Consider the following 113,730-nt stretch of genomic DNA (forward strand, 5'->3'; position numbering starts at 1 on the left):
GGGCATCTGCTTGTAGCCTTCGAGCTTCGTCGTATGCGCGATGATGATGCGGCGATGATAGAGGTACAGGAGCGGTTCTTCGTCCTGGACCAGCTTGGCCAGGGCTTCATAGCTGGCCTTGCGCTTGACGGGATCGGTGACGAGACGCGCGTCTTCCAGCGCCTTGTCGGCCTGCGGATTATTCCATGCGCCGTAGTTCTGCGGCGCGCCGTTGTGCAGGAAGACGAAGGTGTTGCCATCGGGATCGACGCGGCCGCTCCAGGCGAGCATGAAGGCCTGGTAGTCGCCGGCTTCGGCCTGCTTGAGCCCGGTCGCAAATTCGGTGACGCGGAGCTTCATGTCGAATCCGGCTTCGGCCGCCATCGACTGGATCACCTGCGCCGGCGTCTCGGTCTCCGCGCCCTTCGGTACCAGGAAATCGACGCTGACCGGCGGCGTCACGCCGGCCTCCTTCAGCAGCGCCTTGGCCTTCTCGACGTTGCGGGGGCGGATAGGAAGGGATTTCTGATAGTAGGGGTGATCAGGATTGACCCACTGATTGCCGGGCTGGAACTCGCCGTTGAACACGACCTGGTTGATCGCCTCGCGGTCGATCGCAAGGTCGAGCGCCTGCCGCACCTTGGCGGATTGGCTGAGCGGCCCCTTGGCCTTGTCCTTGCCGATGTTGAGCGTGACGCCCTGATAGCCGAGCTCGATTGCGGTCGCGACTTTCAGCCGCGAATCCGCGCGCACCTCTTTAAGGTCGGTAGCGAGCACGCGCTCGATCAGATCGAGGCCGCCGGATTTCAGGTTCGCCAATCGCACGGTGGCGTCGACGATCGGCTGGAACACGATCTTGTCGATGAAGACGTTGTCCTTGTTCCAGTAGTCGGCGAATTTCTCGAATACGATGCGGTCCTGCTGCACGCGCTCGACGAACTTGTACGGACCGGCGCAGACCGGACGCAGGCCGAACTTGTCTCCGGCTTCCTTGGCTGCCTTCGGCGACATCATCATGCCGGCGCGATCGGTGAGCTGGGCGAGCAGCGGCGAGAACGGCGATTTCAGCACCAGCTTGACGGTGAGGGGATCGACGATTTCGATGTGGTCGACCGAGGCGAGCTCGGGCTTGCGGAATGAGCCGGGGAACGTCAGATGACGCTCCAGCGAGAATTTGGCGGCGTCCGCATCGAACGGTTCGCCGTCGTGGAATTTCACGCCGGGCCGCAGCTTGATGACGAGCGCCTTGCCGTCGTCGGCCGTCTCGCTGGACAGCGCGAGCTGCGGCACGATGTTGAGCTTCTCGTCGATGTCGAACAGCTTGTCGCAGAACGCGGAGAACACGATGCGGCCGACATAGGTGCGCGCCATGGTCGGATCGAGGATGTCGGGGTCCTCGGCAAGGCCGATGCGCAGCGTGGACTGGGCCTGCGCGGCGCCAAGCGACAGCAGGAAAGCGGTGGCCGTTGCGGCCAGGCGAAACATCTTCATCGGACAGTCCCCATTGCTGTGGCTTACGTCGTTGTAGGCCTTGCGCTCTGTATACCAACCCCGGCGGGCCCAGCGCCTTCCGTCTTTCGGCTGAAGGCGGCGACCAATTTTGCCAGTGCCGGGGAAAATCCGGCCGCTGCCGGCAGGATGGCGTCGGCGGATGGCAGCTCGCTGACGCGGTGACAGGCGGCGGCGTGGCCGGTGGCGTCGGCCACAAGCTCCGGCGCCTCGCTGCGGCAGCGCTCGATCACAAACGGGCAGCGGGTGTGGAAGCGACAGCCGGCCGGTGGATTGAGCGCGCTCGGAATTTCGCCTTGCAGCACGACCTTCGCTCGCTTGGCGAGAGGTTGCGGCAGGGGGATCGCGGACAACAGCGCGCGGCTATAGGGGTGGCGTGGCCGGGCGAACAGTGCGTCCGCATCGGCCGTCTCGACGATCTGGCCGAGATTCATAACGGCGACGCGGTCGGCGATGTGCTTGACCACCGCGAGGTCGTGCGAGACGAAGATGTAGGCGAGGCCGAGGCGGTCCTGGAGCTCGCGCAGGAGATTGAGGATCTGCGAACGGATCGAAACGTCAAGCGCCGAGACCGGTTCGTCGCAGATGATCAGTTTCGGTTCGACCGCGAGCGCACGGGCAATCGCAATGCGCTGGCGCTGGCCGCCGGAGAATTCGTGTGGGTAACGCCGCGCCAGCCGCGGCTCCAGCCCGACCAGCCGCAAGATCTCTGCGACGCGCTCGCGCCGCTGCGCCGGCGGCACAAGATTATGCAGCGCCAGCGGCTCGGTCAGGATCTGGCCGACGGTCATGCGCGGATTGAGCGAGGCGTAGGGGTCCTGGAAGATGATCTGCGCCTCGCGGCGGAATTTTCGGAGCGCCTCGGGATCGAGCGAGAGCAGATCGCGGCCGTCGAAACGTACCGTGCCCGCATCGGGCTCGATCAGCCGCAGCACCAGGCGGCTGACGGTGGATTTGCCGCAGCCGGATTCGCCGACCAGGGCCAGCGTCTTGCCGGCTTCGAGCGTGAAGGATACGCCATCGACCGCTTTGACATGCGCCAGCGCCCGGCCGAACAGCGAGCGCTGGGCGACGAAATGCTTGACCAGCCCTTTGACCTCGAGCAGTGCCATCACGACACCAACAGTTCGAGCGGCGCGCGGATGCAGCGCGAAAGGTGGCCGGCGCTGATCTCGACGAGCGGCGGCGGCGCTTTGGTGCAGGCGTCCAGCACGAAGGGACAGCGCGCGGCGAAGCGGCAGCCGGCGGGGGGCTGCGCCATGTTTGGCACCATGCCTTCGATCGTCGCGAGCTGCTCGGCGCGATGGTCGAGCCGCGGGATCGAGCCAAGCAGGCCGACCGTGTAGGGATGTTGTGGTGCGGAGAACAGCTCATCGACCGGTGCCCGCTCGACGATCTCGCCGGCATACATCACCGCGACCTCGTCGCACACTTCGGCGACGACGCCGAGATCGTGGGTGATCAGGATGATGGCCGCGCCGCTCGCCGCCTTCAATTCGCGCATCAGCTCCAGGATCTGCGCCTGCAAGGTGACGTCGAGCGCGGTGGTCGGCTCGTCCGCGATCAGCAGGCGCGGATCGCAGGCCAGCGCCATCGCGATCATCACGCGCTGGCGCATGCCGCCGGAGAGCTTGTGCGGATATTCGTCGATCCGCCGCTCGGGCGAAGGGATGTGGACGCGGCGGAGCAGCTCGACCGCCCGCTGGCGTGCGCTCTTCCGCGAGCCGCCACGGTGACGCAAAATCGTCTCGATGATCTGGTCGCCGATCGTAAAACTCGGGTTGAGCGAGGTCATCGGCTCCTGAAAAATCATCGCCAGCCGGTTGCCGCGCAGGTCCCGCAGGGTCTGGTCCGGGGTTTGCAACAGGTCGAGGCCGTCGAAGCGGATCGCGCCGGATATCTCCGCGCTCTGTTTCGGTAGCAGGCCCATGATCGCCAGCGACGTTACGCTCTTGCCGCAGCCGGATTCGCCGACGAGGCCGAGCGTCGCGCCGTTGGCGACGCTGAGATCGACGCTGTCGACCGCGTGGGTGATGCGGCCGTCGTCGCCGTGGAAGCGGATGCGCAGGTCCGTGATCTCGATGAGCGGGCTCGCGCTCATGATGACCTTGCACGCGCCGCGGCGATGCTGGCGTCGATGACGCTGCGATCGGTGTTGCCGGCCGGATTTTGCCGCGTCGGCATCGAGTTGCGAAAATGCACCCAGAGCTCCTGGCTGACGCGCTCGAGCCGTTCGAGCTCGCCGAGCGGATCGGGATGATCGTCGGCGCGGATGTCCAGCGCCGGCCATTCCTCCTCGCCGTGGATCAGCAGCGCGGCCGACTGCTTGCCGCGCTTGTCGCCGCCGGCGGCCTCGCCCGCCCGCATGGCCGCGAGCAGGCGGCGCGGGAAGGGCAGGCTGTCATTGGCGATATAGGTCTTCGCGGTCTCGTCGAGCACGTCGGCACCGGCCAGCATATTGCCGGCAATGGAGAAGCCGCTGCCTGCGATATGCCCGCACCAGTCGACGCAATCGCGCCCGGTGTGCGCGGCGATTTCGCCGCTGGCATCCATGATGTGGATCTGCCGGCTCTCGCGGCCGTCATCGCTCGCGAGCAGGGCGGCGAGCACGTCATGCGCGTTCAGGCCCTGACGCAACAGTTTGAGGCCGTCGATGCCGTAATAGGGATTGACGAAGGCCTGTGTCGCAATGGCGCCGAGGCCTGCGGCGATGTACGGCACCCGCGCGCCGACGGCGAAAAAACGGGTCGCGACCGCGATGCCGAACTGGCCGGTGGCAGGATCTCGCGCGATGATCGACCAGGTCATGTGCTGCCTTCAGCGTCCTGCGGCGTAGCCCTGCATGCCGCGCGGATTGGCGGCGGCGCGCCGGCGCACACCGACGCGCGAGGCGGCGGTAAGGCGGCCTTCCGACCAGTCGGGGCCGACCTCGACGATGTGCCCGCGCTCGCGGAGATTCTCGATCGTCGCCTTCGGCACGCGGTTCTCGACCACGAGCACGCCGGGGCGCGCGGTGCGCGGCCAGAACGAGATCGGGAAGTGCTCGGAGTGCCAGGCCGGCGCGTCGATCGCCTCCTGGAGATTGAGATTGCAATGGACGTGGCGCAGGAAGAATTGCGTGATCCACTGGTCCTGCTGATCGCCGCCGGGCGAGCCCCAGGCGAGATACGGCTCGCCGTCGCGCAGCGCCATGGTCGGCGACAGCGTCGTGCGTGGGCGCTTGCCCGGCGCGAGCGAGCTCGGTTGGTTCTCCTCCAAATCGAACATTTGTGCGCGGCTGCCGAGGCAGAAACCCAGTTCGGGAATGACAGGCGAGGATTGCAGCCAGCCTCCCGACGGCGTCGAGGACACCATGTTGCCGGCCTTGTCGATGATGTCGAAATGCACGGTGTCGCCGCGCACCTCGCCGAAGCGCCCCACGGTTGGTTCGCCGGCGCCGAGCGCGCCGACGGCCTCGCGTTGGCCTTCAGCGCGGCGCAGCTTGACCACGCCGCCAAAGCCCTCGACCGCGCCGGGCCGGAGATCGAGCGAAGCTTTCTCGGTCACCAGCTTACGACGTTCGTCGTTATAGGCGTCCGACAGCAGCGTCGCGATCGGGATCTCGCTGAATTTGGGGTCGCCATAGAATTTTTCGCGATCGGCGAAGGCGAGTTTGGCGCATTCAATCTGGAGATGGATGAATTCCGGTCCGGTCGGATCGAGCCCGTCGAGCGCAAAGCCCTTCAACAGCGCGAGCTGCTGCAGCGTCACCGGACCCTGGCTCCAGACGCCGGCCTTGCAGACGGTGTAGCGGCCATAGTCGTAGGTGAGGGGCGCCTCGACCGTCGGCTGCCAGCGCGCCATGTCGTCGGCGGAGAGCACGCCGCGATGTGGCGAACCGCTGACGTCCATCACTTCCTGGGTCCGGCAGAACTTGTCGATGGCTTCGGCGACGAAACCCTGCGACCAGGACTTTCGCGCGCGCTCGATCTCGGCGTCGCGGCCACCGCCACCGCTCTCGGCCTCGTTCAAGATCCGGGTGTAAGTTGCCGCCAGCGTCTTGTTGGTGAAGAGCGTGCCTGGCCGCGGCACTTCACCATTGGGCAGGTAAACCGCGGCAGATGTCGGCCAGTGCTTGCGGAACAATTGCTCGACGGTCTGGATCGTGGCGCAGGCGCGCTCGACCAGCGGGTAGCCGTCGCGCGCATAGGAGATCGCGGGCTCCAGCACGTCGCGCACGCGCATCGTGCCGTAGTCGCGTAGCAGCATCATCCAGGATTCGAAGGTGCCGGGAACGCAGGCTGCGAGCAGGCCGGTGCCGGGCACCATATCGAGGCCTTCGCTCTTGTAATGGGCGATGGTGGCGCGCGCCGGCGCCGGGCCCTGGCCGCAGATCACCTCGGTGCGGTCGCGCTTCACGTCATGGACGATGACGGGAACGTCGCCGCCGGGGCCGTTCAGATGCGGCTCGACCACCTGGAGCGTGAACGCAGTGGCGACGCCGGCGTCGAAGGCGTTGCCGCCCTTCTCCAGGATGGCCATGCCGACGGCGGTCGCGATCCAGTGCGTGGTGGCGACGACGCCGAACGTGCCCTCGATCTCGGGGCGCGTCGTGAACGGGTCGGGATTGACGTTGCTGGCCATGGGCTACCTCATCTGCGGCGCGCAATTGATCACAGGGCCACCCCGTCGCCAAATGCGCAGGCTGCATGGCACGCGCGCGTCACGCCGGGACCGGCGCGGTGTTGACCGCGTGGCAGGCGACGCCCTCGATCAGTTCCGGGGCTTCCTTGCGGCAGAGATCGAATGCCAGCGGGCAGCGTGGATTGAAGGCGCAGCCGGGGGGCGGATTGATCGGGTTCGGGATCTCGCCCTTCACCGGAATGCGCTGGCGGCCGCTCATGGCGAGATCCGGCACGGCGCCCAGCAGCATCTTGGTGTAAGGCATGCGCGGCCGGGCGAACAGCTCGCGTCCCTCGGCGATCTCGACGATGCGGCCGAGATACATCACGCCGACCCGGCTCGCCATGTGGCGGACCACGGCGAGGTTGTGGCTGATGAACATGTAGGTCAGGCCGAACTTGTCCTGGAGGTCGCGCATCAAGTTCAGGATCTGGGCCTGCACGGAGACGTCGAGCGCCGAGGTCGGCTCGTCGCAGACGATGAACTCGGCATCCGAGGCGAGCGCCCTGGCGATCGCGATGCGCTGGCGCTGGCCGCCGGAGAATTCGTGCGGAAACTTCAGCCGGTCGTCGGGATGCAGGCCGACGAGGCTGAGCAGCTCGCCGACGCGCCCCTGGATGTCGCGCTCGCCCTGGATCAGGTCGAAGGCACGGATCGGCTCCGAGATGATGGCGTCGACCCGGAAGCGGGGATTCAGGCTCGCATAGGGATCCTGAAAGATCATCTGGATGCGGCGGCGCAGCTTTCGCCGCGCCTGGGCCTGCCGCGGATCGGTCATCGAGACGCCGTCGATCAGCACGTCACCGGAGCTCGGCGGCAACAGGCCGACGACCATCCGCGCCACCGTGGTCTTGCCCGAGCCGGATTCACCGACCAGCGCAAAGGTCTCGCCCTTCCTGATGTCGAAGGTGACGCCGTCGACGGCCTTGAGATATTCGAGATGCCCGCCTTCGAGCACGCGATTGAGCCAGGGTTTCGAGACGTCGAAGACGCGGCGCAGATTTGTGGCCTGGACGAAGGGCGCGCTCATGCCGCGCTCTCCGCCGGCACGTTGTCATAGAGGTGGCAGGCGACCGATTGCGCGCCGCGCGGCAACGGCTCCGGCCGCTCCACCCGGCAGCGATCGAAGGCGAAGGCGCAGCGCGGGTTGAACGAGCAGCCGGGTGGGATCGCCGACAGCCGCGGCATCGAGCCGGGGATCTGCACCAGGCGCTTGTCGTCGCCGGCAAGCGTGGGGATCGCGCCCATCAGGCCCTTGGCGTAGGGGTGCAGCGGATTCCTCACGACGTCCTGCACCGGGCCGATCTCGGCGATGCGGCCGGCATACATCACTGCGACGCGGTCGGAGGCTTCCGCGATCACGCCCATGTCGTGCGTCACCAGCATCACGGCGGTGCCGTGGTCCCGGCCGAGCCGCTTGATCAGCGAGATGATCTGCGCCTGCACGGAGACGTCGAGCGCCGTGGTCGGCTCGTCCGCGATGATCAGCTCCGGCTCGGCGCAGATCGCCAGTGCAATCACCACGCGCTGGCGCATGCCACCGGAGAATTCATGGGGATAGCCGTCGATGCGTTTCTCCGGCGCCGGGATGCCGACTTCGGCGAGCAGGTCGATGGCGCGGCGGCGCGCGGCCGTCTCGGACAGATTGAGATGGGTCCGGATCGTCTCCACGATCTGGTCGCCGACCTTGTACAGCGGATTGAGCGAGGTGAGGGGATCCTGGAAGATCATGCCGATCCGCTTGCCGCGGACGCGGCGCATCTCTTCCGGCGGCAGATTGTCGACGCGCAGGCCCGCGAGATGAATCTCGCCGCCGGCGATGCGGCCGGGCGGATCGATCAGGCCGATCACCGCGAGCCCCGTGACGGACTTGCCGGCGCCGGATTCGCCGACCACGCCCAGCACCTCCCCCTTGGCGATGTCGAAGGAGACGCCGTCGATCGCGCGCAGCGTGCCACGGCGGGCGGCGAACTCGACCTGAAGATTGCGCACGGAGAGAACGGGTTCGGTCATGGGCGGCGCTTGCTCATCGAAGTTTTGGATTGAGCGCATCGCGCAGCCAGTCGCCGAGCAGGTTGATCGACAGGATCAGTGCGGCGAGCGCAAGCCCGGGGAAGGCGACGATCCACCATTCGCCCGCGAACAGATAATTGTTGCCGATGCGGATCAGCGTGCCGAGCGACGGCATAGTGTCGGGCAGGCCGACGCCGAGGAAGGACAGCGTCGCTTCCGTGATGATCGCCAGCGCGAGGTTGATGGTGGCGATGACCAGGATCGGGCCCATCGTGTTCGGCAGCACGTGGCGGAACATGATCTTCGGTGCGGGCAGGCCGATCAGCTGCGCGGCGGCCACGTAGTCCTTGTTCTTCTCGACCATCACGGAGCTGCGCACCGTGCGGGCATACCCGACCCAGAAGCTCAGGCCGATCGAGACCACGAGCACCACCAGCATGCTGGTGGCGTCCAGCCGGTTGCCGAGGATCGATTTCGCGATGCCGTTGACCAGCAGTGCGATCAGGATGGCTGGGAAGGTGAGCTGCACATCGGCGACCCGCATGATCACGCCATCGACCGCGCCGCCGAAATAGCCGGCGATGAGGCCAAGTGCGATGCCGAGCGCGCCGGCGAAGATCACGCCGGCAACGCCGACGGCGAGCGAGATGCGCAAGCCGTAGAGGATGGCGGAGAACACGTCGCGGCCCTGCTCGTCGGTGCCGAGCAGGAACGGGCTCTGGCCGTCGGCGGTCCAGATCGGCGAGATCCGCGAGTTCAGCAACTGGAGCTGCGCCGGATCGAACGGGTTCTGGACCGCGAGCCAGGATGCAAAGATCGCGAGCAGGAAGAACAGCACGGTGATGGCCGCCGCCACCATGGTCAGCTTGGAGCGGCGGAACGAATAGAAGACGTCGCTATCGAGCGCACGACTGAGCCAGCTGCGGGCATGCGCCGACGGCGCGCTCTGCTTGCCGGAATTGGAGACGACTGCGTCGGACATGCAGGCTGCCTTAAGTGGCGCGGCCGACAGTCGCGCGCAGGCGCGGATCGACCACGGTGTAGAGGATGTCGACCACCAGATTGATGGTCACGAAGATCAGCGAGACCATCAGCAGGTAGGCGGCCATGATCGGGATATCGACGTTTTGCACGGCTTGCACGAACAGAATCCCCATGCCCGGCCACTGGAACACGGTTTCGGTGATGATCGAAAATGCAATAACCGAGCCAAACTGTAGTCCGGCCACCGTGATGACGGGGATGAGTGTGTTCTTCAGCGCGTGGCCGAAATGGATCGCACGGGTGGTCAGCCCCCGGGCGCGGGCGAAGCGGATATAGTCGGTGCGCATCACTTCCAGCATCTCGGCGCGGACCAGCCGCATGATCAGGGTCATCTGGAACAGGCCGAGCGTGATCGAGGGCATGATCAAGGCTTTCAGCCCCGATAGCGTAAGAAGGCCTGTCGTCCACCAGCCGAGCTTGACCACCTCGCCCCGGCCGAACGAAGGCAGCCAGCCCAAAGTCACCGCGAACAAATAGATCAGGAGGATGCCGATCAGGAAAGTCGGCAGCGAGATGCCGATCAGCGAGACCGCCTGGAATAATTTGGCGAGCAGGGTGTCGCGCCTGAGCGCCGAATAGACGCCCATCAGGATGCCGAGGACCATTGCAAACACGGTCGCGGAGATCGCGAGTTCGAGCGTCGCGGGCATCCGCTCCATCAACAGTGCCGAGACCGGTTGGCGGAACTGATAGGACACGCCAAACTTGAATTGCGCGGCATTGCCGAAATAGCGCACGAACTGCACCGGGACGGGATCGTCGAGGCCGAGCGATTTTCGCACGGCTTCGCGTTCGGCTGCGGGCGTGTCAATCGAGACGATCTGGTTGACGGGGTCGCCAGCGAAACGGAACATCGAGAACGCGATGATGCCGACGGCGAACATGACGCCGATAGCCTGAAGGGCGCGGCGAAGAGTGAAAGCGAGCATGCCTTCCACTATCCTTGGGTGTGCGTCTGGTCGACGTCGTTGTCAGCCGGAAAAGGAAAGGTCCCGGAAGCCTGACGCTGCCGGGACCTCGTGTTGAACAGGCGCTATTCCTTCTTGGTCGCCCAGTGGAACATGACCAGATTGTCGGCGCGCTGCGGAAGGTTCACCTTCTTCGATACGCCCCAGGCCAGCGCCTGCTGATGCAACGGGATGTAGGCCCAGTCTTTCATGCTGATCTCGTAGGCCTGCTTGATCATCTGATTGCGCTTGTTGGTGTCGGTTTCGACCAGCACCTTGTCGGTGAGAGCGTCGAACTCCTTGTTGCAATAGCCGCCGAGGTTGGCTTCGCCACGGGAGGATTTCGCATTGTCGCGGCAGCCCATGATGTCATTCATCACGTTGTGGGAATCCATCGTGCTCGGCGTCCAGCCCAGCATGAAGAACGAGGTCTGGTAGCCACCCTGCTTCAGCACCTTGGCGAAGTACTGCGCCTTGGGCTGCGCCAGCAGATTGATCTTGACGCCGATGCGGGCCAGCATGCCGACCACGGCCTGGCAGATCGCGGCGTCATTGACGTAGCGATCGTTCGGGCAGTCCATGGTTACCTCGAAGCCGTCGGGATAGCCGGCTTCGGTCAGGAGCTTCTTGGCGCCGTCAGGATCGAATTTGGGCCGTGTAAACTCCTTGGACAGTGCGAACAGCTCGGGAGCGATCATCAGTGCCGACGGCGTCGACAGACCGCGCATGACGCGCGTCTTGATCAACTCGATATCGATCGCCTTGTAGAAGGCCTCGCGGACCTTGACGTCCTTGAAAGGATTCTTGCCCTTGATGTTGGAGTAGAGCAGCTCGTCGCGAACCGTGTCGAAGCCAATGAAGATGGTGCGCAGCTCCGGCGCCTTCAGCACCTGGGCATTCGGGCTCGAATCGACGCGTGAGATGTCCTGGATCGGCACCGGCTCGATGACGTCGACCTCGCCCGAGAGCAGCGCGGCGACACGGGTCGCATCGGACGCGATCGGGGTGAAGACGATTTCCTTCAAATTGCCTTCCATCTTGCCCCAGTAATTGGGATTGGCCTTGAACACCGTCTTCACGCCGGGTTGATGGCTCTCGATGATGAAGGGACCGGTACCGTTCTCGTGCAGCGAGGCGTAGCTCGGCGATGTCGCGGACACCGGCGTCGGCTCGACGGCCTTGTTCTCCTCCGCCCATTTCTTGTCCATGATGTACCAGACGTCCCACGCCGAATGCAGGATCGGGTTGGGCGAGGGCAGGACGAAATCGACCGTGTAGTCGTCGACCTTGACGACCTTGACGTCCGGCGCGAGACGGGTCTGCATGTTGGAGTTTTTGTTGCGGACACGGTCGGCGGAAAACACGACGTCGTCGGCGGTGAAGGGATCGCCGTTGTGGAATTTCACGCCTTTGCGCAAATGGAAGCGCCAGCGGGTCGGCTCAGGCGTCTCCCAGCTCTCCGCCAGCGCCGGAATGATCTTGAGGTCCTTGTCGCGCGCGGTGAGGCCTTGATAGACGTGGCCGAGATGGGCGTGGGTGGTGGACTCGTTCAGCGAGTAGGGATCGAGCGACTTCAGATCACCCTGGTTGGCATAGCGCAGCGTCTGGCTCGACGCGGGCGAAACTGTAACCGCAAGCATACCGGCGAGCGTCGCCGCAAACAGACTTCGACCGACTGACATTCTTGACCCTCTCCACTCTGCCGCGCCGTGATTTTTGATTGTTCGGCGGGCGATCCAATCCATGTTGCCCAGAGTTCTCGACCCGTGCAAGCGCCATTCCAGCAAGGAACGCGCCAAGTTGCGCCGCTATGCAGCAATGCTGACCGGCAATCTTGGGGGCAGGGGTTCGCGGGCGATATTCGACTTTCGATCGGTGAAGTCCCCGGCCGCAGGGTGCCCCGCCGGGCGCCCGGGACGCGGGCTCACGGCGGGCGTGATTTCATTGACCATATCCGCCGATCGCGGAAGCAAGGCCGGCCACCCGCCTCAGGTCGCTTGCGTTGCACACCATCTCGCGGCGATACTGCGACAGGCCGCTCGAATCTCATCCGGAGGGGACATGAAAGTTAATATCGAAATCGACTGCACCCCCCTCGAGGCCCGCCAGTTCTTCGGTCTGCCGGACGTGATGCCGATGCAGACCGCTGTCATGGACAAGCTGCAGCAGCAGATGATGTCCAACATCGACAAGGTCTCGCCGGAATCGCTGATCCAGAGCTGGTTCACCTTCGATCCGAAGATCGCCGAGCGGTTTCAGGACATGTTCGTCACCATGGCCGGCCTCGGCGGCTCTCGCAGCAGCGACAAGAAAAAGTAATGTCGCCCGGGCCGGACGGGCGGCAGGCGCCGGACCGGCTTCGTCCGCCGAGCCTCGGCCTGTTGCTTGCCGAAGCTCGGGGCCTGTTCGAGTTCAATGCGAGTCTGCTGCTGTCGCCGCTGCTGATGCGTGCGCCCAGGGGCGACGGCCATCCGGTGCTGACGCTGCCGGGCTTTCTCGCCAGCGATCTCTCGATGGCGCCGATGCGGCGCTATCTCAGCGAGCTTGGCTACGAGGCACATGCCTGGCGGATGGGCCGCAATCTCGGCGGTCTCGGGCGGATGCGGGAGGCCCTGCGCGCGCGCCTTGCCGAAATCCATGCCGCCACAGGGCGCAAGGTCAGCCTCGTCGGCTGGAGTCTCGGCGGCGTCTATGCCCGCGATCTTGCGCTCCAGGCGCCCGAGATGGTCCGCTACGTCGTCACGCTCGGCAGCCCGTTTGCCAACGACGTGCGGGCGACCAACGCCACAAGGCTCTACGAGGCGCTGTCCGGCGAGCGCGTCGAGGATTTTGCCGAACTGCGCGAGGCGATCGCCGGCGATCTTCCCGTGCCGGCGACGTCGATCTATTCACGCGCCGACGGTGTCGTTAACTGGCGAACCTGTTTGTTGCGTCCCTCGGACCGGGCCGAGAATATCGAGGTGCACATGGCCAGCCATATCGGGCTCGGCGTGAACCCCGCGGCGCTGTGGGCCGTGGCGGATCGCCTGGCGCAACCGGAGGGGGAATTCTGGCCATTTGACCGGGCCGGGCCGTTTGCCATTGCATATGCCCCGCCGGAACAGGCAGTATCGGCCTGACGAGAAGCGCCGCAAAGGCGCCCGTCGAAACTAGCGGAGGGAACCATGGCTGACGGTAAGAAGCTGTCGTCGCTGGACGCATCGTTTTTGTATCTGGAAACGCCGGAGATGCCGATGCATGTCGGCAGCATGGCGATCTTTCGCCTGCCTGACGACTACAAGGGCGACTTCTTCGAAGACTTCAAGGCGATGATCGTCTCGCGCCTGCACATCGCGCCGATCCTGAAGGCGCGGCTGGAGAAGGCACCGCTCGATATCGATCATCCCTCCTGGGTCGAGGACGACCAGTTCGACATCGACCGCCACATTTTTCGCGCCAGCCTGCCGCAGCCGCGCGACCGCGCCACGCTCGAGCGCATCGTCGGCTGGATGCACGCCAAGCTCCTGAACCGCGCCCGCCCGCTCTGGGAGTTCTATGTGTTCGAGGGCATGAAGGACAACGAGGTCGGGCTCTATTCCAAGATGCACCATGCCGCGATCGACGGCGGTGCAGGCGCTGCCCTGACCAACATGATCTACGACATCTCGCCGATCCCGCGGCAGGTCGACCCGCCGGCGGCGGGAGCCAGGCCCGGACAGGAGCCGCGCGACATCGCCGCGAACCTGCTCGATTCCTATCAGCAGCTTTTCACCCAACCGCTCGACGCGTCGGCCGCGGCGAAGAATCTGCAATTGCCGCGTACGGGAAAAAGCGACATCGGCTCGATCCTGTTCGACAACGCGATGTACCAGATCGAGAGCGCGGTGCGCTTCGCCGGCAACATCCCGACCATGGTCAAGAGCGTCTCCGAGGTGCTCGGCAAGGTCTCCGATCCGAAATCGCGCGAGAGCCTCGCCAGCATGGTGTCGCCGCCGACCATGCTGAACAAGACCATCTCGTCGGAGCGGAGCTTCGCCGGGGTCTCGATCTCGCTGTCGCGATCCAAGGCGCTGGCGAAGCTCGCCGGCGGCAAGCTCAACGATGTGGTGCTGGCGCTCGCCTCCGGCGTGGTCCGGCGCTATCTCCAGCAATATGGCACGCTGCCGGCGAAATCGCTGACCGCCGCCGTGCCGATCTCGCTGCGCGAGGAGGGCAACACCGAGGCCAACAACCAGGTGTTCGGCATGATCTGCTCGATCGCGACCAATATCGACGATCCCAAGGCCCGGCTCGAGGCGATCATCGCGCAGTCGACCAAGTCCAAGGAGATGTCGCATCCGCTGCGGGCCCTGATGCCGCAGATTTCCAACATCTCGATGCTGGGTGCGCCGATGATGGTGCAGGTTCTGGCGCTGCTCTACAGCCGCTCGAATCTGTCGGACGTGCTGCCGCCGGCGGCCAACATCACGGTGTCCAACGTGCCGGGGCCGCGGCAGACGCTCTATGCCGCCGGCGCCGAGCTGCTGCACATCTTCCCGGTGTCGATCTCGACGCACGGGCAGGCGCTCAACATCACCGTGCAGAGCTATCGCGACCAGCTCGATTTCGGCTTCATCGTCGGCGCCAACATCATTCCGCATGTGCAGGTGATGTGCGACATGCTGCCGGAGGAGTTTGCCGCGCTGGAGGCTGCCTACGCGCCGCCCGCGGCCGACATCAAGGGCGCCGCCGAATAGGAATTTGACCATGATTGAAATGCCGCCGCTGAAGTTCGTGCAGACGAACGGAATTCGCATGGGCTATTACGACGCTGGCCCGGTCACCGACAAGCCGCCGATGGTACTGTGCCATGGCTGGCCCGAACTCGCCTTCTCCTGGCGTCACCAGATCAAGGCGCTGAGCGAAGCCGGCATCCGCGTGATTGCGCCGGACCAGCGCGGCTACGGCGCGACCGACCGGCCCGAGCAGGTCGAGGCCTACGACATCGAACATCTGACGGGCGACCTGGTCGGGCTCCTCGATCATCTCCAGATCGACAAGGCCATCTTCGTCGGTCACGACTGGGGCGGCTTCATCGTCTGGCAGATGCCGCTGCGACACATCGACCGGGTTGCGGGAGTGGTCGGCATCAACACGCCTCATACCAACCGCGCCTGGGCTGATCCGATCGAGCTCCTGCGCGCGCGCTTCGGCGACAAGATGTACATCGTGCAGTTCCAGGATCCGGCGCGTGAACCCGACAGGATCTTTGGCAGTCGCGTCGAGCAGACATTCGATGCGTTCATGCGCAAGCCGGCGCCGCGCCCGCCCGACGCGCCGGCAGAGGAAGTGGTCGCAGGCGTCGGCGCTTCGCCGCGGGTCAATCTGGCGTTTCCGCAAATGATTGCCGCCTATGACGCGAAGCACGATCCGCGTACGCCGATCCTGTCGCCGGAAGAGAAGAAGGTGTTCGTCGACAATTTCACCCGGACCGGCTTCACCGGCGGCATCAACTGGTACCGCAACATGTCGCGTAACTGGACGCGCGCCGAAGGACTCGATCATACGGTACGTGTGCCGTCGCTGATGATCATGGCCGAGAACGACGCAGTGTTGCCGCCATCTTCCGCCGATGGCATGGACAAGCTGATTCCCGATCTCGAAAAATATCTGGTCAAGGACAGCGGCCATTGGACGCAGCAGGAGAAGCCGGAGGAGGTCAGCGCCAAGCTGATCGAATGGCGTAGAAGGCGGTTCGGCTAGCTCGCAACGACGGCGTTGAATACCGAGGCAGGGGAAGCACATTTAATGTCATCGAAGAACCGTCTGGATCCGATCCCGCATCCGCCGACCAAACCTGTCGTTGGCAACATGCTGTCGCTGGATTCCGCTGCGCCCGTGCAGCATTTGACGCGGCTTGCCAAGGAGCTGGGGCCGATCTTCTGGCTCGACATGATGGGCTCGCCGATCGTCGTCGTCTCCGGCCACGATCTCGTCGACGAGCTCTCCGACGAGAAACGGTTCGACAAGACGGTGCGAGGCGCGCTGCGGCGCGTGCGCGCGGTCGGCGGCGACGGCCTGTTCACGGCCGACACCAGGGAGCCGAACTGGAGCAAGGCGCACAACATCCTGCTCCAGCCCTTCGGCAACCGCGCCATGCAGTCGTATCACCCGAGCATGGTCGACATCGCCGAGCAGCTCGTTCAAAAATGGGAGCGGCTCAACGCCGACGACGAGATCGACGTCGTCCACGACATGACGGCGCTGACGCTTGATACGATCGGCCTGTGCGGCTTCGACTACCGCTTCAATTCGTTCTACCGCCGCGACTACCATCCCTTCGTCGAGTCGCTGGTGCGCTCGCTCGAAACCATCATGATGACGCGCGGCCTGCCGTTCGAGCAGCTCTGGATGCAGAAGCGGCGCAAGACCTTGGCCGAAGACGTCGACTTCATGAACAAGATGGTTGACGAGATCATCGCCGAGCGCCGCAAGAACGCGGATGCAATCGACGACAAGAAGGACATGCTCGCGGCGATGATGACCGGGGTCGACCGTTCGACCGGCGAGCAGCTCGACGACGTCAACATCCGCTACCAGATCAACACCTTCCTGATCGCGGGCCACGAGACCACCAGCGGCCTGTTGTCCTACACGCTCTACGCGTTGCTCAAGCACCCGGACATTCTCAAGAAGGCCTATGACGAGGTCGACCGTGTCTTCGGCCCTGATGTCAATGCGAAGCCAACCTATCAGCAGGTGACGCAGCTCACCTACATCACGCAGATCCTGAAGGAGGCGCTGCGGCTGTGGCCGCCGGCGCCGGCCTATGGCATCTCGCCGCTCAACGACGAGACCATCGGCGGCGGCAAGTACAAGCTCCGCAAGGGCACGTTCACCACGATCCTGGTGACGGCGCTGCATCGCGATCCCTCGGTCTGGGGTCCAAATCCCGATGCCTTTGACCCCGAGAATTTCAGCCGTGAGGCCGAGGCGAAGCGGCCGGTCAATGCCTGGAAGCCGTTCGGCAACGGCCAGCGCGCCTGTATCGGCCGGGGCTTTGCCATGCACGAGGCGGCGCTTGCGCTCGGCATGATCCTGCAGCGCTTCAAGCTGATCGACCACCAGCGCTATCAGATGCACCTGAAGGAAACGCTGACGATGAAGCCGGAAGGCTTCAAGATCAAATTGCGCCCGCGCGCCGATCGCGAGCGCGGCGCCTATGGCGGGCCTGTCGCTGCGGCGGCTTCAGCGCCGAAAGCGCCGCGCCAGCCGACGACACGGCTCGGCCATAACACGCCGATGCTGGTGCTTTACGGCTCCAATCTCGGCACCGCCGAGGAGCTCGCCACCCGCATGGCCGACCTTGCCGAGATCAACGGCTTTGCCGTGCATCTCGGGCCGCTCGACGACTACGTCGGCAAGCTGCCGCACGAAGGCGGCGTCTTGATCATCTGCGCGTCCTATAACGGCGCGCCGCCCGACAACGCGACGCAGTTCGTCAAATGGCTCGGCGAGGACCTGCCGAAGGATGCCTTCGCCAATGTCCGCTACGCCGTGTTCGGCTGCGGCAACAGCGACTGGGCTGCGACCTACCAATCGGTGCCGCGCTTCATCGACGAGCAATTGTCGAAGCATGGTGCGCGGGCGGTCTATCCGCGCGGCGAGGGCGATGCGCGCAGCGATCTCGACGGCCAGTTCCAGAAATGGTTCCCCGCCGCCGCCCAGGTCGCGACCAAGGAATTCGGCATCGACTGGAATTTCACCCGCACCGCGGAGGACGATCCGCTCTACGCGATCGAGCCGGTGGCCGTGACCGCCGTCAACACCATCGTGGCCCAGGGCGGTGCGGTCGCGATGAAGGTGCTGGTCAATGACGAGCTCCAGAACAAGGCTGGGACCAATCCGTCGGAGCGCTCGACGCGCCACATCGAGGTGCAGCTGCCGTCCAACATCAGCTATCGCGTCGGCGACCATCTGAGCGTCGTCCCGCGCAACGATCCGACGCTGGTGGATTCCGTCGCCCGCCGCTTCGGCTTCCTGCCGGCCGACCAGATCAGGCTCCAGGTCGCTGAGGGACGCCGCGCGCAATTGCCGGTCGGCGATGCCGTGTCGGTCGGCCGCCTGCTCAGCGAGTTCGTCGAGCTGCAGCAGGTGGCGACGCGGAAGCAGATCCAGATCATGGCGGAGCACACCCGCTGCCCGGTCACCAAGCCGAAGCTGCTGGCTTTCGTCGGCGAGGAGCCTGAGCCGCTCGAGCGTTACCGGGCCGAAATTCTGGCCAGGCGCAAATCGGTGTTCGACCTGCTGCTCGAATATCCGGCCTGCGAATTGCCGTTCCACGTCTATCTCGAAATGCTGTCGCTGCTGGCGCCGCGCTATTACTCGATCTCGTCCTCGCCGTCGGTCGACCCTGCGCGTTGCAGCGTCACGGTCGGCGTGGTCGAGGGGCCGGCAGCCTCAGGGCGCGGCACCTACAAGGGCATCTGCTCGAACTACCTCGCCAACCGGCGCACGGGCGATGCGATCTACGCCACCGTGCGCGAGACCAAGGCCGGCTTCCGGCTGCCTGACGATTCATCCGTGCCGATCATCATGATCGGTCCCGGCACGGGACTGGCGCCGTTCCGCGGCTTCCTCCAGGAACGCGCCGCGCGCAAGGCCAAGGGGGCTGCGCTCGGTCCCGCCACGCTGTTCTTCGGCTGCCGCCATCCCGACCAGGATTTCCTCTATGCGGATGAGCTGAAGGCGCTGGCGACGAGCGGCGTCACCGAGCTTTTCACGGCGTTCTCGCGCGCGGACGGGCCGAAGACTTATGTGCAGCACGTGCTCGCCGCGCAGAAGGACAAGGTCTGGCCGCTGATCGAGCAGGGCGCGATCATCTATGTCTGCGGCGACGGCGGCAAGATGGAGCCCGACGTGAAGGCGGCGCTCGTCGCGATCCATCGCGAGAAGACCGGCAGCGATGCCGCTGCAGCTGCGCGCTGGATCGAGGAGATGGGCGCGAAGAACCGGTACGTGCTCGACGTCTGGGCGGGTGGGTGACCGCCGGCCGGATCATGCTAAACCTCCGGCATGATTCCCTGGGAAAAGATCGACACCGCCAAAATCCCCGGCTCCGACGAAGAGCTCCGCCTGATGCGGCGGGGCAAGGAGTTTTCCATCAAGCTCGGCACCAACGAGTTGATGAACAACCGCCTGTCGGGCTCCGAGGCCGCGCTCGCGACGCTCGCGGCGAAGCAGATCGAGAAGGTCGCAAAGCCCGTCGTGCTCATCGGCGGCCTCGGCATGGGCTTTACCTTGCGCGCTGCACTCGCCGTGCTTGGAAGCAAGGCGAAAATCGTGGTCGCCGAGTTGGTGCCGGCGGTGGTCGCCTGGGCACGGGGGCCCATGGCGGAGGTCTTCGGCGATAGTCTCGATGATGTCAGGGTGAGCATCCGCGAGACCGACGTCGGCGAAATCATCCGGGCGAAGAGCTCAGCCTACGACGCCATTCTCCTCGATGTCGATAACGGGCCGGAGGGGCTGACCCGGAAGGGCAATGATGCGCTCTACAGTGCGAGCGGATTGCAGGCGGCGAAGATGGCGCTGCGGCCGGGCGGCGTGCTCGCCGTCTGGTCCTCGGGACCCAACCCCGCATTCACCAAACGTCTTGGCCGTGCCGGTTTCGACGTCAATGAAGTCAACGTCCGCGCCACCGGAAGGGGCGGCGGCGCGCGCCACGTGATCTGGATGGCGAAGAAGCAGTAGGGTGGACAAGGCGCAGCGTGCCCACCACTTCCGGTGTCCTTGGATGATGGGCACGGCGCGCGAAGAGCGCGCCTTTGCCCACCCTACGCGTCAGAACATCGTGTTGCTGTTGGCCGGGTTTTCAGGGACCTCCTGAACGACGTCCCAATGTTCGACAATCTTGCCGTTCTCCAGCTTGAAGATGTCCACGATTGCGCGGCCCCTGGTGCCGGGCTCGCGAATGGAATGGACGTGCAGGATGACGAAGTCGCCATCGACGAATGAGCGCTTGATCTCGCTGTGGGAGTTCGGAAATTTTTCACGGAGGAAGCCGATGAATTTGCGAAAGCCCTCCGGACCGTCGGCCGCATTTGGATTGTGCTGGACGTAGCGGTTGCCGACATAGGCGAGGGCGGCGTCCGCGTCTTTCTGATTGAGGCCCTTCTCGTAGAAGGCAAGCACGGCGGTACGGTTGGCTTCTTCCTGAGTGCTGCCGGCCAAAGCGGCGCCGTTGCCGAGGGAGAGCATGAGAATGGAAGCGGCGACCATCGCGGCCGACCGGATGATGAGATGCATGTGAGCTCCGAGAGGCCGCAGCCCCTGTCTTGCGATTGAGGGAGGCCTGTATAGCTTTCGCGCCGTCTCGCGTTAAGAGAGTAACCGCAAGCTCACATGGTCACCGTGAGGAGACCGGCGTCGGTCTACGCCGCCTGTGCCGCTGCGCCACGCGCATGCTTGTCGATGGCGCGGATGATCTCTGCCCAGAACCGCATCGGCAGCGCGTGGCCCATGCCCTCGATCATCAACAGCTTTGCGCCCGGAATGGACTCCGCGGTGTCCTTGCCGCCCTCCGGCCGCACCAGGGGATCGACCGTGCCGTGGATCACCAGCGTCGGCGTCTTCACACCATGCAGCCGCTCCTTGCGGCTGCCGGAGGCGAGCACGGCGCGGAGCTGCCGGCCGACGCCGGCCGGATTGAGTCCGCGCGCGAATACCCGCTCGGCACGATCAGGATCGAGTGCTTCCTCTTCCGGAAAATGCCCGGCGCGCAACACCTTCCAGGTCTGGCCGTAGCGGACGATGAATTCCTCCTTGCTCTGCGGCGGTGGCGCCATCAGCATCGCGGCGGCCTCGCGGGTCGGCGGCGGCACGCGCGGATTGCCCGTGGTCGACATGATCGAGGTCAGCGAGCGCACACGCTCGGGAAATGACAGCGTCACCTCCTGCGCGATCATGCCGCCCATGGACGCCCCGACCAAATGCGCCGACTTGATGCCGAGCGCATCCATCAGGCCGACCGTGTCCTTTGCCATGTCGATCAGCTTGTAGGTGGCCGCAACGGGAATCCTGAGGAAGCGCAGCTTCAGCAGCTCGAGCGGCGTCAGCCGTTTGCCGCCCGTCAGATGGCTCGACTTGCCGATGTCGCGATTGTCGAAGCGGATCACGCGAAAGCCGTGCACGGCAAGCTGCTCGCAGAACGCATCGTCCCAGTGGATCATCTGCGCCCCGAGCCCCATGATCAGCAGCAGCGGCTCGGCATTGTCGTTGCCGAAGATCTCGTAGCAGATGTCGATGCCGTTGGCGCGGACGGTCTTGGGCGGCTGATGGGCGGTCACGGGCGCGTTCCCTCACTGCTGGTTAATGCTGTATCGCACGGTTTCACGCTGCAAAGAAGCCGTGTGCGCCGCACCGGGCGACCTGCCGGTTGACCGGCATCGCGCAACGGTGTGGTATGGCGAAAAAGAAGGGCATCGCAGCTCTCGATACCAGGAGGACGCCGATGACCGACAAGATCAACGACCCCGTTGCCATGTGGCAGAAGATGGTGGGCGACATGGAGAAGGGGTTCAACTCCTTCGCCAACCAGGCCATGTCGTCGCCCGAATTTTCGCAGGCCATGAACCGCGCGGGAGGAGTTGCTGCAGGTGCTCAGAAGCAACTCGGCGAGCTCATGGAGAAATACCTCGTCACGATGAACCTGCCGAGCCGGGAGCAGGTCACGGGTCTCGCTGAACGGCTTCAATCCATCGAAGCCCAGATCGGCGAGATCAAGTCGATGCTGAGCCAGATGGCGGCAAGTTCCGGCATCTCGCAAGGCTTTGACGGGACGCCGCGGCCGCCGCGAACGAAGCGTCCGCCCTCCGAAAACGGAGAGCAAACATGAACGCGCCGACGGGACTTGATCTCGCATCGATCCCGGAGCGCATCCAGTCCGAGGTCCAGCGCGCCATCCAGCGCAGCATCAAGGGCGTCGAATATTTCTCGACCTCCGGACCCACGCTCGGCTCGACGCCCAAGGACGTGCTGCATTCGCGCGGCACGATGAGCCTCTATCACTACCGGCCGATGTCGGACGAGATCTATCGCGTGCCGGTGCTGATCGTGATGGCGACCACCAACCGCGGCTACATTCTCGATCTCGTGCCCGGCCAGAGCTTCATCGAATTCCTGCTCAAGCGCGGCTACGACGTCTACATGCTCGACTGGAGCGCGCCGCGGCCGGAGGAGAAGAGCCTGCGGATGGAGGACTACGTCCTCGACTTCATCCCGGATTGCGTCCGGCGCGTGCAAGCGGATTCCGGCGAGCAGGACGTCTCCGTCATCGGCTATTGCTTCGGCGGCGTGCTGTCGCTGCTCTATGGCTCGATCCACAAGGATGGGCCGATGAAGAATTTGATCTGCTTCACCACGCCGATCGACTTCCGCGAGATGAAGCTGTTCTCGAACTTCTCCGACCGCCGTTATTTCGACGTCGACCGCCTCGTCGACAGCGTCGGCAACGTGCCGCCGGAGATGATCCTGTCCTCATTCGAGATGCTGCGTCCGGCCTCGCGCACGGTGAGCCAGATCCAGCTCTGGGAGAACATCTGGAACGACGAGTTCGTGAAGTCCTATCGGATGTTCGACCGCTGGGCGACCGACACGCTGCCGCTCGCGGGCGAATATTTCCGTACCATCACCAAGGACCTGATGTGGGACAACAAGCTGTTCAACGACACCATGTCGGTCGGCGGCCGTGCGGCCAAGCTCGAGAACATCAGGGTGCCGTTCCTGCATGCGGTCGCGGAGCACGACCACATCGTGCCCTATGATGCTGCAAAACATTTGATCGCCAAGATCGGCTCCGAGGACAAGGAAGAGGTGATGCTGAAGGGCGGTCACGTTTCCCTCGTCGCCGGTGCCAATGCGGTGAAGCGGCTGTGGCCGAAACTGGACTCCTGGCTGGGGAAGAGATCGACATGAGCGAGCAGCGTTCCTATCCGCGTCACGTCAAGACCGATGCCGGCGATATCGAGATCCGCATGATGTCGCCCGCGGACGAGGCGGCGGTGCTTGCCTTCGGCAAGGGCCTGCCGACCCACGATCTGTTGTTCCTGCCGCGCAATATCAGCGAGCCGAAGGTGCTCTCGGCCTGGGTCAAGGAGATCGAGCGCGGCGCGATCACGAGCCTGCTTGCGGTCAGGGAGGGCAAGGTCGTCGGCTGCGGCACGCTGGTGCGCGATCCGCATTCCTGGTCGCCCCATGTCGGCGAGATCCGCATGGTGGTGTCGCTCGACGTACGGGGGAAGGGGGTAGGACGGGCGCTGTCGCAGGAGACCTTTGCCCTCGCGCTCGGTGCTGGTCTGGAAAAGCTCTCGGTTCAGATGACGGTGGATCAGCAGGCCGCGATCGCGCTGTTCGAGGGCCTCGGCTTCAAGGCCGAGGCGCTGCTGCGCGACCATGTCCGGGACGTCGACGGCAAGACCCATGACATCGTCGTGCTCGGGCACAACATCGCGCAGGTCCAGGCCCAGATGGAGGCCTATGGGCTACCGGGCGCCGTTCAGCACTAGGAGTGGCGCGTCGTCCTCCTGGGAACCTGTTGGCTAGGGAGGCGCCAGATTGCCTCCTGTTAAGCCTGTTCACGAATTCGTGATATCGCACTGCAATACGAATATTGCATCGCACAATTAACTATGCCATATAAGCCGTGCCCCGGGCCATCGAGGACGGGGTGAGCCCATAGCTCAACGCAATGAGGATGGAGAGAACCCCCATGACCACCGAAACCAACACCGCTTTCGAGGGCTTCAAAGACGCTTTCAAGAACATCCAGAATTTGGAAGTTCCCGAGGCGGCCCGCGAGTTCGTCAAGAAGTCCGCCAACACCGCCAAGGACCGTGCTGCCGAAGTGTTCGCTGGCTCCGAGCGCGTGACCGCCGCCGTCGAGAACGCGGTGACCGAGTCCGTCACCGAGGCCGGCAAGATCAGCCGCAACATCCAGCAGGCGATCTATGACGACGCCCAGGCGTTCTTCGCCGGTATCGACAAGCTCGCGTCCGCGAAGTCGGTCAGCGAAGCCGTCGAGATCCAGTCGAGCCTGCTCCGCGCCCACGGCGAAGTGTTCGTCTCGCGCGCCAAGGCGACCGCCGACTATTTCGGCAAGCTCGCCGCCAACGGTGCGAAGTCCGCTCAGGACAACTTTGCCAAGGTCTACAACAAGACCGCCTGATCTGGCGCCCTGAGACAAAACTGAATTTGAGGCCCGCTTCGGCGGGCCTTTTGTTTTTGCGCCGCCGTCATTGCGAGGAGCGAAGCGGCGAAGCAATCCAGAGTCTTTCCACGGAAGGATTCTGGATTGCTTCGCTTCGCTCGCAATGACGAGTACTGTGATGCAGCCATGGACTCATCTGTCAGCTTCTCCTTCGAGACACCTGCCGACGCCGAACGCGCGGCCGAGCTGCGCCGCGTGAAGGCGCTGGCGACCTTGGTGCTGGCCTCGACGCTTCTGCTGTTCGTCATCGCGAAATGGCTGCTGCCCGTGCATCCATTGTTCGGCTTCGTCGCAGCCTTCGCGGAAGCCGCGACCATCGGCGGGCTCGCCGACTGGTATGCGGTGGTCGCGTTGTTCAAGCGGCCGCTCGGCCTGCCGATCCCGCACACCGCAATCATCCAGAGCAACCAGGCCCGCATCGCCGAGAAGCTCGGCGAGTTCATCCAGGTGCACTTCCTCGAGGCGGGCCCGGTCGAGGCCAAGCTGAGGGAGATCGATTTCGGCTCGTTCGTCGCCGACTGGCTGCGCGACCGCAAGCGCAGCGACGATCTTGCCCGCTTTGCGCTGCGTCTGCTGCCGGAGGCCGTCTCCGCGACCGAGACCTCCGGCCTGATGACCTTCATCATCCGCCGCATGTCCTCGCAGCTCCAGGCGATCGATCTCGCCCCGCTCGCTGCCGGCACGCTGCGTGGATTCGTATCGGAGGGGCGGCACCAGATCCTGTTCGACGATCTCCTGCGCGTGATGCACGAGACGCTGAATCAGAAAGAGACGATGGCGATGATCCGCGACAAGGTGCGCGCGGAGCTGCCGACGCTGCTCAGGCTCTATCGCGCCGACAAATTCCTGGTGAACAAGATCGTGTCGTCCGCCACCGCTTTCTTCAACGAGGTGCGCAGCGATCCCAAGCATCCGTTCCGCGGCGAGTTCGACCGCATGGTGCTGAGCTTCGTCGACCGGCTCGGTACCGACCAGGCCTATATCGACCGCATCGACGGCTTGAAGCGCGATCTGCTGGCGCGGCCGGAGCTTGCCGATCTCGCCCGCACCGTGTGGGCCAACACGCGCTCCTTCATCGAGCGCAGTGCGAGCGGCGAGACGCAGGTGTTGCAGCATCATCTCGCCGGCATGCTCGTCGCCGCCGGCGAGGCGCTCGCCGGCGATGCCGAGCTGCGCGGCGAGATCAACCAGGGTCTGGTGGCGGTGCTGCGCAGCTTCGTCGCCGACCAGAAGAGCGGCGTCTCGACCTTCATCTCCGACCAGGTCAAGGCGTGGGACATGGCGCAGCTGATTTCGCTGATCGAAATCAACATCGGCCGCGACCTGCAATACATCCGCTTCAACGGCTCGCTGATCGGCGGCCTCGCCGGGTTGGCCCTCTACTCCGTAGAATTCCTGCTCCGATTGTTGTGACTTTTGCGTCACGGCCGTTAGCATTAACGCGCGGGCCTATTGTGGCCCCGCGTCTCTCCCGCTTGAATGTCGGGAACCGGCCGCTTAGCTGATTCATGTTGCGCTGCGGAACGATCAAGAAGCCGGCGTATTGGAATTCATGCCCGTTTACCGGCATCGCGCCCGGCACCTTCCTCAGGGGAAACATTGATGACCGCTACTGCCCAGACGCTGCGTCCGCCGTCCCGTACTCTGATGTTCTTGGAAGGGCGCGCGATCCACGAGTTCGGCGCGTTTCTCGGCGCGCTTCCGCTGCTGAGCCTCGCGCCGCGCGGCGATGGGCATCCGGTGCTGGTGCTGCCGGGCCTCGTGGCCTCCGACACGTCCACGCGCGCGCTGCGCACGTTTCTGACTGGCAAGGGCTACGCGGTGAGCGGCTGGCGCCAGGGCCGCAATTACGGCCTGCGCGAGGGCGTGCAGCGCGCGATGGTGGATCTGGTCGAGGAGCTCAGCGACACGCATGGCCGAAAGATCAGCCTGGTCGGCTGGAGCTTGGGTGGCCTCTATGCGCGCCAGCTGGCCAAGATGATGCCCGAGCGCGTGCGCCAGGTCATCACGCTCGGCAGCCCGTTCGCGGGCGATCCCCGTTCGACCAATGCCTGGCGCGTCTATGAATGGGCGAGCGGCCGGAAGTCCGATGAGGTCGATCCGCAGTTCGGCGGCGACCTCACCGTTCCGCCGCCGGTGCCGACCACCGCGATCTTCAGCCGCACCGACGGTGTCTGCGCCTGGCAGGGCTGCATGGAGAAGTCGGGCGCGCAGACCGAGAGCATCGAGGTCGAAAGCAGCCATTGCGGCATGGGTCACCATCCCGCCGTCGTCTATGCGGTGGCCGACCGTCTCGCGCAGAAGGAAGGCGAGTGGCGAAGGTTCGACCGCAGCGGCTGGCGCAGCCTGGCGTATCCCGATCCGCATCGGTAGTTTCTTCGCCTCTCCCCGCGTGCGGGGAGAGGTCGACACGCGCCGAGCGATGCGAAGCATCGTCCGAGCGTGGCGGGTGAGGGGGACTCTCCGCGAGTCCGTCTGACATCTTATTTGCGGATACAGCCCCTCACCCCAACCCTCTCCCCGCAAGGACGGGGAGAGGGAGAACAACAGCGTCGCTCGCGTCCATTGTGGCGCCGGCACCAAACGCGCTATGCCTCGCGCATGGCGCATCCGCTCTCCCGCATCATCAATCAGCTCAAGCGCGAGCCGTCGCGCACCGGCTCCATCGTCATCACCGTGTTCGGCGACGCCATCGTGCCGCGCGGCGGCTCCGTGTGGCTCGGCACGCTGCTGGAATTTTTCGAAAGCCTGGATATCGATAGCGGCGTCGTCCGTACCGCGATGTCGCGACTCGCGGCCGATGGCTGGCTGACGCGCGAAAAGGTTGGCCGCAACAGCTTTTATCGTCTGGCTGACAAAGGTAGTCAGACCTTCGAGGCCGCGACGCGCCACATCTACGATCCGCCGCCATCGGGCTGGACCGGCCGCTTCGAACTGCTGCTGATCGGCAACGGCGAAGACCGCGACGTCTCGCGTGAAGCGCTCCGCAACGCCGGCTTCGGCAGTCCGCTGCCGGGCGTCTGGGTCGCGCCGTCGGGCGTGCCGGTGCCGGACGAGGCTGCGGGTGCGATCCGTCTCGAAGTCTCGGCCGAGGATGACAGCGGCCGCCGCCTGCTCAGCGCAAGCTGGCCGCTCGACCGCACCGCGGACGCCTACCTGAAATTCATGAAGACGTTCGAGCCGCTCCGCGCCGCGATCGCGCGTGGCGCGGGTCTGTCCGAGGCCGACGCCTTCACCGCCCGCATCCTCCTGATCCACCACTACCGCCGCGTCGTGCTGCGCGATCCGCTGTTGCCCGAGAGCCTGCTGCCGGCGGACTGGCCGGGCAGGGCAGCGCGTGAGCTTTGCGGCGAGATCTACCGCGCGCTGCTTGCTGCGTCCGAACAATGGCTTGATGGCCACGGAACCAATGAGAAGGGCCCGCTGCCGCCGGCCCGGAAGCTTCTGGAAAGGCGGTTTGAGGCTTGATCGACATGTTACAGAAATATCTTGCATAGAGTAATTCTTGTTATATATTGCCTCCCAATTAAACGGGAGGATGCGCATGTACACCCAGGCGCTGAACACGGCCGAGACCGACGATCGCGGTCTTGAGGACGCCGGCAGGGCTGCGCAGTTCCAGGCGCGCATCGATGCCGAGGAGCGCATCGAGCCGAACGACTGGATGCCGGCGGCCTATCGCAAAACGCTCACCCGCCAGATCTCGCAGCACGCCCATTCCGAAATCGTCGGCATGCTGCCCGAAGGCAATTGGATCACGCGCGCGCCGACCTTGCGCCGCAAGGCCGCGCTGCTCGCCAAGGTGCAGGACGAGTGCGGCCATGGGCTGTATCTCTACGCGGCCGCCGAGACGCTCGGCACCTCGCGCGAAGAGCTGGTCGATGCCATGCTCGCGGGCAAGGCCAAATATTCCTCGATCTTCAACTATCCGACGCTGACCTGGGCCGACATCGGCACCATCGGCTGGTTGGTCGACGGCGCTGCGATCATGAACCAGATCCCGCTGTGCCGCTGCTCCTACGGACCCTATGCACGGGCGATGATCCGCGTCTGCAAGGAGGAGTCGTTTCACCAGCGTCAGGGCTACGAGATCATGCTGACGCTGTGCCGCGGCTCGGACGAGCAGAAGGCGATGGCGCAGGATGCGTTGAACCGTTGGTGGTGGCCGGTGCTGATGATGTTCGGCCCGCCCGACGCGACGAGCCAGCACAGCGACACCTCGACCAAGTGGAAGATCAAGCGCTTCTCCAATGACGAGCTGCGGCAGAAGTTCGTCGATGCCACCGTGCCGCAGGCGCAATATCTCGGCCTCACCATTCCCGATCCCGGCATGACACAGGATGCCGAAGGGCATTGGCGCTACAGCGAGATCGACTGGACCGAGTTCAAGCAGGTGCTCGCAGGCAACGGCCCGTGCAACCGCGATCGGCTCGCCGCGCGCCGCAAGGCGCACGACGAGGGGGCCTGGGTGCGCGAGGCGGCCGCCGCCTACGCCGAAAAGCGCGCGCAGCGCCAGACCGCACAAGCCGCGGAATAGGGGGATCAATATGGCCACGCCGAACACGCCGCTGTGGGAAGTCTTCATTCGCAGCCGCAACGGTCTCGCCCACAAGCATGTCGGCTCGCTGCATGCGAGCGACGCGACCATGGCCCTTCAAGCGGCGCGTGACATCTACACCCGCCGCGGCGAGGGCCTGTCGATCTGGGTGGTGCCGTCGACCGCGATCACCGCAAGCGATCCCGCCGAGAAGGGCATGATGTTCGAGCCGGCGGAATCGAAGATCTACCGGCATCCGACGTTCTACGAGGTGCCCGAAGAAGTGGGGCACATGTGATGGCGAGCGCCAACATCCAGGTCGCCGAAACGCCGCTGGTGCTCTATGCGCTGCGCCGCGCCGACGATGCACTGATCCTCGGCCACCGGCTGTCGGAATGGTGCGGGCACGCGCCGATGCTGGAAGAGGACATGGCGCTGTCCAACATCGCGCTCGACCTCATCGGCCAGGCCCGCGAGCTCTACAGCTACGCCGCCAAGGCCGAAGGCAAGGACAATGACGAGGACAAGCTCGCCTATTTGCGTGACGTCAGGCAATACCGCAATCTGCTGATGGTCGAGCAGCCGAACGGCGATTTCGCCCAGACTTTGGTGCGGCAGTTCTTCTATTCCGCCTTCGCCGATCTCTACTGGCGCGCGATGATGGATTCGCGCGATACGATGCTGGCGGCGATTGCCGCGAAGTCGGAGAAAGAGAGCGCCTATCATCTGCGCCACGCCTCGGAATGGATCATCCGCCTTGGCGACGGTACCGACGAGAGCCATCGACGGGCGCAAGCCGCGATCGATCAGCTCTGGGCCTTCACCGGCGAGATGTTTGCCGTCGACGAGGGCGAACGCGCCCTGATCCATGCCGGTATCGCGGTCGATCCCGGGACCTTGCGCGGCCGCTGGCTGACAACGCTCGCCGATGTCGCCGGCGAAGCAACGCTGGTCCTGCCGCAGAACGACTGGATGCAGCAGGGCGGCCGCGCGGGTCGCCACAGCGAGCATCTCGGCCACCTCCTCAGCGAACTGCAATCGATGCAGCGGACATTCCCGGGGCAGACATGGTGACCGTGCTCGAACGCGACAACGAGTTGCGCCGGCGTGCCTGGGCCGCTGCAGCGAGCGTTGTCGACCCCGAGATCCCCGTGCTGACCATCGCCGATCTCGGTGTGCTCCGCGATGTTGTGCTCGACGGCGACCATGTCGAGGTCGCGATTACGCCGACCTATTCGGGCTGCCCGGCCATGAACATGATCGCGCTTGAAATCGAGCTTGCGCTGGAGCGCGCCGGCTTTCGCGGACCAAAGGTCCACACCGTGCTCTCGCCGGCCTGGACCACCGAGTGGATGAGCGAAGAGGGCCGCCGCAAGCTCCGCGCCTACGGCATCGCGCCGCCGCAGTTCGGAGGCTCGCGCCGCGCGCTGTTCGGCGAGCAGGCCGTCGTGTGCCCGCAATGCGGCTCCGAGGCGACCGAGCTGCTGTCCGAATTCGGCTCGACCTCCTGCAAGGCACTGTGGCGCTGCAAGGCCTGCCGCGAACCCTTCGACTACTTCAAGTGTCATTGACCATGTCCGCAGCCGCACCGCGCTTCCATCGTCTGGCCGTCAACGACCTCCGCCGCGAGGCGTCGGACGCCGTTTCGATGACCTTCGTTATCCCCGGCGAACTCGCCGGCGATTACGCTTTCACGCCCGGCCAGTACCTCACGCTTCGCACCACGCTCGACGGTGAGGAGGTGCGCCGCTCCTATTCCATCTGCTCCGGCCCTGACGACGGCGAGATCCGCATTGCCGTGAAGAAGATCGACGGCGGCGCCTTCTCCAACTGGGCGGCGGACGAGCTGAAATGTGGCGACGAGCTTGACGTGATGACGCCGACCGGACGTTTCGGCTTCGTTCCGCCGGATGATGCCGGGCGCATCCATGTCGGCTTTGCCGCGGGCTCCGGCATCACGCCGATCCTGTCGATCGTCAAGGGCATCCTCGCGCGCGAGCCGGCCAGCCGCTTCTTCCTGTTCTACGGCAACCGCGCGACCGACAACATCATGTTCCTCGAGGCGCTCGAGGAGCTGAAGGACCGCTTCATCGATCGCCTCTCGATCTTCCACGTCATCTCCGGCGAGGAGCAGGACATCCCGATCCTGCATGGCCGGCTCGACGGCGACAAGGTGAAGGTGCTGTTGCGCTCGCTGGTGCCGGCGGCAAGCGTCGATCATGTCTTCATCTGCGGTCCGTCCGGCATGAGCGAAGAGATCGAGGCGACCTGCCGCGATCTCGGCATCGCGGATGAACGTATCCACGTCGAGCGCTTCGTCTCCGAATTCGGCGGCAAGCCGCGGCCAAAGAAGGTCGTTGCGCCCGACGCGCCGCCGAAGGCGATCGCGTCGCTGATTATCGACGGCAAGCGCCGCGACGTGCCGGTCGCCGAGGACGAGGCGATCCTCGACGCCGCCTTGCGCGCCGGCGTCGATCTGCCCTTCGCCTGCAAGGGCGGCATGTGCTCGACCTGTCGCGCCAAGCTGGTCGAGGGCGAAGCGCCGATGGACATCAACTACTCGCTGGAACCCTGGGAGCTGAAGGCCGGTTTTGTACTCACCTGCCAGGCAAAGCCGTCGTCGGATCGGGTCGTGGTCGATTACGACCACGTTTGACAGTTGGCCAACCAGCAGAACATCATGAGTAAACAATTGGCCGGGAGAAGCGCGTGAACGTCAAAGCCGCCCTGTCGCCTGAGGATGTTGCCCGCGCCTGCGCCGAAGCGATGTGGGCGGAAGACGATGCCTCCAAAGGGCTCGGCATGGAGATCGTCGAGATCGGCCCGGGCTTTGCGACGCTGGCAATGAATGTGCGGCCGGACATGGTCAACGGCCAGCGCATCGCCCATGGCGGCTTCATCTTCACGCTCGCCGATTCCGCCTTCGCGTTTGCCTGCAATTCGCACAATGAACGTGTCGTGGCGGCACAGGGCCAGATCACCTTCATCAAACCGGGCAAGCTCGGCGATCGCCTCGTTGCGAAAGCGCGGGAGGTGACCCGCGGCGGTCGCTCCGGCATCTACGACGTTCGCGTCACCGCAGGCGACACGGTCATTGCAGAATTCCGCGGGCATTCGCGTGTCATTCCCGGCACGTGGCTGCCACAGCAGGACAAATAAAAAGAACGAACAAATGTGGGGAAACGAGGATGGCTCTGACGAGGCCCAAGGAAGGTGGCAACACCTATAGCGCCGAGATGGACGCGCATGAGCGTGCGTCACGCGACGAGATCATGGCGCTGCAGACGCGGCGGCTGGCCTGGTCGCTGAAGCACGCCTACGACAACGTCGCGCATTATCGCAAGGCCTTCGATGCGGCCGGCGTGCACCCGTCCGACTTTCGCGAGCTGTCCGATCTCGCGAAGTTTCCGTTCACCGTGAAGACAGATCTGCGCGACAATTATCCCTTCAACATGTTCGCGGTGCCGCGTGAAAAGCTGGTGCGCGTGCATGCCTCGTCCGGCACGACGGGCAAGCCGATCGTGGTGGGCTACACGCAAGCCGACATCGACACCTGGTCGGAGGTGATGGCGCGCTCGATCCGCGCCGCCGGCGGCCGGACAGGCATGATCATCCACAATGCCTATGGCTACGGCCTCTTCACCGGCGGCTTAGGCGTGCACTACGGAGCCGAAAAGCTCGGTTGCACCGTGGTGCCGATCTCGGGCGGCATGACCGAGCGGCAGGTGCAGCTCATCAACGACTTCCGCCCCGACATCATCACGGTGACGCCGAGCTACATGCTGGCGATCCTCGACGAGTTCAAGCGCCAGAAGCTCGATCCGCGCGAGTGCTCGCTCAAGGTCGGCATCTTCGGCGCCGAGCCCTGGACCAATGCGATGCGCGGCGAGATCGAGGAGGCCTTCGACATGGATGCGACCGACATCTATGGTCTGTCCGAAGTGATCGGGCCCGGCGTCGCGCAGGAGTGCATTGAGACCAAGGACGGTCTGCACATCTGGGAAGACCATTTCTACCCCGAAGTGATCGACCCCGAGACCGGCGCGGTGCTGCCCGATGGCGAGAAGGGCGAGCTGGTGTTCACCTCGCTCACCAAGGAGGCCTTTCCGGTGATCCGCTATCGCACCCGTGACCTGACGCGGCTGCTGCCGGGCACGGCGCGGCCGGGCATGCGGCGAATGGAGAAGGTCACGGGCCGTTCGGACGACATGATCATCCTGCGCGGTGTCAATCTGTTCCCGACCCAGATCGAGGAGGTGCTGCTCGCAACCGACTGGTGCGGCGGACATTTCATCCTCGAGCTGACCCGGGAAGGCCGCATGGACGAGCTGACAATCATCGCGGAGGCGCGGCCCGAAAGCTGGGACGGACGGGGTCTCGTCGACCACGCGGACCGGATCTCGACCCACATCAAGAATACGATAGGCATCAGCTCGAAGGTGCAGGTGGTTGCGCCTGCCACGCTGGAACGCTCGCTCGGCAAGGCCAAACGCCTCTACGACAAGCGGCCCAAGGACTAGGTCTCACACCCCTCATGGTGAGGAGGCGCGTGAGCGCCGTCTCGAACCATGGAGGCCCGCTCGCGCTGCGGGGCCTTCATCCTTCGAGACGCCTGCTTCGCAGGCTCCTCAGGATGAGGGGAGGCGGTTGACTTGACCCGCCCCAAGGGCGACAAGGCCCGCGAGAAATCGTGGGTCTTTCGATGTCGTCAGCCGATCCTAAAACCGTCGAAGCGCGCTGCGTGCGCCTCGATTCCAAGGCCGAGAACGCCGCTGCGGTCGCGCCGGTCGTCGAGCGTCAGACGCTCGCGCGCGGGCCGAACGATGTGCTGATCGAGGTGAAGGCCGCGGCCGTCAATCCGTCCGACGTGAAGGCTGCGACCGGTCTGATGCCCTACGCCGTATTCCCGCGTACGCCCGGCCGCGACTACGCCGGCGTGGTGATCGACGGGCCGGCGGGCACGATCGGCCGCGAAGTGTTCGGCTCGTCGGGTGATCTCGGCATCCGCCGCGACGGCACCCACGCCAGCCATCTCGTGGTCGATGCCGACGCCGTCGTGGAGAAGCCCACGACTGTGTCCTGGGAAGAGGCCGCCGGAATCGGCGTGCCCTTCGTCACCGCCATGGAAGGCTTTCGCCGCGCCGGCGTGCCGAAGAGCGGTGAGGCCGTTTTGGTGTTCGGCGTCAACGGCAAGGTCGGTCAGGCCGCGGTGCAGATCGCGACCTGGCAGGGCGCGCGCGTCATCGGCGTGGTGCGCAAGGCGGAAGCCTATGAAGGTCATGCCAACGCGCCGATCGAGGTGATCGACGCCTCCGCAACTGATGTCGCCGTGCGCGTGCGCGAAATGACCGGCGGCAAGGGCGCCGACATCGTCTTCAACACAGTCGGAGATCCCTATTTCCAGGCCGCGCACAAGTCGCTGGCACTGCGCGGCCGCCAGATCCTGATCGCCGCGATCGACCGCATCGTGCAGTTCAACATCCTCGAATTCTACCGCGGCCAGCACACCTATGTCGGCATCGACACGCTCGGCCTGTCGTCGGCCGCAACGGGCGCGGTGCTGCGCGACCTCGGTCCGGGCTTTGCGAGCGGCCATTTGAAGCCGTTTCCGATCAACGCGAATGCCGTCTATCCGCTCGAGCGGGCCAAGGAGGCGTACGTCGCAGTCGCCGGCTCCTCGCGGGACCGCGTGATCCTGAAGCCGTAATGATGGAATCCGCCCAATTCGTCATCTTCGCCGGCCTCGTCATCGGTCTCGTCTATGGCGCCGTTGGCCTGCTCAGCGGCTTCTGCCTGATGAGCAGCATGCGCGGCTTTCTTGCTGACGGAGACGGGCGGCTGGTGCGGACCTATGCGCTGGCAATCGCGGTTGCGATCGCCGCCAGCCAGTTCTTTGCCGGCAACGGCATGGTCGATCTCGGCAAGTCGATCTACCTGCAACCAACCTTTTCCGTGCCGGTGCTGTTCCTCGGCGGCCTGCTGTTCGGCTACGGTATGGTGCTGTCGAACGGCTGCGGCTCGCGTGCGCTGGTGCTGCTCGGTCGCGGCAATCTCCGCTCCTTCGTCGTCGTGATCGTGCTGGGCATTGCCGCGCAGATGACGCTCAAGGGGCTGATCGCCCCGGCGCGCATCGCGCTGGTTCAGGCCTCGCAAGCCACTGTCAGCGCCAATTCACTGCCGTCGTTACTCGCAACGCTCGGTCTCACTGAAACCATCTCACGCGCACTGGCCGCAATTGTCATCGTCGTTACGCTGGTCCTGTTTGCCTTTGCGCATCCGGCGTTCCGCCGTTCGCCGGGCCAGATTGCAGCCGGTGTCGTTGTCGGCCTCTTGGTGGCGAGCGGCTGGTTCGTCACTGGCTATCTCGGTGCCGACGACTTCAATCCCGTGCCCGTCACCTCGCTCACCTTCATCGCTCCGATCGCGGACTCCCTGCAATACGCCATGCTTTCGACCGGCCTGACGCTGAATTTCGGCATTGCGACGGTCGCCGGTGTCTTCGCCGGCAGCCTGGTCACTGCACTCGCCACGGGCCGCTTCCATCTCGAAGGCTATTCATCGCCACGTCACATGCTGCGCTCGGCGAGTGGCGCTGCGCTGATGGGCATCGGCGGCGTGATGGCGTTCGGCTGCTCGATCGGGCAGGGGCTCACCGGTGTATCGACGCTCGCGCTGGGGTCGTTCGTCGCGCTCGCCGGCATCCTGCTCGGCACGGCCGCCGGCCTGCGCGGTAGCCTGCGCGTTCAGCCGCTCGCGGTGGCCTGACGGCGCAGCAGCCGGTCGCCCAAGGTCGCAAGGCCGATGCCGGCGACGATCAGTCCGGCCGCAACGGCCAGACTTATGTCGATGGGCTCACCGAGCAGGATCGCAGCGCTGGCGATGCCGACGAGCGGCGTGCCAGTGGTGCCGAGCGACGTCGTCAGCGCCGAGATGCTCTTGTTGACCATCGACATCGCCCAATAGGCCAGCGCTGTCCCGATCAGGCCGGAATACAGGAACAGCAGGACGAGCCTCCACGACCACTCCGCGTGCGGCAGGCCCTCGATGACGAGTGCGCTGACCGTCAGCACGATCGTCGCCACCAGCACCTGCCAGATCAGAAGCTGGAGCGGCGAGGCGATCCAGCGGTGGGCGCGGATATAGATGATATTCGCCGCCCAGGAGATCGCGGCGAGGATGACCATGCCGGCGCCGAGTACGACGTTGGCGTTGGTCCAGTCGATCGAGGTAGGGTTCAAGATCACAGCAAGCCCGATCAAGCCCAGCAGCGCGCCAGCGAGCTTTGGTGCCGTCAGCGTGTCCTTCCCGAGCAGCGGCGCGGCGATCGCGACCCAGAGCGGCGTGGTGTAGCCGAGCACGATAGCCTTGCTCGCGGGCAGGAAGCGCACACCGGCCGCAACAAGAACCGAGAACACCGTCATGTGCAGCAGCGCTACGCTGAGGACCACAGGAATGTCGCGCCGTTCCGGGATCACCAGATTGTTGCTGAGCCCGAGGATCAGGAACAGTGCGGCCAACGCGATCCAGCTCCGGATCGCCGACGTCCACAACGGCGGAAGGAACTGGACGAGCTGCTTCGTCACCGACCAGTTGACGCCCCAGGCCAGCACGACGATCAGGAACAGGCCGACAGCCGCGCGGGATGAGAGGGAGTTCATCGCAGAATCCTTGAAGCAGTGCGGTCTGCGAGATAGCATCCCGGCTGGATCTTGAAAAAGTGCCAGATCGGAAAGGAATAAGGTGCCAGTTTCAGGAACGATGATCCCCGCGCTGATCGACCTGAAGCGGGCCGGCGACGACGGGTTGGCGGCGCAGCTAACGAGCCAGCTCCGAAGCCTGATCGCGACCGGCCGCCTGGGCAAAGGCATCGCGCTGCCGTCGAGCCGCTCGCTTGCGAGCGATCTCGGCGTCTCCCGCAACACAGTCACCTATGCATTCGAGCAGCTCGCCGCCGAGGGATACCTAGCGGCGTCACACGGGCGCCGCCCGGTGGTGATGGTCGACGGCGGTGAGCGCATCGAAGCGGCGGGTGTCGTCGCATCCCGGGGGCGCTCTGCCAAGCCGCAGCTCTCACCTTGGGCTTCGAGGATCAAGCAGACAGACTGGCCGATGTCCTATCAGGCACCACTAAAACCGTTGCGTCCGGGGCATGGTGATTTCAGGGAGTTTCCGAACGAGATCTGGGCGCGCTGCTTGCGCCGCCGCGCTGTGCGTGCGGCCAGACGCGAGCTTGGCTCAGTCAACCGGACGCGCCTGCGCGAGGCGCTGGCGCATTATCTGGCGACCAGCAGGGGCGTTCGCGCCACCGCGGACCAGATCCTGATCCTGCCAAGCGCGCAGGCTGCGCTGACCTTGATTGCGGCGGTGCTCGTCTCACCCGGCGATGACGTCTGGGTCGAGGATCCCGGCTATCCCGGCGCCGCGGCCGCCTTCCGTGCCTCCGGTGCGCGCGTGATGGGTATTAGGCTGGACGAGCAGGGCATGCAGCGGATGCCGGGACCGGCCGCGCCAAAGCTGATCTTCATGACGCCGTCGCATCAGCATCCGACCGGACGGCTGATGTCGCTGGCCCGCCGCACTGAATTTCTTGGCATGAGCAGGCCCGGCAAGACCTGGATTGTGGAGGACGATTACGACGGCGAATTCCACTATGACAGCCGGCCGGTGCCGGCCTTGCAGGGCATCGATGCCCATGGCCGCGTGTTCTATGTCGGCACCTTCTCGAAGGCGATGACCTCGGATATTCGGCTCGGCTATCTCGTCGTGCCGCCGGCGCTGGTCGACACTTTGGAGATTGCGCAGCGGCATATCGGGCTGATTGCTTCCAGCCACATCCAGGAAGCGCTGGCGGAGTTCATTGCCGATGGGCATTTCCTCGCGCATCTGCGCCGGATGCGCCGGCTCTATCACGTGCGCCGCGACCACCTGGTCGAAGGACTGGGGCGCCATCTCGGCGAAGTGCTTTCGGTCGAGGTGCCCTCGGGCGGCATCCAGCTCGTCGCCCGCCTCAAGCGCGGCCGGGCCGATCAGGCCGCGGTCAGGCGGCTGGTTGCCGCGGGGGTTGAGACGCGAGCCCTGTCCAGCCTGGCGCTCGGCCAGCCGCGCGATCACGGCCTGCTGCTCGGCTTTGCGGCCTGGCGTGAGAGCGAGATCAGCGCGGCGGTGCGGACGATGGCGTCGTGCTTCTAGAGCATGATCCGGATCCGAAGGGCCGCGTTCGCGCAAAGTGCGCAGCGGTTTTCCTAATCTCATCGCGCTTTAGCGCGTTAGTCCACCGCCTTCGTCACGATACGGATCTCCGAGGTCAGCGTCCGGTGCACCGGGCACTTGTCGGCGATTTCCATCAGCTTCTTGCGCTGCTCGGCATCGAGCGCGCCGTCGATTGCGATGTCGCGCTCGATCTGGTCGAGCATGCCATCCCGCGTCTCGCACTCGGCGCAGTCCTTGGCGTAGATTTTTGAGTGCCTCAGCGTGACGGTGACGCGATCGAGCGGCAGCGACTTGCGGTCGGCATAAAGGCGCATGGTCATGGAGGTGCAGGCGCCGAGGCCGGCCAGCAGGAAGTCGTAAGGGCCGGGGCCGGCATCCTCACCGCCGGCGGCGACCGGCTCGTCAGCCACCAGATGATGCGGGCCGACGGTGACGATCTGGTTGAACTTGCTCTTGCGGGTCTCCTGCACGACGACCTTGCGCGGCGCCTCAGGGAGATCCATCGCTTTCGCTGGTTTTGCCGTGTCGATGTAGCGGCTGGCCCAGGCTGCGATCATGTCCGCGGCATAGAGCGCGTCGGCGGGCTTGGCCAAGAGATGATCGGCATGGTCGAGCGAGACGAAGCTCTTGGGATGCTTGGCCGCAACAAAGATCTTCGTCGCATTGTCGATACCGACGGTGTCGTCGACCGGCGAGTGCATCACCAGCAGCGCCTTGTGCAGTCCCGTGATGTCCTCCATCAGTTCGTGCTCGGCGATGTCGTCGAGGAATTCGCGCTTGATCCGGAACGGGCGGCCCGCGAGCGAGACTTCGACCTCGCCCTGCGCGCGGATGTTGTCGAGATGCTCCCTGAAAAGGCCGGTGACATGCGCGGGATCGGAAGGTGCCGCGATGGTCGCGACCGCCTTGGCCTCGGGAATTTTGCCGGCTGCTGCCAGGATCGCCGCGCCGCCGAGGCTGTGGCCGATCAGGAGCGACGGCGCCTTGCGGGTCGTGCGCAAATGATCGGCGGCACGCACGAGATCGGCGACGTTGGAGGAGAAGGTCGAATTGGCAAAATCGCCTTCGCTGGAGCCGAGCCCGGTGAAGTCGAAGCGCAATACCGCGATGCCCCTGGCGGCGAGCGCGACCGAGATGCGCTTTGCCGCCAGTGTGTCCTTACCGCAGGTGAAGCAATGCGCGAACAGCGCGAACGCCGCGGGCTCGCCGTCCGGCAGCTCCAGCGCGGCTGCGAGCTGATGGCCGCCTTCGCCCGTGAATTGGAAGCGTTCCGTCGGCATGGGCTTCCCCCCTGTTGCTTGACCCTAATCGCCTGAATAGCGCTGCTCGGCCCAAGGATCGCCGCGGTTATGATAGCCGCGAACTTCCCAGAAGCCCGGCGCATCGTCGGTCAGGAACTCGATCGCCTGGAGCCACTTCGCGCTCTTCCAAAAATAGAGATGCGGCACGACCAGCCGCACCGGGCCGCCATGCTCGTCCGACAGCGGCTGGCCCGACCAGCTATGGGCGAGCAGCGCGTCCTCGGCCGCGAAGTCGTCCAGCGCGAGGTTGGTGGTGTAGCCGTCATAAGAATGCAGCACGACGAAGCGCGCATCCTCGCGCGGCTGGCACGCCGCAAGCAGCTCGCGCGTCGCAAGCCCTTCCCACAGATTGTCGTAGCGCGACCATGTCGTCACGCAATGGATGTCGGACGTGGATTGCGCCTGCTTCCGTGCGGCAAACTCGGCGAAGGTCCAGAACACCGGGTTCTCGATCGCGCCATAGACGTCGAGCCGCCAGCGCTCGCGCGAGACCGGGGGCACTACGCCGAGATCGAGCACCGGCCAGTCTTTTGTCAGGTGCTGTCCTGGCGGCAGGCGCTGGTCTTCCGGCCGCGTGACCTTTCCCGTGAGGAAGCGGCCTTCGCGCGCCCATTTCTCCTTGGTGCGCGTCAGCTTGCTGTCGGGCGGCTCGTTGTCGTCGGCCATGATCTACTCGTAAATGGGCTACTCGTGGCGGTGCATCGCGGAGGCGTGCTTGGTGTCGCGCATGGTGGAATAGATGATCAGCGACAGGCAGATGATTCCGGCGAGATAATAGTAGAACCATTCTTCGTGCCCAATGCTCTTGAAATAGAGCGCGATGGCCGGCGCCGTGCCGCCGAAGATCGAGACCGTGATGGCATAGGGCAGGCCGACGCCGAGCGCGCGGACGTTGGTCGGGAACAGCTCGGCCTTCACCACCGCGTTGATCGACGTGTAACCGGCGACGAAAAGCCAGGCGCAGCAGATCAGGATGAACGCCATGAACGGCGATTTGGTCTCCTTCAGCGTCATCAGCAGCGGCACGGTCGCGAGCGTGCCGGCGACACCGAAGAAGATCAGCAGCGGTTTGCGGCCGATCTTGTCGGAGATGGCGCCGTAGATCGGCTGAAGAATGGTCGCGAAGATCAGCGTGCCGAAGATCACGAAGGTGGTCTGGTCCTCGGTCAGCCCGACCGAGAGTTTGACGAAGGTCTGCATATAGGTGGTGAATGTGTAGAACGCCGCGGTGCCGCCGGCGGTCAGGCCGACGACCAGTAGCAGCTCGCGCGGATAGCGCAGCAGATTGGTGAGCGAGCCGGTCGGCTTCACCACCTTCTTCGCCTCCTCGAACGCCTCGGTCTCATGCAGGCCGCGCCGCATTACGGCGGCAAAGATCGCGAGTGCCGCGCCGATCGCGAACGGGATGCGCCAGCCCCAGGCCTTCAGCTCCTCCGGCGTGAGGAAGACTTTTTGCAGCAGCAGGAGCACGATGATGGCGGTGAGCTGGCCGCCGATCAGCGTGACGTATTGAAAGCTCGAATAAAAGCCGCGGTGCCTGGGGTCGGCGACCTCGCTCAAGTACGTGGCGCTGGCGCCATATTCGCCGCCGAGGCTCAGGCCTTCGATGACGCGGGCGAGCGCGAGGATCACCGGTGCCGCAAGGCCGATCGTCGCATAGGTCGGCGTCAGCGCGATGATCAGCGAGCCGAAGCACATGAAGACGACCGACAGCGTCAGCGAGATGCGACGGCCGAAATGGTCAGCGAGATAGCCGAAAAACCAGCCGCCCAGGGGCCGCATCAGAAAGGTCGCCGCGAACACGACGGCGACGTTCAATTGCTGCACGACAGGGTCGTTGCCGGGGAAAAAGGCTGGAGCGAAATAGAGCGCGAACGCCGTATAGGCGTAGAAATCGTACCACTCGACGAGATTGCCGATCGAGCCGATGAAGATCGCCTTGATCCGGCGCCTGGCGTCGGCGATGTCAATGTGGTCGGAGGCCGGTTGGGTTGCTTGCTCTGTCACGTCCGGCCTCTCCGCGCGTTTGGAAAGGCCTACATCGCCCTTCCGAGCAAAAATGGCAACTGGCGGGGGCCTCTGACCGTGCCTTGCGACCAGGTCACGGTGCCGGCCGGGTCGAGGGCGAAGTCCGGAATGCGCTTCAGCCATTCCTCCAGTGCAACCTGCATCTCCATGCGCGCAAGGTTGGAACCGACGCAGCGATGGATCCCGAGGCCGAAGGCGGCGTGGCGGTTCTCCCGGCGGTCGATCACGACTTTGTCAGCGTCCGGAAACATCTTGGGGTCGCGGTTCGCCGCCGGGAAGGACAGCAGCACCATGTTGCCCGCCTTGACCGGACAGCCGGAGACCGTGGTCTCCTTGACGACCTCGCGCGCCATCGTCACCGGCGAATAGGCACGCAGCAGCTCTTCCACCGCGGTCGGGATCAGCCCGGGCTCGGCGATGAGGCGCTCGCGGTCGGCCGGCGTCCTGGCGAGATGCCAGAGCGAGGAGCCGATCGCGCTCCAGGTCGTATCGATGCCGGCGATCAGCAGCAGTCGCAGCGAACCCAGCACGTGTGATTCTTCCAGCGGCTGGCCTTCCTTGTCCTTGGCGTTCATCAGATAGGAAATGAGATCGTCGGTCGGCCTCGACCTGCGTTCCTCGATCTGCGTCCTGAAATAGGCGCTCATCTCCTGCACGGCCTCAAGCAGCTTGCTCTCGTCCTTGATGCTGAGCTCCAGGATCATGTGAATCCAGTTGATGAAGAGATCGCTGTCGCTCTCGGGGATGCCGAGCATGTGCGCGATCGCTTGAACCGGGATGTATTTGCTGTAGCGCGCAGCGGCGTCGACCTTGCCGTCGGCGATGAAGCCGTCGATCAGCTCGTTGCAGATGGCGCGCATCCGCGGTTCCAGCTTCTTCATCGCATCCGGCGTGAAGGGCGGCAGCAGCAATTGCTTGGCCGGCTTGTGCACGGGCGGATCGGAGGTGATCGGCGGGGCCGCGTTCCTGGTGAGTTCGGGCCGGACGTCGCGGACGATGATCCGGCGCGAGGAGAAATGCTCGGGGTCGTTGGCGATCTCGCGCACCGCGTCATAGGTGGTCGGCATATAGCAGCCGAGGAAGCGCTCGGTATGCACGACGGGGCTCGCGGCCCGCAGCTCGTCCCAGATCGGGAAGGGATCGTCCGTCCATTGCGGATCGGTGTGGTCGAAATCGTTGACCCAGTCGGTCACGGGCGGATGGGCGGCGGGCTGGCTGACGTCGGACATCTCGGAATCCCTCGGGGTTCGTGTTCGCGGAAGGCACGCAGGGCGCGCGGACAGGGGTCGCGCTACTCCTCGATCACATCGATCGCGATTTCCGGACAGTTGGATTTGGCAAGCCAGGCCTTGTCTTCAAGGCCGGGCGGCACGATGCCGTTCCCGGCTTCATGGGCGTTGCCGTATTCGTCGAGCTCGAACAGCTCCGGCGCCAGCGCCTTGCAGCGCGCGTGGCCCTGGCATTTGTCGGGATCGACGTGAACCTTCAGTCGCTCGGTCATGGCGGCTTCCTCGGCGTGTGCGCGGGCCGAAAGGGCGGCGCGCATTCCTCATGTGAGTTTTATCCGCGGCATTTGCCGCGAGCTTTAAGTTATATACTATTACATTCGCGACAGGCTTCCCCTGTCAAGCGCAAACTTATAGGCTTCGCCGCAACATGCGTTCACAACTCGCCCGCAAGCCCGGGAACACCTACCACCATGGCGATCTCCGCGACGCCTTGATCAAGGCCGCGTTGCGCGAGGCGGAGCAGGGCGGGGCCGAGGCGATCAGCATCAAGGCGCTGGCGAAGCAGCTCGGCGTTTCGCAGCCGGCGCCCTACCGGCATTTCGCCGATCGCGAGGCGCTGCTTGCGGCAGTGACGGCGGAGGCGTTCCGGCAACTCTCGACAGTGCTGCGCGAGGCGATGGCCAAGTCGTCGAAGCAATCGAAATTGTCGCGGCTGGCACAGGCGACGCTCGACTTCGGTCTGCGCCGCAACGGCATCTATCGCCTGATGTTCGCATCGCGCACCGTGTCCTGCGCGGCCAAGGGCAGCGAGTTGCACGAGGCGACGCGCGAGACCTTTGCGCTCGTGATCGAGGCGCTGGAGGCCCCGGCCGTCGGCTATCTGCGCGAGCGGCAAGCGCTCAAGATCTGGGCGGCGCTGCACGGGGTCGTGATGCTGGCGGAGCAGGGCTTGTTCACCGGCGAGGCCGCGCATGCCACGCGCGAGGAACTGGTCGAGGATTTCGTGAACGAGACCAGGGCCGCGCTCGCGGTCGCGATCAAGGATGCGCGGCGCCAGAAGAAAGCCGGCGCTTAAGCTTTCGCCTTCAGTAGCTTCATCAGCTTATCGACTGCACTGTCTGGCGTTGTCACGACAAGCCGGCCGGTGGCCTCGGCGACCAGGGGCGCCGTTGCCGCGATGCTGAACTGGGTCAGCGCAATGACGTCGCAATCGCGCAGGTCCTTTGAAGCTTCCACAATCAGCCTGTCGTGCGCGGCGCGGTCGCCGCGGTCGAGCGCCGCCAGCGCGCCTTCGGCAAGCTTCGGCACGACCTGGACCGAGGCCGGAAACTCCGGCGGCATCGAGATCAGCGTCGGCGGGAAGGTCGAGAGCAGCCCGATTCGCTTGCCCATCTTGACCGCTCGCTCGATCATGGCCTCGTTCGGCTTGAGCACGGGCATCGGCGCATGGGCCTGCGCGACGGCCTCGATGCAGGGGCCGAACGCCGAGCAGGTGAACAGGATTCCGTTCGCTCCGGTCGCTGCCGCATAATCCCCGAGCGCGAGAAAACGTTCGGTCATGGCGTCGTTGAGCCGGCCGTCGCGCGCCAAATCCGCCGACAAACTATCATCGAGCAGGTTCATCAGCCGCGCCTCCGGCCACGCCTTCGCGAACGCCGCCTCGATCGGGGCGATGGAGTGCTTCAGGGCGTGGATCAGGGCGATGCGCATGGGAGTCGTCTTTTCTCCCTCTCCCCGTTCTGACGGGGAGAGGGCCGGGGTGAGGGGCTCTTTACTTGAACGGAATGGCGTACATCAAGCCGCCCTTGCTCCAGAGGCCGTTGAGGCCGCGGTCGAGCTTGAGCGGGCTCGCCTTGCCGACATTGCGCTCGTAGATCTCGCCGTAATTGCCGGTGGCCTTGATTGCCGTGACCAGCCATTTGTTGTCGAGCCCGAGCCGCGAGCCGAGGTCGCCGGAGGCACCGAGCAGGCGCTGGATCGCCGGCGTCTGCGACTTCGTCATCTCCTCGACATTGGCCTGCGTGACGCCGAGCTCCTCGGCCTCGATCAGGCCGGAATGCAGCCACGTGATGATATCGCTCCAGACCTCGTCGCCGTTGCGGGTGAACGGGCCGAGCGGCTCCTTGCTGATGGTCTGCGGCAGCACGACGTAGTCGGCCGGGTTCGGCGCCGCGGTCGTCACGGCGCCGGCGAGCGCGGAAGCGTCCTGGGTCATGGCGTCGCAGCGGCCGCCGAAGAAGGTCTGGTACATGGTGTCGACGCGGTCGAATACCAGCGGCTTCCAGTCGATGCCGTTGGCGCGGCCGTAATCGCCGAGCGTGACTTCATGCGTGGTGCCCTGCGCGACGCAGACGGTAGCGCCCTTGAGATCCTTGATGTCCTTTACGCCCAGGTCCTTCTTCACGACAAAACCCTGGCCGTCGTAGAAGTTGATCGGGCCTTGGCGCAGGCCGAGCGTCACGCCGCGCAAATAGGTCTGCGTCGAATTGCGGTAGAGCACGTCGATCTCGCCCGATTGCAGCGCCGTGAAGCGGTTTTGCGCCGTCAGCGAGACGTAACGCACCTTGCTGGCATCGCCGAGCACGCCGGCGGCGAGCGCACGGCAATAGTCGACGTCGAGCCCCTTGTAATTTCCTTGCGAGTCCGGCGCGGAGAATCCGGCAAAGCCGGCACTGACGCCGCACACCAGCGTGCCGCGGCTTTTCACCGTGTCCAGCGTCGCCGCCGGCGCCACAACCGTCGATGCCGCGAGCACGCCCGCTGCGATAACCACTTGCCTCATGCTACTCTCCCCTCAGTGATTGACACTACACAACACGTTGTCGACGGCCGTGCCGAGCTTGTCGACGATCAGGTCGATCTCCTCCGCGGAGGTGATATAGGGCGGCGCCAGCAACACATGGTCGCCGCGGACGCCGTCCACGGTGCCGCCGCCGGGATAGCAGCCAAGCCCGTTGGCGAAGGCCTCTGCCTTGATCTTCTGATGCAGCTTGAGCGCCGGATCGAACGAGGAGCGTGTCGTCCGATCGGCGACGAGCTCGATCGCCCAGAACAGGCCGCGACCCCTGATGTCGCCGACATGGCGGTGATTGCCGAAGCGCTCGGTCAGTCGCTGCTCGAGTTGTCGTCCGCGTTCCTTGACGCGGTCGAGCAGGCCGTCCTCGCGGATCACATCCTGCACCGCAAGCGCGGCGGCGCAAGCGAGGGGATGCGCCAGATAAGTGTGGCCGTGCAGGAACGCGCCCGAGCCTGAGCGGATGGTGTCGATGATCTTGCCGCTTGCGAGCATCGCGCCGATCGGTTGGTAGCCGCCGCCGAGCCCCTTTGCGATCGCCTGGATGTCCGGCGCGACGCCTTCCTGTTCCCATGCGTGCGTCGTGCCGGTGCGGCCCATGCCGCTCATGACCTCGTCGAGAATGAGTAGCGCGCCATGCCGGTCGCAGATCTCGCGCACGGCCTTGAAGTAGCCGTCCGGCGCGGTCACCGCGCCGGCGGTGGCGCCGACCACGGGCTCGGCGAGGAATGCCGCGACGGTGTCGGGGCCGAGCCGCTGAAATTCGGCTTCGAGTTCGGCGGCCAGCCGCGCCACGAATTGTGCGTCAGACTCGCTGTCGTGCTTCTCGCGATAGGCGAACGCGGGCGTCACATGGCTGAAAGCGCCGGAAAGCAACGGCGCATACGGCGCGCGCCGCCAGGCATTGCCGCCGGCAGCGAGCGCGCCGAGCGTGTTGCCGTGGTAGCTCTGCCGCCGCGCGATGAAGTGCTGCCGCTGCGTCTCGCCGCGCTCGATGAAATATTGCCGCGCGAGCTTGATGCTGGCCTCGATCGCCTCCGATCCGCCGCTGACGAAATAGGCATAGGCGAGACCGCCGGGCTCGTGCCCGACCAGCGTCTCGGCCAGCGCCTCGGCGGGCTCGGACGAGAAGAAGGCGGTGTGCGCATAGGCCAGCGTCGAGGCCTGCTTCGTCATCGCCGCGATCACGCGCGGATGCTGGTGGCCGAGGCACGAGACGGCCGCGCCGCCGGAAGCATCGATCACGCGCCGACCGTCCTCGGCGAAGAGATAGACGCCTTCGCCGCCGATCGCCCTGGGCGGCGTTTCGCGGAGCGAGCGGTGCAGCACGCGGCTGGTGCGAGCGGCCATGGGTCAACCTTTCTCTGAGACGTAGGTGGAGGCGGCGGCGAGCCGCGCCTCGGTATTTTCCAGGCGCTTCTTCGCGGCCGCACCGCCGAGCGAGAACGTCACCGCGGCGAGCGACTGCGCGATCGCGATGGCGCCGGTGAGGCTGGGGAAGAAGCCGGGCGAGGAGGCCGCCTCGAACAGCAGCACGTGGTCGGCGCCTTCGGCCATCGGCGCCGAGAGGCTGTCCGTGATCGCGATCAGTTTCGCGCCGGCATGATGGGCGGCTTGCGCAACGCGGACGCTCGCATGGGTGTAAGGCAGGAAGCCGACGACGATGACGGCCTCGCCGGGCCTGATAGCGCCGAGATCGAGATCATCGGGGCCGGACGTGCCGACGAGCTGCACCTGCTCGGGACGGAACAGGCGCAGCTCATAATTCAGCAGCTCCGCGACGCTCCGGCAGCTTCGGTAACCGGCGATCCAGATCCGCTTGGCGTCATGCAGCGCGCGGGCCGCGTCCGCAATCGGCTGGGCGGGAATGCGCGGAAGGCCGGCGGCCTCGGCCTCGAGCTTGTCGATGACGAGCGCAATATCCGCATTCGGACCGTGGCGGCGGCTCTTGGCGCGGCCGGAGAAAGGCGATGTCGGCGACGGCCGCCGTGCTTCCGTCAGCGCCGCGCGCAGCTCGTCCCAGCCGGAATAGCCGATCGCCTTGGCGAGCCGCGTGAACGCGGCGGGATCGGCACCGGCCTCCGCGGCGAGATCGCGCATCGAACGGGTGGTGGCGTCGTAATCATTGGCGGCGACGAAACGGCCGACCTCCTGCAGGCGCAGGGGGAGCGATGGCAATGCAATGCGCAGTTCGCTCAAGGGCGAGGATTTCGCGGGCTCGGCCATGAAACATTTGTTGCACGGTTTTCAGATCGGTGCAACAGTTGACGTGCGCCGCCGGAAATCGTGCTCTTCAGAAGGATTTTTGTGCTGTGACGTCAGACGCTCCAAGACCGCCGCCGCGCCGTCGCCTCTTCGGCGCATGGGGATCCCGCGAGCTGAAAGGCCTGTTCTGGCAGGTGCTGGTGGTCGGGATCGCCGTCGCGATCATCGCCTTCCTCTGGTCCAACACCGTCACCAATCTCACGGCCCGCCGCATCACCACCGGTTTCGCCTTTCTTGGCCGTGAAGCCGGCATGCCTATCGCCGACAGCCTACTCGCCTACAATCCGAGAGACGCCTACCTCTGGGCCTTCGTCGTCGGCGTCGCCAACACCTTGCGCGTCGCTGTGATCGGCATCGTGCTCGCGACCGTTTTGGGCACGCTGATCGGCATCTCGCGATTGTCGGCCAACTGGCTGCTGTCGCGGCTTGCTGCTGTCTATGTCGAGACGCTGCGCGACATCCCGCTGCTGCTTCAACTGCTGTTCTGGTACGTGCTGATGCAAGCGCTGCCGGCCGCGCGCGCGGCGTGGCGACCGGTCGAGGGCGTGTTCCTGTCCAATCGCGGCCTGATCCTGCCGGCAATCCCGGTGGGCCCGCCGCAGCTCTGGGTGCTTGGGATGGCGGTGCTCGGGCTTGTCGCGTTCTTTCTGATCCAGCGATGGCTCGTCGCGCAGCAGATGCGGGATGGCAAGCCGCGGCCGGCCTGGCCCTTTGCGGTTGGCCTCGTCCTCGCGCTGCCGGCGGCAGTGTCCGTGGCGCTCGGAGTATCCTGGACAATCGAGTGGCCGGCGCTGCGCGGCTTCAATTTCGTCGGTGGGCTGACGCTCGCGCCGGAATACTTTGCCTTGTTGATCGCGCTCGTCACCTACACCTCGGCCTTCATCGCCGAGATCGTGCGCAGCGGCATCCAGTCGGTGCCGCGCGGGCAGTGGGATGCTGCCAATGCGCTCGGCCTGCGGCGCAGCTTCATGCTGCGGCAGATCATCCTGCCGCAGGCGCTGCGCGTCATCGTGCCGCCGATGACGAGCCAGTATCTCAATCTGACCAAGAACTCCTCGCTCGCGGTCGCAATCGGCTACCAGGACGTGGTCTCGATCGCCAACACCACGCTGAACCAGACCGGGCAGGCGATCGAGGCGATCGCGCTGATCATGGCGGTGTTCCTGACCATCAGCCTCGGTATCAGCTTCTTCATGAACTGGTACAATGCGCGCATCGCGCTGGTGGAGCGCTGATCATGACGGTGATCACCGACATTCCAGACGTCCCGCGCGCTGCTCGCCGCCCGCAGATCGGCAACCCGGCGCTGCGCTGGCTGCGCACCAATTTGTTCTCGTCGATCCCGAACGGCATTCTTTCGGTCGTGCTGCTGGCGGTGCTCGCCAAGGGCATCTTCAGCTTCGTGCAGTGGGGCATCGCCAATGCGGTCTGGCTGACGCCGGCAAACGACTCCAGCGCCTGCCGTGCGGCACGCGGCCTCGGCGCCTGCTGGGCGATCATCCCCGAAAAATATCGCTTCATCCTGTTCGGCACCTATCCGTTCGACGAGCAGTGGCGGCCGGCGCTGTCAGTCGTGCTGTTCATCACGCTGTTCTATCTCTCGACCCGCCGCGCATTGTGGCGGCGCGAGCTGGCGCTTCTCTGGATCGGCGCGCTCGCGCTGATCAGCATTCTGATGTGGGGCGGGGTGTTCGGACTCTCCTTCGTGTCGCAGGACCGTTGGGGCGGATTGCCGGTGACGCTGATTTTGGCGACCTTTGGTCTGGCTTTCGGCTTCCCGCTCGGCATCCTCGTCGCACTCGGCCGGCGTTCAAAACTGCCGGCGATCCGCTCGCTCAGCGTGCTCTATGTCGAGCTGATCCGCGGCGTGCCGCTGGTGAGCCTGCTGTTCATGGCGAGCGTGATGTTTCCGCTGTTCATGCCGAGCGGATTCAACATCGACAAGCTCTTGCGCGCGCAGATCGCGATCATCCTGTTCGCAGGCGCCTATCTTGCCGAGGTCATCCGCGGCGGTCTACAGGCCGTGCCGCGCGGGCAGTATGAGGCCGCCGACGCGCTCGGCCTGTCCTACTGGCGCAAGCATCGCCTGATCGTCCTGCCGCAGGCGATCCGCCACGTCATCCCACCGCTGGTGAACACCTTCATCGCCTTCTTCAAGGACACCAGCCTCGTCCTGATCATCGGCATTTTCGACCTGCTGACGACGGCGAAGACCGCGATCATCGATCCCGCCTGGCAGCAATTCTCGGTCGAGGTCTACATCTTCGTTGCCGCGATCTATTTTGTCTTCTGCTTCGCGATGTCGCGGTATAGCCGGAGCCTTGAGGCGACGAGCGGAAGGTGACGCCCCGTGTCCCGGCTCTGCAGCGCACCGCTTAAGAGGCGCTGCGCTGCGTCCGGGGCACGAGAGTGGCCTTACTTCTTCACCCTCGGATCGATCGGCGTCGTGCCGCGCAGCCCCAGAATATCCTCCAGCACCTTGGCACCCGCGAGCACCTGCGCATCCGCGCGCGGCGCGCCGACCACCTGCACGCCGACCGGCAGGCCAGACGCCGTGAAGCCGCACGGCAACGACAGCGACGGGCAGCAGGCGAGCGTGATGGCGTAGACGATGCCGAGCCATTCGACGTAATTCTCGAACCGCTTGCCTGCGCATTCGGCGACATAGCGGTGCTCGACCGGGAAGGGCGGCACGATCGTGGTCGGCGTCAGCAGCAGGTCGTAGGTCTTGAAGAACTCGACCGCGCGCGCGGTCATGCCGACGCGCTGGGCCTCGGCGCGTTCGAGATGCTCGACCGTGAGCTTGAGGCCCTCCTCGATGTTCCAGATCACCTCGGGCTTGAGCAGGTCGCGCTTGGTGCGCAGCAGATTGGCCTTGGTGATCGCGAAATCGAACGCGCGCAGCACGTGGAAGCATTCATGCGCCTCGCGCCAGTCCGGATGCGCCTCCTCGACGATGGCGCCGGCTTCGGCAAAGCGTTCCGCGGCCTCGCGCGTGATCGCCTTGACCTCGGGATCGACAGGCGTGATGCCGAGATCGGGCGAATAGGCGATGCGCTTCGGCTTCCTGCCCGATTGTGCTGCCGAGAGGAATGAGGTCGTCGGCGCCGGCAGCGATAGCGGGTCGGCGGCATAGTCGCCGCTCATGGCATCCAGTAGCAGCGCGAGATCTTCGACGTTGCGCGCCATTGGGCCGACCAGGCCGAGGTTGCGATCGATCGCCGATTTGGGGGTATGGGCGACGCGGCCGATGCTGGGCCGCATGCCGACGACGCCGCAGAATGCCGCGGGGCTGCGCAAGGAGCCGCCCATGTCGGAGCCCTGCGCCAGCCAGGCCATGCCGGTGGCGAGCGCCACGGCGGCGCCACCCGAGGAGCCCGCGGCGGACTTGGTCGTGTCCCAGGGATTGAGCGTCGCGCCGAATACTTCGTTGAACGTGTTGGCGCCGGCGCCGAATTCCGGCGTGTTGGATTTGGCGTAGACGACCGCGCCGTTGGCTTCGAGATTTTCGACCATGAGGTCGGACGTCGCGGGGATGTTGTCTTTGAAGATCGGCGAGCCCTGCGTGTTCAGCACGCCCGCAACGTCGGTCAGGTCCTTGATCGGCACCGGTAGGCCCGCGAGCAGCCCGCGTGCGCCGGCCGGCTTCTGCATCAGCGTCTTGGCGTGATCCCGCGCGCGATCGAAGCACAGCGTCGGCAGCGCGTTGACTTGGCCGTCGACCTCACTGATGCGCTTCTCCACCACGTCCAGAAGCTCGAGCGGCGAGACGTCGCCGGACCGCAGCTTGTCGACGACGGTGCACGCGGTTTCGCGGATCAGACCTTGAGACAATTATTCTACTCCCGTGCTGTGTCGTCATTGCGAGCGAAGTGAAGCAATCCAGTCCGTCACCGCAGAGACATTCTTGGATTGCTTCGCTCGCAATGACGGAAAAAATTAACCCCATCCAGCGCTGATGCCGCCATCCACCGTATAGATGACGCCGGACGTATAGCCCGCGCGGTCGGACGCGAGGAACGCCATGAGATCGCCGATCTCGCGCGCGTGCGCGGGCCGGCCGAGCGGCAGGCCCTTCTGGAATTCCTTGTAGCGGGTCTCGTCGCCGATTTGATTTTTTGCCCGCGTCTTGAGCAGTGTGACGTGGCGGTCGGTGCCGACAGGCCCGGGATTGATCCCCACCACGCGGATGTTGTCGGCGAGGCTTTTTCCCCCGAGCGCGCGGGTGAACGCCATCAGCGCGGCGTTGCCGGCGCTGCCGCAGATGTAGTTCGCGTCGAATTTTTCGCCGGCCGCACCGATGTCGTTGACGATGACGCCGCCGCCCCTGGCCTTCATCTGCGCGTAGATCTGCCGCGTCAGGTTGATGTAGCCGAACACTTTCAATTCCCAGGCGTGCCGCCAGGTTGCCTCGTCGATCTTGTCGATGGAGCCGCCGGGGATGTCGCCGGCATTGTTGACGAGGATGTCGATGTCGGCGGCCTCCTTGGCGAGCCGCGCCAAATCCTCAGCCTTGCGCAGATCCACGATGCTGGTTGCGGCATCGATCTGGTGCGCGGAGCGCAAACGCTCTGCCAGCGCCTTGAGCTGCTCGTCATTGCGGGCGGCAAGCAGGAGGTGGGCGCCTTCCTCGGCAAATGCCTCGGCGGCAGCTGCGCCAATGCCCTTGGACGCGCCTGTGATCAGGACGCGCTTGCCACGCAGATGCAGATCCATGAGGGGTACTCGCAGAAGAGGAACATGGATCAAACCAGTAGGCGTTTGGCCGCGCCATGGTCAACATTGCAGTGCAGCGTTGCACTGCCGCCGAGTTTGGTTCATTGCAGTGCGGTCAAAAAAGCGGCGGCTGCCGGACCAAAAAGGGACGTTCTCGATGAGCAAGAAGCAATACCGGATTGCAGTCATTCCCGGCGACGGCATCGGCAAGGAAGTGATGCCGGAAGGCCTGCGCGTTCTGGAGGCCGCGGCGAAGAAGCACGGGGTGTCCCTGCATTTTGACCATTTCGACTTCTCGTCCTGGGATTATTACGAGAAGCACGGCCAGATGATGCCGGATGACTGGAAGGAGAAGATCGGCAAGCACGACGCCATCTATTTCGGCGCCGTCGGCTGGCCGGCCAAGATTCCGGACCACGTCTCGTTGTGGGGCTCGCTGATCAAGTTTCGCCGCGAGTTCGACCAGTATGTGAATTTGCGCCCGGTGCGGCTGATGCCCGGCGTGCCGTCGCCGCTGGCAAACCGCAAGCCCGGCGACATCGATTTCTGGGTGGTGCGCGAGAACACGGAAGGCGAGTATTCCTCCGTCGGCGGCCGCATGTTCCCGGATACCGACCGCGAATTCGTGACGCAGCAGACGGTGATGACCCGTGTGGGCGTCGACCGCATCCTGAAGTTCGCGTTCGAGCTGGCGCAGTCGCGGCCGAAGAAGCACCTGACCTCGGCGACCAAGTCCAACGGCATCTCCATCACCATGCCCTATTGGGACGAGCGCGTGGAGGCGATGGCGAAGAAGTATCCGGGCGTGAAGTGGGACAAGTACCACATCGACATTCTGACCGCGAACTTCGTGCTGCATCCGGACTGGTTCGACGTCGTGGTCGGCTCGAACCTGTTCGGCGACATCCTCTCCGATCTCGGCCCGGCCTGCACCGGCACCATCGGTATCGCGCCGTCGGGCAACATCAATCCCGAGGGCGACTTCCCTTCGGTGTTCGAGCCGGTACACGGCTCGGCGCCTGATATCGCGGGTCAGGGCATCGCCAACCCGATCGGTGCGATCTGGTCCGGCGCGATGATGCTCGAGCATCTCGGCGAGAAGGTCGCCGGCAAATCGATCGTCGAGGCGATCGAGCGCACGCTCGCCGAACGGACGCTCCGCACCAAGGACCTCGGCGGCAACGCCGACACCACGGCGTGCGGCAAGGCCGTCGCGGATATGGTGGATTGAGGCGGCGACTCTCACCCTCCCCCCCAAGGGGAGGGTGAGAAAAACGGCGCGATCAGCCCACGATCTTCTCGATCGCTGCCTGATCCAACCCGAACTTTTTCCCGGCCTCCAGGATCTCCTGCCAGGTGTTCGGATCGACCGGAATACCCTCCGCCAAGCGCTTCTTCTTGGTCTCGCGCTCGGGATCGCCCGCGATCTTCACCTTGGCGACGCCGGGAGCAGGCGGCGAGCCGGTGTGCCAGGCGACGAAACTCTCGACCTCGCGCGCGAGGTTCTCGCCGGTGCCGAGCTTGCCCGGATCGATGACGATCGAGAGCATGCCGTTGAGGACGTTGTACTTGCCGTCGGACGGGCCCTTGACCACCTGCCCGCCGGAGAGCGCGCCGCCGAGGATTTCGCACACCAGTGCGAGGCCCGAACCCTTGTGCTCGCCGAACGGCAGGATAGCGCCGTGCGGGGGAATCACGGTGTAGCGCGGATTGACGGTGGGCTTGCCTTCATTGTCGATGATGGTGCCGGGCTCGAGTTCGACGCCCTTGTTGTGGGCGACGCGGGTCTTGCCTTGCGCGATCCTGCTGGTGGCGAAATCGAGCACGATGGGGTCCTTGCCGCGGCGCGGGATGCCGACGCAGAACGGGTTGGTGCCGTGGCGCGCATCGCTGCCGCCCCAGGGTGCCACGATCGGGCGCGAGATCACGTTGACGAAGTGGATCGAGACCAGCCCGTGGTCGATGCACTGCTCGGCCCAGTGGCCGATGCGCCCGATGTGGTGGGAGTTGGAGAGGCCGACGAGACAGACGCCGTTGCGTTTGGCGCGCTCGGCCGCGAGTTCCATCGCTTCATGGCCGATCACCTGGCCGTAGCCGGTGAGGCCGTCGAGGGTGAGGAGCGGGCCGGTGTCGAGCACGATCTTGACGTGCTGGTTCACGGCGAGGCCGCCATTGGTGACGCTCTGGACATAGCGCGGGATCATGCCGACGCCGTGCGAGTCGTGTCCCCTGAGATTAGCCTCGACGAGGTTGGTGGAGACGAGCTCGGCTTCGCGGTCCGAGGAGCCGCCCGCTTTGACGATGGCGCGGATGGCGTTGGTGAGCGGCTCTGCCTTGATGGTGCGATAGTCGGCCATTGTTGTTGCTCTTATCCCTTCACGATCCGGCGGCAGTGGACCCATGCCGCTTCAATCAGGTTCTCACTCGCCTCCGGCGTGCGGAAGGCCGAATGCGCCGACAGCGTCACGTTCGGAAGTTTGGTCAGCGGGTGATCGCCGGGCAGCGGCTCGGTGTTGAAGACGTCGAGGCCCGCATGGCGGATATGGCCCGACTTCAGCGCATCGATCATGGCGGCCTCGTCGACGACCGCGGCGCGCGCGGTGTTGACGAGAATGACGCCAGGTTTCATCGCAAAGATCTTCTCGCGCGTGATCATGCCGCGCGTCTCGTCGTTGAGCAGCAGATGCAGCGACACGACGTCGCTCCTGGCCAGCAATGTATCGAGATCGACAAATTCCACGCCGGGATGGCTTTTCGGCGACCGGTTCCAGGCGATCACCTTCATGCCGCTGCCGGATGCAATGCGCGCCACTTCAGCTGCGATGCCGCCGAAGCCGATCAGGCCGAGCGTCTTGCCGGTGAGCTGCATGCCGTCCTCGCGCAGCCAGTTGCCGCTGCGCATCTCGCGATCCATCATCGCGATGACGCGGGCCGAGGCCCACATCAGCGCGATCGCGGATTCGGCGACGGCGGTGTCGCCATAGCCCTTGATGAGATGCACGGAGATGCCGAGCTCGGCCAGTTCCTCCGGGTTCATGTAGCTGCGCGCGCCGGTGCCGAGGAACACGACGTGCTTGAGGCCGGCGCACTTCTTCGCCACTTCGGTCGGCAGTGCAGTGTGGTCGACGATCGCGATCTCGGCGCCATCGAGGATTTCAGGGTATTGCTCGGGCTTGATATCGGGATCCCTGTGGATCCGCATCTTGGGATCGTCAGGCTTCTCCAGCCGCTCCATGATCGCGGCAAGGGCTTCGTTGGCGTCGACGAAAACTCCGCGCATGGCTCTCTCCGGTCAGGATGCGACGCCGGCGATCGCCAGCACGGTATGCATGAGGACGTTGGTGCCCGCAGCGCAGTCAGGCTGCGTGGCGTCCTCCAGCTCGTTGTGGCTGATGCCGTCCTTGCAGGGCACGAACACCATCGCAGCCGGCATGATGGTGTTGAGGTTGCAGGCATCGTGACCGGCACCGGAGGTGATACGGCGCGAGGAATAACCGAGCGTCTTTGCCGCGTTCTCGACGGCCGCGATCAGCTTGGGATCGAAATGTGTCGGCGGCTTGCGCCAGACGAGGTCGATCTTGACCTCGACCTTGCGGCGCGCGGCGATCTCGGCAATGGCGGCGCGCAGATCGCGGTCGAGCGCATCCATGATCGCGCCGTCCGCGCTGCGGCAATCCATGGTGAACGCGATCTCGCCGGGAATGACGTTGCGCGAGGGATTTGCGATCACGGCTTCGCCGATAGTGCCGACCGCGTTCGGCCCGTGCTTCTTCGCGATGGCTTCCATTGCCAGCACGATCTCCGACAGCGTCGCGAGCGCATCGCGCCGCAGCGGCATCGGCGTCGAGCCTGCGTGGCTCTCGAAGCCGGAAATCTTGCCGTCGTACCAGAGCACGCCCTGACCGGAATCGACCACGCCGATGGTCTTGCCTTCGGCTTCGAGGATCGGGCCCTGCTCGATGTGCAGCTCGACGAAGCAGCCGAGCTTCTGGAAGCCGACCGGCTTTTCGCCGCGATAGCCGATGCTGTCGAGCGCCTGGCCGACGGTCGTGCCCTCAATATCCTTGCGCGACAAAATGTCGTCGGTGGTGAAATCACCGACGTAAGCCGCGGACGCCATCATCGCCGGTGCGAAGCGCGAACCTTCCTCATTGGTCCAGTTGACCACGCAGATCGGCGCCTCGGTCTCGATGCCGGCATCGTTCAGGGTGCGGATGACTTCGAGCGCGCCGAGCGTGCCCAGAATGCCGTCATACTTGCCGCCGGTCGGCTGGGTGTCGAGATGCGAACCGATGCCGACGGCCAGCTTCGACATGTCGCGTCCCTTGCGCAGGCCGAACTGGGAGCCGAGCGCATCGGTATGCACCTCGAGGCCGGCCTCCTCGCAAGCCTTGCGAAACCAGTCGCGCACCTGCTTGTCTTCCGCGCTCAGCGTCAGCCGCCGCACGCCGCCCTTGGCCGTCGCGCCGAATTGCGCGGTCTCGTGGATGGAGCCCCAGAGGCGGGCGGAATCGATCTGCAGATTGGTGGCGGCTCGGCTCATGCGGTCAGTCTCTCGATTATCCGGCGCCTGTTTCAATGACCCGCCAGCGCGGGCGCGTCAACCGCGAGGCTGCTCTGCGCAATCTGCCGTGCAAGCTCGGCGACGCGCTCGATGGCCACGACGTCGGGCGAGGCGAGCCAGCTCGCGGTGAAGGTCAGCGGCGCGATCGCGAGATCGGTATCGAGCAGTTGCAGCCGTCCGTCGGCGAGCTCGTTCTCGACGATTGCGTCCGGGATCACGGCGACGCCGAGCCCTTCCACCGCCATATGGATGACGGTCGCCAGCGAAGCGGACGCATGCAGGCGGATCGGCGGCAGCTCCGGCCGGTCGAACACCTCGCGCACGACCTCGTAGGGTTTGGTCTTGCGCGGGAAGGTGATGATCGGAAACCGCGCGAGCTCCGCCGGCGTCACCGGACCCTTGCCGAGCCCGAGCGAGGGGCTTGCGAGAAAGCCGATCGGATAGTCGGCGAGCACGCGGTTGTGCACGCCGGAAGCCGACAGCGGTCCCACCACGAAGGCAAGCTCGATCTCCTGCGCGAGCAGGCGCGCGGTGAGGTTCGGCGTGATGTCGACCTCGATCTCCAGCGACAGATTCGGATAGACCTGGTTCACGCTCTTCACCAGCCGCGGCAGCCAAGTGTGCACGATGGTTTCGGCGACGCCGAGCCGCATCACGCCGCGCATGGCGGAGCGGTCGCCGATCTCCGCCATCATCTGAGCACGCAGGCCGATCAGCTTTTCCGCATAGACCATCATCTGCCGGCCGCTCGGCGTCGGCGAGGCCACGCGATGATCGCGATTGAGCAGCTTCACGCCCATCTCGCGCTCGAGCTGGGCGATGCGCTGGGAGATCGCCGGCTGGGTCGTATTGAGCCGTGCTGCGGCGCCGCGAAAGCTGCCGAGCTTCACGACCCAGAGGAAGGTTTCGATCGACCTGAAGTCCAGCATTGGAAGGATTTTCCTGATCGATAAATTGAATTTATCGAGATCGATTAGAAAGGACGATTAGACTTTATAGCACGCTTGGTGTTGGCTGTCTTTGTCGAGTTTATAGGCAGGTCGATCCCATGACTGTTTTGGTGGCAGCGCAGCAAACTGAAACGCCCGACACGCTCCCGAGCCGCCAGGCGCGGCTTGCCTATCGTGATGGGTTGGTCGCCTCCACCGCTGGCGTCGCCCCCGGCTTCGTCCAGGGCAATCTGGCGATCCTGCCGGCCGAATACGCCAGCGCCTTTCATCGCTTCTGCCAGCTCAACCCGAAACCGTGCCCGATCATCGGCATGTCCGACGTCGGCAGCCCGCATATTCCGGCGCTCGGCGCCGATCTCGACATCCGCACCGACGTGCCGCGCTATCGCATCTGGCGTGACGGTGAGGTGGTCGACGAGCCGACAGATGTGACGAAGCATTGGCGCGACGATCTCGTGACCTTCGTGCTTGGCTGCTCCTTCTCATTCGAAGAGGCGCTGCTCGACGAGGGCATGCCGATCCGCCACATCGAAGAGAACGTCCGCGTGCCGATGTATCGCACCAACATCGCCTGCGGCGAGGCCGGACCGTTCGCAGGCCCCATGGTGGTGTCGATGCGCCCGTTCAAGCCGGCCGATGCGATCCGCGCGGTGCAGATCACCTCGCGCTATCCGGCCGTGCACGGCGCGCCCGTGCATCTCGGCCATCCGCATCTGATCGGCATCAAGGACATCGCCAAGCCGGACTACGGCGATCCGGTGCCCGTCGCCGACGACGAGATCCCGGTGTTCTGGGCGTGCGGCGTCACGCCGCAATCGGTGATCAACGCCGCAAAGCTCCCGTTCGCGATCACGCATTCGCCCGGCCTGATGCTGGTGACGGATCTCAAGAACAGGACCATGGCCGTGATTTAAGTAGGCAGTATTTGCTGCTTCTTCGGGCTTTACCGCATCCATCAATCGCTTCATTCGATCAGCCGAAATTCAGTAACAGGGGACTTTGCCAATGACGATCTCTCGCCGCGACGTGCTGCTTGGAGCCACCGCCACTGCCGCGCTGGTGTCGCTCGCCGCACGGGCCCAGACCTCGGAAGTCGTGATCGGCGTCATCTATCCGTTCTCCGGCGGCAGCGCCCAGCAGGGCGTCGACGCGCAGAAGGCCTATGAGACCGCGCTCGAGGTCATCAACAAGGACACTGATTTCGATCTGCCGCTGGCCAAGGGCGAGGGCCTGCCGGGCCTTGGCGGCGCCAAGGTGCGTCTCGTGTTCGCCGACCACCAGGCCGATCCGCAGAAGGGCCGCGCCGAAGCCGAGCGCCTGATCACGCAGGAGAAGGTCGCCGCGATCATCGGCACCTACCAGAGCGCCGTCGCCGTCACCGTCAGCCAGATCTGCGAGCGCTACCAGATCCCGTTCGTCTCCGCCGACAACTCATCGCCGAGCCTGCATCGCCGCGGCCTCAAATATTACTTCCGCGCCGCCCCGCACGACGAGATGTACTCGGCCGCGATGTTCGACTTCTTCGATGCCATGAAGAAGAAGGGCACCAAGATCGAGACGCTGTCGCTATTCCACGAGGACACCATCTTCGGCACCGATTCCGGCAATGCCCAGGCGAAGATCGCCGGCGAGCGCGCCTACAAGATCGTCACCGACATCAAGTACCGCGCCAACTCGCCCTCGCTCTCGGCCGAGGTGCAGCAGCTCAAGAGCGCCAATGCCGACGTGCTGATGCCCTCGAGCTACACCACCGACGGCATCCTGCTGGTCAAGACCATGGCCGAGCTCGGCTACAAGCCGAATGCGATCGTGGCGCAGGACGCCGGCTTCTCCGAGAAGGCGCTCTACGACGCCGTCGGCGACAAGCTCGAAGGCGTGATCTCGCGCGGCACCTTCTCGCTCGACCTCGCGCAGAAGCGCCCCATGGTCGGCAAGATCAACGACATGTTCAAGGCGCGCTCGGGCAAGGACTTCAACGACCTCACCTCGCGCCAGTTCATGGGCCTGATCATCCTCGCCGACGCGATCAGCCGCGCCAAGTCGACCGACGGCGAGAAGATCCGCGACGCGCTGGCGGCGACGGACATCCCGGGCGAGCAGACCATCATGCCCTGGAAGCGCGTCAAGTTCGACGAAATGGGCCAGAACAACGACGCCGACCCGGTGCTGCTGCAATATGTCGGCGGCAAGTTCGTCACCATCTTCCCGCCGCAGGCCGCGATCGCCGAAGCGATCTGGCCGATGAAGTAGGCGTTTCGGAAAGCGGGAGCTCAGATGTAGCTCCCGCCCTCATCCTGAGGAGCGGGCGCAGCCCGCGTCTCGAAGGACGAGGGCTGGGCCATCCTTCGAGACGCGCGCTTGTGCGCGCTCCTCAGGATGAGGATCTATTTTTGGGGGACGACTTTTGACAGCCCAAGCCATTATCCAGAGTCTCGCGAGCGGCCTGCTCATGGGCCTGCTCTATGGACTGATCGCGGTCGGCCTCGCGCTGATCTTCGGCCTGATGGACGTCACGAACTTCGCCCATGGCGAGTTCCTGATGATCGCGATGTACCTGTCCTTCTTCCTGTTCGCGTTCTTCGCGATCGACCCCCTGCTGTCCGCGCCGCTGGTTGCTGCGGCGCTCTTTGTCTTCGGAGCGGTGGTCTACTTGCTGATTGTACGCTTCGCCATGCGGGCCAAGGCCAATGCCGGCATGGTGCAGATCTTCACCACCTTCGGCCTTGCCATCGTCATGCGCGGCCTCGCGCAGTTCTTCTTCACGCCTGACTATCGCAGCATTCCGCAGTCCTGGCTCGGCGGCAAAACCATCTCGATCGCCGGCCTCTTCCTGCCGGAGCCGCAGCTTGTCGGCGCGCTGGTCTCGATTTTCGCCTTCGCCGGCCTCTATTTCTTCATCCACCGCACCGATTTCGGTCGGGCGCTGGAAGCCACGCGCGAAGATCCCGGTGCGGTCGCACTGGTCGGCATCGACAAGAACCGCGTGTTCGCGTTCGGTTGGGGCCTCGGCGCTGCGCTGGTCGGTCTCGCCGGCGCGATCATGGCGAGCTTCTTCTACATCTACCCCGACGTCGGCGCCTCCTTTGCCCTGATCGCCTATGTCACGGTGGCGCTCGGCGGCTTCGGCAGCGTGTTCGGCGCCTTCGCCGGCGGCATCATCGTCGGCCTCGTCGAAGCCACGACGGCGCTGGTGCTGCCGCCCTCGCTGAAATCGGTCGGCATCTACGCCGTTTATCTGCTGGTCGTTTTCATTCGGCCGCGCGGCCTGTTCGGATCGATATGATGGACAAGGATTTTGCAGCGCGGCGCCGCCGCGACCTCATCATCGCCGCGGTGCTTGCCGTGATTGCCGCGCTCACGCCATTGTTCGTGAAGGACGTCGTCGTCCAGAACATCCTGATCCTGACGCTGATGTATGCGGGACTGTCGCAGAGCTGGAACATCCTGTCTGGCTATTGCGGGCAGATCTCGCTCGGGCACGCGCTGTATTTCGGCCTCGGTGCTTACACCACCGAGCTGCTGTTCACGAAGTTTGGCGTGCTGCCCTGGTTCGGCATGCTGGCGGGCGGCGCGGTGTCGGCGCTGATCGCGATGGGGCTCGGTTATCCCTTCTTCCGCCTGCGCGGCCATTACTTCGTGATCGCCACCATCGTCATTGCCGAAATCGGGCTGCTGCTGTTCCATAACTGGGAATGGGCCGGCGCCGCGATGGGCATCACCATTCCAATCCGCGGCGACAGCTGGCTGAAATTCCAGTTCCTGCGCACCAAGCTGCCGTACTTCTATTTCGCGCTGGCGCTGTGCTGCCTCGCCTGGTTCGTCACCTGGTGGCTGGAAGACTCCAAATGGGGCTTCTGGTGGCGCGCGGTGAAGGACAATCCGGAAGCGGCGGAAAGCCTCGGCGTCGTCGTGTTCAATTCCAAGATGGGCGCGGCTGCGGTTTCCGCCTTCCTGGTCGCGGTGGGTGGCAGCTTCTACGCCCAGTTCGTCTCCTACATCGATCCCGAAAGCGTCATGGGCTTCCAGTTTTCGCTGCTGATGGCGCTGCCCGCCGTGCTCGGTGGCATCGGCACCCTGTGGGGGCCGGTGCTCGGTGCCGCCATTCTGATCCCGCTGACCGAACTGACGCGCTTCAAGTTCGGCGGCTCGGGACGCGGTGTCGATCTCATTGTCTATGGCACGCTGATCGTCCTGATCTCGCTGGCCTTGCCGCGCGGGCTGTTGAGCCTGTTTTCACGCCCGAAGAAGACGGGGGCCACGCGATGACCGCGCTCCTTGAAACCCGCGGCGTCTGGCAGCGGTTCGGCGGCCTCGTCGCCAACAGCGATGTGTCGATCTCGGTCGGCCGTGGCGAGATCGTCGGCCTGATCGGCCCTAACGGCGCCGGCAAGTCGACGCTGTTCAATCTCATCGCCGGCGTGTTGCCGCCGACCCAAGGCTCGATCTGGTTCGACGGCGAGGATGTCACCCGCATGCCGGCGGCCCTGCGCTGCCAGCGCGGCGTCGGTCGCACCTTCCAGGTGGTCAAGAGCTTCGAGACCATGACCGTGATCGACAACGTCATCGTCGGGGCCTTGGTGCGCAACACCGTGATGCGGGAGGCCCGCCGCAAGGCGCACGAGGTGCTGGAGTTCACCGGCCTTGCCGCGCGCGCCGATGTGCTCGCGAGCGACCTCGTGCCGGCCGAGAAGCGCCGCCTCGAAGTTGCCCGTGCGCTCGCGACCGAACCGAAGCTGCTGTTGCTCGACGAAGTCCTCACCGGCCTGACGCCGACCGAGGCGCAGACCGGTGTCGCACTGGTGCGCAAGGTGCGCGATGCCGGCATCACCGTCTTGATGGTCGAGCATGTCATGGAGATCGTGATGCCGCTGGTCGATCGCGCCATCGTGCTCGATCTCGGCAAGGTGCTGGTCGAGGGCAAGCCTGCCGACGTCGTCCGCGATCCCAAGGTGATCAGCGCATATCTGGGAGATCGTCATGCTGTCGGTGCGTGAAGTCACGACCGCCTATCAGGGACTGGTCGCGATCTCCGCGGTCTCGATCGAGGTCCAGAAGGGCGAGATCGTCTGCGTCGCCGGCGCCAACGGTGCGGGCAAGTCGACGCTGCTGAAATCCATCGCCGGCGCCGAGCGCCCGCGCTCGGGCACGGTGACGTTCGACGGCAAGCGCCTCGACGGCATGGCGCAGCACCACATCACCGCCACCGGCATCGCCTATGTGCCGGAGAACCGCCGCCTGTTTCCGCGTCTGTCGGTGCGCGACAATCTGCGCCTCGGCAGCTATCTCTATCGCGGCGAGGCCGACCGCGAGGGGCCGCTCGATCTGGTGTTCAAGCTGTTTCCGCGCCTGTCCGAGCGCCTGGAGCAGCGCGCCGAGACGCTCTCCGGCGGCGAGCAGCAGATGCTCGCGATCGGCCGCGCGCTGATGACGCGCCCGCGGCTGTTGATGCTGGACGAGCCCTCGCAGGGCATCATGCCGAAACTCGTCGACGAGATTTTTCAGGCGGTGAAGCTGATCCGCGACACCGGCATGACCGTCCTGATCGTCGAGCAGCGCATGGCCGAGTGCCTCGAGATCGCCGATCGCGCCTACATCCTGCAAACCGGCCGCGTGCTGATGCAGGGCCCGGCCGCCGAGATCAGGGGCAATCCTGATGTACGCAAGGCGTATCTGGGGTTGTAGCTAGGAAGTGTTGGGCGCGCTCGCGCGACGCGCTCGGTGTCATCGCCCGCGAAGGCGGGCGATCCAGTACTCCGAGACGTCAGTGAGATACGGAGAAGCCGCGGCGTACTGGATTCCCCGCCTTCGCGGGGAATGACAGCGGTGGGAGGGCGCTAATGCTCGTGCCCATCCGGCAGCGCTACCCCGAACACCTTCACCAGATCGTTCACCTGCTCCGGCGAGAGGTAGCGCGGGTTCATCCCCCGCAGCAGCAGGTACAGCCTCGCCGTCTCCTCCAGCTCCTCGGTCGCGAACACCGCCGCTTCCAGCGTGTCGCCGGCGACCACCGGGCCGTGATTGGCGAGCAGCACGGATGAGTATTTCCCGGCCAGTCCCTTGATCGCATCCGCGACCGCGGGATCGCCGGGGCGGCAATAGGGCAAGAGCGCGGTGGCGCCGCACTTCATCAGATAATAGGCCGTCATCGGCGGCAGCGCGGCGCGCGGGTCGATCTCGGGGAGCATCGACAGCGCGACCGAATGTGTCGAATGCAGATGTACGATCGCGCGCGCACTGCCGCGCGTATCATAGAGCGCGGTGTGCAGCGGAACTTCCTTGGTCGGGGCATCGCCTGACACCAGCCGGCCCTGATCGTCCAGCCGCGACAACTTTGCCGGATCGAGGAAGCCGAGCGAGGCATTGGTCGGCGTCACCAGCCAGCCGCCGCCATCCAGCCTGATGCTGATATTGCCGGAGGAGCCCGGCGTCAGCCCGCGCTCGAACAGGGACCGTCCGAACCGGCAGATATCCTCTCGCAGCCGCGTCTCGTTGCTCGTTTCAGTTCTCATGGCCGTCATGCCTGCTTGTCTCACGCTTTGGCAGCGCGGCCAAGCCGTGTTATTCGAGATGACGAGCCGCCGCAAAGGGCGGCCGTCGGGAAACGTTCGCAAGCGTTAGTTGAAGGGTTAGTTGCATGTCCGCCTCCAATTCACAAAATCAGCGCATCGCCGTCATCGGGCTCGGCTCGATGGGATTCGGCATGGCGACCTCGCTGAAGCGCGCCGGCCATGCCGTCACCGGCTGCGACGTCTCGGCCGATGCCGTGGCGCGCTTCGTGAAGGATGGCGGTGCGGGCGCCAAGACGCCGGCCGAGGCGGCCAAGGACGCCGACGTCGTCGTCAGCGTCGTCGTCAATGCCGCGCAGACCGAGACCATCCTGTTCGGCAAGGACGGCGTCGCCGAGACCTTGCCGAAGGATAGCGTCTTCCTGTCTTCGGCCACCATGGACCCGGATGTGGCGCGGCGCCTCGCCAAACAGCTGGAGGCAACCGGCCGGCATTATCTGGATGCACCGATCTCCGGCGGCGCGCAGCGCGCAGCCCAAGGCGAGCTGACGATCCTTGCTTCCGGCAGTCCTGCCGCCTTTGCAAGAGCGCGTCCCGCGCTCGATGCCATGGCGGCAAAACTCTACGAGCTCGGCGATGCCGCAGGGCAGGGCGCCGCGTTCAAGATGATCAACCAGTTGCTGGCCGGCGTGCATATCGCCGCCGCAAGCGAAGCGATCGCGTTCGCCGCCAAGCAAGGCCTCGACATCCGCAAGGTCTATGAGGTGATCACGGCCTCCGCCGGTAATTCCTGGATGTTCGAGAACCGCATGCCGCACGTGCTCGACGGCGATTACACGCCGCGTAGCGCGGTCGAGATCTTCGTCAAGGACCTCGGCATCATCCAGGACATGGCGCGCAGCGCCCGATTCCCGGTGCCGGTCTCCGCCGCCGCCCTCCAGATGTTCCTGATGACGGCTGCCGCCGGCATGGGCCGCGATGACGACGCCTCGGTCGCGCGGATGTATGCGCAGGTCACCGGCGTGAAGCTGCCCGGCGACAAGTAGAACCAAGAGGATTCCAATGCCCCGTTTTGCCGCCAACCTCTCGATGATGTTCACCGAGGTGCCGTTCCTCGACCGCTTCGATGCCGCCGCGCAAGCGGGCTTCACTGCCGTCGAGTTCCTGTTTCCCTATGAGCATCCGGCCGAAGCCGTCGGCGAGCGGCTCGAGCGCAACGGCCTGACGCAGGCGCTGTTCAACCTGCCGCCGGGCGATTGGAACGCCGGCGAGAAAGGCTTTGCCGCGCTCCCCTCGCGCTTCGCCGATCTCAAGGCAAGCCTGGAGACCGCGCTGCCTTACACCAAGGCGACCGGCGTCAAGCGACTGCATTTGATGGCCGGCATCGCCAACCGCGGCGAGCGCGTCGCGATCGAGGCGTTCTACAAATCGGTGGCGTGGACCGCCGAATTCTTCGCCCCGCACGGCATCGACATCGTGATCGAGCCGATCAATGCGCGCAACGTGCCCGGCTACTTCCTCAATGATTTCGGCTTCGCGCGCGACCTGATCCAGGAGCTGCGGCTTGCGAACCTCAAGCTCCAGTTCGACATCTATCACTGCGGCATCATCCACGGTGACGTCACCATGCGCCTGCGCGAGATGATGCCGATCATCGGTCACATCCAGATCGCCAGCATCCCCTCGCGCAACGAGCCCGACGGCGAGGAGCTGAACTATCCGTTCCTGTTCACCGAGCTCGACCGGCTCGGCTACACCGGCTTCGTCGGCTGCGAGTACAATCCGCGCGGCAAGACCGTTGATGGCCTCGCCTGGTTCAAGCCTTACGCGGGAGTGAAGCCGTGACCCTCGCATTGGGCTGCATCGCCGACGACTACACCGGCGCCTCCGACCTCGCCAACACGCTGACGCGCGCGGGCCTGCGCACCGTGCAGACCATCGGCGTACCCGCGGACGATCTCGCGCTGCCCGAGGTCGACGCGGTCGTGGTGTCGCTGAAGAGCCGCTCGATCGAGGCCGGTCTTGCCGTGTCGCGCTCGCGCGCGGCGGAGGCATGGCTGCGCGGCCGCGGCGCGAGCCGCGTGCTGTTCAAGATCTGCTCGACCTTCGATTCCACCGACGCCGGCAATATCGGTCCGGTGATGGATGCGCTGCGCGCCGACAGCGGCGAGGGCACCGTGCTGGTGACGCCGGCCTTCCCGGAGACCGGCCGCACCGTCTACCAGGGCAACCTCTTCGTCGGCGCCGTGCCACTGAACGAGAGCCCGCTGAAGGATCATCCGCTCAACCCGATGCATGATTCCAGCCTGGTGCGCGTGCTGGCGCGCCAGAGCAAGACGCAAATCGGTTTGGTCGACCTCGCGACCGTCACTCGGGGCGCAGATGCGGTGCGGGCCCGGCTGGCCGAGCTCGCAGGCAAGGGCATCGGCGCCGCGATCATCGACGCGGTGTTCGACCGCGACCTCGAGACCATCGGCCTCGTTGCTGCCGAACATCGGCTGTCGGTCGGCGCCTCCGGCATCGGCCTCGGGCTGGCGCGGGCGCTGGTCTCGACGGGCAAGGTCAAGTCGGCTGCTGGCAGCAGTGAGACGGGCGCAGCCGTCGGCGGACCGGCGGCCTGCCTCGCCGGCAGCTGCTCACAGGCGACGCTTCAGCAGATCGCGAGCGCCGAAAAAGTCATGCCGGTGCTTCATCTCGATCCCGACCGTATTCTTACGGGAGCGGGCGAAGCGCAGCGTGCGCTGGACTGGGCAAAGCCGCGTTTGGCCGAAGGTCCGGTGCTGATTGCATCGAGCTCGACGCCGGATCAGGTCGCCGCGCTCCAGGCGCGTCACGGCCGCGACGCGGCCGGGCATGCGATCGAGCAGGCAATGGCCGACATCGCGGAAGGTCTTGTGAAATCAGGCGTTCGGCGATTGGTCATCGCCGGCGGCGAGACGTCCGGCGCCGTGGTCGATCGGTTGAGGATTCCCGGATTTCTCGTAGGAGTGGAAATTGCGGCGGGCGTTCCGGTGCTGCGCGCGGTCGGCATTGAAGGCGACATGCTGCTCGCGTTGAAGTCCGGCAATTTCGGTGGGCCGGAGTTTTTCTCGGACGCGCTTGGGCTCATGCGCTGAGCGCAGGGTATTCTTAGCTGCCTGTTCATTTGTTTCAGGCTTCCGTACTCGTACGGAGTCGTAGTTAACATCTGCTCAGGTGCCCTGGTGTTGGATGTCGGTGCTGCTCCCTTTGGTTGATTCGTAAAACGTCCGGACGCGCCGCCGCTCCAGCACAAAGAGACCCGATTATGCTCGCCACGATTTCCATCCGCGCCAAGATCATCAGTGTTATGGCATTCCTGCTGGTCGCGATGGCTGGCATGGGTCTCCTCGCCGTCATGAAGATGCGGTCGATGAACGCCAACACAGTCGACATCACCACGAACTGGATGCCCAGTGTGCGGGTGCTGGGCGAACTTCGGGCGAGCGTCATCACCTATCGCAATGTGGTCCGCCAGCACATGCTTTCCGAAACCCCGGACGAGAAGCTTGCCAACGAAAAGACGGCCGGGACCGTGATCGAGGCGCTGGCCAAGATCCGCAGCCGCTACGAGGCGATGATCACGTCGTCGGAGGAGCGGGCGCTCTACAACCAGTGGGCAAAGCTTTGGGACGATTACAAGAAGGGCACCGAGGACGTGATGGCGCTGTCACGCAAGGAGGCCGGCAAGGTCCCGCACGAGGCACAGGAGCTCAACACAAAGACGGTCAACAAGATCGGTCTCGCGTCGGATGAGGTCCTGATGAAGGACATCGAGCTCAACACCAAGGGTGGCGATCAGGCGGCTCAGGATGCGGCGGACAGCTATTCTTTTGCTTTCATGCTGGTTTCGGTCATCCTCGGCGCCGCCGTCATCGTGGGCATTGGCGTCGGCTTCTATCTCGTCCAGGACGTCTCGAAGGGCATTAAGTCGATCATCGAGCCGATGCAGGCGCTGGGCAAGGGCGACCTGTCCGCCGAAGTCCCGCATCGCGGCGAGAAGACCGAGATCGGCGCCATGGCCGACGTGCTCCAGATCTTCAAGGACGCGCTGATCGCCAAGAAGGCGGCCGATGAGGCCGCGGCCGCTGATGCCGAAGCCAAGATCGAGCGCGGCCGCCGCGTCGACAACATCACCCGCGACTTCGAGACGATGATCGGCGAGATCGTCCAGACCGTGTCCTCGGCCTCGACCCAGCTCGAAGCCTCGGCCTCGACGCTGACCTCGACCGCCGACCGCTCGCAGCGGCTGGCGACCACGGTTGCCGGTGCTTCTGAGGAAGCCTCGACCAACGTGCAGTCGGTCGCGTCGGCGACCGAGGAGATGGCGTCGTCGGTCGGCGAGATCAGCCGTCAGGTGCAGGAATCGGCCCGGATGGCGGGCGACGCCGTCGGCCAGGCCCGTGCCACCACCGAGCGCGTCAGCGAACTCTCCAAAGCCGCCTCGCGCATCGGCGACGTCGTCGAGCTGATCAACACCATTGCCGGCCAGACCAACCTGCTCGCGCTGAACGCCACCATCGAGGCGGCGCGCGCTGGCGAAGCCGGCCGCGGCTTCGCGGTGGTCGCCTCCGAGGTGAAGGCGCTCGCCGAGCAGACCGCGAAGGCGACCGGCGAGATCGGCCAGCAGATCTCCGGCATTCAGGCCGCGACCAACGATTCGGTCGGCGCCATCAAGGAGATCTCCTCGACCATCGAGCATCTGTCGGAGATTTCTTCGGCGATTGCCGCGGCGGTGGAAGAGCAGGGCGCGGCGACCCAGGAGATCGCCCGCAACGTGCAGCAGGCGGCGCAGGGCACCCAGCAGGTCTCCTCCAACATCACCGACGTGCAGCGCGGCGCGACCGAGACCGGCACGGCCTCCTCGCAGGTGCTGTCGGCGGCGCAGATGCTGTCCAATGACTCCAGCCGGCTGAAGACCGAGGTCAGCAAGTTCCTGACCAACGTCCGTGCGGCGTAGTCGTCTCCACAAGACCCATCGGTCGAAAACGAGCGGCGCCAAAAGCGCCGCTCATTTTCTTTTTCGTCTCCGGTACCAGGGTGTCGCTTGCAGGTAGCATCATGGGGAAACGCCCGTAGACCTGGCGGATCCCATTCATGGATAGTTAAATTCGCTTTATGAGAATTGCGCAAGACGACTCGAATAGCGGCCGTCCGAATTGGAATGAACAATAGTCAATTCATTTGGGGGCCCCAATGCGCGAGAATCTTCCTGTTACCCAGGCCGAGTATCCCGTTAGCGACGAGACGCTGATCGTTTCGCGCACCGATCTGAAGGGCAAGCTCACCTATTTCAACGAGGACTTCCTCGCCGCCGCCGGCTTCACCTCGGCCGAGTTGATGGGCCAGCCGCACAACATCGTCCGTCATCCGGACATGCCGCCGGAGGCCTTCGACAATCTCTGGGACACGCTGAAGGCCGGCAAGCCGTGGCTCGGCGCGGTGAAGAACCGCCGCAAGAACGGCGACTTCTACTGGGTGCTGGCGACGGCCTCGCCGATCCGGGAGAATGGCCAGGTCAAAGGTTACACCTCGATCCGGACCAAGCTGCCGGCCGACCAGCGCAAGCTCGCCGAAGAGGTCTACGCGGCGATCCGCGAAAAGAAGCCGCATGGCTATCGCGTCGACGCCGGCATCATCCGCCGCCGCTCGTGGCTCGACCGCTTCAGCGTCTTCACCGGGACGCTGAAAGCGCGCCTCGTCACGACGATGCTGCTCCAGGCCCTGTTCATGCTTGCGCTCGGCATCGGCGGGGCGCTGTCCACGTCCGGTTCGACCAGTTTTACGCTGGCCCTGCTGGCCGTCGTCGGCGCCGCCATCGCCGGCTTTGCCGGCCTCACGACCATGCGCGCGATCCAGGGGCCGATGCAGCATCTCAACGACACCTTGGTCAATCTCGTACAGGACAAGCTCGACAATCGCATCGTCATCGACCGCGATGACGAGATCGGGGAGGCGCTGCGCAACCTCCAGACCGTGCAGACCATCATCCGCTTCAGTCGCGACGAAGTGCAGGCCGTGCAACGCCGTGCCGAGACACAGCGCAAGGCCGACATGACCAAGCTCGCCGACGGCTTCGAGGCTGCGATCGGCGAGATCGTCGAGACCGTGTCGTCGGCCGCGACCGAGCTCGAAGCTTCGGCTTCGACCCTGTCCTCGACCGCGGGCCGGGCGCAGGAGCTGGCGACGGTGGTCGCATCCGGCTCGGAGGCGGCGTCCAGCAACGTGCATTCGGTGGCATCGGCCGCCGAAGAGATGTCGTCCTCGGTGCGTGAGATCGGTCGGCAGGTGCAGGATTCCACCCGTATCGCAGGCGAGGCGGTCAACCAGGCGCATGCCACCACCGAACGCGTCAGCGAATTGTCGCGGGCCGCATCGCGGATCGGCGACGTCGTCGAGCTCATCAATGCCATCGCCGGCCAGACCAACCTTCTGGCGCTCAATGCCACGATCGAGGCGGCGCGCGCGGGCGAGGCCGGCCGCGGTTTCGCGGTGGTCGCTTCCGAGGTCAAGGCGTTGGCGGAGCAGACGGCAAAGGCCACTGGCGAGATCGGCCAGCAGGTCGGCGGCATTCAGAGCGCGACGCAGGACTCGGTCAGCGCGATCGGCGAGATCAGCGGCACCATCGCCCGTCTGTCGGAGATCGCTGCGGCGATCGCGGCGGCCGTCGAGCAGCAGGGCGCGGCAACCCAGGAGATCGCCCGTAACGTGCAGCAGGCCGCCCACGGCACCCAGCAGGTCTCGTCCAATGTCGGCGACGTCCAGCGCGGCGCGTCCGAGACCGGCACGGCGTCCTCGCAGGTGCTGTCGGCGGCGCAGATGCTGTCGCGCGACTCCAATCGCCTCAAGCTCGAGGTCGGCAAGTTCCTGGATTCGGTCCGCGCTGCCTGATCTGGATGCGCTGCATGGCTGCGATGCTCGTTTCGCAGGTGCGATAGCAGGGAAGTGAAGGCGCCGCGATCGCCTCGCAATGGCGTTTCGGCCGGTGCTCGGGTAAAGGGGACCAGGATCCCCGTGGGGGCGGATTCCGTATCCCAGCCTGACCCGGAATTGCCTGACGCATGATTGCTCTGGTCCGTATTGCCCTGAGCCGACCCTACACGTTTGTCGTGCTCGCGCTCCTGCTTCTGATCATCGGCCCGCTCGCGGCGCTGCGGACGCCGACCGACATCTTCCCGGACATTCGCATTCCGGTGATCGGCGTGGTCTGGCAGTACACCGGACTGCCGCCCGACCAGATGTCCGGCCGCATCACCACGCCGTTCCAGCGCGCGCTGACCACGACGGTCAACGACATCGAGCACATCACCGCCAACTCCTATAACGGCTTTGGCATCATCAAGATCTTCTTCCAGCCGAACGTCGACATCCGCACCGCCAACGCGCAGGTCACCGCGATCTCGCAGACGCTGCTCAAGCAGATGCCGCCGGGCGCGACGCCGCCCCTGATCCTGAACTACTCGGCCTCGACCGTGCCGATCATCCAGGTGGCGCTGTCGGGCGATGGGCTCACCGAGCAGAACCTCGCCGACATCGGCATCAACCAGCTGCGCACCCCTCTGGTCACCGTGCCTGGTGCTGCGATCCCTTATCCGTTCGGCGGCAAGCAGCGCCAGGTCCAGATCGACCTCGATCCCACCGCGCTCCAGGCCCGCGGCCTGTCCGGCCAGGACGTCGCCAACGCGCTCGCCGCGCAGAACCTGATCACGCCGGTCGGCACCCAGAAGATCGGCCAGTTCGAGTACAACATCCAGCTCAACAACTCGCCGCTGCGGATCGACGAGCTCGGCAACCTGCCGATCAAGACCGTCAACGGCGCGATGGTCTATGTGCGCGACGTCGCGACCGTGCGCGACGGCAATCCGCCGCAGACCAACATCGTCCATGTCGACGGCAACCGCTCGGTGCTGATGATGGTGCTGAAGGCGGGCGCGACCTCGACGCTCGACATCATCGCCGGTATCAAGCAGAAGGTGATCGACGTCAAGGACCAGCTCCCCGACGCGCTCAAGATCGGCTTCATCGGTGACCAGTCGGTGTTCGTCCGCGGCGCGATCCAGGGCGTCGCCTTCGAGGGCGTGATCGCGGCGCTGCTGACCAGCGTCATGATCCTCTTGTTCCTCGGCAGCTGGCGCTCGACCATCATCATCGCGGTCTCGATTCCGCTCTCGGTGCTGGGCGCCATCATCATGCTGTCGGCGATCGGCGAGACGCTGAACATCATGACGCTCGGCGGCCTTGCGCTCGCGGTCGGCATCCTCGTCGACGACGCCACCGTGACCATCGAGAACATCAACTACCATCTGGAGCAGGGCAAGCCGGTCGAGCAGTCGATCCTCGACGGCGCCAACCAGATCGTGACGCCGGCCTTCGTCTCGCTGCTCTGCATCTGCATCGTGTTCGTTCCGATGTTCTTCCTCACCGGCGTTGCGCGCTTCCTGTTCGTGCCGATGGCCGAAGCCGTGATGTTCGCGATGATCTGGTCGTTCATCCTGTCGCGCACGCTGGTGCCGACCATGGCGAACTATCTGTTGCAGGCGCATGTTCACCACGACGGCGAGCCGCCGCCGTCGCGCAATCCGCTGGTCTGGTTCCAGCGCGGCTTCGAGAAGCGCTTCGAGCGAATTCGCGGCGGCTACCACGGCTTCCTCGGGCTCGCGCTGGCGCACCGCGGGATATTCGTGATCGGCTTCCTCTGCGTGGTCGGCGCGTCCTTTGCGCTGGTGCCGTTCCTCGGTCGCAACTTCTTCCCCGCGGTCGATGCCGGCAACATCCTGATGCATGTCCGCACCCAGGTCGGCACCCGCGTCGAGGAGACCGCGAACCAGCTCGCCGATGTGCAGAAGGCGGTCCGCAAGCTGATCCCGGGCGAGATCGAGACCATGACCGACAACATCGGCATGCCGATCTCCGGCATCAACATGACCTACAACAACACCGGCGTGATCGGCCCGCAGGACGGCGACATCCAGATCAAGCTGAAGGAGGGCCACAAGCCCACCGAAGAACACGTGCGCGTGCTGCGCGAACAGTTGCCCCGCCTGTTCCCCGGCGTCAGCTTCGCCTTCCTGCCGGCCGACATCGTCAGTCAGATCCTGAATTTTGGCGCACCGGCGCCGATCGACCTGCAGATCCGCGGCGCCAATCTCGGCGCCAACTTCGCCTATGCCAACAATCTGCTGGCCAAGGTCCGCAAGATCCCCGGTGTTGCCGATGCGCGCATCCAGCAGTCGCCGAACAACCCGACCTTCAACATCGACGTCGACCGCACCCGCGCACAATATGTCGGTCTGACCGAGCGCGACGTCACCAACAGCCTCGTGGTCAATCTCGCCGGCTCCTCGCAGGTGGCGCCGACCTACTATCTCAACCCCGACAACGGCGTGTCCTACTCGATCGTGATGCAGACGCCGCAATACCAGATCGACTCGCTCAGCGCGCTCCAGACGCTGCCGATCACCGCCGTCGGCAATACGCAGTCGCCGATCCTTGGCGGCATTGCCGACATCAAGCGTTCGACCTCGAGCGCGGTGGTGTCGCAATACGACATCCAGTCGATGGTGCAGATCTTCGCCACGACCTCGGGCCGCGATCTCGGCGCGGTGTCCAACGATATCCGGCAATTGATCGTCGACACCGCCAAGGACGTGCCGAAGGGCTCCTCCGTGGTGCTGCTGGGCCAGGTGCAGACCATGAACAGCGCCTTCACCGGCCTGCTGTTCGGCCTGCTCGGCGCCGTCGTGCTGATCTACTTCCTGATCGTCGTCAACTTCCAGTCCTGGTCCGATCCGTTCGTGATCATCACGGCGCTGCCGGCCGCGCTTGCCGGCATCGTCTGGATGCTGTTCATGACCGAGACCACGCTGTCGGTGCCGGCGCTGACCGGCGCCATCATGTGCATGGGCGTCGCCACGGCCAACAGCGTGCTCGTCATCTCGTTTGCCCGTGAGCGCTACGAGGAGCTCGGCGATCCCATCGCAGCTGCGCTCGAAGCCGGCTTCGTCCGGTTCCGTCCGGTGCTGATGACCGCGCTCGCCATGATCATTGGCATGGCGCCGATGGCGCTCGGGCTCGGTGAGGGCGGCGAGCAGAATGCGCCGCTTGGCCGCGCCGTCATCGGCGGCTTGATCTTTGCAACCTTCGCCACGCTGATGTTTGTTCCCGTGGTGTTCAGTATGGTACACAAGAAACAGGGCGCCAAAGCCGTCGCCCCATTGGAGACCGCGCATGTCGCCCACTGAACCCCGCTCCCCGGTCTCGCACCGGAAACTGGGCATCTTCGGCGTGGTGGCGCTGATCGCGGCAGGCCTCATCGTCGGCACCGGCATCCGCGCCCGCGAGGAGCAGGGCTCCAGGCTGAAGGAATGGACCGACGACCAGGCCGTTCCCAGCGTCGCGGTGACCCTGCCCAACGCCAAGACCCTCAACGCCACCCTCGATCTGCCGGGCCGGCTGGAAGCCTATTATCGCGCCCCGATCTTCGCCCGCGTGTCGGGCTACCTGAAGAGCTGGAGCGCCGACATCGGCGCGCGCGTCAAGGCCGGGCAGGTGATTGCCGAGATCGAGGCGCCCGACCTCGATCAGCAACTGCTTCAGGCCCGCGCCGACCTCGCCAGTCAGCAGGCCAGCGCCAGGCTGTCGGAAGCAACGCTGAACCGGCGCAAGACGCTGGTTGCCTCCAACTTCGTCTCCGCGCAGGAGATCGACGAGCGCACCGCCGATCTCTCCAACAAGAATGCGGCCGTCCATTCGGGGCAGGCCAATGTCGAGCGCCTGGAGGCGCTCGCCGGCTACAAGAAGATCACCGCGCCGTTCGAGGGCGTCGTGACCGCGCGCGACACCGATGTCGGCGCGCTGATCAATGCAGGCGGCGGCTCGGGCCCGGCGATGTTCGTGGTCTCCGACATCACCAAGCTGCGCGTCTACGTCAACGTGCCCCAGAATTACGTGCCGGCGATCAAGATCGGCGCCAAGGCGACCATCGCGCTGCCGGAGTATCCGAACCGGACCTTCCAGGCGACGGTGGAAGCCTCCTCGCAAGCCGTCGACGTCGCCTCAGGCACCACGCGCATGCAGCTTGGGCTCGACAATTCTTCAGGCGAGCTGATGCCCGGCGGCTACGCCAGCGTGAAGCTGAACCTCCAGCGCGACTCCGCGCCGCTCAGCATTCCCGCCAGCGCACTGATCTTCAACGGCAGCGGCCTGCGCGTCGCGACGGTCGGGCCCGACGACAAGGTGCTGTTCAAGCCCGTGACCATCGCCCGCGATCTCGGTCGCGAGATTGAGCTCGCATCGGGGATCGCCGCGGACGACCGTGTCATTACCGCGCCGCCGGACGGTCTCTCCGATGGCGATGCGGTGCGTGTGGTCGGCGCCAAGAGCAAGCCCGCGACGGCGTCGGAGAAGCAGGCGCCGAGGAGTTAGGGCGATCTCGTGCCCTGGAAGCAGGTCTCGTAGGGTGGGCAAAGGCGCTCTTGCGCCGTGCCGACGTCTTCTCATCAAATAGGCAAAACGTGGGCACGCTTCGCTTTGCCCACCCTACGAAAGCTACGCCACCCGCCACTCCGGGACACCGTCCACCGCCATCGTGATCTCGCCGAGCGAGCCGACCGGCGTGCGGTCCATGTCGAGCAGATGCGCCAGCGTCGCTGTGTCGCTCGCCGGAATCCGCGCCAGCGTCCGCCGGTCATCGCCGGTTCGCAGCATCACGACGCCATGCTCGACATCGCCGCTACGGCCGTAGAGCACCGTAAAGCTCTCGACCTTGCCCTTGCCGCGGGCCTCCGTGACGAACTCCGGCACCGCGCGCTTGTTGCGGTCGGCTTCGCCTTGCACGCTGGTCTCCTGCGCCAGCGCCTCGCGCGGCGACGTCTTCGCCACCACCAGCGCGTGGTGCTTGGTGACGAATCCGCCCTGGCCGTAGAGCAGGCCGAGCTTCGCGCCATCGCGCACGCGGCGGACCATCGCGCAGGCCGCATGCGTCATGTAGGTATTGAGCGGTGCGCCGAAGAAGGTGAGGCCGCCGGTCACGGTCGGCTGCACGTCAGGGCCCAAGCCGAGCGTCCGCCGCGCCATCTTGGGCACGCAGGGGAAGCAGCTGTAGAGCTCGATCGCGTCGAACGTTTTGCCGCCGGCGAGATCCATCACCGCCTTCAACACCGCGTTCTGCGGATGGCTTTCATAGAACTGGTCGCGCAAGAGATAGTCGCGTGGCTCTTCCGCCGAGGCGCCGCCGAGCGGATAGACGAGCTTGCTCTCGGAGATCCCGGCCGCGCGCGCCCTGGCGAGGCTGGTGAGCAGCAGCGCGCCGCCCATGTTGACGCTGGGGTTGGCGACCATGAGCTTGTTGTAGGGCCACGCGATCAGCCGGTTGTCCGCGGTCGGCGTCGTGATCTCCTCCGGCGCATAGCGCCGCTTCAGCCACGCGTTGGGGTTTTGCGCGGCGGCTTCCGAATAGCGCGACCACAGCGTGCCGGACTCTGCCATCGCCTCGCGCGGCGTCTGGCCCCAATGGGCGGAGGAGGCGGCCTCATAGAACGGATAGACGGTGACGGGCCGGAACACGCCGAGCTTCACCGCCAGCGGCTTCTGGAACGCAGCGCCACGCTTGGGCTCCTCGACGTCATGCGCGAACGGTGTCCAAGGCAGCTTGACGCCGGCGCGCTCCGCCTTGGTGGCGGTCGACTGCGCCTCCGCGCCGCAGATTGCCGCCACGTTGCATTCACCACGCGCGATGCGCTTCGCTGCCTCGTGGATGTAGCGGATCGGGCTCTCGCCGCCGACCGGGCCGTAATGGCAATGTGCGGGCGAGACGCCGAGGCGTTGCGCCAATAGCTTTTCCGGGTCGCGATAGCGCCAGCTCAGGAAATTGACGACGTCGAGCGACTGCACCTCGCCAAGCAATTTTGCGCCGGCGTCCTGCTCGGCGCGGCGTAGCGCCTGTTCGAGCAGATCGAGCGGCTCGAGGCCCGCGGTAATCTCCTTGGGGCGGTCGACGATCTCGCCGATGCCGACGATGACGGGGATGCGGTCTGGGGAAACAGTCATTGTTATCGCTTCTTCACTCTCGCAGATATCTCCGACCTCATCCTGAGGAGCCTGCGAAGCAGGCGTCTCGAAGGATGGGCCGCGGGCTCTCATGGTTCGAGACGGCGCTTGCGCGCCTCCTCACCATGAGGGTCTACAACTACTCCGTCACCAGCGCATTCATGTGCTCGACGGCTTCGGCAAACTCTTCCTTGAATTCCTGGACCACGGCGCCCGCCGACTTCACGCTGTCGATCAGGCCGACGCCCTGGCCGACGAAATAGCTGACGAGATCGCGCGCCTTGGCGTTGCCGGCGGCCGCGGCGCGGTCGATCGAGTTGAAGGCATCGCGGCTGATGATGCTCTGCAGCGGCATCGGCAGCGCGCCGGGGCTCTCCGGGGCGCGATCCCAGGCATCGGTCCAGACCGAGCGGAGCTGCCGCGCCGGCTTTCCCGTGCGCCCTTTCGAGCGGATCGCATCGCGTGAGGATGCTGCGATCATCTTCTCGCGAAAGATCTCCGTGGTCTCGGCCTCGACGGTTGCGAGCCAGACTGAGCCGGTCCAGGCACCGGCCGCGCCCATCGCCATGCAGGCGGCCATCTGCCGCCCCGTCATGATGCCGCCGGCCGCCAGCACCGGCACGTCGCGGACCTTTTTGATCGCCTTGATCACCTCCGGCACCAGCACCAGGGTCGAGACCTCGCCGCAATGGCCGCCGGCCTCGGTGCCCTGCACGACGAGAATGTCGACACCGGCAGCGACCTGGCGCAGCGCGTGCTCCTTGGCGCCGACGAGAGCGGCGACCGGCACGCCGTGCGTCTTGCCCATCTCGATCATCGCCTTCGGCGGCACGCCCAGCGCGTTGGCGATCAGCCGGATCGGATGGTTGAAAGACACCTCGAGCAGCTCCAGCGCCGTCTTGCCGTCGAACGGCTGCGGCCGGTCGTCGGCCACATCAGTCGTGGTCAGCTCGATATCGTATTTCTTCAGGAGGTCGCGCGTATAGGTGCGGTGCTGCTGCGGCACACGCGCCTCCAGGCTTTTCCAGGTGACGTCCTTCTCGCCCGCGGTCGAGATGTTTTCAGGGATCAGAACGTCGATGCCATAGGGCTTGCCGTCGACGTGATCGTCGATCCATGTCAGTTCGCGTTCGAGCGTCTCCGGCGTGTGCGCGGTCGCGCCCAGCACGCCAAAGCCGCCGGCGCGGCTGACGGCGGCGACGACGTCGCGGCAATGGCTGAAGGCGAGCAGCGGGAATTCGATGCCCAGCATGTCGCAGATCGGCGATTTCATGGTTCTCTCCCGGCGGCCGTCGCGTTCTCGTTGCTTTCGTGGCGAAGCAAAGCGACGCGAGCCGATCGTCGCCGGCGATGCCACGCCGGATTCGATGGCGCATCTTGCGTGTAGACGTCGCGTGGCGCGCGCGGCCGCGCAGGCTGACCGACAGGCTGGGCTGCATGACGCCGGCGTGAGGCCCGCGCCGGGCGCAGACCGGGCAGGCCTTGTCATTCGCCATTTGCGGGCTAATTAATGCAGGCGCATCTTTCCGCCGGAGCCCCCGCATGACCGACACCCCCGCCTACGTGCCGCCTAAGGTCTGGACCTGGAACAAGGAGAATGGCGGGCAGTTCGCCAGCATCAACCGGCCCATTGCCGGTGCGACCCATGACAAGGAACTGCCGGTCGGCAAGCATCCTTTCCAGCTCTATTCGCTGGCGACGCCGAACGGGGTGAAGGTCACCGTGATGCTGGAGGAGCTTTTGGCGCTCGGCCACAAGGGCGCCGAATACGACGCCTGGCTGATCAGGATCGGCAATGGCGACCAGTTCGGCAGCGGCTTTGTCGACATCAACCCGAACTCGAAGATTCCAGCGCTGGTGGATCGCTCCGGCCCCGAGCCGATCCGGGTGTTCGAGTCGGGCTCGATCCTGTTCTATCTCGCCGAAAAGTTCGGCGCCTTCCTGCCGAAGGACATCAGGACGCGAACTGAAGCGATGTCCTGGCTGTTCTGGCAGATGGGCAGCGCCCCCTATCTCGGCGGCGGCTTCGGCCACTTCTACGCCTATGCGCCGTTCAAGATCGAATACGCCATCGACCGCTTCGCGATGGAGGTCAAGCGCCAGCTCGACGTGCTCGACCGGCGCCTCGCGGACAACGAGTATCTCGCGGGCGACGAGTACACGATCGCCGACATGGCGGTGTGGCCCTGGTACGGCGCACTCGCCAAGGGGCTGGTCTATGGCGCCGGCGAATTCCTGTCGGTGCAGGACTACAAGAACGTGCAGCGCTGGACCGACCAGATCGCCAAGCGTCCGGCCGTGAAGCGCGGCCGCATGGTCAACCGCGTCTCCGGCGATCCCGCCAGCCAGCTCCACGAGCGGCATGACGCGGGCGACTTCGACACCAAGACGCAGGACAAGGTCGCGCCAGCGTCTTAGGGCGTTCTTCGCCTCTCCCCGCAAGCGGGGAGAGGGAAAAAAGAACGCACATCACGCCATGCTCAGCTCGTGGCGCCCGACCACCATCCAGTGCACCTCGTCGGGACCATCCGCAAAACGCAGATGGCGGACGTCCTGATACATCTCGGCAAGCGGGGTCCAGTGCGAGATGCCGGTGGCGCCGTGCATCTGGATCGACTGGTCGATGATCTTGCAGGCGCGTTCCGGCACCATGGCCTTGACCATGGAGACCCAGACGCGGGCCTCCTTGTTACCGAGCACGTCCATCGCCTTGGCGGCCTTCAGCACCATCAGCCGCATCGCCTCGATCTCGCAGCGCGCCTGCGCGATGATCTGCATGTTGCCGCCGAGATGGGCGATCTTCTTGCCGAAGGCTTCGCGGGTGAGGCCACGCTGCACCATCAGGTCGAGCGCCTTCTCGGCCTTGCCGATGGTGCGCATGCAGTGATGGATGCGTCCCGGGCCGAGGCGGAGCTGCGAGATCTCGAAGCCGCGGCCTTCGCCGAGCAGCATGTTCTCCTTGGGCACGCGGACATTGTTGAAGCGCATGTGCATGTGGCCGCGCGGCGCGTGGTCCTGCCCGAACACGTACATGGGGCCGAGCACCTCGACGCCGGGCGTGTCGCGCGGCACCAGGATCTGCGACTGCTGCTTGCTCGGCGCCGCATCCGGATTGGTCTTCACCATCACGATGAGGATCTTGCAGCGGGGATCGCCGACGCCGGAGATGTAGTACTTCTCGCCGTTGATGACCCATTCGTCGCCGACGAGCTTGGCCGTGGTCGAGATGTTCTTGGCGTCGGAGGAGGCGACGTTCGGCTCGGTCATGACATAGGCCGAGCGGATCTCGCCGTTCATCAGCGGCTTCAGCCACTTCTCCTTCTGCTCCTTGGTGCCGACGCGCTCTAGCACCTCCATGTTGCCGGTATCGGGCGCCGAGCAGTTCATGGTCTCGGAGGCCAGCGGGCTTTTGCCGAGCTCGGAGGCGATATAGGCGTAGTCGAGATTCTTCAGGCCCTGGCCGGTCTCGTCATCGGGCAGGAAGAAGTTCCAGAGGCCTTCCTGCTTGGCCTTGTTCTTGGCCTTTTCCAGCACCTCGAGCTGCTTCGGCGTGAAGCTCCAGCGATCCTCCTTGCCTTCGCCGGCCTTGGCGAACTCGATCGACATCGGCTCGACCGTCTCGCGGATGAACTTCCTGACGTGATCATAGAGCGGCCGGACCTGGTCCGACATGCGGAGATCGTTGAGCTCGTCGCCGGGATTCAGGGTGTAGTTGGTGGTGCGGGGAATGTAGGTGTGTTTTGTCATCGTTCCTCCCGTTTCGCTGAGATCGTGTTGGCCGCAAGAATAGTCGCAGCGCGACCAAAGTGCGAGCGCGCATTTTTCACGCGCACCATGCCACGTGATGGAATTTCGCGAGGTGTTTGAAATGTTGTTTGAACGGGGTGGGGAGTCCGCAGCGCCCGCGCCGCGTTCTCCGCCGTCATCGCCCGATTTATTCGGGCGATCCAGTATTCCGGAGACCGCAGTGATTGACTCGAGAGGCCGCGGTGTACTGGATTCCCCGCTTTCGCGGGGAATGACAGCGACGGGTGTGGCTCAGTTCGGCAGCCGGTGCATTGCACAGATCTTGTTGCCGTCGAGATCGCGCAGGTAAGCGAGATAGAGCTTGCCGCCGGGGCCCTGGCGGATGCCGGGCGGATCCTCAATCGATGTCGCGCCGGCCGCGACTCCGGCCGTGTGCCACGCATCGACCTGCTCCGGCGAATTGGCGGCAAAGCCGATCGTGCCGCCATTCGCGCAGGTCGCCGGCTCGCCGTTGATCGGCTTCGACACCGAGAACACCCCGGTCTTGGTGATGTAGAAGATGCGATGGCCGTCGACCCTGGCCGGGCGCACCTCGAGGGTGCTCAGCAGATTGTCATAGAAGGCCTTGGCCTTGTCGAGGTCGTTGGTGCCGATCATCACGTGTGAGAACATTTGCCCATTCCCTTCTGCGCTCACAAGACAAGAAACCGTAGGTGGGCAAAGCGCAGCGTGCCCACCACGGCAGTCGAGAATGTTTCCGGTCGGCACGGCGCAAGAGCGCCTTTGCCCACCCTACGATGTCTCAAAACGCCGTATAGCCGCCGTCGATCACGAACGTATCGGCTGTGTGATACGACGACGTCTTGCTCATCAGGTACACCGCGATGCCGCCGAAATCGGCTGCCTCGCCGAAGCGCCGCACCGGAATGCGCGGCATCACATTGGCGACGAACTTGTCGTTGGCCATCAGGCCCGAGGTCATGTCGCTCTTGATCCAGCCGGGCAGGATCGCATTCGCGGTGACGCCGTGGCGCGCCAGCTCGACGCCGAGCGCGCGCACCAGCGCGTTGATCGCCGCCTTGGTCGCCGCATAATGTTCGTTACGCGCGGTGCCGAAGATCGAAGCGAGGCTCGAGGTTGCCACCAGCCGGCCGAAGGGATCGCCGGCATTGGCGCGCTCGGTCATGTGCCTGGCGGCGGCCTGGAAGGCGTGAAACACGCCGTCGAGGTTGGTCGCGAACATCGTGCGCCATTCCTCCTCGGTGCGCTCGACGAAGGAGCGCCGGCCGCCGCCGCCGATGCCGGCATTGGCAAAGCAGCCATCGACCCGGCCAAAGGTGTCGAGCGTGGCCTTCATCGCGGCATCGACCGAGGCCGGATCGGTGACGTCACAGACGCGCGCGTCGGCCTTGCCGGGAAGGCCGGCAAGGCTCGCGGCAGCAGCCTTGTTCTTGTCAGCATTGCGGCCCCAGATCGCGACATTGCAGCCCTGCGCCGCAAGCGCCTGCGCGATGCCGAGCCCGATGCCGCCATTGCCGCCGGTGATCACGGCGACGCGGCCGGAGAGGTCGAAAAGGTTCATGGCGCGTTTCCTGTTTGCGGCAAGACAATTTGTTTTTGGCAAGACAATTTGGCATCGGGCGCATCAGCCGCTGCGCGCAAGATTGCTTGCTATGCTCCGAACACCATGGACAAGACCGCGCCAAAAATCAAATATGCGCCCCGGCAAAAACTAATTCCGGCCTGCGAAACTGACACGGGCCGCAACGCACGAGGAAACCATGCAGTTCAAACACGTCACGCTCGATTTTGATGGCTCGGTCGCGATCCTCAAGCTCGACCATCAAGAGGTGATGAACGCGGTCTCCATGGACATGCTCGGCGGCCTTGCCGAGGCGCTCGACACGATCGAGGAGAAAAAGGACGAGGTGCGCTGCGTCGTGCTGACCGGCGCGGGGCGGGCGTTCTGCACCGGTGCAAACCTCCAGGGCCGCAACAACCAGTCGAAGAAGACCAAGGCCGGCCTGACGCTCGAGACCGGCTTTCACCCGTTCCTGCGCCGCATCCGCAATCTGCATTGTCCCATCATCACCGCGGTCAACGGCCCGGCCGCCGGCGCCGGCATGAGCTTCGCGCTGCTCGGCGACATGATTTTATGCGCGCGTTCCTCCTACTTCCTTCAGGCCTTCCGTCGCATCGGCCTCGTGCCGGATTGCGGCTCGACCTGGCTGCTGCCGCGCCTCGTCGGCCGGGCGCGCTCGATCGAATTGTCGCTGATGGGCGAGCGGCTGCCGGCCGAGAAGGCGCTGGAATGGGGCCTCGTCAACCGTGTCTACGACGACGGCGTGCTGATGGAAGAGGCGATGAAGCTCGCGCGCGATCTTGCCAGCGGCCCGACAGTCGCGCTGTCGCTGATCCGCAAGCTCTATTGGGACAGTCCGGAAAACTCCTTCGAGGACCAGCTCAATCTCGAATTCCAGTGCCAGCTCCGTGCCGGCGACACGGAGGACTTCCGTGAAGGTGTCGGCGCCTTCCTGGAGAAGCGCCCGGCGAAATTCAACGGCAAATGATCGAGGCGGAGCTTTCTCGCAGCGTCCAGCGCTGGTGCAAGGGGGCGACCGGCGCGACCTCCGCGGCAAAACTGTCCGGCGGTGCCAGCCAGGAGACATGGCGGTTCGACATCGTGCATCCCGATGGGCCGATCGGCGCGATCCTGCGTCGCTCGCCGAAGGGTTATGGCGCCGCGCCGACGCGCGCGGCGGGCCTCGCGGCTGAAGCGCAGCTGATGCAACTCGCCTATGAGGCGGGCGTGCCGTCGCCACGCGTGATGCACGTGTTGGTGCCGGAAGACGATCTCGGCACCGGCTTCATCATGCAGCGGGTCGAAGGCGAGACCATCGCGCGCAAGATTCTGCGCGACGACGCGTTCGCCGCCGCGCGGCCGCATCTCGCGCGGCAGATCGGCGGCGTACTTGCCGGGCTGCACCGGCTGCCGCAGGACAAATTGCCAGAACTGCGCAGCCGGACCGCGACCCAGGAGATCGCCGAGTTCGAGCGTGATTATCGCAGCTTGAACTGGCCAAAGCCCGTGTTCGAGCTGGCGCTGCGCTGGCTGCGCGATCATGATCCCGGCCCGTCGACCGAGGTGACGCTGGTGCACGGGGATTTCCGCAACGGCAACCTCATCATCGGCTCTAACGGTGTGCGCGCCGTGCTGGACTGGGAGCTCGCGCATCTCGGCGATCCCATGGAGGATCTCGGCTGGGTCTGCGTCAATTCCTGGCGCTTCGGTGAGATCGACAAGCCCGTCGGCGGCTTCGGCTCGCGCGAGGAGCTGTTCGCGGGCTATGAGGCCGCTGGCCGCACATGCGATCCTGCGCGCGTCAAATTCTGGGAAGTGATGGGGACATTGCGCTGGGGCATCATGTGCGGCGGCATGATGCAGCGTTTTCGCGAGGGGCCTGATCATTCGATGGAGCGCGCCATGATCGGCCGTCGCGCCTCCGAGACCGAGATCGATCTGTTGCGGCTGCTCGTGCCGCGCGGGAGCTGAGACATGCAGGACGAACCGACCCCGATCGAGCTGACCAAATCGGTCGCCGATTTCCTCCGCAGCGACATCGCGCCGCTGGTCTCCGGCCACCAGGCTTTCAAGCTGCGCGTTGCCATCAACATCCTCGATCTCGTGACGCGGCAGCTGACGCAGGAGGAGGGAAGCGATGCGGCGGAAGTGGAGCGGTTGCGTGCTTTGCTCGGCATGGACGGCTCGGTCACTGAACTCAACCGCGCGCTCGCCGAGCGTATCGCGAAAGGCGAGGTTGATCTCGCAACGTCCGGTCTTGCCGAGCACCTGTGGGCGACCACGATGGACAAGCTCGCGGTCGATCAGCCGAACTACGCGTCGTACAAGCGGGAGCTGGGGCAGGGCGGGTAGGCAGGTCGCGCTCCATACTCGCTGTCATCGTCCGCGAAGGCGGGCGATCCAGTTCTCCGAGACATTTGTGGTTCAATCGATAGGCCGCGGCGTACTGGATGCCCCGCCTTCGCGGGGCATGACAGCGGTGACGTCTGCCCGTCCTTCGCTTTGACGTGCAGAGAAACGCCTACTTCCCCGCCCATTTCGGCGGCCGCTTCTCCGAGAACGCCTTCGGGCCCTCGATGTAATCCTGCGAGGCCACCATCGCCTTCACCGCGGGATATTCGCGCTGCTGCTCGATCGCCTGCTCCAGCGAGACGCCGAGCCCCTTCTGGATGGCCTGCTTCGAGGCACGGATCGACATCGGCGAGTTCTTGGTGATCATCTCGGCCCAGCGTAGCGCACCCGCCAGCGCCTCGCCCTGCGGCACCACCTCGTTGACGAAGCCGAGCTCAAGCCCTTCCTTGGCGCTGACGTGACGCGCGGTGAGGATCATGCCCATGGCGCGCTTCAGGCCGATCTGGCGCGGCAGGCGGTGCAGGCCGCCGGCAAGTGCGGCAAGGCCAACGCGCGGTTCGGGCAGGGCGAAGGTCGCGTTCTCCGCGGCGATGATCAGATCGCAGGCCAGCGCGATCTCGAAGCCGCCGCCCATCGCGACGCCGTTGACCGCAGCGATGATCGGCTTGTCGCAGTCGAAGCGTGCGGTGAGGCCGGCAAAGCCGCCCTTGTCCCAGCCGCGCTTTCCCCCGGCCGCCTGCCACTTCAGATCGTTGCCGGCGCAGAATGCCTTGTCGCCGCTCCCTGTGACGATCGCGACCCATTGCTCGGTATCGGCCGAGAAATCGTCAAACACCTTCTGGAGCTCGAAATGCGCGTCGGTGTGCAGCGCGTTGTAGACCTCAGGCCGCGACAGCGTGACGATCGTGATCGGCCCCTTGCGTTCCACCTTCGAAAATTTCAGCTCCATCGCGCGCTCCCGCATTTTCTCGTGAAGGAATATTGGCGTCATACTAGCGCGCGCGTGTGCTCGAGCACCATCGAATTGCGCGGGCGCGCCTTGCGCATCAGGCACGCCTCGCCTTGCTTGACTTGCGCGCGCGCTTCTCGGCTTAATCGTGCGAAGCGACAATGCGCGTAGCGCCTCAACGCAAAACGATAAAATCAATCCGGGAGAGAACCTGTGGATTTCTCATTGCCAGCCGATCTCGTCGCCTATCTCGGAGAGCTCGACCGTTTCATCGAGCGCGAGATCACGCCGCTGGAACAAGCCGACGACAACATCCGCTTCTTCGACCATCGCCGCGAATGGGCCCGCACCGATTTCGAGAATGGCGGCCTGCCGCGTCATGAATGGGAAGCGCTGCTGCGCAAGGCGAAGGATCTCGCCGACGCCGCCGGCCACCTCCGCTTTCCGGTGCCGAAGCAATATGGCGGCAAGGATGGCTCCAACCTCTGGATGGCCGTGATCCGCGAGCACTTTGCTGCAAAGGGCCTCGGCCTGCACAACGACCTTCAGAACGAGCATTCGATCGTCGGCAATTTCCCCGTCGTCACCATGCTCGACCGCTACGGCCGCGACGACCAGAAGGCGATGATCGACGGCTCGATCAAGGGCAAGTACCGCATCACCTTTGGTTTGACCGAGCCGCATCACGGCTCGGACGCCACCCACATGGAGACGCGCGCGGTGCCGGCGACCCGCGACAATGTCAAGGGCTGGATCATCAACGGCGAGAAGATGTGGACCACCGGCATGCACGTTGCCACGCATTGCGCGCTGTTCGCGCGCACCAGCGGCAAGGACGGCGACGCCCGCGGCATCACCTGCTTCCTGGTGCCGGCCAAGAGCCATGGCGTGAAGGTCGAGGAATACATGTGGACCTTCAACATGCCGACCGACCATCCCCGCGTCAGTTTTACCGACGTGTTCGTGCCTGAGGACGCGCAGTTCGGCGAGGTCGGCCGCGGCCTGTCGCTGGCGCAATGCTTCGTGCACCAGAACCGCATCCGTCAGGCCGCGAGCTCGCTGGGCGCGGCCGTCTACTGCATCAACGAGAGTGTCAAATACGCGCGCGAGCGAAAGCCGTTCGGCAGGGCGCTCGCCGAGAACCAGGCGATCCAGTTCCCGCTGGTCGAGCTCGCAACTCAAGCCGAGATGCTGCGCCTGTTGATCCGCAAGACCGCCTGGGAGATGGACCAGCTCACCGAGGAGCAGATCGAGCGGACGCTCTCCGACCGCGTCTCGATGTGCAACTACTGGGCAAACCGGCTCTGCTGCGAATCCGCCGACCGCGCCATGCAGGTTCACGGCGGCATGGGCTATTCACGCCACAAGCCGTTCGAGCACATCTACCGCCACCACCGCCGCTACCGCATCACCGAAGGCAGCGAGGAGATCCAGATGCGCAAGGTGGCGGGGTTTTTGTTCGGGTATATGGGACCGGGGAAGCACTAGCTGTTGTTGCTGAGCTTCGTAGGGTGGGCAAAGCGAAGCGTGCCCACCACCTCTCTCGTCATCGAAGAATGGTGGGCACGGCGCTTTGCGCCTTTGCCCACCTACGGCACCCCGGATCAATTCACCCTTCGATCCTTCCCCGCCCAATACGGCTCGCGCAACTGCCGCCGCAAAATCTTCCCTGATGGATTCCTCGGCAGCGCCGGCAAAAACTCCACGCTCTTCGGCGTCTTGTAGCCGGCGATGCGCGTCCGGGTGAAGTTGATGATGTCGGTGGCGGTTGCCTCTTTGCCCGGTTTCATCACCACCACGGCCTTCACCGCTTCGCCCCATTTGTCGTCGGGGATGCCGATCACGGCGGCTTCGGCGACGTCGGGGTGATCGCACAGCGCGCTCTCGACTTCGGCCGGGTAGATATTCTCGCCGCCGGAGATGATCATGTCCTTGATGCGGTCGTGGATGTAGAGATAGCCGTCCTCGTCCATGTAGCCGGCGTCGCCTGTGCGCAGCCAGCCGTCGCCGCGCAGCGTCGCAGCGGTCGCCTCGGGCAAATTCCAGTAGCCGGCCATGTTGGAGCCCGAGCGCGTTGCGATCTCGCCGACCTCGCGCGGCGGCAGCGGCTTGCCATCGGCGTCGAGAATCGCGATCTCGACGCCTGGCAGCGCCTTGCCGGCCGAGCGCATCCGCTCGAGGCCCTCGACGTGGTCCTCCGGCGGCAGCGCGACGATGGTGCCTGTCGTCTCGGTCATGCCGTACATCTGCACGAAGCCGCATTTGAACACTTCGATGCATTCCTTCAGCAGCGCCGCCGGAATCGGGGAGGCGCCGTACAGCATGTATTTCAATCGTGAAAAGTCGACCGTCCTCGCGCGCGGCTGTCGCACCACGAACTGCATCGCCGCCGGCACCATGAACAGTTTCGTGATGCCCGACTGCTCGAAGAAATCCAGCACCTTGGTCGGATCGAACTCGCGCGCGATCACGCCGCGGGCGCCGTGATAGAGCCCCATCACGCCCCAGCCGGAACCGCCGATGTGAAAGACCGGCATCGCGACCAGCGAGACGTCGTCGGTCGACCACCGGTTCCACTCCGGCTTATCCGCGGCGTTGCCTGTCTGCACGAGGTTGAGGAAGTTCGCGTGGCTGAGCATCGCGCCCTTCGGCTTGCCTGTGGTGCCGGAGGTGTAGAGCTGGATCGCGATGTCCTTGGTATCGATCGGAACTTTCGGATCGCCGCCGCTCTGCGCATCGCGCCACGCAGCAAAATCCTGCCATTCCGGCGCGCCGCCTTCGGTGGTGATGACGGTGCGCACACCCGGAAGCTGGCCCTTGATCTGACGGACCTGGGTGATGAACTCCGGCCCGACAAACAGCACCGGTGCCTTGCAATCGTCGACGATGACGGCGACCTCGGGTCCAGCCAGCCGCCAGTTCACCGGCGCCATCACCACGCCGGCCTTCATCGCGCCCATCAGCAGCTCGAAATAGATGTCGCTGTTCTTGCCGAGATAGGCGATCCGGTCGCCTTTCTTGACCCCCATCGCGATCAGCGCATTGGCGACCTTGTTGGTTTTGACGTCGAACTCCGCAAAGCTGGTGACACGGCCCTCGAACTCGTAGGCGGTCGCGTTGCCGCAGCTCGCCGCGCGCTCGCGCACCATATCGGCGAGGTTCGCCAATGGCTGTGTGGACATGTTTCTCCCGTGACGTCTGTTTTTTATGCCGCGGAGTGTGGCGTCATCCGCAGGCAAAGACAAGACGGGAGAGGGACATCACCCCCGCTTGGCCCGATCCTTCTCGTTCTGCGCCATGATGCTCTCGCGCGCGGTCTTCCAGTCGTCGTCGCTCCAGTCGCGGAGCTGGTAGAAATTGCCGCCCATCGCGAGCGCCTGCGCGCCGTCCATCGCGATGGTCTCGCCGGTGATCCAGTCGCAGCCGCCGGAGATCAGGAACACGGCGAGGTTCTGCAGCTCCTCCATGGTGCCGACGCGGCCCATCGGGTTCATCGCCTTGGTGCGCGCGCCGGCTTCGTCGCCCGGCTTGATGCGCTTGCTCATGCCCTCGGTCGGGATTTCGCCGGGCGCAATGGTGTTGAGGCGGATGCCGTGGCGGCCCCATTCGGTCGCGAGCGACATCGTCATGGCGTGGATCGCCGACTTGCTCATCGCCGACGGCACCACATAGGGCGAACCGTTGCGCACCCACGTCGTGGTGATCGAGACGACGTTGCCGGGTTGCTTCAAGGCGATCCAGCGCTTGCCGACCGCATGCGTCACGTAGAACGTGCCGTGCATGACAATGTTGGCGACGGCATCGAAGCCGCGCGGCGACAGTTCTTCTGAGCGCGAGATGAAATTGCCCGCGGCGTTGTTGATGAGATCGGTGAGCGGCGCATCGCGAAAGATGGTCTCGATCATCTCCTCGACCGCGAGCGCGTTGCGGATGTCGACGCCGTGGCTGGTGACGCGGCCGCCATAGTCGGCCATCAGCTCGGTTGCGGTCTCGTCGCAGACGATCTTGCGCCGGCCGCAGATGTGGACCTCGGCGCCGAGCTGGAGGAAGCGCGCCGCCATCGACTTGCCGAGCCCGGTGCCGCCGCCGGTCACGAGAATGCGCCGCCCGGCCAGAAGATTTTCCTTGAACATGGCTGTTTCTCCCGTACGGATTGTCAGTTAATTGGTCGATTGACTAAATCCGGCCGCCGTCTTCCTGTAAAGCGGCACCGAACAAGAACAGGCAAGAACTAGGGGAGAATTCATCCATGGAAGAGCGCGTCTCGATCTCGATCTCGGAAGGCGTCGCCGACGTGCGGCTGGTGCGCGCGGACAAGATGAATGCGCTCGATCAGGCCATGTTCGAGGCCCTCGTCGCCGCAACCGAGCGTCTCTCGAAGGAAAAAGGCGTGCGCGTCGTCGTGCTGTCGGGCGAAGGCCGCGCCTTCTGCGCCGGTCTCGATATGGGGCGTTTTGCCGCCATGAAGGAGAAGGGCGGCAACGGAATTCCGGGTGGCGAAAATCGCGATCTCACCAAGCGCACGCACGGCCAGGCGAATTTTGCGCAACAGGCGGTGTGGGGCTGGCGCCAGCTGCCGGTGCCGGTGATTGCAGCGGTGCACGGCGTCGCCTTCGGCGGCGGCTTCCAGCTCTCGCTGGGCGCCGACATGCGCTTCCTCTCAGCCGATGCGCGGATGTCGATCATGGAAATCAAATGGGGCCTGGTGCCCGATATGGCGGGCACGCCGATCCTGGCCTCGCTCGTGCGCGACGACATCCTGCGCGATCTCACCTATACGGGGCGCATCTTCTCGGCGCAGGAGGCGATGTCTTACGGTCTCGCCACGCGCATCTGCGACGACCCGCGTGCCGCGGCGCTCGAAGTCGCACGCGAGATCGCGGGAAAAAGCCCCGATGCGATCCGCGCGGCCAAGCGCCTGCTCAACAATCTTTCGGTCGATCCGGGCCCGGCGTTGCTGGCGGAATCCGTCGAGCAGCAGAAGCTGATCGGCAGCGCGAACCAGACCGAGGCGGTGCGCTCCAATCTGGAGAAGCGTGCGGCGAAGTTTGCGGACTAGTGCGGTCCTCATCCCGAGGAGCCGCGCAGCGGCGTCTCGAGGGATGGGCCACGGACTCTCATGGTTCGAGACGGCGCTTCGCGTCTCGTCACCATGAGGGTCGACTCTAACCAAAAGAAAAACAAAATGAGCGAAACGTCAAACTTCCTCGGCATCGTCTCCGGCGATCGCCGCCGTACCCACACCGAAGTCGCGGCCCGCGCCGACCGCATCGCGAGCGGTCTCGCCAGGATCGGCGTCCGGCAGGGCGATTGCGTCTGCATGCTGATGCGCAACGACATCGCCTTCCTCGAAGCCGCCTACGCCGCGATGCGGCTCGGAGCCTATGGCGTGCCGATCAACTGGCACTTCAAGCCGGAGGAGATCAACTACATCCTGAACGACACCGGCACCTCCGTGCTGATCGGACATGCCGACATGCTGCACGCCTTGCGCGATGCGATTCCGAAAGGCGTTACCGTGCTCAGCGTGCCGACGCCGCCGGAGATCCTGTCGAATTACAAGATTGATCCCGATCACCTGACGACGCCGGACTTCGCGATCGATTTCGAGCCCTGGCTCGCGCAACACCAGCGCTATGACGGCCCGGTCGTGCCGCAGCCCATGAACATGATCTACACCTCGGGCACGACAGGCCATCCCAAGGGCGTGCGGCGCAACGCGCCGACAGCGGAGCAGCAGGCCGCCGGCGAGCGCATGCGCGCGATGATCTATGGGCTCAAGGCCGGCGCCCGCGCGATCCTGCCGGGGCCGCTCTATCACTCCGCGCCGAATTCCTTTGGCATTCGCGCGGGAAAACTCGGCGGCGCGCTGGTGCTGATGCCGCGCTTCGAGGCGGAAGAATTCCTGGAGCTGATCGAGCGCTACAAGATCGACACCATCTTCATGGTGCCGACCATGTTCATCCGCCTGATGAAGCTGCCGGAGGAGGTGCGCAAGCGGTACGACGTCTCCTCGCTCCGCCACATCATCCATGCCGCAGCTCCCTGTCCGGCCGACGTCAAGCGCGCCATGATCGAGTGGTGGGGGCCGGTGATCTACGAGTTCTACGGCTCGACCGAATCCAGCGCCGTCACGTTTGCGACCTCCGAGGACGCGCTGAAGAAGCCCGGCACCGTCGGAAAAATCTCGCCCGGCGCCGAGCTGCGCTTTCTCGGTGAGGACGGCCGCGAACTGGGCGTGGGCGAGATCGGCGAGATCTATTCGCGCATGGCCGAACTCGCCGATTTCACCTACCACAACAGGCCGGAGAAGCGCGCCGAGATCGACCGCGACGGCTTCATCACCTCCGGCGACGTCGGCTATATCGACGCGGACGGGTATGTTTTCATCTGCGACCGCAAGCGCGACATGGTGATCTCGGGCGGCGTCAATATCTACCCGGCCGAGATCGAATCCGTGCTGCATGCCGTGCCCGGCGTGCATGATTGTGCCGTGTTCGGCATCCCCGATGCCGAATTCGGCGAGGCGCTGATGGCGGTGGTCGAGCCGCTGGCCGGCGTCACACTCGATGCCGCCGACGTCCGTGCGCGGCTGAAGACCTCGCTCGCCGACTACAAGGTGCCGAAGCACATCGAGATCCGCAGCGGCTTGCCGCGCGAAGACTCGGGAAAAATCTTCAAGCGCCGCCTGCGCGATCCCTATTGGGAGCAGGCGGGGCGGAAGATTTGACGGTGCCGGAACAAGGGCGCTGACCACGCCCCTAAACCAGCTCCCCGCCGACGAACAGCAGGAACGAACGGCCCGGCACCTTGTAGATACTGTCGAACTCGAACCGCGCCCCGGACCCGCCGTCGCCGACATTGGTGTCGAGCAGCAGCGACCAGCACGGGCCTGCCGTGGTGTGCGGCAGCTTGAAGTCGACCTCACCCTCGAAACTGTTGAGGATGATCAGCACGCTGTCGTCCTCGCCATGCCGCGGGATCGCGGTTTTTCGCGCGCGGCCGTCGAGGACGATGCCAAAACATTTCAGCCAGCCGCTTTCCCAGTCGGCGCTCGACATCTCGCCGCCATTGGCATTGACCCAGACAACGTCGCGGATGTCGAGCTGGGGGTCGTGCGCGCCGGTGAGGAAGCGGCTGCGGCGCAGGATCGGATAGTCGCGGCGGAGCTGGATCACCCGCCTGGTGAAGGCGAGCAGCTTTTGCGCATCCTCGCCCAGGCTCCAGTCGAGCCAGGAAATCTCGCTGTCCTGGCAATAGGCGTTGTTGTTGCCCTGCTGGGTGCGGCCGAACTCGTCGCCGCCGAGCAGCATCGGCGTGCCCTGCGAGAGCAGCAGCGTCGCCAGCATGTTGCGCTTCTGCCGTTCGCGCAGCGCGATAATTTCCTGGTTGTCGGTCGGGCCCTCGACCCCGCAATTCCAGGAGCGGTTGCTGGAATTGCCGTCGCGGTTGCCCTCGCCATTGGCCTCGTTGTGCTTGTCGTTGTAGCTCGCCCAGTCGTTCAGCGTGAAACCGTCATGGGCGGTGATGAAGTTGACGCTGGCCCATGAGCGGCGGCCGCCCCAGCCGCCAAAGATGTCGGCCGAGCCGAGAAGCCGCGTTGCGAGCGCGGACGGCGGCGCCTCACCGCGCCAATAGTCGCGCACGGTGTCGCGATATTTGTCGTTCCACTCCGCCCAGCCGGGCGGGAAGCCGCCGACCTGGTAGCCGCCGGGGCCGCAGTCCCAGGGTTCGGCGATCAGCTTGATGGTCGACAGTAGCGGATCCTGGTCCATCGCCTTCAAAAATCCGCTCTGCTCGTCGAAGCCGTAGACCTCGCGGGCGAGAATGGTGCCGAGATCGAAGCGGAAGCCGTCGATATGCATGTCGTCGGCCCAATAGCGCAAGCTATCCATCACCATCTGGATCACGCGCGGGTGGGACAGGTTCACCGTATTTCCGGTGCCGGTGTCGTTGATGTAGTGGCGCCGCCGGTCCGGCAGCAGGCGGTAATAGCTGGCATTGTCGATGCCCTTGAAGGACAGCGTCGGGCCGAGCTCGTTGCCTTCGGCGGTGTGGTTGTAGACGACGTCGAGGATCACCTCGAGGCCTGCGCCGTGCAGCTTCGACACCATCTCCTTGAACTCGCGCAGACTGTTCGGCACGTCGGAAGCGTAGCGCGGGTCCGGCGCGAAGAAGCCGATGGTGTTGTAGCCCCAGTAATTGACCAGGTTCTTCTTCAGGAGATTGTCGTCATTGACGAAGGAGTGGATCGGCAACAGCTCGATCGAGGTCACGCCGAGCGATGCCAGATAGTCGATCAGCTTCGGGGTGGCAAAGCCGGCATACGTGCCGCGCAGGTTCTCCGGCACATCGGGGTGTTTCCGGGTAAACCCCTTCACATGGGTTTCGTAGATGATGGTTTCGTCCCAATGAACATCATCCCGCGCGATCTCGGCATGCCAGTCGAAGTTGGGGTCGACGACGACGCATTTGGGTACGAAAGGCGCGCTGTCGCGGTCGTCGAAGGTGAGGTCGTCGCCTGTCTCCATCTTGTAGCCGAACACGGCCGGATTCCATGTCAGGGTCCCGGCGTGGGCGCGCGCATAGGGATCGAGCAAAAGCTTGTTGGGATTGAACCTGTGACCGGCGTCGGGATGGTATGGGCCGTAGACACGGTACCCGTAGAAGGTGCCGGGTCCGACGCCGGCGATGTAGCCGTGGAAGACCTCGTTGGTATATTCCGGCAGCTCGAAACGGTGCGTCTCGCGACCCCCTTCGAACAGGCAGACCTCCACCTTGGTGGCGTTGGCGGAGAAGACCGCGAAGTTCGTGCCCTGGCCGCTCCAATGGGCACCCAGCGGATAGGGCAGGCCTTCCTCGATGATGAAATCGGACATGTGAACCCCCCAAGCCCCGATGGCCGCGACGGCAACGTCAGGGCGTCCCGAATGTTTCAAACGCCGTGCCATTCTGGTCGTCGCATGCGTCAGTTCAATGAAGCGAGAGCGGGTGACGCCATTTCAGGCAATCGCACCAGCAGGAGCCGATGGCTGCCTTCGCAGCGACGATTTTCCCACCTATATAGGTGGGGTCATTGACCGCGGAAAAAACCATGACCCCCGTTTCCATCCTGCTCAACCTGCTCTGGATTCTCATCGGCGGCGCCTGGATGGCGTTCGGCTGGCTGATCGCTGCGGTCATCATGGCCGTCACCATCATCGGCCTGCCCTGGGCGCGGGCGGCGTTCAACATCGCCGTCTACACGCTGCTGCCGTTCGGCTCGAAGGCGGTCAACCGCTACGATGTCACCGGCATGAGCGATATCGGCACCGGCCCGCTCGGGGTGATCGGCAACATCATCTGGCTCGTGCTCGCCGGCTGGTGGCTGGCGCTCGGACATCTCCTGACCGCGCTGGTTCTCGCGATCACCATCATCGGCATCCCCTTCGCCTGGGCGCATCTCAAGCTCGCGGGCATCGCGCTCTGGCCCATCGGCAAGGTGATCGTGCCGGCGTGAGGATCCGCCAATGTCGGCCTTCTACGTGCTTAACGGCCTCGGAAGGAGAGAAGGATGTTAGGGAAAGCGAAGGTGGCCTCCCGTCTTCCCGCCAAGGATTTGGAGCGGGCGCGGGCGTTCTATTCCGAGAAGCTCGGGCTCGACCCGCTAGAACAGCGCGAAGGTGGACTGCGCTACGTCTGCGCAAGTGGCGAGTTTGCCATTTTCATCTCGGCCGGCGTGCAATCCGGCACGCACACGCAGATGGGCTGGGAAGTCGAGGACATCGAGGCAACGGTGCGGGAGCTTCGCGCGCGCGGAGTCAAGTTCGAGGAATACGACCTGCCCGGCCTGAAGACCGTGAACGGGATCGCCGACATAGCCGGGAACTACGCAAGCAAGGGCATCGGTGAGAGAGGCGCATGGTTCCGCGACAGCGAAGGCAACCTTCTTGGAATCGGGCAGCCTGTTCGAAGCTGATAGCTCGTGGGATGAGCAGAGCGTAAGCGAAACCCATCAATCCGTGCGTCGATGACGAAGCATGATGGGTTTCGCAACGGCTCAACCCATCCTACGCGCTACGCGCACGGGCTTAATCACCACGTGAGGCGGAAGCCGCCGGTGCCCTTGTAGCTGCGGTTAGCCGAGCTGTCGTTGAGGCTCGCATTGTAGGAGAGCTCGCCGAAGACGGCGTAGCGACCGTTGGCCCAGCTATAGACACCGCCGCCACCGATGCTGCCCCACAATCGGTCCTGCGCGTTGGCAAAGCTGGTGCCGGCGACGTCGACATTGGTGCCGTTGAGGAATTCGTAGCGCAGATTGGCGATGCCATAGATATCCGATCGCACGATGCCCGTGCCGTCGCTCCAGACATTCTGATGATTGAGCGAAAGCCCGACGCGTCCAAGCAGGCTGTCACCATCGCGCAGCGACACCGGCGCGCCGAACCGATCGGAAAAACCGTCGAAACCGACTTTCGCGTAGGAAAGTTGTGCCTGCGGCGTCAGCGAAAAGCCATTGCCGACGCCGAAGCGCTTGCCGGTTTCGGCGCTGAAGGCATAGCCGAAGCCTTCATTGCCGTGGGTCATGGTGCCGGCCAGCACGGAAGACAGGTCGCTGCGGTAGAACATCGATTGGGCCTGGCCATCGACGTAGAAGCCGTCGTCACCATACCAGGTCAGCGTCGCGCCGACGCCCGTTCCCTCGACGCGGATACGGCCATCACCGAAGAAGGACGCGACGTTGGCGGTTGTCAGGCCGTATTGCGCGGTGAGGCCGACGATCAGCCGGCCGCGCCCGGTCTCCAGCGCAAGGCCGTCGAGGCCCGTCTGCACCTTCAGTTGGTCGGCCTTGGTGGTCGAGCCCGTGGTGTTGGAAGGCTGCAGGTCGGAATGCCCGCCTTCAATGCGGCCCCAGAACGCCGTCGGCGTCGGCGAAGCCACGGCTGACACTGGCGCGGTGCCGGCGCGCGCCATGGCATCGCTGCCGCCCCAATAGCGGTTGCCGACGCGCTGCTGCAGGGTCGGCAACTCATTCATGCCGAGCAGGACCTGCGCGTAGTTCTCGTAAAGGGGAACGCCGGGCTGATAAAGCGGGCCGACAGGCGTCGTAGGCGGTGGATTGATCAGGGATGACCGCAGATACCAGTCGCCGTCGCCGGGCGTGCTGATGCCGTTTTGCTGAAGCGTGTAAGCATAGGCGCCGCCGACCACCGCCTGCTGGCCGTGAAACACATAATTGCCCAGCAGCGCGAACGTGCCGTTCGAGGCACCGGCGACGTCGACGACCTTGATGCCTTCGACGGTTTGCGCGCCAACTCCGCCGACATTGGTGACGCGCAGTGTTGAGCTGCCGGAGGTGCTGCCGCCCACGATCAATTTGTCGGTCGGCGAGCCGTCGCCGCCCAGCGCCGCGTTCATGTTCAGGAAACCGCCATTCCCGACATAGTTGCCGGCAATCGTGAGGGTGGTCCCGGGCGCGCTGCCGAAGTTGACGGTGCCTGCATTGCCGAGCGAGGGGAGAGTCTGATTGAAACCGTTGAGATCGAGCGTCCCGGCCCCCGCCACGGTGTAGGCCGATGCCGCGCTGAGCGCGCCGACCGTACCGGCACGCAAGGCGCCGCCGGATATTGTCGTCGCACCGGTGTAATTATTGGCGCCTGCGAGGGTCTGCATGCCGCCGTTGAGCGTCAGCCCGCCAGTGCCGCCGATGACGCCTGAAAAAAAATCGTTTGCATTCGTCAGGGTCAGGGTCTTGGTACCGAGGGTGACGGTGCCGCTGCCGGCCAGGCTTTTAATGCTGGCGCCGCCGGCCGTCACGCCGGAAATATCGAACGTCCCGTTCGTCACGACGCGGCTCGAACTGGCGACCGAGCCGGCGCCGGCCAGCGCGAGCGCGCCGGCCTGGATGAGCGTTTCGCCGGCATAGGTGTTGTTTGCCAGCAGGCTCAGTGTGCCGGTGCCGGTCTTGGTCAGCCCGCCGACACCGGTGAACGCGGACGTCGCATCGGTGTCGATATTGAACGCGCGGCTATCGATCGTGAGCCCGCCCGCGGCCAAATTGAGCTGTGTGCCTGAAAATCCGGCAATAAAGGGGGAATTGTTAACCCGCGCTTGCAGGATTGCATTGTCGAAATTGACCTGGGCGGCGCCGCTATTTTTTCGCAGAAAATTGGTTTCCAGCGTGCTGCCGCCACTGATGTTCAGTGTCCCGGAGGACGCGGCTGTGTTGCTCATCCTTATACCGATCGCCGCAACGACTTTCGCCCCGTTCAGAATGTTGAGCGTGCCGTTCCCTGAAAAGCCGACATAAAACGTGTTGTTGGCCAGCCATTGCGATCCGAGCCCGGTCACGGTCACGGTTCCGTTGCTTCCGGCGTTAAGTCCGATCCGCGAATTGCTGTTGCTTGTCAGCATGCTGCCATTCTGAATCGTCAGATTGGCCGACGATCCATTAGTGCCAACGACAACAGCCCCCGTTGAGCCGATCGCCGCGCCGCCGACGCCGAGCACGGTCGGATTGGGCGATGCCGTATCAATGTTGACGGTGCTGGCAGCGTTGGGAACGATCCCACCATTCCAGTTGCTGCCGACCGTCCAGTCGTTGCTTGTCGCTCCAGTCCAGATCGTTTGGGCGGAGGCCGAGCCGGCGGACAGCGCCGCCGCGCTTGCCAGCAGCAGGGACCGCATGAGCGTTCGAGTTGTACCGGGAAGAGATCGCGTGTTCCGATTCGGACGTCCGTGAGCTTGTTGTCGGATGACGACGTCGCCCATGCATTCACGCATGCTCATTCCACTTTTCGTTGGATCGCGCTGCTAGAGATGAAGATGGTGCTCAGCGCGGTCCATGAAGCCCATTCGCAATGGTTAGATGGGCAGAAACATTCAGACAAGAACCGGAACGCGTTCGTCGCAAACAATCCCGGCGTGTGCCATTCGCGCAACGAAAGACGCTTAACGAAGTCTTTCGGACTATCGTCCTGCGCGTGCTGAGTTGCATTTCACAATTCCTCGCGTTGCCCGACGGGCAAAACACGCCACATGAAGGTCAAGCGAGGAGTTCGAAAATATTCTGATTGACCGAATTCTTTGTTTCGGGTAAACCGCAGACCATCCTAGCCCGCAAAAGGGGCGTTTCGCGATCGTCACGATACGCAGGCCGGGATGCGATGGACGCGGCAGCGCCGGCGCGTGACGGGATGGCAGGGCGGGCAAGCCTCGTGAGCCATCGCGATCCGCGCAACGACACGGCGCGGTCACAGCGTTTCCTTTCGGCTTCGGGGGCGAGCACGCGCGAGCTTCCGAATGTTTGGGGGGACGTCCGCGGACGGCAAAAGCGTGTGGTCCTGACGCCCGGGGTCTGTGCGTCAAGGCTTGCGGTGATGGGCGGCCGACCGGCGCGCGCATCGATCATCCGCAAGGCGACGGGGGCAATAGTGCATCGCTCCCCGGGGAGAGCGCGCCATAAGCCGTAAAACCATTGCGCAGGGAAGGCCGGGATGTCCCGGCATCACCTGTGGTCACCCCGCGTGCGTTTTCCGCGTGCGGACCCTGGGTGCCAGCCGGCGCCCCGGCCTTTCCTGCGCCCTTTCTTCTCGATGAGGGCGAAACGGACAGCAAAGCTCGGGCGCCTGGCGCCGCGAGACCGAGGACGTGTGTCCGCGCTCGCGATGTTGCCGCGCCGCCCCCAAGTTCATCTTGCACTGCGGCAGAAAAATATCGCACACTCGCCTGTGCCGGGCATCCAAGCGAGCTCGAACCAAGGAGCGAGCCATGTCCCTCCAGACCGTATCATCCGACGCCGCCGATCTTCGCCCGAACCGCCCCGAGGACGCGTCTGCGCTGGAGGCGGATGCCCGCCTGCGCGACGACATCCGCCTGCTCGGGCGCATCCTCGGCGACACCGTGCGCGACCAGGAGGGCGCTGATGTCTTCGATCTGGTTGAGCGCATCCGGCAGACCTCGATCCGGTTCCACCGCGACGAGGACCGGCTCGCCCGCCGCGAGCTCGAGCAGATCCTCGACAGCATGTCGACCTCCGAGACGGTGCGGATCGTCCGCGCCTTCAGCTATTTCTCCCACCTCGCCAACATCGCCGAGGACCAGAACAACATCCGCCAGATGCGCGCCCGCAGCGCCGCCAACGGCGCTGGCGTGTTGGCCGAGACGCTGGCCCATGCCAGGGACGCCGGCATCGGCGCCGATGCGCTGCGCAGCTTCTTCAAGAGCGCGCTGGTCAGCCCGGTTCTGACCGCGCACCCGACCGAGGTTCGCCGCAAGAGCACGATGGACCGCGAGATGGAGGTCGCAAGCCTGCTCGACCGCCGCGAGCGTGTCGCGCTGACCGCGGACGAGGCCGCCGCCTCCGACGAGCAGCTTCGCCGCGAAGTGCTGACGCTGTGGCAGACCAATCTGCTCCGCCGCACCAAGCTCACCGTGCTTGACGAGGTCGCCAACGGCCTGGCGTTCTACGATTACACCTTCCTGCGCGAGGTGCCGCGACTGGTCAACGTGCTGGAAGACCGGCTGGAGGAGGGCGGCGGACAGGCCGCCAGCGAGCTCGCCTCGTTCCTGCGCATGGGAAGCTGGATCGGCGGCGATCGCGACGGCAATCCCTTCGTCACCGCCGACGTGATGCGCGGCACGCTGCGGCTGCAGTCGAGCCGCGTGATGCAGTTCTATCTGAACGAGCTCCACGTGCTCGGCTCCGAGCTGTCGATCGCCGCCCATCTCGCCGACGTCTCCGAGGAGCTGCGGACACTGGCGGAGCGCTCGCCGGACACCTCGCCGCATCGGAGCGGCGAGCCTTATCGTCTCGCGGTCTCCGGCATCTATGCGCGCCTGACGGCGACGGCGGAAATGCTCGAGGTCGAGATCACGCGCCGGCCGGTCGGCAAAGGCAAGCCTTACGAGAGCGTCAGGGAATTGCAGGCCGATCTCGACGTGCTGCACCGCTCGCTGATCTCCAACAACGCCCGCGTCATCGCCCGCGGCCGGCTGCGGCTGCTTCGTCGCGCGGTGGACTGCTTCGGCTTCCATCTGGCGCGGCTCGACATCCGCCAGAACTCGGCCGTGCATGAACGCACCATCGCCGAGCTGATGGACGCCGCCAATCCCGGCATGTCCTATCTCGCGCTCGGCGAGGACGCCCGCATCTCGCTGCTCACCAACGAGCTGCGCTCGACGCGTTCGCTGGTCTCGCCCTTCGTCAAATACAGCGACGAGACAATGGGCGAGCTCAACGTCTTCCATGCCGCAGCGGAAGCGCACGCAAAATTCGGCTCGGACGCCATTCCCCAATGCATCATCTCGATGTGCAAGGGCATGTCGGACATGCTCGAGGTCGCCGTGCTGCTCAAGGAGGTCGGCCTCGTCCATCCCTCCGGGCGCAGCGCCATCAACATCGTGCCGCTGTTCGAGACCATCGAGGATTTGCAGGCCTCATCCGGCATCATGGACCGGATGCTGTCGCTGCACGACTACCGCCGCCTCGTCGATAGCCGCGGCAGCGTGCAGGAGGTCATGCTCGGCTATTCCGACAGCAACAAGGACGGCGGCTTCGTCACCTCGGGCTGGGAGCTCTACAAGGCCGAGATCGGCCTCGTCGACGTGTTCGAGCGCCACGGCGTGCGCTTACGCCTCTTCCACGGCCGCGGCGGTTCGGTCGGCCGCGGCGGCGGCCCGAGCTATGATGCCATCATCGCGCAGCCCGGCGGCGCCGTGAACGGCCAGATCCGCATCACCGAGCAGGGCGAGATCATCTCGTCGAAATATTCCAACGCGGAAGTCGGCCGCAACAACCTTGAGATCCTGGCCGCCGCAACGCTGGAAGCAAGCCTGCTGCATCCGCGCCAGAGCGCGCCGCGCCGCGAATATCTGACCGCGATGGACGAATTGTCGAACCTCGCCTTCAAGGCCTATCGCGGCCTCGTCTACGAGACCGACGGCTTTGTCGATTATTTCTGGGCCTCGACCGTCATCAACGAGATCGCGACGCTGAACATCGGCAGCCGTCCGGCCTCGCGCAAGAAGACACGCGCGATCGAGGATCTGCGCGCCATTCCCTGGGTGTTCTCATGGGCGCAATGCCGCCTGATGCTGCCGGGCTGGTACGGCTTTGGCAGCGCGGTCGAGCAATGGATTGCGGAGCATCCCGACAAGGGCATGCCGTTCCTGAAAGAGCTCTACAAGGAGTGGCCGTTCTTCCGCATGCTGCTCTCGAACATGGACATGGTGCTGGCCAAAAGCTCGATCGCGATCGCCTCGCGCTATGCCGAGCTGGTGCCGGACGAGGCCTTGCGCGAAAAGATTTTCGGTCGCATCCGCCGCGAATGGCATTCCTGTATCGAGACGCTGCTCGACATCATGGGCCAGGACCGCTTGCTGCAAGGCAATCCGCTGCTGGAGCGCTCGGTGCGCCACCGCTTTCCTTATCTCGATCCGCTCAACCACGTGCAGGTCGAGCTCTTGAAGGCGCATCGCGCGCAGAACCCGGACGAGCAGGTGCTGCGCGGGATTCAGCTGACGATCAACGGGATCTCGGCGGGGTTGCGGAATACGGGGTAGGGAGCGAATGGCGAGTCGCGAATGAGCTCTATTCGCCACCCACCATTCGCTTATCTCAACAGAAATGCGCGCCTTGCGTCTCCACATAGACCGCATAGAGCGACTGGCTCGCGGTCATGAACAGGCGGTTGCGCTTCTTGCCGCCGAAGCAGACATTGGCGCAGGTCTCCGGCAACAGGATCTGCCCGATCCGCGCGCCGTCGTTTGGCGCGAACACCTGCACGCCGTCATAGCCCGGGCCGACCCAGCCGGCGCCGACCCAGATGTTGCCTTCGGTGTCGACGCGCAGGCCGTCGGGGAAACCTGACTTGCCGTCGAGCTTCATGTCGATCAGCTTCTTCGGGTTCGACAGCTTCGCCCCGTCGATGTCGTAGGACCACACCACGTTCTCCGCCTGCGGATAATGCGTGATGCCGGTGTCGCAGACATAGAGCTTCTTGTAGTCGTGGGAGAACGCGATGCCGTTCGGCTTGAACGGTTCGTCCGCCACCTTGGCAACCTGTCCGGTCTGGGTGTCGAGGCGATAGACCGCTTCCTTCTGATGGGGCTGGAGCGAGCCGGTATTGGCGAGCTTGCCTTCGTAGATGCTGATCGCGCCATAGCCGGGATCGGTGAACCAGATCGCCTTGTCGTTGGGATGCACCACCATGTCGTTCGGACCGTTGAGCGGCTTGCCGCCGGCCTGCTCGGCCAGCGTCGTGACCGAGCCGTCGTGCTCGTAGCGGACGAGACGGGTGCGCTCGGCGGTGAGCTGGCGTCCCTCGGTGTCGAACGAGTTGCCGTTGGCTTCGTTGGACGGCTTGTGGAACTGCTCGGAGATATGGCCGTCGTCGTTGAGATAGCGAAGCTGCCGGTTGGCCGGGATGTCGCTCCAGACGAGATATTGCCCCTGCGCATTCCACGCCGGCCCTTCCGCCCACAGGCAGCCGGTGTAAAGCCGCTTGATCGCGGTGTTGCCGACCTTGGCCTTGAAGCGCTTTGGGTCGATGGCGACGATGTCGGGGTCGGGATAGCGCTGCGGCTCGGCATTGGCGCCGAAGTCGCGGGCGTCGGCTCGCGAAGCGAGCAGGGCGGACGCCGCCACCGTTGCCGCGCCCTTGAGAAGCGTACGGCGGCCGAGACCGCCGCTTGCAGTCGTGTCGTCGGAGACGGTCAGTATTCTTGTCATGGTTTCCTCCCAAAATTATGTTGGGAAGACACCATCAGCCCGCATTCGGGCGTAAAGCGGGGCGATCTCCGGACAAGACAACCGGAGATCGCAGGGCAGGGATGCCGGAAATGCGGCTAGACGGGATCCCAGGGGAAGATGTCGGCGGAGCGATCGAGCTTGTAGAACGAGCCCTTCAGCGCCGGCATGCCGTGTTCGGCGATCGATTGCGGCGTCCAGCCTTCGCTCCGGTGCACCGAGCGCAGCGGACGGTTCTGGCTGAACAGGAACAGCTCGTTCATGCGCGCGCCGAAGATTTGCCCCGACACCTCCTTGGCGGCGTCGGAGAGCAGATAGGCGCAGATCGGCGCGATCTTCTCCGGGCCCATCTGCTTGATCTTCTCGACACGCGCCTTCTCGGCCTCGGTCTCGGTCGGGATGGTGCCGATCATGCGGGTCCAGGCGAACGGCGAGACGCAGTTCGAACGGACATTGAAGCGGCCCATGTCGAGCGCGATGGATTTGGACAGTCCAATGATGCCGAGCTTGGCCGCGGCGTAGTTGGCCTGGCCAAAGTTGCCGATCAGGCCCGAGGTCGAGGTGAAGTGCACGAACGAGCCGCTCTCCTGCTCGCGGAAGATGCGCGCGGCGGCGTGGCTGACGTAGAACGAGCCCATCAGATGAACCTTGATGACGGCCTCGAACGCTTCCACGCTCATCTTGTGGAAGATCATGTCGCGCAGGATGCCGGCATTGTTGACGACACCGTCGAGCCGGCCGAAATGATCGGTCGCGGTCTTCACGATCTTGCTGGCGGGGACGGCTTCGGCTACCGACTCGAAATTGGGGACTGCGATGCCGCCGCGCTTCTTGATCTCGTCCACCACCTCCTCGGCGGGGGATGCGCTCGAGCCAGCACCGTCGGCGGCAACACCGGGGTCGTTGACCACGACCTTGGCGCCTTCGGCCGCGCAGAGCAGTGCGATCTCGCGCCCGATGCCGCGGCCTGCGCCGGTGACGATGATGACCTTGTCTTGCAGTGATTTGCTCATGTGGCTTACCTCTCGTTCGTAAACACGATCGTGCCTGATGCCGCGAACATGCCGCCGACGCCGTGGCACACCGAAATCTTCGCATTGGGCACCTGCGCCGGCGCGATGCCGCGCATCTGGCGCACGCTCTCCTGGAGCGCGTACATGCCGTACATGCCCGAATGCATGTAGCTCAGGCCGCCGCCATTGGTGTTGAGCGGCAGCTTGCCCCCCGGCCGCGTGTTGCCGTCCGCAATGAACTTGCCGGTCTCCTCATAGGGCATGAAGCCGAGGTCGCCGAGCCCGAACAGCGGCAGATGCGCGAAGGCGTCGTAGATCATGAGATGGTCGACGTCCTTGTGCGCGATGCCGGCTTCCCTGAAGGCGAGAGGGCCTGCGGTCTTGAACGCGCGCGAGGAGTTGAACGTCTCCATCTGGCTGACCATCGGCGTCTCCACGCTCTCGCCGGTGCCCATGATGTAGACCGGCTTCCGCGGAAAATCCCTGGCGCGGTCGGCCGAGGTCAGGATCAGCGCGCCGCCGCCGTCGGTGACGAGGCAGCACTGGAGCAGCCGGAACGGATAGGCGATCATGCGCGAATTGAGGACGTCGGCGACCGTGATCGGGTCCTTCATCATCGCCCGCGGATTCTTCGCCGCCCATTCCCGCTGCACGACCGCCACCGAGGCGAGCTGCTCGTGGGTGATGCCGTAGGTCTTCATGAAGCGCAGCACGGGGATCGGGAACATGCTGGGCGGCCCATAGACGCCAAAGGGCGCCTCGAATTGGCCGTTGAGGCTGTCGGCCGGCGTCGAGCGTGGCGCCTTGCCGATCATCGACTTGCCGCTCTCGGCATGGGTGATCAGCACCGTCTTGCACAGGCCGGCCTCGATCGCCGCGGCGGCATGGCGGACGTGCAGCATGAAGGAGCAGCCGCCGACCGAGGTGCCGTCCACCCAGGTCGGCTTGATGCCGAGATAGTGGCAGACCTGCTGCGGCGTCTCGACCGCGGTGGCAAAGCCGTCGATGTCCGACAGCTTCAGCCCGGCATCGGCGATGGCATTGAGCGCCGCATCCGCGTGAAGCTGGAGCTGCGAGGCGTTGGGGATGACACCGAGCTCGGTGGTCTCGGCCGCGCCGACGACGGCAACCTGGTTGCTGCGCATGGCTTACCCCTTCGCCGGGCGGAAGACGGGAAGGGTGATCTTGTCGTCGAGCGCCTCAAAGGCGACCTCGAGCTGCATGTCGAGCTCCAGCGCCTCCGGCGTCTGCGGGCAGTCGATGATGTTGCTCATCATCCGCGGTCCCTCGGCAAGCTCGACCACGGCGATCGCGTAGGGCGGCGTGAAGCCGGGCGCGGCGGGGCGGTGGTTGATCACGTAGCTGTAGAGGAAACCCTTGCCGCTCGCCTTGAAGATGCTGACCTTGCGCGAGGCGCAGGAGGGGCAGAACGGGCGCGGCGGGAAGTAGACATGCGCGCAGGCGTCGCAGCGTTGCAGGCGCAGTTCGCCCGCTTTGGTGCCGTCCCAGAAATGCTGGGTCTCCGGCGTCGGTTTCGGTCGCGCGCGCTGCGGTTCGGCCATGTGGCAGCCCTCCCAAAGGCAAACCTTGATGAGGCGTGGGCTTGGCGCCCGCCTGTTTCGATCTTGATGCGACAATCGACCATGGTGCGTCAACGGTCCAGCAATACGCATGCATGCCATCATGCGCACAATGCTTGTGTCGAACAGAGCCGGCGCTATAGATTGCGCGCCAATATTCCGTGAGACAGACATGCCCGATTTTCCGACACTGGCGAAGCTCGCCGACGACCTCGAAAACGGCCGCACCACCTCCCGCAAGCTGGTCGAGGCGTGCATCGCCAGGATCGCCGATCCCGCCGGCGAGGGCCAGCGCGCCTTCCTCCATGTCGACAAGGACGCTGCGCTCGCGGCCGCAGACGCGATGGACGGCTTGCGCAAGGTGAAGGCGGCGCCGTCGCGCCATGCCGGCATCCCGATCTCGATCAAGGATCTGTTCGACATCAAGGGCCAGGTAACGCGCGCCGGCTCCCGCGCGCTCGACGATTCCTCGCCGGCCGAACAGGATGCCGCGACAGTGGCGCGGCTGCGCAAGGCCGGCTTCGTCGTGATCGGGCGCACCAACATGACCGAGTTCGCCTATTCCGGCATCGGCATCAATCCGCACTATGGTACGCCTAAAGGCGCCTGGAACCGGGCCGAGGGCCATGTGCCCGGCGGCTCCTCCTCGGGCGCCGCGGTCTCCGTGCTCGACGGCATGGCGCATGGCGCGCTCGGCACCGACACCGGCGGCTCCTGCCGCATTCCGGCGGCCTATAACGGCATCGTCGGCTACAAGCCGACGCAGCACCGCGTGCCGCTCGATGGCTCCGTGCCGCTGTCGTTCTCGCTCGACAGCATCGGTCCCCTGGCACGATCGGTCAGCTGCTGTGCCATTCTCGACGCGGTGCTCGCGAACGAGCCGATCGTTCCGCTGAGACCGCGCCCGGTCAAGGGCATGCGGCTGGCTGTGCCGACCACGATCGCGCTCGACGATCTCGACGCGGAGGTCTCCGGAACGTTCGAGCGCGCGCTGAAATCGCTGGCCGATCACGGCGCCATTATCGAGCGGATCGAGATGGCCGAATTCCACGACATCGGCCCGATGAACGCCAAGGGCGGCTTTGCAGCGTCCGAGAGCTACGCCTGGCATCGCTACCTCCTCACGTCCAAGGGCGACGTCTACGACCCCCGGGTCTCGGTGCGCATCATGCGCGGCGAGGCGCAGAGCGCGGCCGATTACATCGATCTTCTCAACGAGCGCCGCTCGCTGATCGCCCGCGTCAATGCGCGCATCGCGCCCTATGATGCCCTGGTGCTTCCGACCACCGCCAACACCCCGCCGAAGATCGCTGATCTCGCCGACGACAAGGCGTTCACCAAAGAGAACCTGCGGGCGCTGCGCAATTGCACCCTGATCAACATGATCGACGGCTGCGCCATCTCGCTGCCTGCGCATCGCGAGGGCGAAATTCCCGTCGGTCTGATGCTCGCGGGTGCGGGCGGGTCCGACCGCCGTATCTTTGAACTTGCTGCCGGCATGGAGGCCGTGATTCGTGTTTGACCTGACTTTCACCGTCGACGCCCAGGACACCACCACGCCGCTGACGCTGGCGATCGACCAGATGGTCATCGCCGGCTGGACCGGCCGCGATCCGGTCGCGCGCGACAAGCACATCGCCGAGCTGCAGGAGATGGGCATCACCCCGCCGGCCTCGACACCGATCTACTACCGCGCCTCGGCACGGCGGCTGACCCTGGAAGACAGCATCGAGTGCACCGGCGGCGATTCCTCCGGCGAGGTCGAATTCGTGCTGATCGGCTGGCAGGGCCGCATCTTCGTCGGCTGCGGCTCCGACCATACCGACCGCAAGGTCGAGGCCTACAACGTCACCGTGTCCAAGCAGATGTGCGACAAGCCGATCGCATCGACACTGTGGGAGCTCGAGGACGTCATCGGCCATTGGGACAGGATGGTCCTGCGCTCCTACGCTACCATCCAGGGCGAGCGGGTGCTCTACCAGGAGGGCATGCTGGACGCGATGCTGCCGGTGAACGACCTGATCGCGCGCGGCTTCGACGGCAAAAAGCTTCCCGACGGCTGCGCCATGTTCGGCGGCACGTTTGCGGCCAAGGGCGGCATCCGCCCGGCTGATCGTTTCGATTTCGAGCTGGAAGACCCCGTGCTGAAGCGGACGATCAAGCACGGTTACGATGTGGTGACGCTGCCGGTGCGGGGCTAGGTCGCTCCACACCCAGCGGCCGAGGGATAGTCGCTCCACCAGCGACGGTCTCGTAGGGTGGGCAAAGCGAAGCGTGCCCACCATTTTTTGTTCGGCTGGTGATGGTGGGCACGTCGCTTCGCGCCTTTGCCCACCCTACGAGATCTTTCCTCCGTCATTGCGAGGAGCTCGCGACAAAATTGCGAAGCAATTTTGCGCTGATGCGACGAACAATCCAGGCTGGTTCCGCGAAGGGATCCTGGATTGCTTCGCTTCGCTAGCAATGACGAGGATATAACCATCGGAAATCGGGTGGCAGGGTGAACGTCGGACTGCGAAGGTAATTGCTATGACAATGACCGCACGAAAACCATCCCAACCATCCGCCGACCTGGCCGCCCACGTCGAGACCCTCGACTGGCCGCAGATCACCAACGAGCTGGACACCCAAGGCTGCGCCGTCCTCAAGGGTCTGCTGACGCTGGACCAGTGCCGTGCCATCGCCGCGCTCTATCCCGATGACACGCATTTCCGCAGCCGCATCGTCATGGGCCGCCATGGCTTCGGTCGCGGCGAGTACAAATATTTCGCCTACCCGCTGCCCGATCTGATCGCGCAGCTGCGCCCGGCGCTCTACGCGCATCTTCAGGGCGTCGCCAATCGCTGGAACGACGCGATGGGGATCGACATCCGCTATCCCGCCGCGCACGCGGCATTCCTCAAGCGCTGTCACGAGGCAGGGCAGGCGCGGCCGACGCCGCTGCTGCTGCAATACGAGGCCGGCGACTTCAATTGCCTGCACCAGGACCTCTATGGCGAACATGTGTTCCCGCTCCAGGTCGCGATCCTTCTGTCCGAGCCGGGACGCGATTTCACCGGCGGCGAGTTCGTGCTGACCGAGCAGCGCCCGCGGATGCAGTCCCGCGCCGAGGTGGTGCCGCTGGTGCAGGGCGACGCTGTCGCCTTTGCTGTGCATCATCGTCCAGTGCAGGGGACGCGCGGGACATACCGCGTTAGTATGCGTCATGGCGTCAGTCGTATCAGATCCGGCCATCGCCACACGTTGGGTGTGATCTTTCATGATGCCAAATGAGCGCTGCGATTGACGGGTGACCTGTTCGATACTGTCGCTGAAGCACAGCCATCGCGCGAAAAAATCGCCGACGGCGCCGTGCTGCTGCGTGGATTCGTCAAGCCGATCGAAAGCGAGCTGATCGAAGCGGTGCGCGCGATCGTGGCGCAATCGCCGTTCCGCCGGATGACCACGCCCGGCGGCCACCTGATGTCGGTGGCGATGACCAATTGCGGCGAGCGCGGCTGGATCACCGATCACACCGGCTATCGCTATGATCCGATCGATCCGCGCACCGGCGCGCCATGGCCCGCGATGCCGCCGGTATTATGTGATCTCGCCCGCCGTGCGGCGGAGCAGGGCGGCTTTCAAAACTTCGCGCCCGATGCCTGCCTCGTCAACCGCTACGAGCCCGGGACACGGCTGTCGTTGCATCAGGACAAGGACGAGCTGGACTATTCGGCGCCGATCGTTTCGGTCTCGCTCGGATTGCCCGCGACCTTTCTGTTCGGCGGCCTGGCGCGCAATGACAAGCCGCAGCGTTTCCGGCTGGTGCATGGCGACGTCGTGGTCTGGGGCGGCCCGTCACGGCTCGCTTATCACGGCGTCGCGCCGCTCGCCGACGGCGAGCACGCGCTGCTCGGGCGGAAGCGGATCAATCTGACGTTTCGCAGGACGCGGTGATCCATCCCCTCATCCTGAGGAGCCCGCGAAGCGGGCGTCTCGAAGGATGAAGGCCGGGCCGCAGCAGCGGGGGCCTGCATGGTTCGAGACGGCGCTGGTGCGCCTCCTCACCATGAGGGTCAGGGTTTGGGCGGATGAATGAACGCCCACGGGCTCACTTCGGAATCCCGCGTCACCTCGACCGAAATCAGATACGGCCCGCCGTGGCTAAGCGCCTTCTCCATCGCCGCCTTGAACTGATCCGGCGCAGTCACGCGCGCCGCCGCAACGCCAAACGACTCCGCAAGCTTGACGAAATCCGGATTGACGAGATCGGACGCGACCACGCGGCCGTCGAAACGTTCGCGCTGGTCGCGGCGGACATTGCCATAGGCGTTGTTGTTGAACACCAGCGTCACCACGCCGATGTTGAACTGCACGGCGGTGGCAAGCTCCTGCACGCCGAACATGAAGCCGCCGTCGCCGGTGATCGCCACCACCGGCTTGCCGGGATTGGCGACCTTGGCCCCGAGCGCGGTCGGGAAGCCCGAGCCGAGCGTGCCCTGATAGCCCGAGGTGATGAAGGTGCGCGGCTCGTAGACCGGGAAGCCGTACCAGGAGGCGAAGCCGAACTGCGATAATTCATCGGTGACGATCGCGTTCGCCGGCAGCACCTCGCGCAGGATGTTGAGATAAGCCATCTGCGGCTGGATGCGCTGGATGTCCTCTTGCGCGGTCGCGGTGGCCTCGCGGATCGCGGCGCGACGACCGGCGGTCTTGCTGTAGCCGGTCTTGCTGATGGCAGCGGCGAGATCGGCCGTTGCAGCCCTGGCGTCGGCGACGATGGCGACATCGGCGGAGAGCCGGCGCATCTCGACCGGATCGATATCGATCCGAATGGATTTCAGCCCCTTCGGCTGATACGGCCAGCGGAAGCCCGAGGCCGGCAGTTCCGCGCGCGTGCCGATTGCGATCATCAGATCGGTCGTCGGCCACAGTTTGTAGGCGGCTGCCATCGTCAGCCCGAGCTCATGCGCGTTGGAGACGATGCCGCGGCCGCTGCGGAACGCAACGACGGGCGCATCGATCATCTCGGCGAGCTCGAGGATCTCCTCGCGCGCCTCGATCGCGCCGCTGCCGACGAAGATCATCGGCGCTTTGCTGGTCTTGATCAACGCGGCCGCCTGCTTGATGATGTCAGGATCAGGCTGCGGCGCGGGCAGCGGCTCAAGCACTTGTGCCGCAGCGGTGTCGGCGCGCTGCGTAAACACATCCCAGGGCATCTCGACCGAAGCGGGGCCGCGCCGGCCGGATGTCATCTCCTGGAAGGCGCGCGCGACGATCGTTGGCGCGTTGCCGGGATACTCGATCCGGTCGGCCCATTTCACATAGGTGCGCAGGGTCGCAAGCTGGTCGGGCATCTCGTGCAGATGGCCGCGGCCCTTGCCCAGAAACGGCGTCGGCACCTGTCCGGTGACGCACAGCACCGGCTCGTTGCAGCCGAAGGCGGTGAGCAGCGCCGCGCTGGCATTGAGCACGCCGGGGCCGGGCACCACGCTGAACACGCCGGGCTTGCCGCTGGAGCGCGCATAGCCGAACGCCATGTAGCCGCAGGCCTGCTCGTGCCGCGCGCCGATCACCTTGAGCTGGGCCTGGTGGAAGGCATCGAACAGGCCGTAGACCTGCGCGCCGGGCAGGCCGAACACGGTGTCGACGCCGTGGGCGACAAGGCCGCTGACGATCGCTTCGCCGCCGGTGAGAGTGGTCATTGCACTATTCCACTTCCATTGCTGTTCAGGCTTCGTCGACGACGCCGTTGCGCAGTTTGCCGATGCCCTCGGCCTCCACCTCAATCACGTCGCCCGGCTTCAGATACCGCGGCGGATCGAACCGCGCACCGGCGCCGGTCGGGGTGCCCGTCACGATGACGTCACCGGGAACGAGCGTTGCGAAGGTCGAGATATAGCTGATGAGATAGCGGAACGGAAACATCAGCCGGCTGGTGCGGTCGTCCTGCCGCAGTTCGCCGTTCACATGCGTGGTGAGCCTGATGTCCGCGATCTGAGCTTCCTTGGTGTAGGGCACGAGCCACGGGCCGAGGCTGCCGCTGGAATCGAAGTTCTTGCCTTGCGTCACGTTGAACTTGGCGTGGCGCAGCCAGTCGCGCACCGAGCCCTCGTTGCAGAGCGTGAGCGCGGCGATGTGATCGAGCGCGGCGCTTTCTGCAATGCGCCGGCCGGCCTTGCCGATCACCAGCACGATCTCGCCTTCATAGTCGAGCTGGCTTGATGCGCGCGGGCGCACCAGCGGCGTGTCGTGGCCGACGAAGGAGCGGGGCGAGCGCATGAACATGCTCGGATATTTCGGTGCGTCCTGGCCATCCTTGTACTCGGCGTTGCGATCAGGGTAGTTGACGCCGATGCAGATGATCTTTTCCGGCGCGGGCACCGGCGGCAGCCACGTGATGTCGCCGAGCGCATGATCCGGCGCGCGGCCGGCGGCTTCTTCCGCAAAGCTCACGAGCTTGCCGGCCGCAATGAGCTCACGCAGCGTCGGATAGTCCTTTGCGTAGCGCTTGGAGAGATCGACGATGCCGCCCTCCAGGACGGCGCCGTAGCTGACATCACCCTTGACGGAATAGGTGGCGAGGCGAGGGAGCTTCATCAGTCAGCCACCAGCACGTCGGCCACGAACTTCGGCTCACGCACGGCCTGCCCTGCGAAGGGCGAACCCTGCTCGAACCAGGAGCGCGGGGCGGGTGCGCCCCACAGCGTCTGGCGGCGCGGATCGCGCAGCGACCAGCGCAGCGGCTCGTGGTCGTGATCGCCTGTGAAGTAGTCGCTGGTGTAGAGTTCGAGCCGGTGTCCGTCGGGATCGCGCACATAGAGGAAGAACGCGTTCGAAATGCCGTGGCGGCCGGGGCCGCGCTCGATGTTCTTCACAAAACCCTGCGAGGCCATGACGTCGCAGAGATGGATGATGTTCATCGCCGTCGGCGTCCAATAGGCGAAGTGATGCAGCCGCGGGCCCTTGCCGTTGGTGATCGCAAAATCGTGGACGTTGCCCTTGCGATGCATCCAGGCCGCGGCAATGCGGCCGTTCGGCCCGTCCTCCTCGGCGTATTCAGTGAGACGGAAGCCGAGCCGGGCGTAGAACTCGACCGTGTCCTGCACCTCGGCGGCGAAGACGTTGAAATGATCCAGCCGCTGCGGGTGGCAGCCCCTGTAGAGATCGTAGCGGCGCAAGAGATGCGGCCGCCGGTCCATCGACGCATAGAGCTCGATCTGGAAGCCGAAGGGATCGGTGAACTGGAGCGTGCGGCCC

100 protein-coding genes (2 of these 100 cut by a window edge) are annotated in these 113,730 nt (G+C 65.0%); 54 read left to right on the forward strand and 46 right to left on the reverse strand.

The window, feature by feature from the left end; translation table 11 throughout:
- The 10 genes from I3J27_RS10670 to I3J27_RS10715 all read right to left on the reverse strand — a co-directional run.
- Nucleotides 1-1,470 carry the 5' portion of an ABC transporter substrate-binding protein gene (locus I3J27_RS10670; protein ID WP_270168478.1) on the reverse strand. 39 nt of this gene lie to the left of the window's left edge, so only the first 1,470 of its 1,509 coding nucleotides appear in the window; the start codon lies at nt 1,468-1,470; its stop codon lies off the left edge, out of view.
- A gap of 23 nt (nt 1,471-1,493) precedes the next feature.
- Entirely contained in the window at nt 1,494-2,600 is a 1,107-nt protein-coding gene (locus tag I3J27_RS10675) for an ABC transporter ATP-binding protein (protein ID WP_270168480.1), read from the reverse strand.
- Entirely contained in the window at nt 2,600-3,589 is a 990-nt protein-coding gene (locus tag I3J27_RS10680; protein ID WP_270168482.1) for an ABC transporter ATP-binding protein, read from the reverse strand. The genes I3J27_RS10675 and I3J27_RS10680 overlap by 1 nt, the downstream gene beginning before the upstream one ends.
- Nucleotides 3,586-4,296 carry a DUF1028 domain-containing protein gene (locus tag I3J27_RS10685; protein ID WP_270168484.1) on the reverse strand — a complete coding sequence of 237 codons (711 nt, stop codon included), beginning with the start codon at nt 4,294-4,296 and terminating at the stop codon, nt 3,586-3,588. Before I3J27_RS10685 ends, I3J27_RS10680 begins: the two co-directional genes overlap by 4 nt.
- A gap of 9 nt (nt 4,297-4,305) precedes the next feature.
- Entirely contained in the window at nt 4,306-6,111 is a 1,806-nt protein-coding gene (locus I3J27_RS10690) for a gamma-glutamyltransferase family protein (RefSeq protein ID WP_270168486.1), read from the reverse strand.
- A 79-nt stretch (nt 6,112-6,190) separates the two neighbouring features.
- Nucleotides 6,191-7,180, reverse strand: coding sequence for an ABC transporter ATP-binding protein (locus tag I3J27_RS10695; protein ID WP_270168488.1), 990 nt, complete (start codon nt 7,178-7,180; stop codon nt 6,191-6,193).
- Nucleotides 7,177-8,163 carry an ABC transporter ATP-binding protein gene (locus tag I3J27_RS10700; protein WP_270168491.1) on the reverse strand — a complete coding sequence of 329 codons (987 nt, stop codon included), beginning with the start codon at nt 8,161-8,163 and terminating at the stop codon, nt 7,177-7,179. The genes I3J27_RS10695 and I3J27_RS10700 overlap by 4 nt, the downstream gene beginning before the upstream one ends.
- A gap of 13 nt (nt 8,164-8,176) precedes the next feature.
- A complete protein-coding gene (locus tag I3J27_RS10705; RefSeq protein WP_270168493.1) occupies nt 8,177-9,145 on the reverse strand; it encodes an ABC transporter permease in 969 nt (322 codons plus the stop codon).
- Between the two features lie 10 nt (nt 9,146-9,155).
- Complete coding sequence (locus I3J27_RS10710) at nt 9,156-10,136, reverse strand: ABC transporter permease (RefSeq protein ID WP_270168495.1); 981 nt, start codon at nt 10,134-10,136, stop codon at nt 9,156-9,158.
- A 104-nt stretch (nt 10,137-10,240) separates the two neighbouring features.
- A complete protein-coding gene (locus tag I3J27_RS10715; protein WP_270168498.1) occupies nt 10,241-11,836 on the reverse strand; it encodes an ABC transporter substrate-binding protein in 1,596 nt (531 codons plus the stop codon).
- A gap of 379 nt (nt 11,837-12,215) precedes the next feature.
- Here I3J27_RS10715 and I3J27_RS10720 point away from each other — a divergent pair, with 379 nt between their 5' ends.
- The 6 genes from I3J27_RS10720 to I3J27_RS10745 are packed head-to-tail and all read left to right on the forward strand — an operon-like array spanning nt 12,216 to nt 19,862.
- Nucleotides 12,216-12,473, forward strand: coding sequence for a DUF6489 family protein (locus I3J27_RS10720; RefSeq protein ID WP_212081149.1), 258 nt, complete (start codon nt 12,216-12,218; stop codon nt 12,471-12,473).
- Entirely contained in the window at nt 12,473-13,273 is an 801-nt protein-coding gene (locus tag I3J27_RS10725) for an esterase/lipase family protein (RefSeq protein WP_270168501.1), read from the forward strand. The genes I3J27_RS10720 and I3J27_RS10725 overlap by 1 nt, the downstream gene beginning before the upstream one ends.
- Nucleotides 13,274-13,318: 45 nt before the next feature.
- On the forward strand, nt 13,319-14,869 hold the full coding sequence (locus I3J27_RS10730; RefSeq protein ID WP_270168503.1) for a WS/DGAT/MGAT family O-acyltransferase: 1,551 nt from the start codon (nt 13,319-13,321) through the stop codon (nt 14,867-14,869).
- A 10-nt stretch (nt 14,870-14,879) separates the two neighbouring features.
- The gene (locus tag I3J27_RS10735) at nt 14,880-15,875 is read left to right on the forward strand and encodes an alpha/beta fold hydrolase (RefSeq protein ID WP_270168505.1); all 996 of its coding nucleotides are present in this window, start codon (nt 14,880-14,882) and stop codon (nt 15,873-15,875) included.
- A gap of 45 nt (nt 15,876-15,920) precedes the next feature.
- On the forward strand, nt 15,921-19,157 hold the full coding sequence (locus tag I3J27_RS10740) for a bifunctional cytochrome P450/NADPH--P450 reductase (protein ID WP_270168507.1): 3,237 nt from the start codon (nt 15,921-15,923) through the stop codon (nt 19,155-19,157).
- Nucleotides 19,158-19,187: 30 nt separating this feature from the next.
- Entirely contained in the window at nt 19,188-19,862 is a 675-nt protein-coding gene (locus I3J27_RS10745) for a spermidine synthase (protein WP_270168510.1), read from the forward strand.
- 90 nt (nt 19,863-19,952) lie between these two features.
- On the opposite strand, the gene I3J27_RS10750 is transcribed toward I3J27_RS10745, so the two are convergent.
- The gene (locus tag I3J27_RS10750) at nt 19,953-20,417 is read right to left on the reverse strand and encodes a nuclear transport factor 2 family protein (RefSeq protein ID WP_270168512.1); all 465 of its coding nucleotides are present in this window, start codon (nt 20,415-20,417) and stop codon (nt 19,953-19,955) included.
- Nucleotides 20,418-20,542: 125 nt separating this feature from the next.
- Nucleotides 20,543-21,457, reverse strand: a complete 915-nt coding sequence (locus I3J27_RS10755; RefSeq protein ID WP_270168514.1) for an alpha/beta fold hydrolase — start codon at nt 21,455-21,457, stop codon at nt 20,543-20,545.
- Nucleotides 21,458-21,621: 164 nt separating this feature from the next.
- On the opposite strand from I3J27_RS10755, the gene I3J27_RS10760 reads away from it, so the two are divergent.
- The 16 genes from I3J27_RS10760 (at nt 21,622) to I3J27_RS10835 (ending at nt 35,677) form a co-directional block, all read left to right on the forward strand.
- Complete coding sequence (locus tag I3J27_RS10760; protein WP_270168516.1) at nt 21,622-22,005, forward strand: hypothetical protein; 384 nt, start codon at nt 21,622-21,624, stop codon at nt 22,003-22,005.
- On the forward strand, nt 22,002-23,084 hold the full coding sequence (locus tag I3J27_RS10765; protein WP_270168518.1) for a PHA/PHB synthase family protein: 1,083 nt from the start codon (nt 22,002-22,004) through the stop codon (nt 23,082-23,084). The genes I3J27_RS10760 and I3J27_RS10765 overlap by 4 nt, the downstream gene beginning before the upstream one ends.
- Nucleotides 23,081-23,674, forward strand: a complete 594-nt coding sequence (locus I3J27_RS10770; protein ID WP_270168520.1) for a GNAT family N-acetyltransferase — start codon at nt 23,081-23,083, stop codon at nt 23,672-23,674. Before I3J27_RS10765 ends, I3J27_RS10770 begins: the two co-directional genes overlap by 4 nt.
- A gap of 203 nt (nt 23,675-23,877) precedes the next feature.
- On the forward strand, nt 23,878-24,333 hold the full coding sequence (locus I3J27_RS10775) for a phasin (protein ID WP_270168522.1): 456 nt from the start codon (nt 23,878-23,880) through the stop codon (nt 24,331-24,333).
- 168 nt (nt 24,334-24,501) lie between these two features.
- Nucleotides 24,502-25,788, forward strand: a complete 1,287-nt coding sequence (locus I3J27_RS10780; protein WP_270168524.1) for a DUF445 domain-containing protein — start codon at nt 24,502-24,504, stop codon at nt 25,786-25,788.
- Between the two features lie 189 nt (nt 25,789-25,977).
- Nucleotides 25,978-26,748, forward strand: a complete 771-nt coding sequence (locus I3J27_RS10785) for an esterase/lipase family protein (protein WP_270168557.1) — start codon at nt 25,978-25,980, stop codon at nt 26,746-26,748.
- Between the two features lie 228 nt (nt 26,749-26,976).
- On the forward strand, nt 26,977-27,843 hold the full coding sequence (paaX, locus tag I3J27_RS10790) for a phenylacetic acid degradation operon negative regulatory protein PaaX (RefSeq protein ID WP_270168563.1): 867 nt from the start codon (nt 26,977-26,979) through the stop codon (nt 27,841-27,843).
- A gap of 76 nt (nt 27,844-27,919) precedes the next feature.
- A complete protein-coding gene (gene paaA, locus I3J27_RS10795; protein ID WP_270168565.1) occupies nt 27,920-28,912 on the forward strand; it encodes a 1,2-phenylacetyl-CoA epoxidase subunit PaaA in 993 nt (330 codons plus the stop codon).
- Nucleotides 28,913-28,922: 10 nt separating this feature from the next.
- Nucleotides 28,923-29,210, forward strand: coding sequence for a 1,2-phenylacetyl-CoA epoxidase subunit PaaB (gene paaB, locus I3J27_RS10800; protein WP_008136594.1), 288 nt, complete (start codon nt 28,923-28,925; stop codon nt 29,208-29,210).
- Entirely contained in the window at nt 29,210-29,986 is a 777-nt protein-coding gene (gene paaC / locus I3J27_RS10805) for a 1,2-phenylacetyl-CoA epoxidase subunit PaaC (RefSeq protein ID WP_270168582.1), read from the forward strand. Before paaB ends, paaC begins: the two co-directional genes overlap by 1 nt.
- Complete coding sequence (gene paaD / locus I3J27_RS10810) at nt 29,980-30,483, forward strand: 1,2-phenylacetyl-CoA epoxidase subunit PaaD (protein ID WP_270168598.1); 504 nt, start codon at nt 29,980-29,982, stop codon at nt 30,481-30,483. Before paaC ends, paaD begins: the two co-directional genes overlap by 7 nt.
- A 2-nt stretch (nt 30,484-30,485) precedes the next feature.
- Nucleotides 30,486-31,568, forward strand: coding sequence for a 1,2-phenylacetyl-CoA epoxidase subunit PaaE (paaE, locus tag I3J27_RS10815; RefSeq protein ID WP_270168600.1), 1,083 nt, complete (start codon nt 30,486-30,488; stop codon nt 31,566-31,568).
- 53 nt (nt 31,569-31,621) lie between these two features.
- The gene (gene paaI, locus I3J27_RS10820) at nt 31,622-32,071 is read left to right on the forward strand and encodes a hydroxyphenylacetyl-CoA thioesterase PaaI (RefSeq protein WP_270168602.1); all 450 of its coding nucleotides are present in this window, start codon (nt 31,622-31,624) and stop codon (nt 32,069-32,071) included.
- Between the two features lie 29 nt (nt 32,072-32,100).
- On the forward strand, nt 32,101-33,432 hold the full coding sequence (gene paaK, locus I3J27_RS10825; RefSeq protein ID WP_270168604.1) for a phenylacetate--CoA ligase PaaK: 1,332 nt from the start codon (nt 32,101-32,103) through the stop codon (nt 33,430-33,432).
- 182 nt (nt 33,433-33,614) lie between these two features.
- Entirely contained in the window at nt 33,615-34,619 is a 1,005-nt protein-coding gene (locus I3J27_RS10830; RefSeq protein WP_270168606.1) for a quinone oxidoreductase family protein, read from the forward strand.
- Nucleotides 34,619-35,677 carry a YeeE/YedE family protein gene (locus tag I3J27_RS10835; protein ID WP_370691948.1) on the forward strand — a complete coding sequence of 353 codons (1,059 nt, stop codon included), beginning with the start codon at nt 34,619-34,621 and terminating at the stop codon, nt 35,675-35,677. Before I3J27_RS10830 ends, I3J27_RS10835 begins: the two co-directional genes overlap by 1 nt.
- Here I3J27_RS10835 and I3J27_RS10840 read toward each other — a convergent pair.
- The gene (locus I3J27_RS10840; protein ID WP_270168608.1) at nt 35,656-36,570 is read right to left on the reverse strand and encodes a DMT family transporter; all 915 of its coding nucleotides are present in this window, start codon (nt 36,568-36,570) and stop codon (nt 35,656-35,658) included. The genes I3J27_RS10835 and I3J27_RS10840 overlap by 22 nt on opposite strands.
- Nucleotides 36,571-36,670: 100 nt before the next feature.
- Between I3J27_RS10840 and pdxR the strand changes: the two genes are divergently transcribed.
- On the forward strand, nt 36,671-38,101 hold the full coding sequence (pdxR, locus tag I3J27_RS10845; RefSeq protein ID WP_270172687.1) for a MocR-like pyridoxine biosynthesis transcription factor PdxR: 1,431 nt from the start codon (nt 36,671-36,673) through the stop codon (nt 38,099-38,101).
- 77 nt (nt 38,102-38,178) lie between these two features.
- Here the strand turns inward: pdxR and I3J27_RS10850 are convergent, their stop codons facing one another.
- The 5 genes from I3J27_RS10850 to I3J27_RS10870 all read right to left on the reverse strand — a co-directional run bounded on the left by I3J27_RS10850 (nt 38,179) and on the right by I3J27_RS10870 (nt 42,952).
- The gene (locus tag I3J27_RS10850) at nt 38,179-39,402 is read right to left on the reverse strand and encodes a bifunctional alpha/beta hydrolase/OsmC family protein (RefSeq protein ID WP_270168610.1); all 1,224 of its coding nucleotides are present in this window, start codon (nt 39,400-39,402) and stop codon (nt 38,179-38,181) included.
- A 24-nt stretch (nt 39,403-39,426) separates the two neighbouring features.
- Nucleotides 39,427-40,089: a sulfite oxidase-like oxidoreductase gene (locus tag I3J27_RS10855; RefSeq protein ID WP_270168612.1), complete on the reverse strand. Its 663-nt coding sequence runs from the start codon at nt 40,087-40,089 to the stop codon at nt 39,427-39,429.
- 18 nt (nt 40,090-40,107) lie between these two features.
- Complete coding sequence (locus I3J27_RS10860) at nt 40,108-41,430, reverse strand: MFS transporter (RefSeq protein WP_270168614.1); 1,323 nt, start codon at nt 41,428-41,430, stop codon at nt 40,108-40,110.
- Between the two features lie 29 nt (nt 41,431-41,459).
- Complete coding sequence (locus I3J27_RS10865; protein ID WP_270168616.1) at nt 41,460-42,680, reverse strand: cytochrome P450; 1,221 nt, start codon at nt 42,678-42,680, stop codon at nt 41,460-41,462.
- A 62-nt stretch (nt 42,681-42,742) separates the two neighbouring features.
- Nucleotides 42,743-42,952, reverse strand: a complete 210-nt coding sequence (locus tag I3J27_RS10870) for a ferredoxin (RefSeq protein ID WP_270168618.1) — start codon at nt 42,950-42,952, stop codon at nt 42,743-42,745.
- A gap of 155 nt (nt 42,953-43,107) precedes the next feature.
- Between I3J27_RS10870 and I3J27_RS10875 the strand changes: the two genes are divergently transcribed.
- The gene (locus tag I3J27_RS10875) at nt 43,108-43,755 is read left to right on the forward strand and encodes a TetR/AcrR family transcriptional regulator (RefSeq protein ID WP_270168620.1); all 648 of its coding nucleotides are present in this window, start codon (nt 43,108-43,110) and stop codon (nt 43,753-43,755) included.
- On the opposite strand, the gene I3J27_RS10880 is transcribed toward I3J27_RS10875, so the two are convergent.
- From I3J27_RS10880 to I3J27_RS10895, 4 genes are all read right to left on the reverse strand, one after another.
- The gene (locus I3J27_RS10880; RefSeq protein ID WP_270168622.1) at nt 43,752-44,390 is read right to left on the reverse strand and encodes an aspartate/glutamate racemase family protein; all 639 of its coding nucleotides are present in this window, start codon (nt 44,388-44,390) and stop codon (nt 43,752-43,754) included. The two genes, I3J27_RS10875 and I3J27_RS10880, sit on opposite strands and share 4 nt — an antisense overlap.
- A gap of 61 nt (nt 44,391-44,451) precedes the next feature.
- Nucleotides 44,452-45,462 (reverse strand): amino acid ABC transporter substrate-binding protein, encoded by a 1,011-nt coding sequence (locus I3J27_RS10885; protein WP_270168623.1) that lies wholly within the window; start codon nt 45,460-45,462, stop codon nt 44,452-44,454.
- Nucleotides 45,463-45,474: 12 nt separating this feature from the next.
- Nucleotides 45,475-46,824, reverse strand: a complete 1,350-nt coding sequence (locus I3J27_RS10890; RefSeq protein WP_270168625.1) for an aspartate aminotransferase family protein — start codon at nt 46,822-46,824, stop codon at nt 45,475-45,477.
- A gap of 3 nt (nt 46,825-46,827) precedes the next feature.
- A complete protein-coding gene (locus I3J27_RS10895; RefSeq protein WP_270168627.1) occupies nt 46,828-47,700 on the reverse strand; it encodes a MurR/RpiR family transcriptional regulator in 873 nt (290 codons plus the stop codon).
- Nucleotides 47,701-47,786: 86 nt separating this feature from the next.
- Between I3J27_RS10895 and I3J27_RS10900 the strand changes: the two genes are divergently transcribed.
- Nucleotides 47,787-48,974, forward strand: a complete 1,188-nt coding sequence (locus tag I3J27_RS10900) for an amino acid ABC transporter permease (protein ID WP_270168629.1) — start codon at nt 47,787-47,789, stop codon at nt 48,972-48,974.
- Between the two features lie 2 nt (nt 48,975-48,976).
- Nucleotides 48,977-50,083 (forward strand): amino acid ABC transporter permease, encoded by a 1,107-nt coding sequence (locus I3J27_RS10905; RefSeq protein ID WP_270168631.1) that lies wholly within the window; start codon nt 48,977-48,979, stop codon nt 50,081-50,083.
- 71 nt (nt 50,084-50,154) lie between these two features.
- On the opposite strand, the gene I3J27_RS10910 is transcribed toward I3J27_RS10905, so the two are convergent.
- Both I3J27_RS10910 and I3J27_RS10915 read right to left on the reverse strand, forming a co-directional pair.
- Nucleotides 50,155-51,573, reverse strand: a complete 1,419-nt coding sequence (locus I3J27_RS10910) for an amidase (protein WP_270168633.1) — start codon at nt 51,571-51,573, stop codon at nt 50,155-50,157.
- A 105-nt stretch (nt 51,574-51,678) separates the two neighbouring features.
- Nucleotides 51,679-52,455 carry an SDR family oxidoreductase gene (locus I3J27_RS10915; protein ID WP_270168635.1) on the reverse strand — a complete coding sequence of 259 codons (777 nt, stop codon included), beginning with the start codon at nt 52,453-52,455 and terminating at the stop codon, nt 51,679-51,681.
- 157 nt (nt 52,456-52,612) lie between these two features.
- Between I3J27_RS10915 and I3J27_RS10920 the strand changes: the two genes are divergently transcribed.
- Nucleotides 52,613-53,686 (forward strand): tartrate dehydrogenase, encoded by a 1,074-nt coding sequence (locus tag I3J27_RS10920; protein WP_270168636.1) that lies wholly within the window; start codon nt 52,613-52,615, stop codon nt 53,684-53,686.
- A gap of 52 nt (nt 53,687-53,738) precedes the next feature.
- Here the strand turns inward: I3J27_RS10920 and I3J27_RS10925 are convergent, their stop codons facing one another.
- Genes I3J27_RS10925 through I3J27_RS10940 form a run of 4 tightly spaced genes read right to left on the reverse strand, consistent with a single transcriptional unit; the run spans nt 53,739 to nt 57,948 of the window.
- Entirely contained in the window at nt 53,739-54,812 is a 1,074-nt protein-coding gene (locus tag I3J27_RS10925; RefSeq protein WP_270168639.1) for a malate/lactate/ureidoglycolate dehydrogenase, read from the reverse strand.
- A gap of 11 nt (nt 54,813-54,823) precedes the next feature.
- On the reverse strand, nt 54,824-55,735 hold the full coding sequence (locus I3J27_RS10930) for an NAD(P)-dependent oxidoreductase (RefSeq protein ID WP_270168641.1): 912 nt from the start codon (nt 55,733-55,735) through the stop codon (nt 54,824-54,826).
- A gap of 12 nt (nt 55,736-55,747) precedes the next feature.
- On the reverse strand, nt 55,748-56,998 hold the full coding sequence (locus I3J27_RS10935; protein ID WP_270168643.1) for a Zn-dependent hydrolase: 1,251 nt from the start codon (nt 56,996-56,998) through the stop codon (nt 55,748-55,750).
- A 32-nt stretch (nt 56,999-57,030) separates the two neighbouring features.
- Nucleotides 57,031-57,948 (reverse strand): LysR family transcriptional regulator, encoded by a 918-nt coding sequence (locus I3J27_RS10940; protein WP_270168645.1) that lies wholly within the window; start codon nt 57,946-57,948, stop codon nt 57,031-57,033.
- A 119-nt stretch (nt 57,949-58,067) separates the two neighbouring features.
- Here I3J27_RS10940 and I3J27_RS10945 point away from each other — a divergent pair, with 119 nt between their 5' ends.
- The 6 genes from I3J27_RS10945 (at nt 58,068) to I3J27_RS10970 (ending at nt 63,651) form a co-directional block, all read left to right on the forward strand.
- Nucleotides 58,068-58,883, forward strand: coding sequence for a putative hydro-lyase (locus I3J27_RS10945; protein ID WP_270168647.1), 816 nt, complete (start codon nt 58,068-58,070; stop codon nt 58,881-58,883).
- Nucleotides 58,884-58,974: 91 nt separating this feature from the next.
- Entirely contained in the window at nt 58,975-60,219 is a 1,245-nt protein-coding gene (locus I3J27_RS10950; protein WP_270168649.1) for an ABC transporter substrate-binding protein, read from the forward strand.
- Nucleotides 60,220-60,418: 199 nt separating this feature from the next.
- The gene (locus I3J27_RS10955; RefSeq protein WP_270172689.1) at nt 60,419-61,252 is read left to right on the forward strand and encodes a branched-chain amino acid ABC transporter permease; all 834 of its coding nucleotides are present in this window, start codon (nt 60,419-60,421) and stop codon (nt 61,250-61,252) included.
- Nucleotides 61,252-62,235 (forward strand): branched-chain amino acid ABC transporter permease, encoded by a 984-nt coding sequence (locus tag I3J27_RS10960; RefSeq protein ID WP_270172691.1) that lies wholly within the window; start codon nt 61,252-61,254, stop codon nt 62,233-62,235. Before I3J27_RS10955 ends, I3J27_RS10960 begins: the two co-directional genes overlap by 1 nt.
- Nucleotides 62,232-62,963 carry an ABC transporter ATP-binding protein gene (locus I3J27_RS10965; protein ID WP_270168651.1) on the forward strand — a complete coding sequence of 244 codons (732 nt, stop codon included), beginning with the start codon at nt 62,232-62,234 and terminating at the stop codon, nt 62,961-62,963. Before I3J27_RS10960 ends, I3J27_RS10965 begins: the two co-directional genes overlap by 4 nt.
- Entirely contained in the window at nt 62,947-63,651 is a 705-nt protein-coding gene (locus tag I3J27_RS10970) for an ABC transporter ATP-binding protein (protein ID WP_270168653.1), read from the forward strand. Before I3J27_RS10965 ends, I3J27_RS10970 begins: the two co-directional genes overlap by 17 nt.
- Nucleotides 63,652-63,803: 152 nt before the next feature.
- On the opposite strand, the gene otnC is transcribed toward I3J27_RS10970, so the two are convergent.
- Nucleotides 63,804-64,487 (reverse strand): 3-oxo-tetronate 4-phosphate decarboxylase, encoded by a 684-nt coding sequence (gene otnC, locus I3J27_RS10975; RefSeq protein ID WP_270168655.1) that lies wholly within the window; start codon nt 64,485-64,487, stop codon nt 63,804-63,806.
- 116 nt (nt 64,488-64,603) lie between these two features.
- Here otnC and ltnD point away from each other — a divergent pair, with 116 nt between their 5' ends.
- The 7 genes from ltnD to I3J27_RS11010 all read left to right on the forward strand — a co-directional run bounded on the left by ltnD (nt 64,604) and on the right by I3J27_RS11010 (nt 75,917).
- The gene (ltnD, locus tag I3J27_RS10980; protein ID WP_270168657.1) at nt 64,604-65,521 is read left to right on the forward strand and encodes an L-threonate dehydrogenase; all 918 of its coding nucleotides are present in this window, start codon (nt 64,604-64,606) and stop codon (nt 65,519-65,521) included.
- A gap of 16 nt (nt 65,522-65,537) precedes the next feature.
- The gene (otnI, locus tag I3J27_RS10985; RefSeq protein ID WP_270168664.1) at nt 65,538-66,320 is read left to right on the forward strand and encodes a 2-oxo-tetronate isomerase; all 783 of its coding nucleotides are present in this window, start codon (nt 65,538-65,540) and stop codon (nt 66,318-66,320) included.
- Nucleotides 66,317-67,591 (forward strand): 3-oxo-tetronate kinase, encoded by a 1,275-nt coding sequence (otnK, locus tag I3J27_RS10990; protein WP_270168666.1) that lies wholly within the window; start codon nt 66,317-66,319, stop codon nt 67,589-67,591. Before otnI ends, otnK begins: the two co-directional genes overlap by 4 nt.
- 170 nt (nt 67,592-67,761) lie before the next feature.
- The gene (locus I3J27_RS10995; RefSeq protein ID WP_270168668.1) at nt 67,762-69,453 is read left to right on the forward strand and encodes a methyl-accepting chemotaxis protein; all 1,692 of its coding nucleotides are present in this window, start codon (nt 67,762-67,764) and stop codon (nt 69,451-69,453) included.
- Nucleotides 69,454-69,689: 236 nt separating this feature from the next.
- Nucleotides 69,690-71,384, forward strand: coding sequence for a methyl-accepting chemotaxis protein (locus I3J27_RS11000; protein WP_270168670.1), 1,695 nt, complete (start codon nt 69,690-69,692; stop codon nt 71,382-71,384).
- 170 nt (nt 71,385-71,554) lie between these two features.
- Nucleotides 71,555-74,734 (forward strand): efflux RND transporter permease subunit, encoded by a 3,180-nt coding sequence (locus tag I3J27_RS11005; protein WP_270168672.1) that lies wholly within the window; start codon nt 71,555-71,557, stop codon nt 74,732-74,734.
- Complete coding sequence (locus I3J27_RS11010) at nt 74,721-75,917, forward strand: efflux RND transporter periplasmic adaptor subunit (protein ID WP_270168674.1); 1,197 nt, start codon at nt 74,721-74,723, stop codon at nt 75,915-75,917. Before I3J27_RS11005 ends, I3J27_RS11010 begins: the two co-directional genes overlap by 14 nt.
- 123 nt (nt 75,918-76,040) lie before the next feature.
- Here the strand turns inward: I3J27_RS11010 and I3J27_RS11015 are convergent, their stop codons facing one another.
- Entirely contained in the window at nt 76,041-77,540 is a 1,500-nt protein-coding gene (locus tag I3J27_RS11015; protein WP_270168676.1) for an acetyl-CoA acetyltransferase, read from the reverse strand.
- A 139-nt stretch (nt 77,541-77,679) separates the two neighbouring features.
- A complete protein-coding gene (locus I3J27_RS11020; protein ID WP_270168678.1) occupies nt 77,680-78,813 on the reverse strand; it encodes a nitronate monooxygenase in 1,134 nt (377 codons plus the stop codon).
- Between the two features lie 269 nt (nt 78,814-79,082).
- Between I3J27_RS11020 and yghU the strand changes: the two genes are divergently transcribed.
- Nucleotides 79,083-79,958 (forward strand): glutathione-dependent disulfide-bond oxidoreductase, encoded by an 876-nt coding sequence (gene yghU, locus I3J27_RS11025; protein WP_270168680.1) that lies wholly within the window; start codon nt 79,083-79,085, stop codon nt 79,956-79,958.
- Nucleotides 79,959-80,009: 51 nt separating this feature from the next.
- Here the strand turns inward: yghU and I3J27_RS11030 are convergent, their stop codons facing one another.
- From I3J27_RS11030 to I3J27_RS11040, 3 genes are all read right to left on the reverse strand, one after another.
- Complete coding sequence (locus tag I3J27_RS11030; RefSeq protein WP_270168682.1) at nt 80,010-81,287, reverse strand: acyl-CoA dehydrogenase family protein; 1,278 nt, start codon at nt 81,285-81,287, stop codon at nt 80,010-80,012.
- Between the two features lie 291 nt (nt 81,288-81,578).
- Entirely contained in the window at nt 81,579-81,959 is a 381-nt protein-coding gene (locus tag I3J27_RS11035) for a VOC family protein (RefSeq protein ID WP_270168684.1), read from the reverse strand.
- A gap of 130 nt (nt 81,960-82,089) precedes the next feature.
- A complete protein-coding gene (locus I3J27_RS11040; protein ID WP_270168687.1) occupies nt 82,090-82,869 on the reverse strand; it encodes an SDR family NAD(P)-dependent oxidoreductase in 780 nt (259 codons plus the stop codon).
- Between the two features lie 199 nt (nt 82,870-83,068).
- Here I3J27_RS11040 and I3J27_RS11045 point away from each other — a divergent pair, with 199 nt between their 5' ends.
- Genes I3J27_RS11045 through I3J27_RS11055 form a run of 3 tightly spaced genes read left to right on the forward strand, consistent with a single transcriptional unit; the run spans nt 83,069 to nt 85,221 of the window.
- The gene (locus I3J27_RS11045; RefSeq protein WP_270168691.1) at nt 83,069-83,857 is read left to right on the forward strand and encodes an enoyl-CoA hydratase/isomerase; all 789 of its coding nucleotides are present in this window, start codon (nt 83,069-83,071) and stop codon (nt 83,855-83,857) included.
- Entirely contained in the window at nt 83,854-84,840 is a 987-nt protein-coding gene (locus tag I3J27_RS11050) for a phosphotransferase family protein (RefSeq protein WP_270168694.1), read from the forward strand. The genes I3J27_RS11045 and I3J27_RS11050 overlap by 4 nt, the downstream gene beginning before the upstream one ends.
- Nucleotides 84,841-84,843: 3 nt before the next feature.
- Entirely contained in the window at nt 84,844-85,221 is a 378-nt protein-coding gene (locus tag I3J27_RS11055) for a DUF6285 domain-containing protein (RefSeq protein ID WP_270168697.1), read from the forward strand.
- Between the two features lie 169 nt (nt 85,222-85,390).
- Here the strand turns inward: I3J27_RS11055 and I3J27_RS11060 are convergent, their stop codons facing one another.
- Complete coding sequence (locus I3J27_RS11060) at nt 85,391-86,170, reverse strand: enoyl-CoA hydratase-related protein (protein WP_270168699.1); 780 nt, start codon at nt 86,168-86,170, stop codon at nt 85,391-85,393.
- A 213-nt stretch (nt 86,171-86,383) separates the two neighbouring features.
- Between I3J27_RS11060 and I3J27_RS11065 the strand changes: the two genes are divergently transcribed.
- On the forward strand, nt 86,384-87,658 hold the full coding sequence (locus tag I3J27_RS11065; RefSeq protein ID WP_270168702.1) for an acyl-CoA dehydrogenase family protein: 1,275 nt from the start codon (nt 86,384-86,386) through the stop codon (nt 87,656-87,658).
- Between the two features lie 116 nt (nt 87,659-87,774).
- Here I3J27_RS11065 and I3J27_RS11070 read toward each other — a convergent pair whose 3' ends face one another.
- Together I3J27_RS11070 and I3J27_RS11075 are read right to left on the reverse strand one after the other, a co-directional pair.
- Nucleotides 87,775-89,352: a fatty acid--CoA ligase gene (locus tag I3J27_RS11070; RefSeq protein ID WP_270168704.1), complete on the reverse strand. Its 1,578-nt coding sequence runs from the start codon at nt 89,350-89,352 to the stop codon at nt 87,775-87,777.
- A 78-nt stretch (nt 89,353-89,430) separates the two neighbouring features.
- Nucleotides 89,431-90,303: an SDR family oxidoreductase gene (locus tag I3J27_RS11075; RefSeq protein WP_270168707.1), complete on the reverse strand. Its 873-nt coding sequence runs from the start codon at nt 90,301-90,303 to the stop codon at nt 89,431-89,433.
- Between the two features lie 116 nt (nt 90,304-90,419).
- On the opposite strand from I3J27_RS11075, the gene I3J27_RS11080 reads away from it, so the two are divergent.
- Together I3J27_RS11080 and I3J27_RS11085 are read left to right on the forward strand one after the other, a co-directional pair.
- Nucleotides 90,420-91,229, forward strand: a complete 810-nt coding sequence (locus tag I3J27_RS11080) for a crotonase/enoyl-CoA hydratase family protein (RefSeq protein ID WP_270168709.1) — start codon at nt 90,420-90,422, stop codon at nt 91,227-91,229.
- A gap of 126 nt (nt 91,230-91,355) precedes the next feature.
- Nucleotides 91,356-92,900 (forward strand): acyl-CoA synthetase, encoded by a 1,545-nt coding sequence (locus I3J27_RS11085; RefSeq protein ID WP_270168711.1) that lies wholly within the window; start codon nt 91,356-91,358, stop codon nt 92,898-92,900.
- A gap of 31 nt (nt 92,901-92,931) precedes the next feature.
- Here the strand turns inward: I3J27_RS11085 and glgX are convergent, their stop codons facing one another.
- Nucleotides 92,932-95,049 carry a glycogen debranching protein GlgX gene (glgX, locus tag I3J27_RS11090; RefSeq protein WP_270168714.1) on the reverse strand — a complete coding sequence of 706 codons (2,118 nt, stop codon included), beginning with the start codon at nt 95,047-95,049 and terminating at the stop codon, nt 92,932-92,934.
- Nucleotides 95,050-95,264: 215 nt separating this feature from the next.
- Here glgX and I3J27_RS11095 point away from each other — a divergent pair, with 215 nt between their 5' ends.
- Both I3J27_RS11095 and I3J27_RS11100 read left to right on the forward strand, forming a co-directional pair.
- Nucleotides 95,265-95,669, forward strand: coding sequence for a YccF domain-containing protein (locus I3J27_RS11095; protein WP_270168717.1), 405 nt, complete (start codon nt 95,265-95,267; stop codon nt 95,667-95,669).
- Between the two features lie 54 nt (nt 95,670-95,723).
- Nucleotides 95,724-96,128 carry a VOC family protein gene (locus I3J27_RS11100; RefSeq protein WP_270168719.1) on the forward strand — a complete coding sequence of 135 codons (405 nt, stop codon included), beginning with the start codon at nt 95,724-95,726 and terminating at the stop codon, nt 96,126-96,128.
- 116 nt (nt 96,129-96,244) lie between these two features.
- Here the strand turns inward: I3J27_RS11100 and I3J27_RS11105 are convergent, their stop codons facing one another.
- Nucleotides 96,245-98,920: an autotransporter family protein gene (locus I3J27_RS11105; protein ID WP_270168721.1), complete on the reverse strand. Its 2,676-nt coding sequence runs from the start codon at nt 98,918-98,920 to the stop codon at nt 96,245-96,247.
- Nucleotides 98,921-99,919: 999 nt separating this feature from the next.
- On the opposite strand from I3J27_RS11105, the gene ppc reads away from it, so the two are divergent.
- Nucleotides 99,920-102,712 carry a phosphoenolpyruvate carboxylase gene (gene ppc, locus I3J27_RS11110; protein WP_270168724.1) on the forward strand — a complete coding sequence of 931 codons (2,793 nt, stop codon included), beginning with the start codon at nt 99,920-99,922 and terminating at the stop codon, nt 102,710-102,712.
- A gap of 55 nt (nt 102,713-102,767) precedes the next feature.
- Here ppc and I3J27_RS11115 read toward each other — a convergent pair whose 3' ends face one another.
- The 4 genes from I3J27_RS11115 to I3J27_RS11130 all read right to left on the reverse strand — a co-directional run bounded on the left by I3J27_RS11115 (nt 102,768) and on the right by I3J27_RS11130 (nt 106,473).
- Nucleotides 102,768-103,880 (reverse strand): SMP-30/gluconolactonase/LRE family protein, encoded by a 1,113-nt coding sequence (locus I3J27_RS11115; protein WP_270168727.1) that lies wholly within the window; start codon nt 103,878-103,880, stop codon nt 102,768-102,770.
- A 116-nt stretch (nt 103,881-103,996) separates the two neighbouring features.
- Entirely contained in the window at nt 103,997-104,911 is a 915-nt protein-coding gene (locus I3J27_RS11120; protein ID WP_270168729.1) for an SDR family oxidoreductase, read from the reverse strand.
- Nucleotides 104,912-104,916: 5 nt separating this feature from the next.
- Nucleotides 104,917-106,056 carry a thiolase C-terminal domain-containing protein gene (locus I3J27_RS11125; protein WP_270168731.1) on the reverse strand — a complete coding sequence of 380 codons (1,140 nt, stop codon included), beginning with the start codon at nt 106,054-106,056 and terminating at the stop codon, nt 104,917-104,919.
- Between the two features lie 3 nt (nt 106,057-106,059).
- Nucleotides 106,060-106,473, reverse strand: a complete 414-nt coding sequence (locus I3J27_RS11130) for a Zn-ribbon domain-containing OB-fold protein (RefSeq protein WP_270168733.1) — start codon at nt 106,471-106,473, stop codon at nt 106,060-106,062.
- Nucleotides 106,474-106,663: 190 nt separating this feature from the next.
- Between I3J27_RS11130 and I3J27_RS11135 the strand changes: the two genes are divergently transcribed.
- From I3J27_RS11135 to alkB, 4 genes are all read left to right on the forward strand, one after another.
- Complete coding sequence (locus I3J27_RS11135; protein ID WP_270168736.1) at nt 106,664-108,013, forward strand: amidase; 1,350 nt, start codon at nt 106,664-106,666, stop codon at nt 108,011-108,013.
- On the forward strand, nt 108,006-108,692 hold the full coding sequence (locus tag I3J27_RS11140; RefSeq protein ID WP_270168737.1) for a DUF2848 domain-containing protein: 687 nt from the start codon (nt 108,006-108,008) through the stop codon (nt 108,690-108,692). Before I3J27_RS11135 ends, I3J27_RS11140 begins: the two co-directional genes overlap by 8 nt.
- A 328-nt stretch (nt 108,693-109,020) precedes the next feature.
- Nucleotides 109,021-109,764, forward strand: coding sequence for a 2OG-Fe(II) oxygenase (locus I3J27_RS11145; RefSeq protein ID WP_270168771.1), 744 nt, complete (start codon nt 109,021-109,023; stop codon nt 109,762-109,764).
- Between the two features lie 9 nt (nt 109,765-109,773).
- The gene (gene alkB / locus I3J27_RS11150; protein ID WP_270168774.1) at nt 109,774-110,427 is read left to right on the forward strand and encodes a DNA oxidative demethylase AlkB; all 654 of its coding nucleotides are present in this window, start codon (nt 109,774-109,776) and stop codon (nt 110,425-110,427) included.
- Nucleotides 110,428-110,546: 119 nt separating this feature from the next.
- On the opposite strand, the gene I3J27_RS11155 is transcribed toward alkB, so the two are convergent.
- The 3 genes in view from I3J27_RS11155 to hpaD are tightly spaced (at most 25 nt apart) and all read right to left on the reverse strand, a layout consistent with a single transcriptional unit that may run on beyond the window.
- On the reverse strand, nt 110,547-112,175 hold the full coding sequence (locus I3J27_RS11155) for a thiamine pyrophosphate-dependent enzyme (protein ID WP_270168777.1): 1,629 nt from the start codon (nt 112,173-112,175) through the stop codon (nt 110,547-110,549).
- Nucleotides 112,176-112,200: 25 nt separating this feature from the next.
- Complete coding sequence (locus tag I3J27_RS11160; RefSeq protein WP_270168779.1) at nt 112,201-113,070, reverse strand: fumarylacetoacetate hydrolase family protein; 870 nt, start codon at nt 113,068-113,070, stop codon at nt 112,201-112,203.
- Nucleotides 113,070-113,730: the 3' portion of a 3,4-dihydroxyphenylacetate 2,3-dioxygenase gene (gene hpaD, locus I3J27_RS11165; RefSeq protein WP_270168782.1), read on the reverse strand. The gene runs 323 nt beyond the window's last position; only the last 661 of its 984 coding nucleotides appear in the window; the start codon falls outside the window, past its right edge; its stop codon occupies nt 113,070-113,072. The genes I3J27_RS11160 and hpaD overlap by 1 nt, the downstream gene beginning before the upstream one ends.

Source organism: Bradyrhizobium xenonodulans (assembly GCF_027594865.1).
Taxonomy (GTDB): domain Bacteria; phylum Pseudomonadota; class Alphaproteobacteria; order Rhizobiales; family Xanthobacteraceae; genus Bradyrhizobium; species Bradyrhizobium xenonodulans.

What these genes read in the sequence shown, in the direction of transcription:
- I3J27_RS11060 (WP_270168699.1), bottom strand. Translation starts at nt 86,170, where the DNA reads ATGGAGCTGAAATTTTCGAAGGTGGAACGCAAGGGGCCGATCACGATC.
- I3J27_RS11105 (WP_270168721.1), bottom strand. Translation starts at nt 98,920, where the DNA reads ATGGGCGACGTCGTCATCCGACAACAAGCTCACGGACGTCCGAATCGG.
- I3J27_RS11070 (WP_270168704.1), bottom strand. Translation starts at nt 89,352, where the DNA reads ATGTCCACACAGCCATTGGCGAACCTCGCCGATATGGTGCGCGAGCGC.
- I3J27_RS10930 (WP_270168641.1), bottom strand. Translation starts at nt 55,735, where the DNA reads ATGCGCGGAGTTTTCGTCGACGCCAACGAAGCCCTTGCCGCGATCATG.
- I3J27_RS11050 (WP_270168694.1), top strand. Translation starts at nt 83,854, where the DNA reads ATGATCGAGGCGGAGCTTTCTCGCAGCGTCCAGCGCTGGTGCAAGGGG.
- I3J27_RS10875 (WP_270168620.1), top strand. Translation starts at nt 43,108, where the DNA reads ATGCGTTCACAACTCGCCCGCAAGCCCGGGAACACCTACCACCATGGC.
- I3J27_RS11035 (WP_270168684.1), bottom strand. Translation starts at nt 81,959, where the DNA reads ATGTTCTCACACGTGATGATCGGCACCAACGACCTCGACAAGGCCAAG.
- I3J27_RS11010 (WP_270168674.1), top strand. Translation starts at nt 74,721, where the DNA reads ATGTCGCCCACTGAACCCCGCTCCCCGGTCTCGCACCGGAAACTGGGC.
- I3J27_RS11080 (WP_270168709.1), top strand. Translation starts at nt 90,420, where the DNA reads ATGGAAGAGCGCGTCTCGATCTCGATCTCGGAAGGCGTCGCCGACGTG.
- pdxR (WP_270172687.1), top strand. Translation starts at nt 36,671, where the DNA reads ATGATCCCCGCGCTGATCGACCTGAAGCGGGCCGGCGACGACGGGTTG.
- I3J27_RS10770 (WP_270168520.1), top strand. Translation starts at nt 23,081, where the DNA reads ATGAGCGAGCAGCGTTCCTATCCGCGTCACGTCAAGACCGATGCCGGC.
- I3J27_RS11100 (WP_270168719.1), top strand. Translation starts at nt 95,724, where the DNA reads ATGTTAGGGAAAGCGAAGGTGGCCTCCCGTCTTCCCGCCAAGGATTTG.
- I3J27_RS11075 (WP_270168707.1), bottom strand. Translation starts at nt 90,303, where the DNA reads ATGTTCAAGGAAAATCTTCTGGCCGGGCGGCGCATTCTCGTGACCGGC.
- I3J27_RS10890 (WP_270168625.1), bottom strand. Translation starts at nt 46,824, where the DNA reads ATGGCCGCTCGCACCAGCCGCGTGCTGCACCGCTCGCTCCGCGAAACG.
- I3J27_RS10915 (WP_270168635.1), bottom strand. Translation starts at nt 52,455, where the DNA reads ATGGATCTGCATCTGCGTGGCAAGCGCGTCCTGATCACAGGCGCGTCC.
- paaD (WP_270168598.1), top strand. Translation starts at nt 29,980, where the DNA reads ATGGTGACCGTGCTCGAACGCGACAACGAGTTGCGCCGGCGTGCCTGG.
- paaB (WP_008136594.1), top strand. Translation starts at nt 28,923, where the DNA reads ATGGCCACGCCGAACACGCCGCTGTGGGAAGTCTTCATTCGCAGCCGC.
- I3J27_RS10690 (WP_270168486.1), bottom strand. Translation starts at nt 6,111, where the DNA reads ATGGCCAGCAACGTCAATCCCGACCCGTTCACGACGCGCCCCGAGATC.
- I3J27_RS11085 (WP_270168711.1), top strand. Translation starts at nt 91,356, where the DNA reads ATGAGCGAAACGTCAAACTTCCTCGGCATCGTCTCCGGCGATCGCCGC.
- I3J27_RS10785 (WP_270168557.1), top strand. Translation starts at nt 25,978, where the DNA reads ATGACCGCTACTGCCCAGACGCTGCGTCCGCCGTCCCGTACTCTGATG.
- I3J27_RS11120 (WP_270168729.1), bottom strand. Translation starts at nt 104,911, where the DNA reads ATGAGCAAATCACTGCAAGACAAGGTCATCATCGTCACCGGCGCAGGC.
- otnC (WP_270168655.1), bottom strand. Translation starts at nt 64,487, where the DNA reads ATGACGGCCATGAGAACTGAAACGAGCAACGAGACGCGGCTGCGAGAG.
- I3J27_RS10940 (WP_270168645.1), bottom strand. Translation starts at nt 57,948, where the DNA reads ATGCTGGACTTCAGGTCGATCGAAACCTTCCTCTGGGTCGTGAAGCTC.
- I3J27_RS10680 (WP_270168482.1), bottom strand. Translation starts at nt 3,589, where the DNA reads ATGAGCGCGAGCCCGCTCATCGAGATCACGGACCTGCGCATCCGCTTC.
- I3J27_RS10995 (WP_270168668.1), top strand. Translation starts at nt 67,762, where the DNA reads ATGCTCGCCACGATTTCCATCCGCGCCAAGATCATCAGTGTTATGGCA.
- I3J27_RS10865 (WP_270168616.1), bottom strand. Translation starts at nt 42,680, where the DNA reads ATGTCCGACGTCAGCCAGCCCGCCGCCCATCCGCCCGTGACCGACTGG.
- I3J27_RS10725 (WP_270168501.1), top strand. Translation starts at nt 12,473, where the DNA reads ATGTCGCCCGGGCCGGACGGGCGGCAGGCGCCGGACCGGCTTCGTCCG.
- I3J27_RS11145 (WP_270168771.1), top strand. Translation starts at nt 109,021, where the DNA reads ATGACAATGACCGCACGAAAACCATCCCAACCATCCGCCGACCTGGCC.
- I3J27_RS11055 (WP_270168697.1), top strand. Translation starts at nt 84,844, where the DNA reads ATGCAGGACGAACCGACCCCGATCGAGCTGACCAAATCGGTCGCCGAT.
- I3J27_RS11155 (WP_270168777.1), bottom strand. Translation starts at nt 112,175, where the DNA reads ATGACCACTCTCACCGGCGGCGAAGCGATCGTCAGCGGCCTTGTCGCC.
- I3J27_RS10710 (WP_270168495.1), bottom strand. Translation starts at nt 10,136, where the DNA reads ATGCTCGCTTTCACTCTTCGCCGCGCCCTTCAGGCTATCGGCGTCATG.
- I3J27_RS11135 (WP_270168736.1), top strand. Translation starts at nt 106,664, where the DNA reads ATGCCCGATTTTCCGACACTGGCGAAGCTCGCCGACGACCTCGAAAAC.
- I3J27_RS10855 (WP_270168612.1), bottom strand. Translation starts at nt 40,089, where the DNA reads ATGGCCGACGACAACGAGCCGCCCGACAGCAAGCTGACGCGCACCAAG.
- I3J27_RS11000 (WP_270168670.1), top strand. Translation starts at nt 69,690, where the DNA reads ATGCGCGAGAATCTTCCTGTTACCCAGGCCGAGTATCCCGTTAGCGAC.
- I3J27_RS10895 (WP_270168627.1), bottom strand. Translation starts at nt 47,700, where the DNA reads ATGGCCGAGCCCGCGAAATCCTCGCCCTTGAGCGAACTGCGCATTGCA.
- ppc (WP_270168724.1), top strand. Translation starts at nt 99,920, where the DNA reads ATGTCCCTCCAGACCGTATCATCCGACGCCGCCGATCTTCGCCCGAAC.
- I3J27_RS10830 (WP_270168606.1), top strand. Translation starts at nt 33,615, where the DNA reads ATGTCGTCAGCCGATCCTAAAACCGTCGAAGCGCGCTGCGTGCGCCTC.
- I3J27_RS10705 (WP_270168493.1), bottom strand. Translation starts at nt 9,145, where the DNA reads ATGTCCGACGCAGTCGTCTCCAATTCCGGCAAGCAGAGCGCGCCGTCG.
- I3J27_RS11020 (WP_270168678.1), bottom strand. Translation starts at nt 78,813, where the DNA reads ATGAAATCGCCGATCTGCGACATGCTGGGCATCGAATTCCCGCTGCTC.
- I3J27_RS10920 (WP_270168636.1), top strand. Translation starts at nt 52,613, where the DNA reads ATGAGCAAGAAGCAATACCGGATTGCAGTCATTCCCGGCGACGGCATC.
- I3J27_RS11015 (WP_270168676.1), bottom strand. Translation starts at nt 77,540, where the DNA reads ATGACTGTTTCCCCAGACCGCATCCCCGTCATCGTCGGCATCGGCGAG.
- I3J27_RS10715 (WP_270168498.1), bottom strand. Translation starts at nt 11,836, where the DNA reads ATGTCAGTCGGTCGAAGTCTGTTTGCGGCGACGCTCGCCGGTATGCTT.
- I3J27_RS10950 (WP_270168649.1), top strand. Translation starts at nt 58,975, where the DNA reads ATGACGATCTCTCGCCGCGACGTGCTGCTTGGAGCCACCGCCACTGCC.
- I3J27_RS10960 (WP_270172691.1), top strand. Translation starts at nt 61,252, where the DNA reads ATGGACAAGGATTTTGCAGCGCGGCGCCGCCGCGACCTCATCATCGCC.
- I3J27_RS11115 (WP_270168727.1), bottom strand. Translation starts at nt 103,880, where the DNA reads ATGACAAGAATACTGACCGTCTCCGACGACACGACTGCAAGCGGCGGT.
- I3J27_RS10730 (WP_270168503.1), top strand. Translation starts at nt 13,319, where the DNA reads ATGGCTGACGGTAAGAAGCTGTCGTCGCTGGACGCATCGTTTTTGTAT.
- I3J27_RS11130 (WP_270168733.1), bottom strand. Translation starts at nt 106,473, where the DNA reads ATGGCCGAACCGCAGCGCGCGCGACCGAAACCGACGCCGGAGACCCAG.
- I3J27_RS10745 (WP_270168510.1), top strand. Translation starts at nt 19,188, where the DNA reads ATGATTCCCTGGGAAAAGATCGACACCGCCAAAATCCCCGGCTCCGAC.
- paaE (WP_270168600.1), top strand. Translation starts at nt 30,486, where the DNA reads ATGTCCGCAGCCGCACCGCGCTTCCATCGTCTGGCCGTCAACGACCTC.
- ltnD (WP_270168657.1), top strand. Translation starts at nt 64,604, where the DNA reads ATGTCCGCCTCCAATTCACAAAATCAGCGCATCGCCGTCATCGGGCTC.
- paaX (WP_270168563.1), top strand. Translation starts at nt 26,977, where the DNA reads ATGGCGCATCCGCTCTCCCGCATCATCAATCAGCTCAAGCGCGAGCCG.
- I3J27_RS10700 (WP_270168491.1), bottom strand. Translation starts at nt 8,163, where the DNA reads ATGACCGAACCCGTTCTCTCCGTGCGCAATCTTCAGGTCGAGTTCGCC.
- I3J27_RS10840 (WP_270168608.1), bottom strand. Translation starts at nt 36,570, where the DNA reads ATGAACTCCCTCTCATCCCGCGCGGCTGTCGGCCTGTTCCTGATCGTC.
- I3J27_RS10685 (WP_270168484.1), bottom strand. Translation starts at nt 4,296, where the DNA reads ATGACCTGGTCGATCATCGCGCGAGATCCTGCCACCGGCCAGTTCGGC.
- I3J27_RS11030 (WP_270168682.1), bottom strand. Translation starts at nt 81,287, where the DNA reads ATGACAAAACACACCTACATTCCCCGCACCACCAACTACACCCTGAAT.
- I3J27_RS10675 (WP_270168480.1), bottom strand. Translation starts at nt 2,600, where the DNA reads ATGGCACTGCTCGAGGTCAAAGGGCTGGTCAAGCATTTCGTCGCCCAG.
- I3J27_RS10835 (WP_370691948.1), top strand. Translation starts at nt 34,619, where the DNA reads ATGATGGAATCCGCCCAATTCGTCATCTTCGCCGGCCTCGTCATCGGT.
- I3J27_RS10925 (WP_270168639.1), bottom strand. Translation starts at nt 54,812, where the DNA reads ATGGCCGACTATCGCACCATCAAGGCAGAGCCGCTCACCAACGCCATC.
- I3J27_RS11160 (WP_270168779.1), bottom strand. Translation starts at nt 113,070, where the DNA reads ATGAAGCTCCCTCGCCTCGCCACCTATTCCGTCAAGGGTGATGTCAGC.
- I3J27_RS10965 (WP_270168651.1), top strand. Translation starts at nt 62,232, where the DNA reads ATGACCGCGCTCCTTGAAACCCGCGGCGTCTGGCAGCGGTTCGGCGGC.
- otnI (WP_270168664.1), top strand. Translation starts at nt 65,538, where the DNA reads ATGCCCCGTTTTGCCGCCAACCTCTCGATGATGTTCACCGAGGTGCCG.
- I3J27_RS10750 (WP_270168512.1), bottom strand. Translation starts at nt 20,417, where the DNA reads ATGCATCTCATCATCCGGTCGGCCGCGATGGTCGCCGCTTCCATTCTC.
- I3J27_RS10735 (WP_270168505.1), top strand. Translation starts at nt 14,880, where the DNA reads ATGATTGAAATGCCGCCGCTGAAGTTCGTGCAGACGAACGGAATTCGC.
- paaA (WP_270168565.1), top strand. Translation starts at nt 27,920, where the DNA reads ATGTACACCCAGGCGCTGAACACGGCCGAGACCGACGATCGCGGTCTT.
- I3J27_RS10780 (WP_270168524.1), top strand. Translation starts at nt 24,502, where the DNA reads ATGGACTCATCTGTCAGCTTCTCCTTCGAGACACCTGCCGACGCCGAA.
- I3J27_RS10945 (WP_270168647.1), top strand. Translation starts at nt 58,068, where the DNA reads ATGACTGTTTTGGTGGCAGCGCAGCAAACTGAAACGCCCGACACGCTC.
- I3J27_RS10935 (WP_270168643.1), bottom strand. Translation starts at nt 56,998, where the DNA reads ATGAGCCGAGCCGCCACCAATCTGCAGATCGATTCCGCCCGCCTCTGG.
- glgX (WP_270168714.1), bottom strand. Translation starts at nt 95,049, where the DNA reads ATGTCCGATTTCATCATCGAGGAAGGCCTGCCCTATCCGCTGGGTGCC.
- I3J27_RS10775 (WP_270168522.1), top strand. Translation starts at nt 23,878, where the DNA reads ATGACCACCGAAACCAACACCGCTTTCGAGGGCTTCAAAGACGCTTTC.
- paaC (WP_270168582.1), top strand. Translation starts at nt 29,210, where the DNA reads ATGGCGAGCGCCAACATCCAGGTCGCCGAAACGCCGCTGGTGCTCTAT.
- I3J27_RS10720 (WP_212081149.1), top strand. Translation starts at nt 12,216, where the DNA reads ATGAAAGTTAATATCGAAATCGACTGCACCCCCCTCGAGGCCCGCCAG.
- I3J27_RS10905 (WP_270168631.1), top strand. Translation starts at nt 48,977, where the DNA reads ATGACGGTGATCACCGACATTCCAGACGTCCCGCGCGCTGCTCGCCGC.
- I3J27_RS10955 (WP_270172689.1), top strand. Translation starts at nt 60,419, where the DNA reads ATGGGCCTGCTCTATGGACTGATCGCGGTCGGCCTCGCGCTGATCTTC.
- I3J27_RS10885 (WP_270168623.1), bottom strand. Translation starts at nt 45,462, where the DNA reads ATGAGGCAAGTGGTTATCGCAGCGGGCGTGCTCGCGGCATCGACGGTT.
- I3J27_RS10765 (WP_270168518.1), top strand. Translation starts at nt 22,002, where the DNA reads ATGAACGCGCCGACGGGACTTGATCTCGCATCGATCCCGGAGCGCATC.
- I3J27_RS11125 (WP_270168731.1), bottom strand. Translation starts at nt 106,056, where the DNA reads ATGCGCAGCAACCAGGTTGCCGTCGTCGGCGCGGCCGAGACCACCGAG.
- I3J27_RS10870 (WP_270168618.1), bottom strand. Translation starts at nt 42,952, where the DNA reads ATGACCGAGCGACTGAAGGTTCACGTCGATCCCGACAAATGCCAGGGC.
- I3J27_RS10970 (WP_270168653.1), top strand. Translation starts at nt 62,947, where the DNA reads ATGCTGTCGGTGCGTGAAGTCACGACCGCCTATCAGGGACTGGTCGCG.
- I3J27_RS10880 (WP_270168622.1), bottom strand. Translation starts at nt 44,390, where the DNA reads ATGCGCATCGCCCTGATCCACGCCCTGAAGCACTCCATCGCCCCGATC.
- I3J27_RS11040 (WP_270168687.1), bottom strand. Translation starts at nt 82,869, where the DNA reads ATGAACCTTTTCGACCTCTCCGGCCGCGTCGCCGTGATCACCGGCGGC.
- paaK (WP_270168604.1), top strand. Translation starts at nt 32,101, where the DNA reads ATGGCTCTGACGAGGCCCAAGGAAGGTGGCAACACCTATAGCGCCGAG.
- I3J27_RS10850 (WP_270168610.1), bottom strand. Translation starts at nt 39,402, where the DNA reads ATGCCGACGGAACGCTTCCAATTCACGGGCGAAGGCGGCCATCAGCTC.
- I3J27_RS11045 (WP_270168691.1), top strand. Translation starts at nt 83,069, where the DNA reads ATGCAGTTCAAACACGTCACGCTCGATTTTGATGGCTCGGTCGCGATC.
- I3J27_RS10760 (WP_270168516.1), top strand. Translation starts at nt 21,622, where the DNA reads ATGACCGACAAGATCAACGACCCCGTTGCCATGTGGCAGAAGATGGTG.
- I3J27_RS10740 (WP_270168507.1), top strand. Translation starts at nt 15,921, where the DNA reads ATGTCATCGAAGAACCGTCTGGATCCGATCCCGCATCCGCCGACCAAA.
- I3J27_RS10695 (WP_270168488.1), bottom strand. Translation starts at nt 7,180, where the DNA reads ATGAGCGCGCCCTTCGTCCAGGCCACAAATCTGCGCCGCGTCTTCGAC.
- I3J27_RS11095 (WP_270168717.1), top strand. Translation starts at nt 95,265, where the DNA reads ATGACCCCCGTTTCCATCCTGCTCAACCTGCTCTGGATTCTCATCGGC.
- I3J27_RS11005 (WP_270168672.1), top strand. Translation starts at nt 71,555, where the DNA reads ATGATTGCTCTGGTCCGTATTGCCCTGAGCCGACCCTACACGTTTGTC.
- yghU (WP_270168680.1), top strand. Translation starts at nt 79,083, where the DNA reads ATGACCGACACCCCCGCCTACGTGCCGCCTAAGGTCTGGACCTGGAAC.